Below are 115,343 nucleotides of genomic sequence, written 5' to 3' on the forward strand. Positions count from 1 at the left end.
TTCTCGGTGCCCGTGTAGTGCAGATCGGGGCTGACGCCGTCCCAGTCGGTGAAGCTGAACGCGACCATGTTGACGATCGGCGCGTAGGTGAAGGCGACCAGCAGGGCGAGCGGCGCGGCGAGGAACAGCCAGGGGGTCAGCCGCCGCCGGAAGCGGGCCCGGCGGGGGGCCGGGGCCGGCACGGGGGCGTCCCCCCGTACCGGCCGCGCCCCGGGACGTCCCACCGCCGGCCTCTCGGTGGTGTCCGCCATCAGGACCCCACGGTCTTCTGCGTGTCCGTCCACTTCTTGCCGAGGTCCGCGAGGAAGTCGTCCAGGGTGCCCTTGCGGGCGCCGCGGGCGAGGTCGACGAGGTCCTGGCGGTAGTCGGGGGTGTTGATGCCGACCTCCGACTCCGTGTCGATCAGCTTGACGTCGGCGCCCTTGCTGTCGTCGAGCTCGATGAGCTTCACCCCCGCGTCCTCGTACGGCTTCAGCACCTCGGGCAGGGCCGCGCCCTTCCGCGGGGAGAGGGCGAGGTTGTCCCGGTCGTAGCCGGACGTGTCGGTGAACCAGTCGATCCAGGCGCGGGCGGCCTCCTTGTGCGGGGAGTGGACGTTGACGGCCTGGTGGTAGTCGGGGCTGACGACCGCGCAGAACTTCCCGCCCACCTGGGCCGGGAAGGGCATGAAGCCGATGTCGTCGGGGTCGGCGCCGGCCTTGCGCGCCGCGTCCTGGAACTGGACGATCGCCCAGGTGCCGAGCCACTGCGTGGCGATCTCGCCCTTCGCCAACCGCGGCTTCGACGCCTCCCAGTTGGAGGTGGTGGGGTCCTTCTCGGCGAGGCCCTCGTGGACGATGTCGTACAGGAGCGTGTCGCCGACGCGCAGATCGGCGCCCTTCGCCCAGGGGTCGCCCTCGGCCAGCTCGGTGGTGGCCTGCGGATCGCAGTGGACCGAGCCGTTGACGAAGGTCCAGGAGGTGAGCGTCCAGCCCGCGGCGAAGTTGGTGTAGTAGGGGACGGCGTCCGTCTTCGCCTTGATCGCCGCGAGGTCGGCGAGGAAGGCGGCGGGGGTGGTGGGCCAGTCGGTGACCCCGGCCTCCTTCCAGACCCTCTTGTTGTAGACGAAGCCGGGCATCACGCCGATGGGGCTCTGACCGTAGACCTTGCCGTCGACGGCGGTGAAGTCGGTGAAGCGGTACGTCCGGCTGCGCTCCCGCACGGTGCCGAGGGAGGCGAAGAACTTCGGGTAGTCACTCTTCTTGATGACCCCGGGGATCATCAGGACGTCGCCGTAGTTCTCCGTGTTCATCCGGATCTTTACTTCGGCCTCGTAGTCGGTGAGGGCCTGGAACTCGACCTTCACCTTCGGATACGTCTTGTTGAACTCGGCCGCGTACTTCTTCATCGTGCCGTCCTGCACGAGGTCGGTCCGCTGGGTGAGGACCGTGATGCTGCCGGTGACCTTCGACGGATCGGCGGCGGCCTCGGCGTCGGCGCCCTTCGAGGTGCCGCCGGTGGCGGTGCACGCGGGCAGGACGAGCAGCGCGGCTCCCACGGCGGCGGCCAGGACTGTACGGCGGTTCATGTGCATCAGCTCCGTTCGAGGGGACGGACGAGCACGTGCGGGTGGGGCGGAAGATGCGGGGTTGGCTGATTCGGCACTCTGACAGCGCTTTCCTCAACCGGTAAAGTCCCATTCCCGCCAAGGATGGAGATCTGGCACCCACCACTCGGCTTGACCGGTTCAGGGAGTGCGCATGCTTCAGGCCTCACCGCTCGTCGACGGATGGATCCTGCGGCACGAAGGGGAGGCGCTGGCGGCCTCGGTGCCGGGGTGCGTGCACACCGATCTGCTGGCCGCCGGGGTGATCCCGGACCCCTACGTCGGCCGGGGCGAGCACGAGGTCGCCTGGGTGGGGCGGCGCGAGTGGACGTACGAGAGGGAGCTGCCGGACGTGCCGTCCGGGCAGGAGAGGACCGATCTGGTCTTCGACGGTCTGGACACGGCCGCCGAGATCCTGCTCGACGGGCGGCCGCTGGGGTCGGTGCGGAACATGCACCGCTCGTACCGGTTCGACGTGACCGGGGTGAGCGGGCGGCTGACGGTCCGGTTCGCGTCCGCGTACGCGGAGGCCGAGGCGGTGCGCGGACGGCTGGGCGAGCGGCCCGCCGCCTATACCGAGCCCTACCAGTACCTGCGCAAGATGGCCTGCTCGTTCGGCTGGGACTGGGGGCCGACCCTGGTGACGGCGGGGATCTGGCGGCCGGTGCGGCTGGAACGCTGGTCGACGGCGCGGATCGCCCGGGTGCGGCCCGTGGTCACCGTCGAACAGGGCGTCGGGGTGGTCGAGTTGCGGGTGGAGGTGGAGCGGACCCGGGTGGCGGCCGGGCTGACGGTCACCGCCCGGGTGGGCGGGACACAGGCGCGGGCCCGGGTCGAGGGCACCGGCGCGGTCGTACGGCTGGAGGTGCCCGGGGCACGGCTGTGGTGGCCGCGCGGATACGGCGAGCAGCCGCTGTACGACGTCGAACTGACGTTGTGTCATGACGGTGCGGACCTGGACTCCTGGCGGCGGCGGATCGGTTTCCGCACCGTAGAGCTGGACCGGCGGCCCGATGCGCACGGCACCGGCTTCACCCTGGTCGTCAACGGCGAGCGGCTGTTCGCGCGCGGGGTGAACTGGATCCCGGACGACTCCTTCCCCTCCCGGGTGACCCGGGAGCGCTACCGAAGGCGGCTGCGGCAGGCCGCGGGCGCCGGGGTGGACCTGGTGCGGGTGTGGGGCGGCGGGATCTACGAGAGCGAGGACTTCTACGACGCCTGTGACGAGCTGGGCCTGCTGGTGTGGCAGGACTTCCCGTTCGCGTGCGCGGCCTACCCCGAGGAGCAGCCGCTGCGCGGCGAGGTGGAGGCGGAGGCCCGGGAGAACGTCGTACGGCTGATGCCGCATCCGTCGCTGGTGCTGTGGAACGGCAACAACGAGAACCTGTGGGGGTTCCGGGACTGGGGCTGGGAGGGACGGCTCGCCGGGGACTCCTGGGGGGAGGGGTACTACCTGGGCCTGCTGCCGCGTGTCGTGGCCGAGCTGGATCCCACCCGGCCGTACACCGCGGGCAGCCCCTGGTCGGGTTCCTGGGCGCGCCATCCGAACGACCCGGCGCACGGCACGCACCACTCCTGGGAGGTGTGGAACCGGCGGGACTACACCGAGTACCGCGCCGACGTGCCGCGCTTCGTCGCCGAGTTCGGCTGGCAGGCACCGCCCGCGTACGCCACGCTGCGGCGGGCGCTGCCGGGTGAGGAGCCGGCCGCCGACTCTCCCGGGATGCTGCACCGGCAGAAGGCGGACGACGGCAACGGCAAGCTGGCGCGCGGGCTGGCCCGGCATTTCGGCGTGCCGGAGGGGGACTTCGACCGCTGGCACTATCTGACGCAGGTCAACCAGGCGCGGGCGGTGGCCGCGGGGATCGAGCACTGGCGGTCGCACTGGCCGGTGTGCGCGGGCACGGTCGTCTGGCAGCTCAACGACTGCTGGCCGGTGACCTCCTGGGCGGCGATCGACGGAGACGGGCGGGAGAAGCCGCTCTACCACGAGCTGCGGCGGCTGTACGCGGACCGGCTGCTGACGTTGCAGCCGCGGGGCGAGGGGCTGGTGTGGGCGGCCGTGAACCAGTCGGCCGAGCCGTGGACCGGGGTGCTGCGGCTGCGGCGGATGTCCGTCGACGGGGAGGTCCTCCAGGTGGCCCGGGTGCGACTGGCGGCGGACGCGCGGGCGGTGGGGGCGGCGCGGGTGCCGGTGGAGCTGGAGCCGGCCGGGGCGAAGGAGTTCCTGGTGGCGGACGCGGCCACGGGCGCGGCGGAGCTGCGGGCGCTGTACTTTCCGGTCGTGGACCGTGAAATCCCCTATCCGCGGCCTGAGTTCGAGGTGAGCGTGGCACCGGGGAGCGTCACGGTGACGGCACGCACCCTCGTCCGCGACCTGCTGCTCCAGGCCGACCGGCTGGGGCCGGACGTACGGGCCGACCGGGGGCTGGTGACGCTCCTTCCCGGGGAACGGGTGACGATCGGCGTGACGGGCTGGGAGACTCCCGGTGCCGACGCGGCCCGTGCCGCCCTGTACTGCCTGGAGCCCGCTCGATGACGACCTCCCGCGTCACCATCAGGGACGTCGCCGCGCGCGCCGGGGTGTCCAAGGGGGCGGTGTCGCTGGCGTTCAACCGCAAGCCGGGGCTGTCGGAGGCGACCCGGGAGCGGATCTTCACGGCGGCGCGGGAGCTGGGGTGGGAGCCGAACCTGGCCGCGCGGTCGCTGTCGAGCTCGCGGGTGGACGTGGTGGGGCTGGCGATCTGCCGGCCGGCCCGGATGCTGGGTCTGGAGCCGTTCTACATGGAGTTCGTCTCCGGGGTGGAGAGCGTGCTGACCGAGCACGCCTGCTCGCTGCTGCTGCGGCTGGTCCGCAGTGGGGAGGAGGAGGCCTCGCTCCTGGAGTCGTGGTGGCGGGGGCGGCAGATCGGCGGGGCGATCCTGGTGGACTTCCGGGCCGGCGATCCGCGGGTCGCGGCGGCCGAGCGGCTCGGGATGCCGGTGGTGGCGGTCGGGCACCCCTCGCTGACGGGGTCCCTGACCTCGGTGTGGACGGACGACGCGACGGCGGTGACGGAGGCGGTGCGCTACCTCGCCGCGCTCGGCCACCGCCGTATCGCCCGGGTCGGGGGTGCCGCGGCGCTCGGGCACACGATGATGCGCACGGCGGCCTTCGACGCGGCGGCGCGTGATCTGGGGCTGGCCGGGGCCCGGCAGGTGGCCACGGACTTCTCCGGGGAGGCGGGGGCGCGGGCCACCCGCTCGATGCTGGCCGCCGCCCCGCCGGACCGGCCGACGGCCATCGTGTACGACAACGACATCATGGCGGTGGCCGGGCTGGCGGTGGCGGCCGAGATGGGGCTGAGCGTGCCGCGGGACGTCTCCCTGCTGGCCTGGGACGACTCCCAGCTGTGCCGGCTGACCCATCCGACGCTCTCCGCGATGAGCCACGACGTGCACGGGTTCGGCGCGGAGGCGGCCCGCACGCTGTTCGGGGCGATCACCGGACGGGGGCCGGGATCGCACCCGGTGCCCACTCCGACGCTGACGCCACGAGGGTCGACCGCTCCCCCGAAGGTGTGACCTTCACCGCTTGGGCCTCCGGGACTGGGCAGCTACGTTACCGACAAGTAGCATGGGCTCTGAGCGCGCGCTCAGCGCATGCGTGCCGCAGCAGTGCCATCCCGCACCCTGGAGGAGAGCCATCGTGCCTCGTACCGTCAGGGACGTCGTCTTCGTCGACGGCGTCCGTACCCCGTTCGGCAAGGCGGGCCCGAAGGGCATCTACCACGAGACCCGCGCCGACGACCTCGTCGTGAAGGCGATCCGGGAGCTGCTGCGCCGCAACCCCGGTCTCGACCCCCAGAAGATCGACGAGGTCGCCATCGCCGCGACCACGCAGATCGGCGACCAGGGCCTGACCATCGGCCGGACCGCCGGCATCCTGGCCGGTCTGCCCCAGTCGGTCCCCGGCTACTCCATCGACCGGATGTGCGCCGGCGCGCTGACGGCCGTCACCACGGTCGCGGGCTCGGTCGCCTTCGGCGCGTACGACATCGCGATCGCCGGCGGTGTCGAGCACATGGGCCGCCACCCCATGGGCGAGGGCGTGGACCCGAACCCGCGGTTCGTCTCCGAGAAGCTGGTCGACGAGTCCGCCCTGTTCATGGGCATGACCGCGGAGAACCTGCACGACCGCTACCCGCACATCACCAAGCTGCGCGCGGACGAGTACGCGGTCCGCTCCCAGGAGAAGGCCGCCAAGGCCTACGCCAACGGCAAGATCCAGGCCGACCTGGTGCCGATCTCGGTGCGCCGCACCAATCCGGACGCCGGCGAGACGGGCTGGGGCCTGGTCACCGCCGACGAGCCGATGCGTCCGGGCACCACCCTGGAGAACCTCTCCGGCCTCAAGACCCCGTTCCGCGTCCACGGCCGGGTCACCGCCGGCAACGCGGCCGGTCTCAACGACGGCGCGACCGCCTCGCTGATCGCCTCCGAGGACTTCGCCCGCGAGAACGGCCTGCCGGTCAAGATGCGCCTCGTGGCGTACTCCTTCGCGGGCGTCGAGCCGGAGGTCATGGGCTACGGCCCGATCCCGGCCACCGAGAAGGCGCTCGCGCAGGCGGGTCTGTCCATCTCCGACATCGGTCTGTTCGAGATCAACGAGGCCTTCGCCGTGCAGGTGCTGGCCTTCCTCGACCACTACGGCATCGCCGACGACGACGAGCGCGTCAACCAGTACGGCGGCGCCATCGCCTTCGGCCACCCGCTGGCCTCCTCCGGCGTCCGCCTGATGACGCAGCTGGCCCGCCAGTTCGAGGAGCAGCCGCACGTCCGCTACGGCCTGACCACCATGTGCGTCGGCTTCGGCATGGGCGCGACGGTCATCTGGGAGAACCCGCACTTCGAGGGGGACAAGTGAGCACCACCGCTGAGCTGCTGAAGGGTGCGGCCGAGCTGTTCCCGGACGAGGTCGTCACGAGCGCGCACGTACGCCACCTCGACCTGCCGTCGGGCGCCGGGCGCTTCGCCCTGATCACCCTCGACAACGGCTTCGACCACACCAAGCCGACCACCTTCGGCCCCGCCTCGCTCGCGAACCTGGGCCTCGCCATCGACCAGGTGGAGAAGGAGGCCGCGGCCGGCGAGATCGTCGGCGTGGGCATCACCGGCAAGCCGTTCGTCTTCGCCGTCGGCGCGGACCTCAAGGGCGTCGAGCTCCTCAAGGACTACGACCACGCGCTCGCCATCGGCAAGGGCGGCCACGAGGTCTTCAAGCGCCTCGCGGGCCTCGCGGTCCCGACCTTCACCTACTACAACGGCGCGGCGATGGGCGGCGGTGTCGAGGTCGGGCTGCACTGCACCTACCGCACCGTGTCCAAGGCGCTGCCGGCGTTCTCCCTGCCCGAGGTCTTCCTCGGTCTGGTCCCCGGCTGGGGCGGCTGCACGCTGCTGCCGAACCTGATCGGCGCCGACAAGGCCGTCTCGGTGATCGTCGAGAACAGCCTGAACCAGAACAAGCAGCTCAAGGGGCAGCAGGTCTTCGAGCTCGGGATCGCCGACGCGCTCTTCGAGGGCGCGGACTTCCTGGAGCAGTCGCTGATCTGGACCGCGAGCGTCCTCAAGGGCGACGTCACGGTGGAGCGCCCGGTCGTCGACCGCGGCGAGGCCTGGGACCAGGCCGTCGCGCGCGGCCGGTTCGTCGCCGACTCCAAGGTGCACGGCGCGGCCCCGGCCGCCTACCGCGCCCTCGACATCATCGCCGCCGCCAAGAACGGCGACCTGGAGCAGGGCTACGCCGCCGAGGACACCGCGCTCGCCGACCTGATCATGGGCGGTGAACTGCGCGCCGGCATCTACGCGTTCAACCTGGTGCAGAAGCGCGCCAAGCGTCCCGCGGGCGCCCCGGACAAGAGCCTGGCCCGCCCGGTCACCAAGGTCGGCGTGGTGGGCGCGGGCCTGATGGCCAGCCAGCTCGCGCTGCTCTTCCTGCGCCGCCTGGAGGTGCCCGTCGTCCTGACGGACATCGACCAGGAGCGCGTCGACAAGGGTGTGGGCTACGTCCACGCCGAGATCGAGAAGCTGCTCGGCAAGGGCCGGATCAACCAGGACAAGGCCAACCGCCTCAAGGCCCTCGTCACCGGTGTCCTGGACAAGGCCGAGGGCTTCGCGGACGCGGACTTCGTCATCGAGGCCGTGTTCGAGGAGATCGGTGTCAAGCAGCAGGTGTTCGCGGAGGTCGAGGCGGTCGCCCCGGCGCACGCGATCCTCGCCACCAACACCTCCTCCCTCTCCGTGTCGGAGATGGCGTCGAAGCTGAAGCACCCCGAGCGGGTCGTGGGCTTCCACTTCTTCAACCCGGTCGCGGTCCTGCCGCTGCTGGAGATCGTCCGCGGCGAGCAGACCGACGACGCCTCCCTGGCCACGGCGTTCGCCGTCGCCAAGAAGCTGAAGAAGACGGCGGTGCTGACGAAGGACGCCCCGGCGTTCGTCGTGAACCGCATCCTGACCCGCTTCATGGGCGAGGTGCAGAACGTCATCGACGAGGGCACCCCGATCGAGGTCGCGGAGAAGGGCGTGGAGCCGCTCGGTCTGCCGATGTCCCCGCTGGTCCTCCTCGAACTGGTCGGCCCGGCGATCGGCCTGCACGTCTCGGAGACGCTCCACCGGGCGTTCCCGGACCGCTTCACGGTCTCCTCGAACCTCAAGGCGGTCGTCGAGGCCGGCAAGCGCGGCTTCTACGTCTACGACAGCGGCAAGCCGGAGCTGGACCCCGAGGTCGCCGCGCTGCTCGTGCAGGGCGACACCGTCCTCACCGAGGAGCAGGTGCGGGCGCGCGTCCTGGACGCGGTGGCGCAGGAGATCGGGCTCATGCTCGACGAGGGTGTCGTCGCCGAGGCGCAGGACATCGACCTCTGCCTGATCACGGGCGCCGGCTGGCCCTTCCACCTGGGCGGCATCACGCCGTACCTGGACCGCGAGGGTGTCTCCGAGCGGGTGAACGGGAAGCGGTTCCTGGCTCCGGGTGTGGCGTCGGTTCCCGCGTAACCGCCGTACGGATGTGAAGAGGGCCCCCGCCGGACGGCGGGGGCCCTCTCCCGTGGGTGCTGCCCACGTCAGCCCGTGACCGCCCACGGCCCGAACTCCGGGGCTCCCGGCGCGAGCTGACGGGCCACCGCGAGGCGGCCGTCGGCGCCGAGGACCGCGATCACGGCGCGGCCGAGGGCGTCGAAGGCGGCGGCGGGGGCGCCTGCGATCGTGCCGCCCAGCTCCGTCGTGGGTAGTTCCCGCCAGGTTCCGTCGCCCGGCAGGAAGCGGTGGGCCACCCCGCCGAGGTCCCCGCGGGTGACGACCAGCGTGCCGGCCGCGGGCGACGGGGAGGCGGCCAGCGCGACGGCGCCGAAGCCTCCGCGGCCCCCGATCGAGGCCGCGGGCCGGGCCCAGCGGCCGCCGGGCGCGTCCTCCTGGGCCATGAGCAGCCGTCCGGTGCCGGGCTGCCGGTAGACCGTCATGACCTGCCCGGTCGGCTGCACCACGGCCGCGGCGGGCCCGGCGGGCACGGTGAGCCGGAACCGGGGCGCCCGGCTCAGCGGTGCGTCGAGGGAGCCCTGCGCCCAGTGGAAGACCCCCTCCCTGCTGGCCGCGAACACCTCCACATGTCCGGTGGGAGCGGTGAGCGCGGCGATGCCCTCCTGGAGCTCGTGTCCGCGCAGGTCGGTCCACTCGCCCCAGGAGCCGTCGGTCTCCCGGATGCGGGTGTGCAGGCCCTGCCCCGCGTTGCGCACGAACAGGTGCAGCCGGCCCCGGCCGTCGCGGGTGACGGCGGGGGTGCCGAGGTGGCGGTCGCGCTGCGGGTCGCCGGCGGAGGGGTTGCCGAGGCTGACCCAGCCGGTGAACACACCGTCGGGCTCGGCCTGTTCGAGCAGGACGATGTCCCGGGTGTGGGCGCCGTCGGCGGCGAGGTGCGCGAGCCGCTCGGCGAACACCTGCCAGCGTCCGTCCGGGGTGAGGCTGACGGCGAGATGCGGGGCGAGGGGGCCGCCGCCGAGGAGGAAGGGGCCGCGCCACTCGTCGGTGCCCGGCCGGGCCTCCAGCCACACCGCCGCCTGCTGGTTGACGACGGCGAACGCCGCGAGCCGGCCCCGCCGGTCGGCGAGCAGCCAGTTCGCGCCGGACGGATGGCGCGGCGCGGTGCTCTGCACCCAGCCGGTGGAGCGGGCGTTCAGGGCGACGGCGTAGTCGCCGCTGCCGGCCGGGTCCCCGCTGTCGTAGCCGTCGGCGGCGCCGTAGACGTTGAGGAAGTACTCCTTGAGGGAGACCGCCTGGGGGCTCAGGTTGTGCGGCCAGCGTTCGTTTGCGTAGCCGCGGTAGGACTCCACGGCGAAGGCGCGGTTCTCGCCGGGGCCCTGGTAGTGGTCCAGCGCCAGCCAGGTGAACAGCGCGGCGGCGGTGTGGTCGCAGTGGTCGGACAGGTCGCCGAAGTCGTGCCGCTGGGGGTGCTTCTCGTCGTGGACCAGCCGGTCGGGGTCCGGGTCCATGGTGCGCACCAGGGTGGGCCGGACCAGGTCCATGAGCTGGACCAGCGTGTCGACCAGGCCAGTGCGGGTGTAGGAGTGGGGCTCGTGCACCAGGCCGCCGGTCACGACGAGGGTGGGGACCCGCTCGGCCTCCTCGTGCCACAGCGCGTGCAGGCTGCGCGGCGGGCCCTCCGGGGTGCCGTGCTGGCGGATGTTGAGGAAGACCAGCGTCACCCAGGGCGCGTCGGCGAGCGCGTAGGCCTCGGCGACGGCGCCGCCGGCCGTGGAGAGGGTGGCCGGCTTCCAGGCCGCGGTGCGGTCGCCGAGCAGCATGGCGGCGTAGGCGGCCTTGATGCCGTTCTGGCGTGCCTTGCCGTAGGCCGCCCGGTCCTCGACGGCCGGTTCCTGCTGCCAGGGGCGGGGGTTGAGTCCGCCGGCGTCGCCCGCGGTGAGGTAGACGGTGGTGGTGCGGACACCGGCCTTGAGGCCCTGGAAGACGGCCGGGTTCATGAAGTACAGGTCGTCGTCGGGGTGGGCCACGACCTGCAGGACGGACGCGGGGCTGGTCATGCTTCGCTCCTCCCGAGCGCAGAAGGGGGGTGGGGACGTGGAGGGGGCGGGTGCGGTCACAGGGGCCATCCCGGCAGGTAGCCGGCGTGGGCGCGCTGGTTGCGCACCGACCCGGTCTCGTACTGGCTGGGGACCGGGAAGTAGCTGGGGAGGAAGGCGGCGAGGATGGCGTCCTGCTCGTCCTCGGGGACGTCCCCGTCGTGGTAGTCGTTGAGGCAGAACACGTCGTACGGGCGCACGCCGAGGATCCGGTTCAGCCGGGCGGCGTGCTCGGCGAGGCCGACGTTGACGAATCCGCAGGAGAGGGCGCCGGGCACGCTGCGCAGGGTGTGGTAGCCGACGTAGTGGTGCAGCGAGGAGGCGACGGAGACATCGCCGTGGCTGCGCAGCTGGCTGGCGGCGGTGCCCGACACGGCCTGCCCGTAGCGCTGTTCGATGTCGGCGAGGACACTGCGCCGCAGCGGGTGCGGGGCGTGCAGGAAGGAGTGCACGGGCGTCTGTCCGAAGTCCGCCTGGATCAGGGCCCGGTTGTTCTTCGCGGCGCTGACGGCGAACTCGTCCTCGGGGCCCGGCGGGGCCATGGGTATGGACGTCGGCGACATGAAGTGCCGGGCCTGGCCGTTGCCGAGGAAGAACAGGTCGGGGCGCACGGTCCGGCCGAGGAACACGTCGTCGTTGAAGTACAGGAAGTGCTCGGCCAGGCCCTCGATGTGGTGCAACTGGCTCTCGATGGCGTGGGAGTTGTACGTCGGCAGAGCGCCCCGGTCGCCGAAGATCTCGCTGTGGTCGACCACGCGGACGCGGGGGTGCGAGGTGTCCAGCCAGTGCGGGACCTGCCGGTCGGTGACGAGGTGGATGGTCCGGATCCAGGGCGCGTACATGTCGATCGAGCGCAGGGAGTAGCGCAGTTCGTCCCGGTCGCGGAAGCGGGCGGCGCTGGTCGCCGCGTCCTCGGTGTCCAGGCCCAGCCCGGCCAGCACGGCGTTCTTGCGCTCCAGCCAGGTCACGTCCGAGCCGTCGACCCAGGTGTAGACGGCGTCGACGGGGAAGTCGACGTCTCCGTGCAGCCGTCGGGTGAAGGCCTCGATGGTGGGATAGGGGCGGCCGGCCAGGGTGAGGGTGGAGCGGCGCATGGCCGCGCCCGGGACCCGGTCGCCGATCAGGGTGCGGGCGGGGGCCCGGAGGTGGGCGGGGTCCTCGGGGTCGTTCTCCCAGAAGGCGATCGTGGTGCCGTAGACGGCGCCCAGGCGCAGCAGACGCGAGGGAGCGACGACGTTCTGGTAGACGCGGACGCCCGAGGAGGCGGTGTCGGCGTAGGGGGCGACGAGGCCGGCGAGGACCGTCGCGACCGTCTTCTGGCTCTCGTTGAGGACGGCCGCGTACACCGCGTCGTCGCGGTACCGCTCGGCGAGGGCCTTGAAGACCGCCTCGCGGTGCACGGCGTGCACGGCGACGGAGTGCCGCACCAGGTGGTCGCGTACGACGAGGTAGGGGATGTCGGCCCCTTCGAGCACGTTGGCGACCAGGGCCAGGTTCTGCTGGACGATGTCCCAGGGCGACTCCCAGTCGAGGAGCCGGCAGATCTGCCCGCCGTCGGAGACGAACCCGCGCCGCCGGAGCAGGCGTTGTTCCAGGGCGTGCTGGTCGGAGCTGCGGACGGTGGTGGCGGGGGCGGGGGTGGCGGCGGGCACGATGCCCTCGGCGCCGCCGAAGTAGGCGTGCAGCGCCTCGCGTTCGGCCTTGGCGACGGCCCGCCGGCCGGTGTCGCGCTCGGCGGCCAGCTCGTGGAAGAGCCGCTCCCAGGTGGCGGTGACCACGGTGGGTGAGAAGCGGTTGACCGACGCCAGGGCCGCGGCGCCCATCCGTGCGCGCAGTTCGGCGTCCTGGATGAGCAGCAGCAGTGCCGAGGCGAGGGCGTCGGTGTCGCCGGGCGGCACGAGGATGCCGGTCTCGCCGTCGATGACGACCTCGCGCGGGCCGTTGGGCGCGTCGTAGGAGACCACCGGGACGCCGGCGGCCTGGGCCTCGGCGAGGACCAGGCCGAAGGCCTCGTTGCGGGAGGTGAGGGTGGCGATGCTGGCCTTGGCCCACTCCTCGGCCAGGTGCCGCGAGTTGCCGTTGAGCTGGACGCAGTCGTGCAGTCCGAGCATGTCGATCTGCCGGCGCAGGGCGCCGCTGAGCGGTCCGTCGCCGAAGATCCGCAGCTGCCAGTCCGGGTGGTACCGGGCGACGGTGGCCCAGGCGGTGACGGCGTGGTCGATCTGCTTCTCGGCGACGAGCCGGCCGGCGATGACCACCGTGCGGGTCTGGAGGGTGGAGCGGGGCCTGAAGCCGCCGGGCAGGGCGTTCGGCACGATCTCCAGCCGGGGCGCGGCGTCCCCGAGGGTCTCGGCGAACCAGTCCCGGGTGCGTTCGCTGAGCACGGCGAGGCAGTCCAGGCGGGCGGCGTACCGGCGCAGCGGCTCACCGCCGGCGCCGCGCAGTTCGGAGACCCGGTGCTCCTGGTGGACGGTGATCACCCGGGCCGGGGCCAGGTGGACGGCGAGGGCCATCAGGGCGGGTGTGGTGGTGACCAGGACGTCGGTGTCGGTGTCCTGGAGGGCGAGTGCGAGTTCCAGGTCGGAGAGCCGGTTGAAGGCGGGCTCCCAGTCGCGGTCGACGACCCGGCTGGGCTGGGCGGCGAGGCCCGTCCACACCGTGTCGTCGACGGCGGTGGGGCGCAGCGGGCGGGGCGCGGGTGCGGTGAGGTCGACGAGGTAGTCGACGCGGACCCGTTCGTGCGGGGTGAAGAACTGCTCGCGCTTGCTCTTGAAGACGCTGAGCACCCGCACGTCGTGCCGGGCGGCCAGTTCGGCGGCCTGGTTGTACACCGCTCGTTCGGTGCCGCCGACGGCGTCGGCCGTGGTCAGCAGGAACGTGATCTTCATATCTGTGGTCAGCCTGCCTCGGGCATGCGCGTGCAGGTGATGCGGAGGTTTCCTGCGGGGGTGTAGCGCGGTTGGACGATGAGGGGCGGGTGGCCCTGGGGGGTGATGGCCAGGGCGCGCATCGCGAAGACGCGCAGGGGGTTGCGGACGTCGTGCAGCCGGCGGCCGAGGCGTCGGGCCTGGCCGGTGCGGTCGGTCAGGACGACGTCCCAGTGCTCGGGGCGGGTGCCGCGCGGCGGCATCCGGTCGAGCGGGACCTCGACGCGGTGGACGCCGGCGCCGAGCGGGGTGACGGGCTGTTCGATCCGGCGCCCGGAGGCGACGAACTCGGCCCACGGGTCCTCGGCAGGGGTGCCGAGGACCCGGAAGTCGACGGTGACCCCGGCGTGGCCGAGGTGCACCTTGGCCACCTCCACGGCGGGCCGCGCGCCGGTGCTGACCAGGCGGGCGCTGCCGCGCACGGAGCGGCCGAGCCGGTGCCGTTCCCCCGTCACCGGCGAGGCCTCCATCGGCTTGGTGGGGCCCTCGTACGGCGTCGGCGGCCGCAGGAGCAGGAGGGACAGGGTGCGGCGGCTGCGTCCGGAGTGGACGCGCAGCCGCAGTCGCCAGCGGCCGGTGCCGACGGGGACGCCGCCGACCTCGGCGCCCAGCAGGATCGCGGCGTCGACCAGCGCCTCGCCCTCGGGGCCGGTGTGGACGCGGGCCTCGGCGAGGTGGCGGCGGCCGCGCCGGCGCAGCACGATCTCGGCGCGGTCGGGGCGGTGGGCGGACGGCGGCAGCTCGGCGTGCAGGTTCACGGTCTGGCCGTCGAGGATGGCGGCGTAGCGCAACCGGGCGGTGCGCCGCGCGCGCAGCGGGACGAACAGGCCGAGCATGACGCGTTCGCGCAGGGCGACGGCGCGGGCGCGCAGCCGGGCGGCCGCCCCGCCGTGGCCCGGTGCGGGGGTGGGGGTTCGGGGGGTCATCGGCCGAGGCGCCCCGGTCCGGTCGGGCGCTCGTCGGCGCGGAGGTGGGGCGGGGAGGGGGGCGGGTTCTCGGGCAGTCGGATGCCGGAGTCCTTCTCGAAGGGGCTGGGCACGGGGAAGTAGGCCTCCAGGAAGTTCTTCACCATCCGGGTCTGGGCGTCGGGGTCGGCCGCCGTGACCGTGTCGTTCATGCAGAAGGTGTCGAAGTTGCGGCGGGCGAGCAGGTTGTCCAGTCGCCGCTGGGCGAGGGCGTCGGCGAGGTCGACGTACACGTAGCGGATGTCGCCGACCGTGGCGCGGGCCGAGTGGTAGGCGTAGTAGTGGTGCAGCGAGGAGGCGATCGGCACGTCGCTGGGCGAGCGGAAGCGGGAGTGCTGGGTCACCCGGTGGGCCTTGGCGTAGATCTGCTCTATCTCGGTGAGGACGCTGCGGCGCAGGGCGTGGGGGGTGTGTTTCATCTTCTGCGAGATGACGGTGCCGAACTGCTGGGCGATCAGTCCGCGGCTGTTGCGGCCGGCCGCGTTGACGGGAAGGTCCTCGGCTGCGGCGCGGCCGGACGGGATCAGCGCCTTGGACTGGAAGAACTTGGTGAGTCCGTTGGCGTGGAAGAACTGGCCGGGCTGCACCGGGCGGCCGAGGAACACGTCGTCGTTGAGGTAGAGGAAGTGCTCCGAGAGGTCCCGGATGTGGTGCAACTGGCTCTCGATGGCGTGGGAGTTGAACGTGGGCAGGGCGTGGGGGTCGGAGAAGATCTCCCGGTGGTCCACCACCCGGATGCCGGGGAAGTCGGTGTTCAGCCAGGACGGCACCTGGCCGGCGGTGACGAGGAAGATGTGGCGCACCCAGGGGGCGTACTGGTGGATCGAGCGCAGGGAGTAGCGCAGTTCGTCGCGGCTGGTGTAGCGGGCGTCGTTGGCCGCCTGCTCGTGCAGGGCGCCGCCGGGGGCGGTGGCCTGCCGTCCGCGCAGCGCGTCGCGGTTCGCGCGCCAGACCGGGTCGGAGTCGTCGACCCAGGTGTACACGACGTCGATGGGGAAGAGGTGGTCCTCGGGCAGGGCGGCGACGAACTCCGGCAGGGTGCGGGCGTGTCCGGTGGAGTAGACGGCCGGTACGGCGCTGAAACGTTTCTGCTCGGCCCAGCAGCGGCCCGCGTCCAGCGGCACCTCGGTCATCACCCGGTTGGGGCGCGGCGCGACCAGCTGCCCGTCCCGCTCCGCCCAGAACTCGATGTCACAGCCGGACTCCCGACCGAAGACCAGGTGGCCGCTGGGGTCGCAGACGTTCCACGCCACACGCACCACGCCCTCGCCGCGCAGGGCCCGCCAGGTGGCGACGGCACCGCCGGGGCGCATCGGCCCCCCGGAGACGGGACCGGCGTATCCGGCGCCCTCCTCGCCCACGACCCGCAGCAGGGCCTCCAGTTCGGCCCGCCGCCGGGCGGGCACGGCGACGGCCGGGGTGAGTGAGGCATGACCACGCACACAGAAGTAGTCGATGCCCGCCTCCTCCAGCACGGAGACGAGGATGTGCAGATTGCGGGCCCGGGCGGCCCACGCGGTGGCGCCGGGGACCTCCACGGCCCGCACGTGCTTCCCGGCCACCCGGACGACCCGGATCCCGGCGCCGGCCCGCCGGCCGCCCCGGCCCTGTCCGCCGAGCGCCCGGACGACCACGGCGGAGCGGACGGCGTCGGCGGAGGCCAGGGAACGCTTCACCGAGGAACGCAGCGGGTGGGGCACCCGACGCACGATCCGGCGCCGCGCCCCCAGCGGCACCAGGGACCGATAGGTCGACACGAGCGCGCTCGCCTCGGGATTGTTGAGGCTCACCTGTACTTCCGCACTTTCCACGTCCGAGGCCGGACCTTCATGGAACCGACACTCCCCGTTCACCTGATGAACAGCAAAGGATGACCAAATATTTACTGATCAATCATGATGTTTCCATCTGGCGCACGGGCTGTCCAGCAGTGATCGACATCCGGCAGCAACCGGTTTCCGCTGCTCGCCCCGCTCCCGTCTCACACCGGGACCGGCTCCCCGAGGACCAGCCCCGGCCCCGGCACGCGGCGGGCCAGCCGCAGTCTCCCGCCGGGGTCGAAGGCCGCGACCACCACCCGGCCGCGGCCGTCGTGGGCCAGGGCCGGATCGCCCGCGCAGGCCAGACCGGTGTCCGTCCACCACAGCCCCGAGGACTCGGCCTCCGTCGCGCAGACCCCGACCAGGACGGTGCCGGACGCCCCGCGGTGGGCGATCAGGGTGCAGTCGTGGCCGTCGAGCACCGTGCGCAGCACGGCGTTGGCCCCGTCCGCCGGGGTGCCGCCCAGCGGGACGGACCAGCCGCCGCGCCGGTGGCAGACGAGTCCGCCGCCGGCCGGGTCGGTCCAGAAGTACGTGAGCCTGCCGGGCGCGGTCTCCACCGCGGCGACGCTGCCCGGCGCCGGGCCCGGTCGTACGTCGTGCGAGCGCTGCGGATCGGCGGCGGGTTCGGGCTGGAACCAGTGCAGAGCGGCGCCGCCGGCCGGGGCGAACACCTCGACCCGGCCGTCCGAGGTCGCCGCCGCGGTGAGTCCGTCCCGCACGTCCGTGCCGCGCAGATCGGCCCAGGGTTCCCAGCGGCCGTCCCCGCCCTCCCGGCGCATCATGAGCCCGCCGCCCGCGTTGGGCGCGAACACGTGCACCGTTCCGTCCGAGGCCACGGCACCCGCCGGGGCGCCGAAACGCCGGGCGCGGTCCGGCTGGGGGTGCGGATTGCCCAGGGAGCGCCACTCCGTGACGGGGCGCCCGCTCTGGTACTGGATCGCGTGGACGACGTCCACCTCCACGGCCCCGTCGCCGCGCGGACGTTCCCGCCGGCCCAGGAAGTGGACGTAGGCGTCCGCCCCTTGGACGACCGCGAGATGGGTGAGGTGGGGGACCTCCACGAGGTCCGGTCCCCGCCAGTCCGGGCCGCCGGGCCGGGTCTCGGTCCAGCGCAGCAGTCCGCCGCGGGCGGGTGCGTACGCGGTGAGCCGGCCGTCCTTGCCGAGGGTGAGCCAGGCGCCCGTGGCGGTGCCGGTCACGGCCGGAGGCGGTACGGCGGCGGCAGCGGGCGCCGGCACGGCGGAACCGCGCCGGGTCGCGGCACGCGCGGACGGACCCCGCACCGGCATCACGCCTCCTGACGACCTGGCCGACCCGTGACGTCGGGTGGCTGGAATTCACCCATCATATGCATGGTCCCTACACCGCTTCGCGCCACGGGCCCGGCGCCCCGACCCGCAGACCACCGCCTCCCACCCCTCTCCACCAGGGCATTCACGTGATGTGGATCACTGTCGTACAACGGCCGACGGGGGTCACCGGTCTTCCGAACGCCCGGGTGCACCCCTGCCCGGATCCGAGAAAGACGAGGACACCGACCGTATGACGACCCCAGCCGTCGAGAGCCCGAGCACGTCGCCCCGCTCCCCGGGCGGCGACGCCCCCCGCCGCCGACGCCGGACCGGCCGGTGGATCCTGCTCGCGCTGACCCTCCTCCTCGTGGTCGGCGCCGGCACCGCGTACTGGCTCTACCGCGACCTCGACGGCAACATCAAGGGCGTCGACATCGACCGCGCCATCGGGGACGACCGGCCGGAGAAGCTGCCGACCTCCGGCCAGAACATCCTGATCCTGGGGTCGGACTCGCGCGCCGGGGCGAACGCCGCGCTGAACACCGGCAAGGTCGCGGGCGCCCGCTCCGACACCGCGCTCGTGATGCACATCCCCGAGGGCCGCACCGAGGCCGTCGCCATCAGCATCCCGCGCGACACCCTGGTGACCCGGCCCGAGTGCACCGGATCCGACGGCTCCACGGTGGCGTCCGCGAAGCGCGTGATGTTCAACTCCATCTACTCCCAGGTCGGTCCGGCCTGCGTGGTCAAGACGGTGGAGCGGATGTCCGGGGTCCGCATGGACCACTACGTCGAGGTCGACTTCGCCGGCTTCAAGGGGCTGGTGGACGCGATCGGCGGAGTGACCGTCACCGTCGACCGGGACATCCGCGACACCTCCAGCGGCCTCGACCTGACCGCGGGCACCCACCGGCTGGACGGCACCCGGGCCCTTCAGTTCGTCCGGACCCGGCACGGCATCGGCGACGGCAGCGACCTGGGCCGCATCGGTCTCCAGCAGCAGTTCATGCTCGCCCTGCTGAGCGAGATCAAGAAGCAGGACCTGCTCGGCAGCCCCGCCAAGGCCTTCCGGATCGCCGACCAGCTCACCGCGGCCCTCACCACCGACTCCGGTCTCGCCTCGCTCACCAAGCTGTCGGAGTTCGGCCGCAGCCTCAACGGCGTCGACCCGTCCACCATGGAGACGATCATGCTCCCGGTGGCGTACGACAAGGTCGACCCGAACCGGGTCGTGGCCGCCGAGCCGCAGGCCTCCACCCTGTGGAAGGCGGTCCGCTCCGACTCCGAGATCCCCGAGTCGGCGAAGAAGTCCCCGGCGACCGGCGGGAGTTCCTGACCGCCCGCGCCAGGCCCGCCCCCAGGTGACGGGTCAGACCTCCTGCCACGCCGTCAGGGCGAGCACCGGCTCGTCCTTGCGGCGGCTGAGCAGCAGCCGGCCGGTCGACGGGGACAGGGTGGCGGCGACCACGCGGTCCTCGTGGTCCACGGCCAGCGCCACCTCGGCGTCCGGGTCCAGCCGGGGACCGGACTCCGCCCACCAGGCGCCCGCCGACTCCTGTTCGGTGGGGTAGGCGGCGAAGGCCACCCGGCCGCTCGCCGAGCGCTGGGCGAGCAGCGTGCAGTCGTGACCGTCGAGTGCGCAGCGGACCGCGGCGACCGGACCGGCTCCCGCCGCGGCGAGCAGCGGGGCCGGTGTGCCACCGGGGCGCCAGGCCCACACCTCTCCGGAGTCGTCCGTGTAGAAGAGGGTGGTGTGCCCGGCCGAGGTGGCGAGGGCCCGCAGGGTGCCGGGGCGGACCGGTGCCTCCAGGGCCTCCTGAAGCACAGGCGGTGCGCCGGCCTCCTCCTGCCGCCAGTGCAGGATCCCGCCGGACACGGCCGCGTACACCTCGATCCGCCCCGACTCCCCCGTCACCGCGACGGGCGGCCCCTCGACGCCCTTGCCCCCGAGGTCCCGCCAGGGCTCCCAGCCGCCCTTCTCCTTCTGGGCGAGCAGGCCGAGCCCGGTGGCCCCGCTGCGGACGACGACATGGGCGCGTCCCTCGGCGTCCACCGCGACGGCCGGCGGCCCGGTGCGCGGGCCCCGCCGGTCCGGGTGGCCGACGGGTGCCCAGTCCAGCGGGGCGAGCAGCGGCCGGTAGTGGACGGAGTGCACCAGGCCCGCCTCGGCCTTCACGGTCGGCCGCCAGGAGACCAGATGCGCATAGCCGTCGGCGCCCCGGCCGACGGCGAGCACGGGGTGCACCCGCTGGTCGCCGCCGACCCGGCGCGGGCCGTCCCAGGGCCCGCCGGGCGCGCGTTCCGCGCGGCACAGGACGGCGTCGTCGGACGTCAGATAGACACTGAGCCGCCCGTCGCGGCCGCGTAGGAGCCAGTCGCCGTTCACCCGTTCACCTTATGTCGGCGGCCTCCCGGTCACGCCCGGCGGGCCGGTCGCCCGGCCGGCCGTGGGACGCTGGTGCCATGGACGCCCTGGACGCCCCCGTGGACGACAGCCCCGCCCTCCTCGTGATCGTCGACGGCGCGAACGTGGTCGGATCGGTACCTGACGGCTGGTGGCGGGACCGGCGGGGCGCCGCGGAGCGGCTGCGGGACCGGCTGGCCGCGGACGGGCTGCCGGGGCACGCCGGGCCGGTGGAGATCGTGCTCGTGGTGGAGGGCGCGGCGCGCGGGGTGGAGCCGGTGGCCGGGGTCCGGGTGGAGTCGGCGGCCGGCAGCGGGGACGACCACATCGTCGGCCTGGTCGCCCGGGCCGGGGGCCGCCCCCGTCTGGTCGTCACCGCCGACCGCGCGCTGCGCCGCCGGGTGAGCGAGCTCGGCGCCGAGGTGACGGGCCCACGTGCGGTACGGGGCCCGGCGGACGCCTCCTGAGGCCTGAGGCAGGCTCAGGCCCCTCCCCCGCGCAGCTCGTCGGCCGTCGTCTCCTCGTGGCGTCCGAGGCGGCTGTGCGAGCGGCCGTAGAGGAAGTAGACGAAGAAGCCGACGACCATCCAGATGCCGAACCGCAGCCAGGTCTCGGCGGGCAGGTTGAGCATCAGCCACAGCGAGGCGCACACCGACAGGATCGGCACGAAGGGCACCCAGGGGGTACGGAAGGCGCGCGGCAGGTCGGGGCGGGTGCGGCGCAGGATGATCACGCCGATCGCGACGACGACGAACGCGAAGAGCGTGCCGATGTTCACCAGTTCGGCCAGCTCGCTGAGGCTGGTGAAGCCGGCCAGGATCGCGATGAGCACACCGAGCAGGATGGTCGGCCGGTGCGGGGTCTTGAAGCGCGGGTGGACGTGGGAGAAGAAGCGCGGCAGCAGTCCGTCACGGCTCATCGCGAAGAACACCCGGGTCTGGCCGAGGAGCAGGATCATGCAGACGGTCGTCAGGCCGACGGCGGCGCCGAAGCTGATGAAGCCCGCGAACCAGGGGTGCCCGGTGTGCTTGAAGGCGTCCGCGAGCGGGGCGCTCACGGACAGCTTGGTGTAGTGCTCCATCCCGGTGACGACGATCGACACGGCGACGTACAGGACGGTGCAGATGATCAGGGAGCCGAGGATGCCGCGGGGCATGTCGCGCTGCGGGTTCCTGGTCTCCTCGGCGGCCGTCGCGACGACGTCGAAGCCGATGAACGCGAAGAACACCACGGAGGCGGCGGTGAAGATGCCCATCACGCCGAAGTTGGACGGCGCCCAGCCGAACATCAGCTGGATCAGCGGCGCCTTGAGGCTGCTGCCCGCCTCCACGGTCTGGGCCTTCGGGATGAACGGGTCGTAGTTCTCGCCGTGGATGAAGAAGGCGCCCGCGATGATCACGGTCAGCACGACGGTCACCTTGATGGCGACGACGACCGAGGTCAGCCGCGCGGAGAGTTTGGTGCCGATCACGAGGATGGCCGTGAGCACCAGGACGAGGGCGGCGGCGAGGATGTCGAAGCCGAAGCCGCTCGCCCCCTCGCGCCCGCTGAGCGCGGCCGGCAGATGCCAGCCGGCGTTGTCGAGCAGCGAGGCGATGTACCCGGACCAGCCGACGGCCACCACCGCCGTCCCGAGCGCGAACTCCAGGACCAGGTCCCAGCCGATGATCCAGGCGGGCAGTTCACCGATGGAGGCGTACGAGAAGGTGTACGCCGAGCCGGCCACCGGGACGGTCGAGGCGAACTCGGCGTAGCAGAGCGCGGCGAGCGCGCAGGCCACCCCGGCCGCGACGAAGGCCAGGGCGACGGCGGGTCCGGCGTTGTTCTTGGCGACGGTGCCGGTCAGGACGAAGATGCCGGTGCCGATGATGACGCCGACGCCGAAGACGGTCAGGTCCAGCGCTGACAAGGATTTCTTGAGCGCGTGCTCTGGTTCCTCGGTGTCGAGGATGGACTGCTCGACCTTCTTCGTCCGGAAGAGGGTGCTGCTCATGGGTACCTCCCACGCTGTGTCGTCCTCGACATGATCGAGAGGGGGCACAGACCGTATGCCCCGGCATGGGCGGGTTAACGCGAATGGGCCGGTTCCACCACCCTTCACAGTGGTGGAACCGGCCCATCCGGGCGTGTCGGGTTGCCCTCGGCGGGCGTCAGTCGCGGGCGGGCTCCACGGAGTCCACCTCGGCGGCCTGGGTCCCGTACCGGCCGCCGTCCAGCCGGGCGACGAGTCCGGTGACCTGGCGGGCGATGTCGGGGGCGGTCAGCCCGATCTCGGCCATGACCTCGGCGCGGGAGGCGTGGTCGAGGAAGCGGGGCGGGATGCCGAAGTCGCGCAGCGGGACGTCCACGCCCGCGTCGCGCAGCGCCTGGGCGACGGCGGAACCGACTCCGCCGACACGGCTGTTGTCCTCGACGGTGACGACCACCCGGTGCTGCTCGGCGAGCGGGGCCATGGCCTCGTCGACGGGCTTGACCCAGCGCGGGTCGACGACGGTGGTGGAGATGCCCTGCCGGTCGAGCAGCGCGGCGATCTCCAGGCACATCGGGGCGAGGGCGCCCACGGAGACGAGCAGCACGTCGGGCGTGTCGGTGCCCGGCTCGCGCAGCACGTCCATGCCGCCGACGCGCCCCACGGCGGGAACGGCGGGGCCGACGGCGCCCTTGGAGAACCGTACGACGGTCGGCGCGTCGTCGACGGCGACGGCCTCGCGGAGCTGGGCGCGGACCTGGTCGGCGTCGCGGGGGGCGGCGAGCCGGAGACCGGGGACGACCTGGAGGATCGACATGTCCCACATGCCGTTGTGGGAGGCGCCGTCGGTGCCGGTGACCCCCGCCCGGTCCAGGACGAACGTCACACCGCACTGGTGCAGGGCCACGTCCATCAGCACCTGGTCGAAGGCGCGGTTGAGGAAGGTGGCGTAGACGGCGAAGACGGGGTGCACCCCGGCGTGGGCGAGGCCCGCGGCGGAGACGGCGCCGTGCTGCTCCGCGATGCCGACGTCGTAGACCCGCTTCGGGAAGCGCTTGGCGAACTTGTCGAGCCCGACGGGCTGGAGCATGGCCGCGGTGATGGCGACGATGTCCTCGCGCTCCTCGCCGAGCCTGACCATCTCCTCGCCGAACACGGAGGTCCAGTCGGCGCCGGAGGAGGCGATGGGCAGACCGGTGTCGGGGTGGATCTTGCCGACGGCGTGGAAGCGGTCGGCCTCGTCCTGGAGGGCGGGCTGGTAGCCGCGGCCCTTCTCGGTGAGGCAGTGCACGATCACCGGGCCGCCGAAGCGCTTGGCCTTGGCCAGCGCGGACTCCAGGGCCTCCAGGTCGTGGCCGTCGATCGGGCCGACGTACTTCAGCCCGAGGTCCTCGAACATGCCCTGGGGCGCGATGAAGTCCTTCAGGCCCTTCTTGGCGCCGTGCAGGGTGTCGAACAGGGGCTTGCCGACGACGGGGGTGCGCTCCAGGAGGTCCTTGCCGCGGGCCAGGAACCGCTCGTAGCCGTCGGTGGTGCGCAGGGTCGCGAGGTGGTTGGCGAGGCCGCCGATGGTCGGCGCGTACGAGCGCTCGTTGTCGTTGACGACGATGACCAGCGGGCGGTCCTTGGCGTCCGCGATGTTGTTGAGCGCCTCCCAGGCCATGCCGCCGGTGAGGGCGCCGTCGCCGATGACCGCCACGACGTGGCTGTCGCGACCCTGGATCTCGTTGCCCTTCGCGATGCCGTCGGCCCAGCCGAGGACCGTGGAGGCGTGGCTGTTCTCGATGACGTCGTGCTCGGACTCGGCCTGCGAGGGGTAGCCGGACAGGCCGCCCTTCATCTTGAGCCGGGAGAAGTCCTGTCGGCCGGTGAGCAGCTTGTGCACATAGGACTGGTGGCCGGTGTCCCACAGGATCTTGTCCTTGGGGGACTCGAAGACCCGGTGCAGCGCGATGGTGAGCTCGACCACGCCGAGGTTGGGGCCGAGGTGGCCACCGGTCTTGGACACGGCCTCGACCAGGAAGGTCCGGATCTCCTCCGCCAGCTGGTCCAGCTCCTCCGGGCTGAGCCGGTCCAGATCGCGCGGTCCCCTGATGCGGGTCAGCAGCGGCACCCGTGCCTCCTTGCACTAAAAGCTGTTCGAGCTGTTGCCGGGCAGGTCGAGTCTAATGTTCCGTGCCCCGGCCCATGACACGAATGTGCCCGGCACTGTGCAGTGCCGGGCACATTCGGTGATCCGAAGGGGCGCGGGGACCTGCGCGACCGGCCACAACGGACCGGCACCCGCAGGGCCACCGCACCCCGTACGGCGAGAGGCGCTATCCGCGACCCGCGGCCTTCTGGGACTTGCGGGACACGGAGTCGATCACGACGGCGCCCAGCAGAACACCACCGGTGATCATGTACTGGATCGAGGTGTTCATGTTCAGCAGGTCCAGACCGGTCTGGATGGACTGGATGACGAGCATGCCCAGCAGGGCCGACCAGACCGATCCACGCCCGCCGAAGAGCGACGTACCACCGATGACGGCGGCGGCGATGGCGAGCATCAGCGTGTTGCCGCCACCGGCGGACAGCGTCGCGCTCGCGGTCTGACCGGCGAAGAACATACCGCCGATCGCCGCGAAGCCGCCGGAGATGGCGAACACGGTGATCCGGACCATCGGCACGTTGATACCGGCACGGCGCGCGGCCTCGATGCCGCCGCCGACCGCGAAGACCTGACGGCCGTAGGTGGTGCGGCGGAGCACGAAGTCGACGATCACCAGCGCGGCGAGGAAGATCACCAGGGCGTTGGAGACACCGGCCGCGTCGTTGAGGACGGCGGCGGAGAGGAAGGCCGCAACGGCCAGGGCGCCCACGCGCAGCAGGATCTCGCTGGTCGGCCGGAAGGGCACGCCCGCGGCCTTGCGGCGGCGCTGCTCGTTGAAGTTGCCGACGAGGGACAGCACGACGGCGAGGCCGGCCAGCAGGTAGGCGCCGATGATCGCCTGGTCCATGAAGAAGGAGCTCTGGCCGAGCAGGTGGACCGGACCGGTCTCGGACGGGATGTTGATCGTGCCGCTGTCGCCGAGCAGCCACAGCATCAGGCCGTTCCAGCCGAGGAAGCCGGCCAGGGTGACGACGAACGCCGGCACGCCGACCTTGGCGAAGAACCAGCCCTGGAGCGAGCCGATGGCGACACCGGTGATCACCGCGAGCACCAGCGCCAGCCAGGGGTTCACCCCGTGGTTCACCGCGAACACGGCGAACAGGGTGGAGGACAGACCGCTGACGGAACCGACCGACAGGTCGATCTCGCCGAGCAGCAGTACGAACACCAGGCCGATGGCGAGCATGCCGGTGGCCGACATGAAGTAGCTGATGTTCGAGAGGTTGTCGGCGCTCAGGAAGCGGTCGTTCTGCGTCTGGAAGATCGTCCAGATGACGATCAGACCGATGACGACCGGCAGCGAGCCGAGCTCGCCGCCCTTGACCTTGCGCTTGAACTCGGTGAGGTAGCCCTTGAGGCCCTCTTCACGGACCAGCAGCCGCGGGTCGACGACGGCGACCGGAGCGGCCGTCGGGTCGTCGGCGGGGGCGACGGTCTCCTGCGCATCGACGACGCCCTCGGTCTTGCCGACCTTGGTGGCCGTGCCGGACTTCTCCGGCTCGGGGGAGTCGCTCTTCACGGTCTTCGACGTGTCGCTCACTGTGCCGCCTCCGCGGTGCGCCGCTCCGCGCGACGGGTCACGGCGTTGTCCGTGGCACCCGTGATCGCGGCGATGATCTCTTCGTGGCTGGTGTCCTTCACCGGGAAGGAGCCGTTGTTCTTGCCCAGACGCAGGACGGCGACGGTGTCGGCGACCGCCTTGACGTCGGCCATGTTGTGGCTGATCAGGATGACGCCGAGGTTGCGCTCGCGCAGCCGCTCGACCAGGTCGAGGACCTGTGCGGTCTGCTCGACGCCGAGGGCGGCGGTGGGCTCGTCGAGGATGACGACCTTGGGCTCACCGATCAGGGCGCGGGCGATGGCGACGACCTGGCGCTGACCGCCGGAGAGGCTCGCGATCGGGATCCGCACGCTCGGGATCCGGATGGAGAGCGTGGACAGCAGTTCGCGGGCGTTCTTCTCCATCGTCACCTCGTCGATGACGCCCCGGTGCAGCAGCTCGCGGCCGAGGTAGAGGTTGCCCACGACGTCGAGGTTGTCGCAGAGCGCGAGGTCCTGGTAGACCGTCGCGACGCCGAGCCCCTGGGCGTCGTGCGGCTTGGTGATGCTGACCGGCCGGCCCTCCCACTCGATGACGCCCTCATCGATGGGGTGGACGCCCGCGATCGTCTTGACCAGGGTCGACTTACCTGCGCCGTTGTCGCCCACCAGGGCGACCACTTCTCCGGCGTGAACCTCCAGATCGACATCGGTGAGTGCCTGGACAGCACCGAATCGCTTGGAGACTCCGCGCAACGCCAGCACGGGCGTAGCGGACACGTGAACCATCTCCTTCGCCGCCTGACCGGCGGGGATGCCGCGCTTGGGGTAATCGCGCGGAGGGACGTGGGACAGCGGCGGGAGGCCGCGGTCCGCACGAGGTTTACAAGATGAACATGCGCGAATCCGTCGCGCTTGGCAACGGTTCCGTCCGACGCCCGCCCCGGCAGCGGGGTGTGAAGGTGGGGCAGGCGTCGGCGGGGTCTCGCGGGACCGCTCGGCGGTCTGGGCCCGAGCCCCCTGGCGGGGGGCTCGGGCCGGGTCACGCGGGGTGCGCGCGACTACTGCAGGCCGGCCTTCTTGCAGGCGGCGGCGTAGTCGGCGGTGCAGATGTCCGCGACCGTGTACAGACCGTCCTTGACGACCGTGTCCTTGATGTTGGCGACCGTGACGGACACCGGGGTCAGCAGCTTGGCCTGGACCTTGTCGCCGGAGCCGCTGGTCACCGTGGTGTCGGCGAGGGACTTGATGTCCTTGCCCTGCAGCAGGTTGACCGCGAGCTCGGCGGCGGTGTCGGCCTCGGGCTTGTAGGCCTTGTAGACCGTGGAGGACTGGGTGCCGGCGACGATCCGCTGGATGGCGGCGAGCTCGGCGTCCTGGCCGGTCAGCGGGATGCCGCTGATCTTCGCACCCTTGAGGGTGTTGGCGATGCCACCGGCCATGCCGTCGTTGGCGGAGTAGACGCCGGCGATGTTCTTGGCGCCCAGCTGGGTGATCGCCGCGGACATCTTCTGGGCGGCGACGGTGTCCTTCCACAGGCCGGACTGCTCGTAGGCGATGGTGACCTTGCCGTCGAGGGCCTTGTGGGCGCCGGCCTTGAACTGGGCGGCGTTCGGGTCGGCGTCGTCACCGTTGATCATGACGATCTTCGACTTGGGGGTCGCCTTGGAGCCGAGCGCGGCGAGCAGGGCCTCGCCCTGGAGCTGGCCGACCTTCTGGTTGTCGAAGGAGACGTACGCGCTGACCGGGCCCTGGGCGAGGCGGTCGTACGCGACGACCTTGACGCCCTTGTCCACGGCGGACTGGATGGAGGACTTGATGGCGGCGGAGTCCTGGGCGGAGATCACGATGACCTTCACGCCCTTGGTCACCATGGAGCTCATCTGCTGGGCCTGCTTGGCCGGGTCGGCAGCGGCGTTCGCGTACTGGACGTCACAGCCGGAGCAGAGCTCCTTGACCTTGGCCTCGAAGTACGGCTTGTCGAACTTCTCGTAGCGCGCGGTCACGTTGTCGGGGAGCAGCAGACCGATGGACTTGCTGTCCGAGCTGCTGCCGGAGCCCTTGTCCTTGTTGTCGCCGGCCTTGCCGCACGCGGCAATCGACAGCGCCATGGAGACGGCGGTGGCGCCGATCACGACTCTACGCATCGTTGCGTTCATTTGGGGTGTGCCTCCCTGACAGGGCCGCAACGCTGCGGCCGAGGTGGCTCGAAGTCAACTCGGCCGCAAGTTCGACGTCAAGAAGTAAATACTTAACGAGATGGCAACGGCGTCATTCGTTCTCTAAGTGAAGGCAGGTGTCGCGGAGGACAGGGTGCCGTCCAAAAGGGTCGAATCACCCATCTCGCTGAGCGCGAGGGCGAGTGCTCCGAGTACCTCCGCACGGCCGCCGAGTGCCCCGGGGAGAACGGTGAGTTGACGCGCCGCACTGGGAATCGCATAGCGGCCGACGGACTCTCTGATGGGGCCGAGTACCAGTTCACCGGCCTCGGCGAGATCACCGCCCAGGACCACCCGGCTCGGGTTCAGCAGGTTGCAGAGATTGGCGACTCCACTGCCGATGTGGCGGCCGACGTCGGCGATCACACGACGGCAGCCCGGATCTCCGTCCCTGGCCAGCCGCACGACGCCCTCCATCGTGAGGTCCGTACCGTGGCTGGACTGGAGCAACGGCAGCACATAGCGCGCGGCCGCGAAGGTCTCCAGGCAGCCCCGGTTGCCGCAGCGGCAGACAGGACCGGACTCATCAAGAGTAATATGTCCGATTTCTCCTGCGGTGCCACCTGGGCCGCGGTAGATCTTTCCCTCGATCACCAGACCGGCGCCGACACCGCTCGCCACCTTGATGTAAGCAAGATCACGTACGCCCCGGCCGCTGCCCCAGACCAGCTCACCGAGGGCGCCGAGGTTGGCGTCGTTGTCCACGTGCACGGGCACGCCGAGGCGGCCCCTGAGCTCCTCGGCAGGCCTGGTACCGATCCAGCCGGGCAGGATCGCCGAGGATCCGAGCGTGCCGGACTCCAGGTCGATCGGACCGGGCACGCCGAGCCCCACGCCCGCGATCTTCGACCGGTCCACCCCGATGGCCTCGACCAGCCGCAGGACCAGCTGTTCCGCCCGGTCGAACCCCTGCGTCGAGGAGGCGTCCACATCGAGCGGCTCGGACTCCTCGGCGAGCACCTGGTGGGCGAGGTTGCCGAGCGCGACCCGGAGGTGCGTATGGCCGAAATCCACCCCGATGACAATGCCGGCGTCCCCGCTCAGCGATACGCTCCGCGCCCTGCGTCCGCCCGCCGATGTGGGCGTGACCTCGACGGTTCCGCCGTCCTTGAGCTCGCGCACGATGTTGGAGACGGTCGCGGCGGACAGCCCCGTCGTGCGGGCGATCTCGGCCTGCGTGAGGGACCCGGCCAGACGCACGGCGCGTACCACCCGCTCCAGGTTGGCCCGATGCAGCGACGACTGCGACCCCGGAGTCTCCACGACGACCTCCTGCGCGCGGGACCGCTTCGATGAGGTCCCGTCTATGTCCAACTAGTGAACTCTAAGCTGAGCCGTTCGGGTCCACTCCCGTCAAGAGGTTGAACACTATCCGCACGCTCGAACAAGCGACTCCGCGCTCACCCGAGAGAGCGTCGCGGGGTGTGCGGGGGTGGCTGCGGGGCGTTGCGGAAAGTGGCATTCCGAGTGTGAAGAACTGCGGAGCGTGGTGATCAAACAGGATCAAGACCATGGAAAAGCGGCGTACACGACAACCCTCGCGACGGAGGTCCGTGTACGCCGCATGAAGACGCCGGGTTTACTTCGGGGCGCCCGCTGTCAACCGTTCCGGCGGCATGCTCGTGCGGTGGTCGAGCAGTCGGGGCCGCCGGGGCCGGTCGTCGTGATCTGCGCGACCGCGAACGACTACGCGCCGAGGGCGAGGGCGCATGGCCCCGTCCGGCGCAATCGACCTCCTTGACACCGCCCCTCACCCAGACCCTACTGAGGGCTGCGCACCACACGGGACAACGTTGTCCACGGCCCTGGTCCGGGCGGGGAGGATACTCACGCATGCAGTGGTTCGGACGGTTACGCGCACCGGCGGTCGCGGCCGCCCTCGTCCTGACGGTCGGCGCTCCGGGGGCGGCGGTCGCCCGGAGCGCACATCTCCCGCAGCAGGCCCGGACGTTCGCCTCGTCGTTCGAGGCCGGCCAGCCCTCGCCGGACTGGACCAGCACCCCCGAGCGGGCCTCGGGGGTCGACGGCGGCTACGCGACCGGCGGACTGCCCGGCGAGGTGACCGACCGGGTCACCGGGGTCCGGGCGAGCGCCGAGAACACCGGGGCCGGCGAGGTGAAGGAGAACCTGGCCGACGGCGAGCCGAGCACCAAGTGGCTGACGTTCGCGGCCACCGGCTGGGCCGAGTTCGACCTGGCCGCCCCGGCCGCGGTGACCACGTACGCGCTCACCTCCGCCAATGACGCCGCCGAACGCGATCCGGCCGACTGGACCCTGAGCGGCTCGGCGGACGGCGGCACCTGGACGGTCCTCGACAGCCGCTCCGGCGAGGACTTCGCCGAACGCTTGCAGACGAAGACGTACACCCTCGCGGCGCCTGCCGCGTACCGGCACTTCCGGCTCGACGTCACCCAGAACCACGGCGCCGACCTCCTCCAGCTCGCCGATCTGCGGCTCGCGACGGGTGGGAGCGGCGGGCCGGTGCCGCCGGACATGCTCACCGTCGTCGACCGTGGCCCGAGCGGCTCCCCGACGGCGAAGGCGCGGGCCGGGTTCACGGGGCTGCGGGCGCTGCGGTACGCGGGGCGCCACACCGCCGCCGGGCGGGCGTACTCGTACAACAAGGTGTTCGACGTGAACGTCCGGGTCGGTGCCCGGACCCGGCTCGCGTACCGGATCTTCCCGCAGCTCGCCGACGGCGACCGGCAGTACGCGGTGACGAACGTCTCGGTCGACCTGGCCTTCACCGACGGGACCTACCTCAGCGGGCTCGGCGCGGTGGACCGGTACGGCTTCCCGCTGTCGCCGCGCGGGCAGGGCGCGGCGAAGGTGCTCTACGTCGACCAGTGGAACGACGTGGAGTCGGCGATCGGGTCCGTCGCGGCCGGGAGGACGGTCGACCGGATCCTGGTGGCCTACGACTCCCCCGGTGGCCCGGCGCGCTTCCGCGGCTGGGTGGACGACATCACGCTGGGTCCGGCCGCCCCGGAGCCGGCGCGGGCACATCCGTCGGACTACGCGCTGACCACACGCGGGACGAACTCCGGCGGGGGCTTCTCGCGGGGCAACACCTTCCCGGCGACGGCCGTGCCGCACGGGTTCAACTTCTGGACGCCGGTGACGAACGCGTCCTCGCTGAGCTGGCTGTACGACTACGCACGAGGGAACAACGCGGACAATCTGCCCACTATCCAGGCATTCAGCGCGAGTCACGAGCCGAGCCCGTGGATGGGCGACCGGCAGACCTTCCAGGTGATGCCGTCGGCCGCGGCGGGCACCCCGGACACCGGGCGGACGGCACGGGCGCTGGCCTTCCGGCACACCCACGAGACCGCGCGGCCGTACTACTACGGGGTGCGGTTCGAGAACGGTCTCACCGCGGAGATGGCGCCGACCGACCACGCGGCCGCCCTGCGCTTCACCTACCCGGGCTCCGCCGCGAGCGTCCTGTTCGACAACGTCACCGACCAGGCCGGGCTGACGCTCGACCGGGCCTCGGGGGTCGTCACCGGCTACTCGGACGTGAAGTCCGGGCTGTCGACGGGCGCGACGCGCCTGTTCGTGTACGGCGAGTTCGACGCGCCGGTCACGGACGGGGCGTCGAACGGGGTGAAGGGCTATCTGCGGTTCGCCGCGGGCGCCGACCGGACGGTCACCCTGAAGCTGGCGACCTCGCTGATCAGCCTCGACCAGGCGAAGGACAACCTGCGCCAGGAGATCCCGGACGGCACCGGCTTCGACACCGTGAAGCAGCGGGCGCGGCAGCAGTGGGACGCCCTGCTCGGCACGGTGGAGGTCGAGGGAGCGACCCAGGACCGGCTCACCACGCTCTACTCCAGTCTCTACCGGCTGTACCTCTACCCCAACTCCGGCTTCGAGAAGGTCGGTTCGGTCTACCGGTACGCCTCGCCGTTCTCGCCCATGGTGAGCCAGGACACCCCGACGCACACCGGCGCGAAGATCGTGGACGGCAAGGTGTACGTCAACAACGGCTTCTGGGACACCTATCGGACGACCTGGCCGGCGTACACCCTGCTGACGCCCACTCAGGCGGGCGTGCTGACGGACGGGTTCGTGCAGCAGTACAAGGACGGCGGCTGGACCTCGCGCTGGTCCTCGCCCGGGTACGCCGACCTGATGACCGGCACCTCCTCGGACGTGGCCTTCGCCGACGCCTACGTCAAGGGCGTCCGCTTCGACGCGAGAACGGCCTACGAGGCCGCCCTGAAGAACGCCACCGTCGTCCCGCCGTCCCCGGGCGTGGGCCGCAAGGGCATGGCGACCTCTCCCTTCCTCGGCTACACGAGCACGGCCACCCCCGAGGGCCTGTCCTGGTCGCTGGAGGGCTACCTCAACGACTACGGCATCGCCCGCATGGGCGAGGCCCTGTACCGCAGGACCGGCGAGCGGCGGTACGGGGAGGAGTCGGCGTACTTCCTCGACCGCGCCCGGGGGTACGTGAACCTGTTCGACACCCGGGCGGGCTTCTTCCAGGGCCGCGGCGAGGACGGCTCCTGGCGCGTGGAGTCGTCCCGGTACGACCCGCGGGTGTGGGGCTACGACTACACCGAGACCAACGGCTGGGGCTATGCCTTCACCGCCCCGCAGGACAGCCGGGGCCTCGCCAACCTGTACGGCGGCCGGGCCGGCCTGGCGCGCAAACTCGACACGTACGTCGCGACCCCCGAGACCGCCTCACCCGAGTTCGCGGGCTCCTACGGCGGGGTCATCCACGAGATGACGGAGGCCCGGGACGTCCGGATGGGCATGTACGGGCACTCCAACCAGGTCGCCCACCACGCGCTCTACATGTACGACGCGGCCGGGCAGCCCTGGAAGACGCAGGCGAAGGTCCGCGAGGTGCTGTCGCGGCTCTACACCGGCAGCGCGATCGGACAGGGCTACCACGGCGACGAGGACAACGGCGAGCAGTCGGCCTGGTACCTGTTCTCCGCGCTCGGCTTCTACCCGCTGGTGATGGGCGGCGGCGAGTACGCCGTCGGCTCCCCGCTGTTCACCAGGGCGACCGTGCACCTGGAGAACGGCAGGGACCTCGTGGTGAAGGCCCCGGAGAACAGCGCGCGCAACGTGTACGTCCAGGGGCTCAAGGTCAACGGCCGTACCTGGACGTCGACGTCCCTTCCCCACGCGCTCCTCGCCCGGGGCGGCACCCTGGAGTTCGCCATGGGTCCGCGCCCCTCGGCCTGGGGCAGCGGGAAGGACGCGGCGCCCACGTCGATCACCCGCGACGACCGGGTGCCGACGCCCCGCGCCGACACGCTCACCGGCTCCGGCGCCCTGACCGACGACACCTCCGCGACGGCCGCCACCGTGTCCGGCGCGGTCACCCTGCCGACCGCGGGCGCCACGAAGGCCGTGCGGTACACGCTGACCTCCGCCGAGCGGGCGAAGGCGCCCACGGGCTGGCGGCTGGAGGGCTCCGCCGACGGGACGACGTGGCGGACCCTGGACCGCCGCACCGGGCAGACCTTCACCTGGGACCGCCAGACGCGGGCGTTCGGCGTGCGGTCACCGGGTAGGTACGCGGCGTACCGCTTGGTGTTCGACGGTGAAGTCCGTCTGTCCGAAGTGGAGTTGCTCTCTTGAACGGGATCGATCCCGGCTGGCTGCCCCCGGCGGCCTTCCGGCCGCTGGGGGCCCGGCGCGTCCTGGTCAGGGGCTCCGGTCCGCTGGTCGACACCGTGCGCCGTGAAGTGTCCGACGCCTGCGCACGGTTCGGCGGGCAGACCGTCCGCGACGGTCCCTGCGACCTCCTGCTGGAGACGGCCGACGGCGGACCCGCCGGCGAGGAGGAGGGGTTCACGGTCGTCCGGGAGGACGGTACGACGACGGTCACCGCCTCCGCCGGGCACGGGCTGCTCCACGGCCTGTTCGAGGTCGTACGGCTCGGCGAGGCGGCGTTCTCGGGCGCCTTCCCCCGAAGGGCCCATCGTCCCGCGACGGTCCTGCGCATGCTCGACCACTGGGACAACGTGGCCGTGCACCCGGTCATGGGCCAGGTGGAGCGCGGCTACGCGGGCGGTTCGCTGTTCTGGCGGGACGGCCGGGCGCGGGAGGACTTCGCGCGGGTCCGGGCGTACGCGCGGCTGCTCGCCGTGTGCGGGATCAACGCCGTGTGCCTCAACAACGTCAATGTGCACGCGGCCGAGGCGAGGCTGCTGACCGACCGGATCGGCGAAGTCGCGGCGATCGCCGCCGAGTTGCGGCCGTACGGCATCCGCACACATCTGTCGGTGACCTTCGCCGCGCCGGTCGTGCTCGGCGGGCTCTCCACCGCCGATCCGCTCCGGGAGGAGGTGCGGCAGTGGTGGGCGGAGGCCGTGCGCGGGGTGTACGCGGTGATCCCCGACTTCGGCGGGTTCGTGGTGAAGGCCGACTCCGAGGGCCGGCCGGGGCCGTTCACCTACGGGCGCGGTCACGCGGACGGCGCGAACCTGCTGGCCGGCGCGCTCGCCCCGTACGGCGGCACGGTGCACTGGCGGGCCTTCGTCTACGACCACCGGCAGGACTGGCGGGACCGCGGCACGGACCGGGCCCGGGCGGCGTACGACCATTTCGCGCCGCTGGACGGGGAGTTCACCGACAACGCGGTGCTCCAGGTCAAGCACGGGCCGATGGACTTCCAGGTGCGCGAGCCGGTCTCACCGGTGCTCGGGGCGCTCACCCGGACCCAAACGGCGGTGGAGTTGCAGGCCACCCAGGAGTACACCGGGCAGCAGCGGCACGTGTGCTGGCTCGGGCCGATGTGGAGCGAGGTGCTGCGGTTCCGGCCGCACGGCGAGGACGGGCCGAGCGTGGGCGGGACGGCACGTGATCTCGTCGCGGTGTCGAACGTGGGCGACGATCCGTTCTGGACGGGGCATCCGCTGGCCCAGGCGAACCTGTACACGTTCGGCAGGCTGGCCTGGCGGCCGGACGCCGATCCGTACCGCGTCCTGGACGAGTGGATCGGCCTGACCTTCCCGTCCGCGCCGCGACGGCTGGCCGAGGGGCTGCACGCGGTGCTGGACGGCTCCTGGCGGACGTACGAGAAGTACACGGCCCCGCTCGGGGTGGGGTTCATGGTGCAGCCCGGACACCACTACGGGCCGAACGTCGACGGCTACGAGTACAGCCCGTGGGGCACCTACCACTTCGCCGACCGCGACGGTGTGGGCGTCGATCGCAGCGCCGCGACCGGGACCGGGTACGCGGCCCAGTACGCCGCGCCGTGGGCCGAGGTGTACGAGTCCGTCGCGAGCTGTCCGGACGAGCTGCTGCTGTTCTTCCACCATGTGCCCTACGGGCATGTGCTCAGGAGCGGGAAGACCGTGATCCAGCACATCTACGACACTCACTTCGAGGGGGTCGAGGAGGCCGAGGAGGCCCGCCGGGTGTGGGCGGGCCTCGCCGGACTGATGGCACCGGCCCGGCACCGGCGGGTGGCGGAGCTGTTCGAGGAGCAGGTACGCGGTGCCCGGGAGTGGCGCGATCAGATCAACAGTTACTTCCTCCGCAAGTCCGGGGTGCCGGACGAGCGGGGGCGGACCATCTACTGAAGGAGCAGCACGACCGCGCCGAGCGGGTCGAGGGTCAGGGCCTCCCCCTCCTCGACCCGCTTGCCGGTGAGGAGTCCGGTCGCGGTGGCGTGCGCGGTCAGCCGGGCGGCTTCCCGGGCGTGGCCGAGGAGGAAGAGGGGCCGGGTGCCGTCGGGGGCGACGCGCTGCGCGGCCTCCACGGTGGGGTGCCCGGGCTCATGCGGTGAAGTCCTTCTGGGTCTCGGCGGTCACCGGGCGGCCGGCGTGCAGCAGGGAGAGCAGCAGCGGGGCCGCGAGCAGGGCGGGCAGGGCCTCGGTGAGCAGGGCGGTCAGTCCGGCGGCGAGGACGAGCAGGGAGCCGAAGGCCAGGGTGACCCTCCCGTGCCGGAGCGTGAAGTACGCGGCGAGGCGGGCGGTGTCGCGGGCGCGGAAGGTGAACAGCGAGGTGAGGAGCAGGGCGTGGGCGCCCCAGAGCAGGGAGCCGACGCCGATGAGCGCGAGCAGGGCCGCCCACCAGCGGGGCAGGCCGGTGGCGGTGAAATGGGTGAGGGTGAAGGCGATCACGGTCAGCCAGGCCAGCAGGGGGGTCCAGAGCCGGAGGGCGGGGACGGCGTTGAGCCGCCAGCCCCGGCCGTAGACCCGCGCGGGGTGCAGATCGGTCAGGTCGCGGCTGCGGTGGTGGAGGGCGTACAGCGCGGCGGAGGCGGCGGGGCCGAGCGGCAGCAGACACAGGGCGGCGAGGGGCAGGTTGGCGGGGTCGGGGGCGAGGAGGAACAGGCCGGTGACGCCGGGGGCGGCCGCGACGAGGAACAGGGCCTCGACGGTGAGCAGGGTGTGGACCAGGGCGGCGGCGCGGGAGAGGACGCCGGTGCCGAAGTCGGTCGCCGTGGCGCTCACGCGGGCTCCCGGCCCAGCAGCCGTCGTGCGTCCCACCACGGTGGGGTCTCGTCCTCGACCGGGGTCAGTTCGACGAGGGTGATCTCATGGCGGGCCAGGGTCAGCTCCAGCTCGGTGCGGCCGTCGTGGACGGGCAGCCGTCCATGGGTGCGGGCGGGCTCGGCGGCCTCGTGCAGGACGTCGAGCTGTGACCGGCCCGGGGAGCGGGGGCTGCCCATGTGCCGCCAGGCCGTGTAGGCGTTGCCCCGTTCCTCGTCCACGGTCGACCGGCGAACGAACACCTCGCCCCCGCCCCCGTCGCCCTCGCCCTCGCCGTCCCGGGCGTTTCTCCCCACCGGCAGCGACAGCCGCAGGGCGTGTCCCGCGGGTCCCTCCGTCGCGCCGGTCGGGTCGACCGGTGCCCAGGCGAGGACGGTGACGCGGCCGTCCTCGTGCCGGGTGACGAGATGGTCGTCGCCCCGGGCGAGCAGGTCGGGGCCCATCCGTGCCATGAACGCGTACAGGTGGTGGACGGGCTTGCGGACCTGCCGGTGGGTGAGCAGCCCGAAGCCGCCGTGGAAGAGGGCGGTGGGGACCCCGGCCTCCTCGAACATGTCGCTGAACGTCCAGTAGGAGAACGAGTCGACGTAGTCTCCGCCCCGGGCCAGCACGGGGGCGAGGTAGGCGGCCTGGAAGGCGGTGTCGTGGACCGCGTTGATCGGGCAGTAGGAGGAGTTGAACTCGGTGATGTGCACCGGGAGTCCGGCCAGCCGGGTGCCCTTGAGACGGTCCCGCGGGGTGGCGAACTGGTCCAGCAGGTCGGTCGCCGGGGCCAGGGTCTGGTGGACCCCGAACGGCACGGGCTGGGCGGGTCCGGAGGTGTAGGCGTGCTTGGAGACGAAGTCGACCGGCACCTCGCGGTGCGCGGCGAACTCGGCGAACCGGTCCAGCCAGTCGTCGGCGCCCGGGGAGATCGCGGGGCCGCCGACCTGGAGCCCGGCGTCCACCTCCTTCACGGTGTGCGCCGTCACCTCGTAGAGCAGGTGGTACGCCCGCTCGTCCGCGCCCTGCCAGAAGTCGGCGAGGTTGGGCTCGTTCCAGACCTCGATCGGCCAGGTGCGCACCTCGTCGACGCCGTAGCGGTCCACCAGGTGGCGCAGGGTCGCACGGACCAGGTCGGCCCATTCCCGGTGCGAACGGGGTGGGGTGACATGACCTCGCCACCAGAAGACCGTCTGGTCACCGGAGGCCAACTCCTCCGGCATGAAGCCGAGTTCGAGGAACGGGCGGATACCCAGCGCCAGGTAGGCGTCGACGACCTGGTCGACGTAGGTGAAGGAGTGATGGACGTGCCGGGTGCCCGCGTGCTCGTAGGGGCGGTACACGCCCATGCCGTCGCTCAGCAGACCGTGGCCGCGGATGTACCGGAACCCGATGTCGCGCTGGAGGAGGGCGAGGGAGTCCTGGTAGTCGCGGCGCAGGGCGAGTTCGATGCGGCCGGTGCCGACGCAGGTCCGCCAGGCGTCGGAGAACCGGCCGGCCGGGGCGGCGGGGACGCGGATCACCGGTTCTCCTTCGTGAAGCGGTCACGGGCCTGGTTGTGCAGGTCCACGAGCCGGTCCATGTTCTTGGCCTTCAGCTCACCGACGTAGGAGTCCCACTCGGACAGGGGGCGCTTGCCGAGGGCGAACTTCAGGGTGTTCTGGACGACGTGGTCGCGCAGCGGGGTGTCCCAGAGGGTGGCCTGTTCCTGGTCGACGGACCGCAGGGGATGGGCGGGCCCGATGGGGAGTTGTCGGCGTAGGGCCATGGCGTCCTGGAACCTCTTCTCGTCGGGGCCGAAGGAGGAGGAGACCAGGGCCCAGCTCCCGCCGTAGGTGAAGACGCCGTTGAAGAAGCCGTAGTCCTTCTGGAGGTCCTTCGGGGCGTCCGGGTGGGAGCCCATCAGGCTGATGCCGGGCTTGAGCTCGTAGGTGTCGCCCGAGCGGGTGTACGTGGTGCCCTCGACCCCCCACTTGGCGAAGCGCTGGCCCTCGTCGGAGTACCAGAGCCAGTCCATGAACTGGATCATCGCGACGAAGGTGTCGCTCTTGAGGGCCTTGCTGGAGATCATGACGCCGTTCTCCAGCCGCGCCCCGCCGATCACCACCGGGCCGGCCGGGCCGAGCGGCACCGGGACCATCTCGATCTTCGCGCCCTTGACCTGCTTCTCCAGGTTGTAGCGGTAGTTCTGGACCAGTTCCTGCGGATTGGCGCTGATCGCGAAGGACTTCTCGCCGAGCAGTTTCTGCACCGCGTCGTCGTCGGTCTGGGTGAAGCTCTCGGGGTCGATCAGCTTCTCGGCGACCAGCTTCGCCAGGTACTCGACCATCTGGCGGTAGCCGTCCGAGGCACCGGTGAAGACGAAGGCGTCCTTCTTGGCGTCCCAGCTGATGTTGTCGTACGTCCAGCCGGCCCTGACGCCGTACGCCTGACCGAGGTAGCTCATCAACGCCGCTGCCGGATAAGGGGTGTTGATGCTCCAGCGGTCGGAGAGCGGATAGCGGTCGGGATACTCGGCGCGGATCGCCCGGAGGACCTCGTGCACCTCGTCCCAGGTGGTGGGCAGGGCCAGGCCCAGCTTCTCCAGGACGTCGGTGCGCAGCGACAGCGAGTAGCCCGACTTGACCTTCTCGTGCAGTCCGGGCAGCAGGTAGTACTTGCCGTCGGCCTGGCGGATGGAGTCGAGTTCCGGCTCCAGCTTCCATTTTCTGACCTTGTCCCGGTAGTTGGGCATCAGGTGCACGTACTCGCTGACCGGGAGGATCGCCCCGGAGGAGACGAAGGCGACCTCGGAGGGGTGGTACGTCTTGGGGATCAGGAAGGGGGCGTCGCCCGCGCCGATGAGGACGCTGCGCTTCTTCTCGTAGTCGGCCAGCGGGACCGCGACCGGCTTGAGGGTGACGCCGGTGCGCCTGGTGAGTTCCTTCCAGAACAACCAGTCGTTCTTCAGCGGGTAGTTGGGGTTGTTGTTGTGCAGCACCGAGAACGACAGCGGCTTGGCCGCCTTGAACTGCTCGCCGACGCGGTACTCCTTCATCGCGCCGTCCCGCTTCTTGGAGAGGTCCTTGGAGTCCCCTCCGTCGTCGCCGCTGCCGCAGCCGGTGAGCGCGGCGAGGCCGAGGAACCCGGCGGCGGCCAGGATCTGACGCCGTGACAGCTGACCTGCGTTCTTCACGGATACTCCCTAGTTGGGCGCTCAGCCCTTGACGGCGCCGAGCATCACGCCGGAGACGAAGTAGCGCTGGACGAACGGGTACACGCAGAGGATGGGGAGCGAGGTGAGCACGATGGTGACCGCCTGGATGTTGGCGCCGACCTGGCTGAGCTGCTCGGCGGCGGCGCCCGCGTTGCCACCGGTGGTGGCGCCCGCGATCATGTTGCGCAGATAGACCGTGACCGGCATCAGCTCGGCGCGGTCCATGTAGAGGTAGGCCGAGAACCAGGAGTTCCAGAAGGACACCGAGTAGAAGAGCACCATCGTCGCGATGACCGCCTTGGACAGCGGGAGCACGATCCTCAGCAGGATGCCGTAGGTGGTGAGCCCGTCGATCTCGGCCGCCTCCTCCAGTTCGGTGGGCAGCCCCTCGAAGAAGGCCTTCATCACCAGCAGGTTGAAGACGCTGATCGCGTTGGGCAGGGCGATGGCCCACACGGAGTTCTTCAGGCCGAGACTGGTGACGAGGACGTAGTTCGGGATCAGTCCGCCGCTGAAGAACATGGTGAACACGGCCACGCCGACCAGGACGCCCCGCCCCTTGAGGTGGCGCTTCGACAGGACATAGGCGTAACAGGTTGTCAGGACCATGGCGACGGCCGTCGAGACCACCGTGTAGAAGGCGGTGTTGCCGTAGTTGCGCCAGAACGTCGTGTCGTGGAAGACGATGTCGTACGTGGTGAGGTTGAACCCCTTGGGCCACAGGGTCACCTCACCGGCGCGGATCTGGCGCTCCCCGCTGAAGGAGCGGGCGACGATGTTGACGAACGGATACAGGGTCACCAGCACGACCAGGGTCAGGACCAGCCCGTTGACGCCCTGGAAGACCCGGTAGGAGCGGCTCTCCCGGCGGGCCGGCCTCACCACAGGCTCGTCCCCACCGTGCGGCGCGAGAGCTGGTTCGCGGAGGTCACCAGCACCAGTCCGATGACCGCCTCGAACAGACCGATCGCGGCGGCGTAGCTGAAGCTGTTGGACTCCACGCCGGCCCGGTAGAGGTAGGTGGAGACCACGTCGGCCGTCGGATAGGTCAGCGCGTTGTACAGCAGCAGGATCTTCTCGAAGCCGACCGCCATGAAGGTGCCGATGTTGAGGATCAGCAGGGTCATCATGGTGGGACGGATGCCGGGCAGGGTGACGTGCCAGATCTGCTGCCAGCGGTTCGCGCCGTCGATGCGGGCGGCCTCGTAGAGGTCCTCGTCGATCGTGGTGAGGGCGGCGAGGTAGAGGATCGTGCCCCAGCCGGCGGTCTGCCAGATCTCCGAGCCGACGTAGATGGTGCGGAACCAGCCGGGTTCCTGGACGAACCGGATCGCGTCGTGGCCGAACCAGCCGAGGACGTGGTTGACCGGGCCGTCCACGGCGAGCATCTGGAGGGTGATCCCGGCGACGATCACGATCGACAGGAAGTGCGGCAGATACGACACCGACTGCACGAACCGCTTCAGCGAGCGCCGGCGCACCTCGTTGAGCAGCAGCGCCAGCACGATCGGGACCGGGAAGCAGAACAGCAGCGTCAGCGCGCCCAGCCAGAGGGTGTTGCGGAAGACCTGCCAGAAGGTGGGGTCGGACAGGAACATCCGCACATAGCGCAGCCCCACCCACTGCTCCCCGAGGAGGGAGCCGCCCGGTTCGAACCGGCGGAACGCGATGACGTTGCCGATCATCGGCAGATAGCGGAAGACCAGGAAGAACAGCAGCGGCAGCACGGCCAGCGAGTACAGCCGCCAGTCGCGGCGCAGCGCTCTGCGCCACCCGGGACGCCGGGGCGGCGGGTCCGGGCGGACGGGTGCCCGGGGCGGGTGCTGCGTGCCGGGCGGCGGGGCCGGTGTGGTGGAGGTGCTCATGCTCGGGCCTCCCGTGACGGGAACGCGGTACCGAAACTTTCGAGCTTCTTACCGGTAACTTCGCGGCAACTTAGGGGCACTCAGAAAGCGCTGTCAATAAGTGCGGCGCGAGACGGCCGAGGCGGATGGCGGGCATGGGACCACCTCGACACGGGGTAGAACCACCAAGCGCAGCCCCGATCGCCTCCGCAACTTTCCCTGTCCGGACCGATTCCTGCGAGGTGCCCTCGTGCCCGCGTTCGACCTGCCGCCGAGCGAGCTGGAGACCTACCGCCTCCTGCCGGAGGAACCCGCCGACTTCGACGAGTTCTGGCAGAACACCCTCAAGGACGCCGCGCAGTACGACGCGTTGGTGTCGGCCGATCCGGTGGCAACCGGTCTGCGGCTGACGGAGACCTGGGACGTGACCTTCCGCGGCTTCGCCGGCGACCCGGTCCGCGCCTGGTACTCCCGCCCGGCCGGGGTCCGCGGCCCCCTGCCGGCCGTCGTCGAGTACGCCGGCTACGGCCGCGGCCGGGGTCTCCCCCACGAACGGCTGACCTGGGTGAACGCCGGTTACGCGCATCTGCTGATGGACAACCGCGGCCAGGGCGACCAGTACGGCAACGGCGGCTCCACCCCCGATCCGCACGCCCAGGCGCCCGGCGGCCCGGGTCCGGCCGCGCGCGGTCTGCGGGCCCCGCGGGACTGTCACTACCGGCGGCTGATCACGGACGCCGTCCGGGCGGTGACCGCCCTGCGCGCGCTGCCCGGGGTGGACGCCCGCCGGATCGCGGCCGTCGGCAACAGCCAGGGCGGCGGACTCGCCCTCGCCGTGGCGGGGCTGCTGCCGGACCTGGCCGCGGTCCTGGTCACGGCCCCGCTGCTGTGCGGGATCCGCCGCGCCCTGGACCTCACCGACGCGGGCCCCTACGGCGAGATCACCGCGTATCTCGCGGTGCACCGCGGCACCGAACAGGCCGCCTACCGCACCCTCTCCTACATCGAGGGCGTCTCCTTCGCCCGCCGCGCCCAGGCCCCGGCCCACTTCGGCACCGGGCTGCGCGACACGGTGTGCCCGCCGAGCGGGACGTACGCGGCCTTCAACCGGTACGGCGAGCTGAACGGCGGCGCGGATCCCCGCCGGGAGATCCACGCGTACCCGTTCAACGGGCACGAGGGGGGCGAGGCGGAACACGTCAGACGCCAACTGCACTGGCTGGCAGAGGTGTTGCCGGAGCAGAAGTCATAGACCGACGGACCCGGTGGGCGTGGGGCGCCCACCGGGTCCGCTTGGTGCCGGGTCAGATCGGTGCCGGGTCCGCTCAGCCCACCCGGCAGGGCAGGCTGGTGGCGCTGTCACCTCCCGCACCGGAGACGACGTATCCGAAGGTCGCGCTCCGGCCCGGACTCAGGGAGCCGTTCCAGTCGGCGTTGTGGACCATCACCGCCTGGCCGTTGTAGGTGGCGTTGCCGTTCCACAGGCTGTTCACCGTCTGGCCGGCGGGCAGGGTCCAGTCGACCATCCAGCCGAGCATGGGGACGTCACCGGAGTTGGTGACGGTCACCTCGGACTGGTAGCCGCCGCTCCAGGTGCCGGTGGTACGGCGGGTGGCGGTGCAGGCACCGGGGACGGGCTCGTTGGGGTTGCCCGGCTCGTGGATGCCGGTCACCTCGCCGTGGCCGCCGTCGAAGACGACGTCGGAGCAGGAGTAGAAGGTCTCCTGGCTGTCGGAGCGCTGCCAGACCATGTAGATGATGTGGCGGCCCGACTTGTTCGCCGGGAGCTGTCCGGTCCAGGAGTAGTTGGCCTCGACCGTGCCCGGGGAGCCGTGCAGCGGCGGGTGGTCGGCGGAGAGGAAGGGCTGGTCCTCGAGGTCGTTCCAGGTGAGCGTCTTGGTCGGGTCGAAACCGTTCTTGGTGACGTAGACGTAGAACCAGCCCGGGTGTGCGGCCCAGGCGTTGTAGGAGAAGTCGACGGTGGCGCCCGAGGTGAGGTGGGTCAGCGGCCAGTCGGAGCGGGCGGCGTTGAAGCCGGTGAAGTTGGGGTTGCCGCCGCTGCACAGCTGGCCGTCCGGGACGAAGCCGCGGGTGCGGCCCGCGCCGTCGGAGCGCAGCACGGAGAACCAGTTGTAGAACGGCGTGGTGCCGCTGACCTGCTGGGCGTTCTTGCAGGCCGGGTTGACCGGCTTGATCTCACCGGTGTCGGTCAGCGCGTCCTGCCAGCACAGGAAGGTGCGGCTGCCGGGCTTCATGGGGGTGCCGTGGGCCTCGGCCGGGCCGCCGGTCGTGACGATCAGACCGAGGGCGGGGACGGTGGCCAGCAGGGCCAGGAGGACGAGGAGGAGGGCCCGGGAGCGTAACCGGGTCCCCTTCTTCTTAGTGCTTGTCGTGATCATGACAGACATGGCGGAGTCCGCCCTTCCGTGTCCGGACCGTGCGCGTGGGGGTGGATGGAGCAGGGTGCGGGTGGGTGCGGGTGGATGGAGCAGGGTGCGGGTGCCTCTGGTGCGGTGCCTGTGCTGTGGGTGCCGCTGCTGTGGGTGCCGCTGTTGTGGGTGCCGCTGCTGCGGGTGGCTCCGGTGCGGTCGCCTCCGGCACGGAGGCGGGTGGGGCGGGTGGGGCGGGTGCGGAGGGCGAGGCGGGAGCGGCTCCCGGTGGTCTCCGGCGGGTTCCGGTCCGCCGGGGGCTTTATGGGAGCGCTCCCACCTCGCCTGTGGCGGAAGGTAGCGCCGTACGGCCGACTTGTAAACGGTCCCTGTGCATTCGGTGCGGGTGTTGGCCGGCAGGTCGGCCCCCACCTCGGGACGAACACGGCGAAGGGCCGCACCCCCGACCCGGGGGTGCGGCCCTCGACCTGCCTTGCGTGCGGCCCGCGTGCGGCCCGCGTGCGGCCTGTCTGCCGCTTGCGTGCCGCGTGCGTGCCGCGTGCTTGCTGCTTACTTGCGGATCAGGCTGCGCAGCACGTACTGCATGATGCCGCCGTTGCGGTAGTAGTCCGCCTCGCCAGGGGTGTCGATGCGGACGACCGCGTCGAACTCGACGCCGGTGTCGGTGGTGACCTTCACCGTGCTCGGGGTGGTGCCCTCGTTCAGCTCGGTCACGCCGGTGATGGAGAAGGTCTCCTCGCCGGTCAGGCCGAGCGAGTCGGCGGACTGGCCGGCCGGGAACTGCAGCGGCAGGACGCCCATGCCGATGAGGTTCGAGCGGTGGATGCGCTCGTACGACTCGGTGATGACGGCCTTGACGCCGAGCAGCGCGGTGCCCTTGGCGGCCCAGTCGCGGGAGGAGCCGGAGCCGTACTCCTTGCCGCCCAGGATGACCAGCGGGACGCCGGCGGCCTGGTAGTTCTGCGACGCGTCGTAGATGAAGGAGACCGGCGCGCCTTCCTGGGTGAAGTCGCGGGTGTAGCCGCCCTCGGTGCCCGGCGCGATCTGGTTGCGCAGGCGGATGTTGGCGAAGGTGCCGCGGATCATGACCTCGTGGTTGCCTCGGCGCGAGCCGTAGGAGTTGAAGTCACGACGCTCCACACCGTGCTCGGTGAGGTACTTGCCGGCCGGGGTGTCGGCCTTGATGGCACCGGCCGGGGAGATGTGGTCGGTGGTGACCGAGTCGCCCAGCTTGGCGAGGACGCGGGCGCCGGAGATGTCGGAGACCGGCTCCGGGTCCATGCCCATGCCCTCGAAGTACGGGGGCTTGCGGACGTACGTCGACTCGGGGTCCCACTCGAAGGTGTTGCCGGTCGGGACGGACAGCGACTGCCACTGGAGGTCGCCCGCGAAGACGTCGGAGTAGGACTTGCTGAACATGTCCTCGCCGATGGCGTTGGCCACGACGTCGTTGACCTCGGCCTCGGAGGGCCAGATGTCCTTGAGGTAGACCGGGTTGCCGTCCTGGTCGGTGCCCAGGACGTCCTTGGTGATGTCCACCTTCATGGAGCCCGCGATGGCGTACGCGACGACCAGCGGCGGGGAGGCCAGGTAGTTCATCTTGACGTCGGGGTTGATCCGGCCCTCGAAGTTGCGGTTGCCGGAGAGGACCGAGGTGACGGCGAGGTCGTGGTCGTTGACGGCCTTGGAGACCTCCTCCGGCAGCGGGCCGGAGTTGCCGATGCAGGTGGTGCAGCCGTAGCCGACGAGGTTGAAGCCGACCTTGTCGAGGTACGGGGTGAGGCCCGCCTTGTCGAAGTAGTCGGTGACGACCTTGGAGCCCGGGGCGAGGGTGGTCTTGACCCACGGCTTGCGGGTCAGGCCCTTCTCCACCGCCTTCTTGGCCACCAGCGCGGCGGCGACCATGACGTACGGGTTGGAGGTGTTGGTGCAGGAGGTGATCGCGGCGACGGTGACGGCGCCGTGGTCGATCTCGTAGGTCGAGCCGTCGGGGGCGGTGACGGTGACCGAGTTGGTGGGCACGCCGTTGGTGGCGGCCGGGGCGTCGGAGGCCGGGAAGGACTCCTCGCCCGCCTCGTCGGCGGTGGCGACGTAGTTGCGTACGTCGCTCTTGAACTGCTCGGCGGCGTTCGCGAGGACGATGCGGTCCTGCGGGCGCTTCGGGCCGGCGATGGACGGGACGACCGTCGAGAGGTCGAGCTCCAGCTTCTCGGAGAAGTCCGGCTCGGCCTTCGGGTCCAGCCAGAGACCCTGCTCCTTGGCGTACGCCTCGACGAGCGCGACCTGCTGCGCGGAGCGGCCGGTGAGCCTGAGGTAGTTCAGGGTCTCGTCGTCGATCGGGAAGATCGCGGCGGTGGAGCCGAACTCGGGGGACATGTTGCCGATGGTGGCGCGGTTGGCGAGGCTGGTGGCCGCCACACCCTCGCCGTAGAACTCGACGAACTTGCCGACGACGCCGTGCTTGCGCAGCATCTCGGTGATGGTGAGCACGAGGTCGGTGGCGGTGGTGCCGGTGGGCAGCTCGCCGGTGAGCTTGAAGCCGACGACGCGCGGGATCAGCATGGAGACCGGCTGGCCGAGCATCGCGGCCTCGGCCTCGATGCCGCCGACGCCCCAGCCCAGCACGCCGAGGCCGTTGACCATGGTGGTGTGCGAGTCGGTGCCGACCAGGGTGTCGGGGTACGCCTGCCCGCCTCGGACCATGACGGTCCGCGCGAGGTGCTCGATGTTCACCTGGTGGACGATGCCGGTGCCCGGCGGGACGACCTTGAAGTCGTCGAAGGCGGTCTGGCCCCAGCGCAGGAACTGGTAGCGCTCCTTGTTGCGGCCGTACTCCAGCTCGACGTTCTGCTGGAAGGCGTCGCTGGTGCCGAACCGGTCGGCGATGACGGAGTGGTCGATGACCATCTCGGCCGGGGAGAGCGGGTTGATCTTCGCCGGGTCGCCGCCGAGGGCAGCGACGGCCTCGCGCATGGTGGCGAGGTCGACGACACAGGGCACACCGGTGAAGTCCTGCATGATGACGCGGGCCGGCGTGAACTGGATCTCCTGGCTGGGCTGGGCCTGCGAGTCCCAGGTGCCGAGGGCGCGGATGTGGTCGGCGGTGATGTTCGCGCCGTCCTCCGTGCGGAGCAGGTTCTCCAGCAGGACCTTGAGGCTGTAGGGGAGTCGGGCCGAGCCCTCCACCTTGTCCAGGCGGAAGATCTCGTACGACTCGTCGCCCACCTGCAGAGTGCTGCGGGCGTCGAAGCTGTTCGCCGACACGACGGTCTCCTTCATTGATGTGCGCGTACCACCGCATCCTGCCGCCACGCGGGCTTGGCCGATCCGCTCAGGTCAGGCTAAGTTAGGTAACCCTCACTACCGGACCGGTGATGCGCGCGGCTGCGGTGCGCCTCGGCAGATATCTCGATGTCGAGATAACTCTAGTACATGGGGGCTGGATGGTCATGCCCGGGCTCGTCACACCCCCGAGCACCCCCCTCCAGGCTCTCTCACGTCTAGGCTCTTCCGCGACGAGGGGGGGTCGGCATGCCCGAGGGGTGGCGGTGGGACAGGACGCTGTTCCAGGGCAGCGCGGTCCACTACGCACGGGGGCGGCTGCCGTACGCGCCGGGCTTCGGGGAGTCCCTCGCCGGGGCCCTCGGGCTGGACGGACGCGGGCGGCTGCTGGACGTGGGGTGCGGCCCCGGGACCGTGACGCTGCCGCTGGCCCGGTTCTTCACCGAGGCGGTCGGGCTCGACCCGGACGAGGACATGCTGGCGGAGGGCGCGCGGCGGGCCGCCCGGGACGGGGTGGCCAACGTACGCTGGGTGACCGCCCGGGCCGAGGACCTGCCGGCCGGACTGGGCGGGTTCCGGACCGTGACGTTCGCGCAGTCCTTCCACTGGACGGAGCGCGAGCAGGTCGCCGCCGCCGTCCTCGGGATGCTGGAGCCGGGCGGCACGCTCGTCCACATCGCCGACCTCAAGGACCCGCCACCGGCCGCGGCACCGCTGCCGCTGCCCGCTCCCCCGTACACCCTGATCGGCGAGCTCGTACGGCACTACCTGGGCCCGGTCCGGCGCGCGGGACAGGGGGTGCTCGCCCACGGCACACCGGGCGGGGAGGACGCCGTCTTCGCCGGGGCCGGTTTCGCGCCCGCGGGCCGGCAGGTCGTACCGGCCGGACAGGTCGCGATCCGCACCGTGGACGATCTCGTGGCCTGGGCGTTCTCCCGGTCCGACTCGGCCCCGCACCTCTTCGGGGACCGGCTGCCGGACTTCGAGCGGGATCTGCGCGCCCTGCTCGGCGTCCATGCCCCGGACGGCCGCTTCGCCGAGCACATCCCGCCGACCGAGATCAGGATGTGGCGCAAGGGGCGGTGCGCCCACCGAGGGACCCCGGGGGACCGTTGACGGGACATCACCCGAACAGTCACTCGAACGGTCAACCGAGCGACCACCCGAGCGACCACCCGAGCGACCACTCGAACGGACTCCCCAAAAGGCGCCATCTCATATCTGAGATAACCTCAGCCTCATGGCAGACGACTACCTCGTACGCATCGGCAAGCTCATCCGTGACGCCCGGCAGCACCGTGGCTGGACACAGGCCCAGCTGGCCGAGGCGCTCAACACCAGCCAGAGCGCCGTCAATCGGATCGAGCGCGGCAACCAGAACATCAGCCTTGAGATGATCGCCCGCATCGGCGAGGCGCTGGACAGTGAGATCGTCTCGCTGGGCTACGCGGGCCCGATGCACCTGCGCGTCGTGGGCGGCCGCCGGCTGTCCGGTGCCATCGACGTCAAGACGAGCAAGAACGCCTGTGTCGCGCTGCTGTGCGCCTCGCTGCTCAACCGGGGGCGCACGGTACTGCGCCGGGTGGCCCGGATCGAGGAGGTCTACCGTCTGCTCGAGGTGCTGAACTCCATCGGCGTCCGCACCCGTTGGATCAACGGCGGGGTCGACCTGGAGATCGTCCCGCCGGCCGTCCTGGACATGGCGGCGATCGACGCCGACGCCGCCGTCCGCACCCGGTCGATCATCATGTTCTTCGGCCCGCTGCTGCACCGCATGGACTCCTTCAAGCTGCCCTACGCCGGCGGCTGCGACCTGGGTACGCGGACCATCGAGCCGCACATGATCGCACTGCGCCGGTTCGGCCTGGACATCGCGGCCACGGAGGGGCAGTACCACGCCGTCGTCGACCGCGCCGTGCGCCCCGACCGGCCGATCGTGCTGACCGAGCGCGGGGACACGGTCACCGAGAACGCGCTGCTGGCCGCCGCCCGGCACGACGGGGTGACCGTCATCCGCAACGCCTCCTCCAACTACATGGTCCAGGACCTCTGCTTCTTCCTGGAGGCACTGGGCGTACGGGTCGAGGGCATCGGCACCACCACGCTCACCGTGCACGGCGTGCCGACCATCGACACCGACGTCGACTACTCCCCCTCCGAGGACCCGGTGGAGGCGATGAGCCTGCTGGCCGCCGCCGTCGTCACCGAGTCGGAGCTGACGGTGCGCCGGGTCCCCATCGAGTTCCTGGAGATCGAGCTGGCGGTCCTGGAGGAGATGGGCCTCGACCACGACCGCACGCCCGAGTACGTCGCCGACAACGGCCGCACCCGGCTGGTGGACCTCACCGTGCGGCCCTCCAAGCTGGAGGCGCCGATCGACAAGATCCACCCGATGCCGTTCCCCGGCCTGAACATCGACAACGTGCCCTTCTTCGCGGCCATCGCCGCCGTCGCCTCGGGCAAGACCCTGATCCACGACTGGGTCTACGACAACCGCGCGATCTACCTCACCGACCTCAACCGCCTCGGCAGCCGCCTGCAGCTCCTCGACCCGCACCGGGTCCTGGTGGAGGGCCCCACCCGCTGGCGCGCCGCCGAGATGATGTGCCCCCCGGCCCTGCGCCCCGCCGTGGTCGTCCTCCTGGCGATGATGGCGGCGGAGGGCACGTCCGTCCTGCGGAACGTGTACGTCATCAACCGCGGCTACGAGGATCTCGCGGAGCGGCTGAACTCGATCGGGGCGCAGATCGAGATCTTCCGGGACATCTGAAATGTCGGGCCTCGGGGCGGCCGATCGCCCCGGGATGCGGGTTTCCCGTGCTTGCGGACCGGTCCGCAAGCACGGGGATGGTCGCTTTTTTGCCTCGCGCACGGCCGCCGCCGGACGAGACCGGCCTGGTCGGCCGGGGCAGCCTGTGCCGCACCGTTCTCCGTGAACGCGGCGGCTGGGTGCTCCGTTTTGGGCCTGCGGGCGGGGGTGTAGGTGTGGGGGCGATCCACAGAAGCCAGACCGCGAGATCCACAACGACCTGACGGAGTCCTTAGGTGCGATGCGTGAATAAAACACACCGAACTACCTGACAGTGAAGGAAAGGGGCGGCGGACTAGACTCGCGCAACCTACGACGTGGGGGTGGCCGGTATGCGACGGTGGGCCGAGTTCGTTCTGCGGCATCGCAAGGCGGTTGTCGGATTCTGGGGCCTCGTGCTGATCGCGGGCGTGTTACTGGCCGGCCGGACGACCGATCGGATGACGATCGACTTCTCGTTGCCGGGCCAGCCCGGCACCGTAACGGCCCACAAGATCAAGGATGCCTTCGGCAGCGGCGGCGACACCAGTCCGTATCTGGTGTCGGTCACGCTCCCGGCCGGGCAGGCGATCTCCGGTCACGAGGCGGACATCGGCCGGGTCTTCACGGCCGTCGGCGACGCGGTCCCGAACGTGCGGGTGATCGACGAGGCGAACACCGGTGACAAGGCCTTCCGGACGAAAGACGACCGTACCGCCTATGCGCTGGTGTTCTATCGGCTCAACCCGTCACCCCATCAGACGCTGTTGACGGATCCGATCCGCTCGGCGGCCGAGAAGGCCCTGCCCTCCGGCGCGACGGTCGGGGTGACGGGTGAGGAGGTGCTGGCCTCCGGAGGCGAGGACAGTGGAGGGCCGGGCGTGCTCGGGGAGACGCTCCTCGGTGCCGTCGGCGCCCTCGCCGTGCTCGCTTTCGTCTTCGCGTCGTTCCTCGCGCTGCTGCCGCTGCTGGTGGCCGCAGTGTCGATCCTTGCGACCTTCGTGATGCTGCTGCCACTCACCTACGCCACCGATGTGTCGTTCATCGTGCAGTTCCTGGTCGCCCTCATCGGCCTCGGCGTGGCGATCGACTACTCGCTGCTGTTCGTCACCCGCTGGCGCGAGGAGCGCGACCGCGGCCGGGACAACCACGAAGCGGTCGTGGTCGCGATGGAACGGGCCGGGCACGCGGTGGTTTTCAGCGGCGTGACGGTGGCCATCGGCCTGCTCGCCCTGGTCGTCCTCCCGGTCCCCTTCATGCGCAGCATGGGCTACGGTGGCGCGCTCATCCCGCTGGCAAGCGTCATGACGACGCTCACCCTCACGCCTGCGATCCTGGGCGGCATCGGGCCAAGGGTCGACTGGCCCAAGATCCGCCACGAGAACCGGGCAAGCCGTACCTGGAGCCGGTGGACCGCCGCCGTGGTGCGGCGCCGTTGGATCGCAGCCGGCGCCGCACTGGCCGTGCTGGCGGCCCTGATCGCCGTCTTCTTCAGTGTCAGGATCGGCCTTGCCTCCTCGGAATCGCTGGCCAAGAGCGGCCCGGCGTACGAGACCCTGACCACTTTGGAGCGTGGCGGTGTCCCGACCGGCGTGCTGACCCCGATGGAAGTCCTCGTCAGCACCGACCAGGCCCAGTCGGCGGCCGCCGAACTGGCCAAGGTCGACGGCGTGAGCAGCGCGTTCGTACCCTCCGGACCGGCCGGCAACCGGGACGGACTGAGCATCGTCGTGATTGTCCCGGACTACGAAACGGTGAACTCCAAGAGCATCGGCGTGGTCAAGCGGGTCAAGAACGTCACGGAGGACCTTCCCGGGGTGGTCGGCGTCGCCGGCATCGGGGCGGCGCAGATCGACTTCATGCACGCCGTCTACGGCAACTTCCCGCTGATGCTCACGATCATCGCCCTGCTGACGTATGTGCTGCTCGTCCGCGCCTTCCGCTCACTGCTGCTGCCACTCAAGGCCGTGCTCCTCAACCTGCTCTCGCTCGCGGCGACGCTCGGGCTGATGGTGATCTTCTGGCAGGACGGTCACGGCTCCGACGCGATCTTCGGTATCGAGGCCACCGGCGCCATCACGTTCTGGATCCCCCTCATGGTCTTCGCCTTCCTGTTCGGCTTGTCGATGGACTACGAGGTGTTCATCCTGTCCCGTATGCGCGAGGAGTACGACGCCGGGCGATCAACCGATGCCGCCGTCATCGAGGGCGTCGGCCGTACGGGTCGGCTTGTCACCAGCGCCGCGCTGATCCTCTTCCTCGCGTTTGCCGCACTCGCCTCCGGCCCCGGTACCGACCTCAAGACCCTGGCGACCGGCCTCGGCTTCGGCATCCTCCTGGACGCAACCATCGTCCGAATGCTGCTGGTTCCGTCCCTCGTCTCGCTGTTCGGGCCATGGAACTGGTACCTGCCCGGCTGGGCCGCCCGTCCACTGCGCGTACAACCGTCCTCCCCGCACCCGGAGCGGGCAGAGCCCGAGTCGAAAGCACCCATGGACTGAATCGGGGTCGCCTCGCGGCGGCTCACGGACGCGCTGCGCAGTGATCAGGCGCGGCGGCTGACCGGCGAGCACGCGATCATGGCAGCAGGTCTCGGCCTCGACGCGACTGGCGTGGACCTGGCCGCGAAAGCCCTGCGCACCGCCGAGGCCACGGGAGCGAGGGGCGTAGGGTGCGGTTCCTCCAGTACGACGCCCGGCGGCCGGCCGGGCTCGGCGAGATGTGCGACACCGTGCTCGGCTGTGGGCTCTTCCACCTCCTCGACGGCGATGACCGCACCGCCTACGTCGGCTCTCTGCAAGGATCACACGAGCTTGACGACGATCCCGATGTAGAGGGAAACAGAGATCGCCAGCGAGAGGAAGACGGTCACGGTGTGGACTGTGCGATGCCGTCGTTCCCCGAGACCGAGATGAGCGCGGGCGGCCGCGGTGACGTGCGGCCCGCCCCGCGCTTCACCGCCCGCGCTTTGCAGGGCGCGCACGAGAGCCCGTTGGCTCTTGGCCGAGGTGAGGCCGAGGCGCACACCGTGACTGTCGCGCACCACGACCGCGCGAGAAGGGCCGTTGTAGCTGAAGGTGGTGAGCAGTCGGACATCTTTGATGCGCTTGAGATCCACCGACCGCTCACCGGTCAGCGTCCGGGCGGTGACGCGGGACATCGAACAGCGGACCAGGCTGGTTTCCCGACACAGCTCCGATATCAGCAGGAAACCGGCTGTTCCGCCGATCAGGGCGCAGATCACCGATGCACCGGCCGGTATCGGACCCACCAGCGCCAGCAGCCGCGCCACGAAGGGCGACAGGATGAGGAGGACGGCCGCAGAAGCCGCGATCCGCGCGCGTGACCGGGCCACGGCCGGGGCTGTCTCGGTGGAGTTCACGGAAACAGCCTAGAGCGGGTCAGGTCCTGGTCCGCCGTGAGCCACCTGCCCGATGCGCCCGGCGGGCCGCCAGCACCCCGAGGTCGGAGCGCATGTGCGGCGGTACGACGAACTTCGGGGCGTTGAACAGGACGACACTCACTTCGCACAGCAAGCAGAGAAGCACGGTGCCCAGCGCTACGGCGAAGAGGGCGGTCAGTGGGCCGGACACGTCGACGTCCAGGAGGCCCAGGAAGAGAAGGACCGTGACCCCCCAGAGGGAGACGACGGTGAGGGCGAGGGACCGTATCTCTCCTCGCTTGACCTCCTTGCCGAACGGCATGAAGGAAAAGGTCGCCATGAAGTGCTCGACCAGGTCGGCGTCGCGCCACAGTTGGGTGACCTTCCAGGTCATGAACGCGGACCCGGCCACGAAGAAGAGTCCGATGAAGTACTGCATTGCGCGATCCTTCCATGTGTCGCTGATGCTCAGCTCTCCTACTGGGAGGGAGCGGCCGGGCGGGCTCCGAGATCACGTCCTCGTCCTCCGGAGCCCGCCCGCCGTCTGCTTACCCCGGTCCCGCGGTCAGCTGAACCAGCCCTTCACGCTCTTCCAGCCCTTCGACATGGCGTTGTTGATCGGGCCCGACGCCAGGATGCCGGTGACGGCTCCCGCACCCGCCCCGATGGCTCCGCCGATGACCGTGCCCACGCCGGGCGCGATGGCGGTGCCGATCGCCGCCCCGAGCGTGGCGCCCACCTTGGTCGTACCCAGAACCACGGCCGTGTCGACCGCGGTCTCGGCTGCCGTCAGGGGGATGTCACCACCGGTGGACTGGTAGTTGGAATAGGCGGTGAACGCGATACCGCCCACCAGCAGCCCCCTGCTGGCGACCCCCATCCACTTGCTGCTCCCGATGGCTGCCACGCGCGCGAGACCAGGGTTGTCCCGCATCGCCTGCAAGATCTGGGAGGACTGCCTAGTGGACCGCATCGCGGCCTTGGCGTCGGTGGTCAGACTGCCCGCCTGGGTGAAGGCCGACTGGACGTAGGAGCCCGAGGTCATGACTCCGTTGCCCGCGTTGCAGACGTAGTTCTGCACCTTGGACGCGATCCCGCAGTTGGCCGAGAAGGACAGCAGCGGAACCGGGTCGGGGCCCATGAGCAGCGGCGGCTGGGAGGGCGGCCCGTACACCGGGCCGCTGCAGGCCGCCATCGGAGGCGCCCCGCAGGAGGGCGGGCCGTAGACCCCACCACCGCCCGTGCCGCCGCCGCCGTTGCCGCCACCGCCGCCGCCACCGCCACCGCCGTTGCCGCCGCCACCGCCGTTGCCCGGGTATTCCGGGCACTGCGGATTGATCACGCTGGGGCAGGGTGCCGGCTGGTTGCCGCCGGTGCTGATGGGGACGCCGTTGCGGCACGGGATGGAGCCGTCCCGGCATTCCGGGACGCCTTCACCGGTCGGGTCGGCGAACGTGGCGGGATTGTTGTTGGAGTAGGCGTACCCGTTCAGGGACTGGCCCTGATCCCTGCTGAGTTTCGGGTCGACGCTGATGAACTGGCCGATCTCGGGATCGTATTCCCGGGCATCGACATGCGTGAGGCCCGTGGCGGCGTCGTTGGTCTTGCCCAGGAAGCCCTTGTCGTACGTCCAGGCGCCGCCGGTGGTCGCGCCGCGGTCCTTGCCGAACGGTGTCATCCGGCGCTTGGTGACCGTCTGGGCGCTGTCCGCGGACACCGCCAGGCTCTGGGTCCCCTGATGGTCTCCGGCGAGATAGCTGAGCTTGTTGGTCCCGGACTCATTGCTCCGGATCGCGATGGTCAGGCTGCCCGAGGAGTAGGTGCGCTGGGCCCAGGTGCTGCCGCTCGCCCTCAGGTGGAGTTCGGTGTTGCCCGTGTACAAGACACGTTCGCCGCCCTCCGCGCTGCGGATCAGGAGCTTGCCGTCGGCGTCGTAGATGTAGTCGGTCTTCTTGCCGTTCTCGGTGAGCTGGGAGAGCCGGCCCTCCGGTGACCAGGCCAGGTCCTGCTTGGCCTTCGGGCCGGGCCGGGAGGTGGTGTTGCCCGAGTTGTCGTAGCCGTATGCGGTGTCGGGTGCGGTGCAGTTCGCCGTCTTGCTGGTGCCCGACAGGACGTGCGGCCTTCCCTCCTTGTAGCAGTACGTGTTCGTGGTGTCGCCGGTCGTCCTGTGCTGAATCTCGGCGGTGCGCTGCCCGCCCTGGCTGTACTGGTAGTCGGTCCAGTAGGGCGCGGGGCCGGAGAGGCTCGACGTGCTGGGCGCGTCGGAGCACTTCTGCGAGGAGGGTGTCCAGGCGGTCTTCAGCCGGCGGTTGCCGTCGTAGCTGAGGCACTGCGTCTCGGCCGCGCTCGTGCCCCCGAGGGTGGTCGGGTCGGAGATGGCCGTGATGTTGCCGGCCTGGTCGAAGGTGTAGTTGAGGTCCATCAGCATGTACGGGTGGGTCTGGTCCGTGACATGCGTGTCGGTGAGCCGGTCGGTGCCCTCCTCGAAGGTGTTGGTGACATACATCTTCTTGGCGGCTTCGGTGTTCTGCGTGCCCAGCGTGTACTGCTGGGCGAGACCGAGGGCCGAGTAGTCGGCAGCCAGCAGATAACCCGTGCTGCCGGTGATCGAGGTGACCTGGCCGAGCGGGGTGTAGCCGTAGTCGATGGTCTCGGCCGCCAGCCCGCCCAGTGCGGGCTCCTGGTTGTTGCCGAGCGTGCCGTCGAGGCGGTAGGCGCTGGAGAACGAGATCGTGGCCGGCGCGCCCGCGACGACCAGCGGATCGCTGGAGGGCAGCGTGAGGGTGGTGGCCGTCGGACGGTCGAGGGTGTCGTAGCCGGTGACCGTCTTGGTGTACGCCTTCCCCGCCCTGCCGCCCACGAAGCGGGTGTTGGAGGTCGGCTGGCCCTTGAGCACGGTGTCGTAGGTGTACTCGGTGAGCTGGTGGGTGTCGTCCTGGACGCCGTCCCAGGTGCCGGTCGTCCGGCCGATCTCGTCGTACGCGGTCAGGACGGTCTTGCCCCGCGAGTCCGTGCTCTTGATCACGCGGTCGAGGTCGTCGTAGCCCATCGTGGACGTGCCCTTGTCGGGGTCACTGACACTGGTCTGCCGGCCGAGGAGATCGAACCCGTAGGTCCACTGGGCTCCGTCGGGTCCGGTGATGCCGCTCTCCTTGTCGTCCAGCGTGTACTGGTATTTCGTGGCGCTGTAGCCGACACCGACGCCGCCACCGAACTGGCTGTCGGCCGGGCTCGGGCCCGCGTACTCACGCTTCTCCACGTCCCGTCCGCGTGCGTCGGTGAGGGTTCGGGTCGCGGTGCCGCCCTGCTGAGCGGTGACCGCGGTCGAATCACCGGTGTACGAGGTGGTGGTGGTCCACTTCTCCACGCCGTAGACGAGGAGTTCGCTGGACGTGGTCCGCTCGGCCCCGTCGTAGACCGTCTCGGTCTGCTTGGGTGCCTCACCGTACTCGGCCCTGGTGTAGGTCGAGTTCGGTGCGGAGGTGGTGTCGAAGATCTGCTCGTACTTCTCGTAGGCCAGGCCCCGGGTGTCGTAGCGGGTGTCGGTGAGGAGACGTCCGCCCTTGGGGCTGGGTGATTGCTCCTGGAGGGGCCGCAGCAGTGAGTCGTAGAGGGTGTAGGTGGTGTTGTACGTTTCGCCGTCCGCCTTGAGCGATGCGGAGGACACCCAGGACTGCTTGGTGGCGCTGAGGTCGTAGCCGAACTTCTGTGTCGGGCTGTAGCCGCCGGCCCGGTTGCGGTTGGGCCGCCACACGTCGGTCAGCCGGCCGAGCGCGTCGTACGCGAGCTCGGTCTTCTTCAGGTTCGCGTCGTAGATCCGCAGGTCGAGGCCGCGGCGCGGGTCTATGAAGGAAGTGGTGGCCTGCGTCTTGGGGTTGGTGACGACCTTCTTGGTCAGCGGGCCCGCCGCGGTCGGCGTGTAGGCGGTGGTGGTGGTCTTCTCCAGCGCGTCCGTCACGGAGGTGACGCGGCCGAGGGTGTCGTAGCCGGTGCTCTCGACCTTCTGCCAGCTCGGGACGGTGGAGCTGTAGCTCTTGGCCCTGCCCTTCCAGGTCTTCAGGCCCTTCGTCGGCTTCATGGTCGTGGACCAGGTGGCGCCGTCGTAGGCGGTGGCGGTGTCGGACAGCACATCGCCGCGGGTGGCCGAGGAGGTGGGCAGGTTCAGGCTGCTGTCGGCCACCGAGCAGGCTTTTGCGACCACGCGCTCGCGGGAGACCTGGCTGATCAGGCCGAGGCCGTCGTCGCGTGCGTACCAGGTGCGGGTGCAGGTCTCGTCGCCGGTCTTGGCGTCGTCTCCGCTGTCGTCGGCCTGGTAGACCATGCCGTAGCTGTCGTAGCTCTTCTGGACCGTGCGGGAACGCCAGGTGCCCGGCACCGTGAGATAGGTGTGGGTGATCTCCTTCTTGGGCTGTACGAAGTGGGCGACGGCGTCCCCGGCTCCGGGCACCGTCTGCCGGGCGGTCTCCGCCGACCAGGGCTCACTCGAGGTGGCGCTGACGGCGGTGGACCCGCTGTAGGTGACCTTCTCCCGCAGATGGCCGGCGTACTGGTCGCTGTCCCTCAGCGTGGCGAGGCCCAGGTCGGGTGCGGAGAGCGGGGCGAGGTTCACCGAGCGGGTGGTGCCGTCCTTCAGTTTGGCGCCGTCCATGCCCTGCATGTACTGGGAGACGGTCTTCGAGCGGGTGGTGTCCAGCGCGCCCTTGTACTCGGTGACCTCGCGGTAGCCGCGCCAGTCGGACCAGGTCCGCTCGTCCTTCGGTACGAAGGGGTCGTCGCTGTAGTTCCACGCGGCGCCGGCGTAGCTGTAGGCGTGCTCGACGGATTCGTTCTGGCCCGCCGGGTCGGACACCGTGACGGCGAGGACCCGGTACTTCTGGAACCAGTCGACGGACGCGTCCGCGGCGCCGTTGATGTGCCAGTACAGGGGATAGCAGGAGCGGGTGTTGGTGTCCTCTGCCGCGCCGAGCACCGCACTGCGCGCACATTCCGCGGCGGACAGCGTCACCGTGGTGATCGCGCCGGTCTCCGAGGTGACGGTCGAGATGCGCGGGCGGGTCAGCGGCAGGATGTCGTCGGTGCCGTCCACCCGGTTGGGACGCATCTGATAGGTGAACGTGACCGGGTTCATCGCGATGTCGGTGCCGGCCTTGCCGGTCCGCTTGATGGACTTCAGGGTGAGCACCTGGTCGGAGGTGTCGCCGATGTCACCGCCGTCCAGGTACTGCTGCTCCAGCACCCAGGAGTCCACCGGATCGTAGGCGCTCGTCGAGGCGTTCCAGGAGGAGGTGCCGATGGACGTCATCCGCTTGCGGGTGAAGAACGAAGGGCCTACGGCCAGACAGTCCGTGTCGCCGCTGGAGCAGATCGCGTCGAAGGGTACGTCCGGCCAGTTGTCGGCGGTGTCCTTGGTCAGCGAGGAGCAGTCGGCAGCCGTGCACCGCTCGGCGTATCCGAAGGTGACCCTGGCGTCGGCGTCGTCCGTGAACAGCGCACCCTTGCGCAGCCCGTACTTGATCTCCTTCAGGTAACCGCCGCGCGTGTAGGCGGCGTTGGCGGCGGACGCCTTGTTCTTCTTGTAGTAGTCGCCTTCCTTGGCGTACCAGTAGGTGGCCGCGTTTCCGGAGGTGTCCTCCACGTAGTCGAGGTTCCAGCGCCAGGCCTGGTTCAGCGACCGGTCCCCGAAGTCGGTGCCGCCCGAGTAGCCGGGTTCGCCCTCGTCGTCGCCGAAGACCGGGACGGTCCAGGTGGAGTTGGTGCGCTCGGTGGTGGCACCGTCGAGCTTGTCGAGGCCGAAGACGTACTTGGTGCCGTCCCCGGTGATGACGGTCCAGTACTCGCCGTTGTCGTCCCCGTTGTCGGCGCCGGTGGAACGGGTCACCGTGGAGGCGTCGTCGTTCTCGAGCCGCCACTTGCCGGTCGTTCCGTCCTTGACCAGCCGGGACGACGATCCGTTGAGGACCAGCCGGGCGTTGTCGTACTTCCAGCACTCGTCGTGGATGCCGTCGTGGCCGTCCGCGTCGCAGCTGCCGTAGGTGCGCTCGATGTAGGACTCGCTGAGCGCAAAGCCTTCACCGACCGAGGTCCCCTGGTTGTTGGTGGTCGGGTTCTGGCCGTCGACGCTCCCCGAGCTGTACGCGAGGGAGAGCTGGGGGGCCGGTCCGGCCGCCGCGGGCGGCACGCTGAAGTCGTACTTCCAGGTGAAGGAGCCGGAGCTGCCGCCCGCCTCCCAGGACGCCGACGGGGACAGGGCCGTGGCCGAGTAGTTGCCATGGCCGTTGGGGGCCTGGCCCGTGCCCGCCGCGGTGGCGGTGAGGGCGAGGACGGTCGCCGTCGTAGCGTCGCCGGCGGCCGCAGCCGAGGTGCGGCTCGCGGGAAGGAGCAGCGGCGCGGTGACCGTCTGGCGGCCGGTGCTGTTACGGGAGGGCAGCGGGGTCTGCTTGCGGCACTCGGCCTTGGCGGGGGTGGTCAGTGCGCAGCCGGGCAGCCGGACCAGCTGCAGCCGCTGCGCCCAGCCGCCGCCGATCGCTCCGGCCAGATCCCGGTAGTTCACGGAGACTTCCGCACTCCCGGCCGCAGTGGCCTCGGCCTTGAACAGCACACCGGTGACACCGGCCGCGTCCGCGGCGGCGGTGTCCAGGACCGTGAACTGCATCCGGGTCCCGGCCGGGGCAGCGGCCTTGCCGCCCGTGGTGCGGACCGTGAGCGGCAGCCCGCCGGGCGCCGCCGAGACGGGAGCCGAGCCGTTCGTCAGGACGGTCGCGGAGCCCTTCTTCGGCCAGGCGGACCGCTGCTCCTTCAGCGCCCGGGCGGCCTGCGCCGCGTTCTCCTTTCGGTCCTCGGCGACCTGGGCCCGTGCCTTCCCGGCGCCCAGGCCCTCCACCTTCTCGACCTTGCTGACCCGCGGCTCGGGCAGCTCGGGCCGGCCGAGGCCGCCGCCCGCCGCGTGCGCGACCGGGGCGAGCCCGACCGGGACGGCCATGGCCAGCGACACCACGGTGACCGTGGAGCGGAGGTGGTGTCTTCGTATGCCGTCCCGGACGGAACGCACCACACTCATCGATCTTGCTCTGACTCTGCGCCAGGACATGTCTGTCCTTCCCCCTGCGTGGTTGAGGGACCGGATCGCCCGTCGGGGCCGGCCATGTGCTTGTGAGCCGAGGGGCGGGCCGCGGCGAACACCGGGGCCCGCCCCGCCCTGCTCAGTCCCCGATGACGGTGTCGATCTGGTCCGAGCTCGCGACCGCACCGGCGAACAGGCGCACCTCCGCGATCCGGGCCGGCAGATGGTGACCCCAGGCGGAGTCCGCGTATCCCTTGCCGACGGCGAAGGTTCCCGAACCGATGACCCCGGTGAACGCCTTCGCGTCGCCGTTCTGGTTGTGTCCCAGATACAGACTGATGGTCCCGGACAGCGGATCGTAGGCACCGGTCAGCCGCACCGGGCTGTCGACCGCGGCCACCTCGTCGGAGACCACGGAGCTGAAGGTGCCGTCCTTGAGGGAGCCGAAGTGCCACTTGCCGACCGGGACCGTGTGCTCCTCGAGGGTGGTGTCGTCGAGCACGGTGTCCTTGCCGGTCAGCTCGTACCAGAAGCCCCAGGACAGGCCGTCGGAGTTCTGCTGGCTGAGCACCCCGCCGGTGTAGCCGATGTCCTTCGTCGCCAGCTTCGCGCCGTCCAGGGCCACGGTCGTGGTCACCGTGTACGCGCCGTTGCCGTCCACCAGCGGCCCGTTGACCGTGGCGGCGTCGTCGGCACCGTCGAGGACCATGTCGCCGTCGGTCAGGGCGGCCCCGCCCTCCAGCGTCAGGCTCTTGCCGTAGCCGGACGTGGTGTCGGGGATCGTGGTGCCGCGGCCCCGGGCGGCCTCCCAGTCGCCGACGAGTTCCAGGCCCGCGTAGCTCTCGGCGGTCAGCAGCCGCGATTCGTCGCCCACCTCCTTGGGCGTCAGGGCGCGCTGCCACACGGTGACCTCGTCGATGGAGCCCGTGAAGTTGTCCAGGTAGCTGTCCCCGTACATCACCCGGCCGATCTCCATGCTGCCGTCGGCCGACCAGGGTGTGCCGGCGTCCGCCGAGGCCACCTGCTTGCCGTTCACATACAGGTAGATCTTCTTGGCGGTCGCGTCGTACACGCCTGCCACGTGGGTCCAGACGCCCTTCGGCGATGCGAACGGCGCCTCGGCCTCCCGGGAGAAGGTTCCTGCCGTGGAGAAGACCCGCAGGCTCCACTTGCCGCCGTAGGAGATGACGAACGGGCTGTACTTCTTGGCCCACGGGCTGGCCGTGGACGGGGACTGGCTGACGAGCGACACCGTCTTCGTCGAGGACGGGTCCACCCAGGCCCAGGCCGAGACCGTGTAGGAGGACCTGGTCTCCAGGACCGGGCCCGTCGTGGACGCGGAGCCGGCACTGCCGTTGAGCACCAGTCCCTTGTCGGTGACCGGGGTGGCCAGCGGTTGTCCGGTGGCGTCATGGGTGATCAGGCCCCGGCGTCCGCGGTCGTCGCGTGCCGCGCCGGTGGCGGAGAGCGTGGCGGGGTGCCGGGTCGTGCCCGCCGTGGCGGTGTCGGCCGCCGCCCCGCTCGCCTCGTCGAAGTGGTACCGGGCCACCGGCCCGGAGCCGGCGGCGACCAGGAAGTCCACCGCGCTCCACGCCCCGTAACGGCCGACGTTGTCCTTCGCCCGTACGAACAGCGTGTAGGTGCCGGACGCGTCGGGGGTGACGGTCACCGAGGGGCTCGCGCCGCTCGCGGTGGGCCAGGTGGTCCAGGAGGACAGGGTGTACTGGTAGGAGACGTTGTTGGTGTCACCGGAGGCCGGGGCGAAGGTCCAGTTCCCCTTGACCCCGGGACCGCCCGCGGCCGCACAGGCGTTGGGGGTGCAGCTGCTGTACGGGCTGCCGAAGGTGATCGTGGGTGCCTTCGGTGCGGTCGGATCGACCTTGAAGTAGCACCAGCCGGTCGTCGAGGCGTTCGAGGAACCGGAGAGATAGCTCTTGCCGCTGTTGTAGTACGAGCGCACCCAGGCCCGGTAGCGGTACAGCTTGCCCTCGGTCAGTGTCGACCAGGAGATCGACTGCTTCACCCCGTCCCCGACGTAGCCGGTGGAGGGCCGCTCGTCGCCGTTGCCCGCCGACGTGTCGGCCCAGGTGCCGTCGGTGTTCTTCTGGTCGAGGTCGAAAGCGACCCGAAGCTGGGCGCCGCTCTCACCGCCCGACTTGGTCTGCGGGGTCGCCGTCAGCAGGGGCGTCGGATCCGAGACGACCGCCGGGTCGGACTCGGTCTTCGCGCACACCGTGCCGGTGCCCGTCACCAGCCCGACCGAGGTCGGGGTGCCGGGCAGCCCGACGAAGTCCACGGCCAGCACCGCGTCGTTGCGGAAGCGCTTCCAGGCGGAGGTGTCGGACTCGTCGTGGGCCCGGATCTCCAGGGTCAGCCGGGAGAACTTGCCCGCGGCGAAGTCCCTCACCGTCGGCGTAAGGTTCTCGTTCGTCTCCTCCGGGTTGTCGTTGAACTCGATCGGGGCGTCCGGGGAGTCCGGGTCGCACAGCGAGCCGCGCCCCGCCGAGACATACCGGTCCCCCATCCAGTCCAGCTCCTTGGGTCGTGAGGACCAGGTGGTGGAGGAGGAGATGTTGTTCGTCCGTACGAGGTCGACCCAGCGCGGGTCGCACTGGAAGGCCCAGGGCTCGGTGACCCGGAACGTCGCGTCCAGGACCTGCTTGCCCTTCAGGCTGCTCGGCGAGAACTCGAAGTACAGCCGCTGGGTGTAGCCGGGCCCGCAGTAGTACCCGCTCCAGGAGGAGCAGTGTCCGGCGCCCTTGCCGAGGTTGTCGTCGCCGTTGCCCCAGGCGTAGTCCTCGTAGCCGTCGCTGCGCAGCAGGGTGCGCTCCGACTCTCCCCAGGTCACGGTCGGGTCGATGAAGAGCGGGAAGTCCGCCGCCGGGGTGGTGGTGAGCAGGGCGGCATCCGGCACCACCGAGACGGCGTTCTTGGAGACCCGCACCTGCATCCGGGCGACCTTGTCGCCCTGGCCGGGCTCGATGCCGGAGCCCGAGGGGGCCGCCTGCTGCGGGTCGGCCGGTACCGGCGCCTTCGCGGAGTCCGTGAGCCGCTGGGCCGCGCGGTGCTGGGCTGCGACGGCACGGCCCGCCGAGTTCCACATCTGCGCCGTGGGCGCGCGGAACACGGTCTGGCCGGTCTCGTCGACGGCGGCCAGCGCTCCGGACGGGGTCCTGCGGACCGTCAGCCCGGTGCTGTGCAGGCCGAAGTCGAGCTGTTTCAGTGCCTTGTCGGCCGCCGCCTCGGGGGTCTTGACGACCAGGACGTGCTGGAAGCCCTCGACGGTGGCGGTCACCTTGAGGTCCACGTCCGGGAGCACATCGGGGTACAGCGCGCTCGCCCCGTCGAGCTGGGGTTTGGGGAGTTTCCCGGGCCAGTCGAGGGAGAGCGACCTGCCGTGTTCGCTGATCGAGACGAGCGGCCGGCTGCTGCCGCCGCTGGAGAAGTTCATCCGTAACGCGGCGGCCTTCGGGCCCACGGACCCGTCCGCGCGCCGTACCAGGGTCGCGTCGGGCTGCTGCCAGCCTCCGCCCGGCTTCGCCACCCGTACCGGAATCGAGGATTCTTCCAGGGTGAAGGTGGATCCGTCGGGGTTCGCGAAGACCGTCGTGCGCTCCGTGCGCTCGTCGGTCACCTCCACCCGGCGGCCGGACTCCTTCGCCTCGGCCAGCGCCCGCTGTCCTGCGGAGGGGGCGGCGGCCGGTTCCGCAGCGGCCGCCGGGGCGGCCGTGGAGGGCAGTGCGGTCAGTACGGCCGTCGCCGTGGCGACCGCTGCAGCCAGTAGACCCCGTGCCGATCCCGTAGCCGTGTGTCTGACGCGATGTCTGTGTCTCAACTTCCCCCACCTCAGCATCACTTATTGAGCGCTTACGCGCACTATCCATACGGGGGTGAAAGTTGTTGCACTAGTTGCTTCGATTTTTCGCCAACACTTGACCCAGGTGCAACAAACTTTCCAATAGAAGCCGTTGCCTCCGCTTGGACATGCGCATCGGACGACCCCGGGTGGAGTTGGCGCGGCTGGGCCTGACTCTGGGCCAACTCGGTCCGAGCGGCCAGGACTTCCCGCTGGGGTGGGTCTGAGCGAGCGGCGCCGCCTGGGCGGACTGGGCCTCGGCCTGGTTGGCCTCGGCCTTGCACTCGACCCCTTCGTCGGACGGCTCCGGGTGACGACGAATGCGGCCCACCTGACTCGGTGAGTGCGTGACGAGCACAGCACCCACCCTCCGCCGGCACCGGGATTCCCCTGGGAATTTTTCGGGGATTTCCGGCTGCATCAACGGGCACGGGCGTGAAACACCCAAAAGATCATTCACGCGGGGCACCCGCGACCACCCATCGGGGCAGGTCACGCCTTCCGCTGGTCTCTTCCGGGGCATCTGATGCGAGGATGCCACCGCACCCCTCCCTGACCTGCTACGCGGGGAAGCCGTGCTCCCGGGACGGCTCCCACACGCGAGCACCGTCGGTGTTGCCCTCCGGGACGCCCTGCGCCGCCGATTCACCGGCCTCGCCGCCGGGGCAGGTGCTCCAGGGGCAGCCCTTGCCGAGGGCCGCCGGCATCGACGCCTTCCACATCGGCGGGGCGCCCCGGCCCGGAGGATTGGGGGCAGCCCGTGCCCGCGGAGTCGGTGGCCGAGTGGCGGCGCGCCCTGGACGGGGAATGAGCCTCGGCCGGGCGGGCGTCAGAGCTTCGGGATCTTCAGCGCGGCCCACGTCTTGGGGCCCGGAATCCCGTCCGCGTCGCCCGCCAGCTCGGGCCGGGAGCGCTGGAAGTCGGCCACGTTGAGCCGGTCCGCCTCCGTCCATTCGGGTCCGGGACCGGAGGTGTAGTGCGTGCCGAAGCCGAGTTCCACCAGGCGCTTTCCGAGGGCGCTGACGAGGGGACTGCGGTGGCCGGCGCGGAAGATCGCCGTCCCGGGAAACGGCTCGTACCGCGGTGCCGACGGCTTCGCCGGGGCCGCCGTCGGCAGTCGCAGTCTCTGCCCCACCGCGATCTCGTCGGCGTCCTTGAGGGCGTTGAGGGACAGCAGAACAGCCACCGTGGTGCGGTGCGCGGCCGCGATGGACGTCAGGGTGTCGCCCGCTTTCACGACGTAGGTACCGGAACCGGCGTCCGGAGCGGTTCCCCCGTGGGCGGGGCGGGGCCTGCCGGGCACGATCTCGGTGTCGATGGCCCCCGGGTCCCAGTGGTCCTGGCCGGGGATCTGGGAGTGCCCGTAGTGGCCGCCCTTGTTCTCCCAGGTGATTCTGGGACGCTCCGTCGCGGCGGCAGCGGTGGCCGGCGGGGCCCCGACGGGCCACACGTCCGGGATGCCGTGCGCGCGTATCGCGGTGAGCAGCCTCCGGAAGTTCGGCTTGGCCTTCGGGTCGAAACCCGTCGTCCACGGAGAGGCGGCCCGTCCCAGCACCTCGATCTGGATGCAGACCTTGCCGGTTCGGTTCGTGCGGTGCGTGCCGTCGTTCTTCAGCGCTCTCGAGGACAGGTTCAGGGGCCCGAACTGGCCCAGCCGGTCGGTGACAGGGCAGTAGATCACCTGCGGTTCCACCCCGGCACGGACCAGGAAGGCGCCCACGGACGTGAAGTAGCCGGCGCCGGCCGGGGACTCGGTGGTGTGCCACACGGCACGCGGCGGCTCGAGCGGGGTGTCCATCGGTCCTCCGATGCGCTGCGCGCCGAACCGGATCACGCCGTCGATGTACGCCGGGCCCGAGGCGCCGTGAGGCGATCCGGCCAGGGTGCGGCTGTCGCTGCCCAGGAGCCCTGCGAGCCGGTCGCCGGTTTCGTCATGGGCCTCGGGCAGCGCGTCGGGCTCGGCCAGCGCGTCGGGCTCGGGCAGCGGGTCGGTCTCGGGCAGCGCGTCGGGCTCGGGCAGCGGGGCGGTCTCGGGCAGCGGGGCGGTCTCGGGCAGCGCGTCGGGCTCGGGTGCGGCGTGCTCGGCGGGGCCGGTGGGCTCGGCCGGGCCGGTGGGCTCGTAGACGTCCAGGTCGCCGTCGTCGCGCAGGACCATGAAGGCGCCCTCGTGCCGGGGGTGTTCCTTGACGTGACGCTCCGAGCCCGGAAGGGCGGCGATGGCGCGCACCCGGTCGACGTGCGCCTGGTCGACGGTACCCAGATAGGTGGTGGTGATGTCGTAGGTGTCGGGGTCCGGGTGGTCGACCGCGACGTGGAAGGTGGTCATGTCGGAGTTCCGTTCTCGGAGCTGGAGGAGGTCTTCCCGCTCATGCGGGGGAAATGAGTCAAGGGAGAGCGCGGGGCGCGGTGGCGGGATCGTTCAGGAGTTCCCGAACTGTCCGGCGGCAGGGAGTTCCACCGCGAACCGCATCTCGCGCGTCCAGGTGAACCGGCACGACCGACGGTCCGCCTGCGCTCACCACTCTTCCGCCGCCGGTTTCGGGCATGCCGCGGTCATCCCTCGAAGCACAGTTCTCCCAGAGTCCAGCCGCTGGCCGAACGGTGTCTCCCAGAGCTGCGGGCGTCACCGTACTCGGCAAGTGACCGGTTGGGGAAGGCAGTTGATTGAACGTGGCACAACTCGAGGTCACTCGGCCCGGACTTCCCCGCGGGGACTCTCGACTGCCCTGGCCGAGTTCGTCACGGTTGACGTGACCGAGTCCGTCGGTGCCGCGGGCGCCCGGTTACGCCACCCCGGCGGTAACCGGACTGCACTCGCCGGAATTACGGCTGCGCGAACTCTTGCCCGGCTGGGACGACGACTGGGTGATCTTCGAACGGGATCGGCTGCGGCAGCTCCGCCTCCCACCAGATCGAGGCGGCCGCAGCCGATCTGTGCGCTCTGGGCGACTGTGCGATGGCGCTCGACACCGCCCTTGAAGCCGGCCGCAGCGAACCACTGCGGGAGAGCGCGCGCCGCGCTGTGACAGCGGTTCGCCGGGCCGAGGGCAACTTCGCCGAGGCGCTGCACGAGTACGAGCGGTTCCGTGCTCTGCTGACCGACCAACTGGGCGGAGCGGGGGACGTGAAAAGCGGCCGGTGAGACCGGCCAGGCCGTGCCCCTGTGTGGCACCGGGCTCGGGAGCTGGGGCTCGCCGCTCACGGCCGGGTGGCATCCCTTTCTGCCTCGCAGACGGGACTGGGTGCCTCGGCGTATGACCGTCCCTGCGGCGAATCTCCCTTCGCCCCGGCCTCTCGAACCACCTCCGCGGGACGCGAGCGGACGGCTGGCGTCACCGGAGCCCGGGCTCGCCGTCCAGGGGCTGCATGTGCGGGTCGAACAGGGACTTCCTGGGCGGGCCCTCAGGGCCGTTGTTCAGTACGCATTCCCCGCTGAGGGCCTCGGAGAAGGTGCAGCCGGACTTCGGGTTGCCCCAGCGGCCGGTGTAGTTCAGCCAGGCCCATTCGCCGGTGTAGCTGCCCACGGGCTGCCAGGCGAACACCTTGAGTGCCTGCCGGGTGTCCCAGAGGGTGCCTGCGCCGGTGTCGTCGTTGAGGGTGTCGCCATTGGGCAGATTGCGGTAGGTGTGGCGTCGTGCGTCGGGGTACATGCCGTGCGATCCCTGCGCCGCGTAGACCACCGGCTGATCGCCGACCAGGGCGACCTCCGAGCCGCCGTACGGGAAGGTCTGTCCACCGTCGTGCTGGCCCATCGAGACCCGGTACGGCGTGCCGTCCACGAAGCGGACGGTGACGTGCTCCCAGTCGCCGACGTGGTTGCCGAACGTGGAGTAGCCCCCGACACAGCCCCAGCGGGAGAACCATCCGACGCAGACCCGCTTGCCGTTGTTGTACGGGAAGAACGTCCAGTAGTTGATGTCGGTGATGTTGGTCGGGTTGCCGTTGTCGGTGCGGTGTACGACCTCCGCGTAGGCCGGCACCGCGGTCTGACCGGGGCGCTGTCCGGCCAGGAACGGCGGATTCGTGCAGGAGTCGCAGCCCAGCGCTTGGTTGGTCACGAGGAACTGCTGGTTGGGGTTGCCGTTGTCCGCACGGGTCTCGAGGTGGGTGTTGGCCAGGAACGGCTCGACAGCGGCCGGGAAGTAGGACTCGTCCTGCTGAAGCCAGATCCGGGGCGCGTAGCGGCGTGCCAGCGCGTCATCCGCCGACGAGACCGAGGAAGTGGAAGCCGACCGGGTGGCGTCCTCTGCCGCCCGAGCGGGATGCGGCGACAGCACCGACAGCAGGGCGGCAGCGGCGACCGTCGCCAACAGACCGGCCCCCCAACGCCGTACGGAAGCCGACCGGTCTCTGTCTCTCGGTGAAGCGGTCATCAGTGTCCCCCTCGTGAGAAGTGGGTGAGCATGTCGTCGCTGAACCCCGGGACGACCTTCCGCATCCGGGCGCGGATGCCCGCCGCTTCCGGAAAGGCCGGGGCGTCGAGGGTCAGCGCGTTGTGCCATCCGGCGTATCCGCAGGTGGGCAGGGCGAGTTCGCCATAGCCGATCGTGACCCGCCCCACAGACTTACCAGAGCGGCCCACGTGCGGAAAGAACCATGAGGCGGCGGAAGTCCAGGGGTGCCTTTCGTCGCTCACCCGCAAGTGAGCCGCCGGCGAGGGACGACGGGGGTCAAGGGGTGGCGCGGCCAGTCCGACGGCAGCAGGGCCCACGAGCGGTGCTCCAGCCGCTCCGCGAACCGGACCGGTCGGGCGCCGCCGAGATGGTCCGGGGACAGCGGCACGATCCTGTCGCAGGTCGCCCGCCCGTCCCACCACACCGTGCCCGCCAGCGGCCCGGTCACCGCCAGTAGCGTGGAGAAGCCGCACCCGTGCTCCTGCACGACCACGGCACCGGCGGTCTTCACGTCCTCGAACTCGCCGACCTCGTCGTCCCCACTTGCCTGCGAGGTTGCTGAACTGGAGTCCCCGGACGCCGGCTCGCACATCATGACCCTCGCAACGTCCCCGGCAGCCATAAGGGACTCATGCCTTCCAGCCCACAGCACCCCGCACCCACCGGCGGCACCGCAACCACCGTTCCTCTGCCCGAAATCCCCATGCAGCAGCACGAGTCGGTCACCGAGCCCATCAGTGCGCCACCAGCTCGAATCTGTCACTATGTGATGTCTTCTTCAACATCACCTGGGGGCACGGGTCATGAGGACTACGGCGGCACTTGTATCTACGGCAGCCCTGCTGCTGACACTTGCCGCCTGTTCCGGCGGATCAGGGGACTCCGGCAGCCCGGCGGACAGCACCACGGCTTCCTCTGCGGCAGCAGGCACGGCCACCGCTGTGCCCTCGGCTGACGCCGAGGCGATCCGCGCCTGTATGGCAGGCATCACCGCGGTCGCCACCGGGGACTGGTCGCCGACAAACCCGCCGAAGACCCGTCCTGCCGGCTGCGAGTCGCTGTCGGACACCGAATACGGCTACGCCTACCGAAGCGCCATGGCGGCGATCGACCAAGCGGCGGGAGATGCTCTGGACGACATTCTCGAAAACGGCGGACTTCCCTCCAGCGGGAGTTCGTGAGCGATCCCCGGTTCGTCGCCCGTGCGGATCACCGACCGTCAGGCCGGACCCACCGTGCCTCGGACGTGGACACCGCCCCGCGTCCGTCCCCGCAACCCCGGCCTCGCCCACACCCTGCTGAACTGCGCCCTGATCGTCGTCCCTGCCACGGCCAGCCGCTCCGTGATCTCCGCATCGGACAGCCCTGCGTGATCAGCCTCAGCACCTCCGACTCCCCCCGGCCAGGTCGCCGCACGCCGCCCGCATGAGCGTGAAACGAAGATCGCGCGACTGCGCCGAAGCCCTGGGTCCGGACCCGGTCCACAGATACCTGGACGAGCGCGTACTCCGAGCGGTGACGGCGGGCATCGCTCTCGACACCGTCTGCATCCTGATCGCAGGCCCGTGGGCTCACGTCCTGGCTGCGCTCGCGAGGCAGTGGGTCGACCTCTGACCGACCACCACGGCCTGGGACAGGAATCTTCCGACGTCGGAGCCACTGCCTGGTGCGGGCGCGGCTGAAGAGCGGCCGCCGGCTGGGCGGGTACTACGGCGAAGACTCCTACACATCGAGTTACCCGGGGGCCGCAGACCTGTATCTGCAGACCGCTTGGGCGCTGTCTGAGGCCGGAGTGTTCGAACGCCCCCTGGAACGGGCCTGCTCATCGTGGCGCGGAAGGCGTCACGCCGGGCGGTCGCGCCGCACGTCGACGGGCCCGGCAAGACCGTGTGGGCGGAACGGTGACTGCCCACCGAGACACCCGCGCCGTCTCCGCCGGTCAGCCGCTTTCCCGCCAAGGCCTGACGGGTTTTCGGATACTCGGGCGCCCGCTGTCAGTACCCCCGGCTATCGTCGTCGGCCCATGCCTCCACCAGGAGCACGGCAGACCACAGGGGGACGCGCTGTGACCACCACGCCCGAGGACCGCACCGGGTACCGGATCTCCATCGTCGACGAGGACCCGTTACGTGCCCGAAAGGAGGCGCGTGAACTGCTCGCCGGGATCTCCGAAGCAGACCCGACCGCCGCCCTGGACACTCCCCGGCAGGGCACCACGGCCGGCGGCGGAACGGACAAGGGCGGGCCGTCGGCCGACACCATCAGCGTGCTGATCAGTGCCGGTTCGCTGGTCGCGTCCGGGGTGCAGATCTGGCTCGCACGCGTGCCGCAGCGGACGATCATCGTGAAGCGGCCGGACGGCGCGACCCTGCACATCACCGGGAAGGAGGCCCGCGAGGACGACGACCGGATCGAGCGCTTCCTCGCGGGTGGGCACGACGAGATCCTCGGCGGCGACGCCCCCACGGCGGGCTGAGCGGACGTGACCGACAACGACCGGTTCGCCATGCTCGTCGGCGTGTCCACGTACGACAGCGACGCGTACCACGACCTGCCTCCCGTGCGCGCCGACCTGCACTACATGCGGGCGGTGCTGCAGAACACCGAGATCGGCATGTACAACGAGTGCGAGATGGTCCCCGAACCGACTCGCGCGGAGATGCTGCACGCCCTTGAGTCGTTCCTGGAGGCTCGGCAGCCCAGCGAGACGGCCCTGCTCTACTTCAGCGGGCACGGGGAGTTCTGCGAGGACGACAACCAGCTGTACTTCCTGACCCGGGACACCGACCCGGGCGATCTGCCGGGCACGGCGGTCCCGGCGGAGTTCCTCGAGCGGATGCTCCAGTCGTGCCGGGCCGCCTCGAAGCTGGTACTGCTGGACTGCTGCTCCAGCGGTTCCGTCGTCCAGGGGTGGACCTCGAAGGGATCCGGGGAGGCACCCGCGCGGCCCGCGCCGAGCACCCTGCTGCGGCCCACCGGCGTGTACTTCATCACCGCCTCCGACGCCCTCCAGTCCGCGTCCGCGATGGCGCCGCCCGGGTCGAGCCTCGGTACGTCCCGGTTCACCGGTGAGATCGTGGAGGGCCTGCGCAACGGGCGGATCAAGGGCGGCGGCTGGATCACGCCGGACGACCTCTTCGACTACCTCACCGCACAGATGACGCGCGACGGCGTGCCGGAGGAACAGCGCCCCACCAAGTCCACGATCAGGGCCACACGCAGCCTGCCCTTCGCCCGGTCCGTGGCGCGCCCGGTGCACATCCCGGCACTCCCCGGCGACGCGGCGGAGGCCGGCCGGCGCTCCCCCGCCCTGCTGAAGGCGCGGGAGCTGGCAGCGCTGGACGCCCGGGACGGCGTCGACTGGCAGCGGCTGCTGCGGTACTACGCGCACTGCCTCACCGCGCAGGCCGCGGCATCCATGCGGCCCGACCGGGACAGCGGACGCGAATCGAAGTACTTCCTGCTGGGCCAGGGCGAGGAGACCATACAGTCCGGGCGGGGCTCCACCTTTCCCGCTCCGGGGAAGCTGCCCAGACCGCAGGGCAGGTCGGCCGGTGGGGACGGCCGGGACGCGGGGGCTCAGCAGGAGTACTGGTACGGCTATCCGGCGATCACGCTGCCCGTGCGGGACAGCGGGGCTCGCGGGCGCCGGACGTCGGTGGAACTGGCGCCGCTGCTCATCCAGCAGATGGAACTCGCCCCGGACGAGGAGGGCCGGGACGTGCTCCGGCCCAGTGGTGTGCCGTCCCTGCACACCGGTGTCGTATCGGAACTCCTGGACGCGGGCGACGCGGCCGACCTCGTCGCACGCTGGCAGCCGTCGTGGCAGGAGGGCAACGACGCGCAGATGCTGCTCGCCGTACGGGAGTTGCTCGACGCGTTGGGGCTGCCGGAGCTGGAGCCGCTGGACCCGTCGGCGCTCAGCGAGCGGACGGTGATGCAGGCCCTGCGGCCCGGCGCGCACAACGCGGCCGTCCTGCTGGTGCCTTCGGGTGTGGAGGCCGTCGCCACCCAGGCCCTGGTGGACAACCTGCTTCAGATCTCGACGCGGACCGGTCAGATCCCGGGCACCGCCCTGGACGCGCTGCTGAGCGGTGGTGAGGGCGCTGCGCGCGGCGCCTCCGTTGACGTGGTGGCTCCCGGACCGTGCAACGAGAGCCAGGAGTCGGTGATCTCCTCGGCCATGACGCGGCCCCTGACGGTGGCGACCGGGCCGCCCGGGACGGGCAAGAGCGAGGTCGTCACCGCTGTCGTCACCACCTGTGTCGCCGCCGGGCAGTCCGTGCTCGTCGCCTCCACGAACAACGAGGCTGTGAACGTCGTGGCCGAACGCTGCGACGACATCGCGCCCGGCCTGCTGATGCGGACCGGCAACGCCGAGGCGCTGGAGCGGGAGGCGGCGAAGCTGGAGCGGCTGCTCGGCGAGCCCGCCCAGGCCCCGCGACGCGGAGCGGCCACCGTGGGCGGGCAGTTGCGCAGCGCCCGTAGGACCGCTGACGGACTGCGGGCGGAGGCCGCGCACCGCGTCGGTGAAGAGGTACGGCTGCTGGCGCTGCTCGGGGAGCGGGAGGAGCGGGCGGCCTCGGTGGAGTTGCCGCTGCCCCTCCTGGAAAGTGTGTGGGCGGCCGACGAGGAAGGACTGTCCGCTCTGGGACGCTGGGAGGACCGGGCGCGGAAGGTGGCCGGGGCCCCTTGGTGGCTGCTCGGTGCGTGGCGTCGGGGGCGGGCGCTCGCCGCGCTGGTCTCGGCTGTGGCCGATGCCCCGGAGGGAGACCGTCCGAGCCGGGCGTCGTGGCCGGGGTGGGCGACCGGGCGGCCGGTGCAGGCCGGGCTGTTGGAGTCGCTGGCGGACGCGGTGGCCGTGGAACGGGAGGTGCGGGAGCTCCTGCCCCGGCACTCGGGATGGGACGAGGACGGGCTGCGGCGGTCGCGGCTGGAGGCGGCGGGCACGCTGTCCGAACTGTCGGCGGAGTTGTCGCGGGCGATGTCCGCCGAGGTGCTGACGAGGGCACGCGGGCTCATGGGGCAGCGGCTCCAGGCGCTCCGGGGCCGCTCGGGCTACCAGCGCAGCCAGAAGAACCTGATGACGCACATCAAGGGGTGGGCCATCAGCACCCACTCCGTGCGGCAGCTCGAACTCACCCCGAAGCTGTTCGACCTCGTCGTCATCGACGAGGCGAGTCAGTGCTCCATCCCCTCGGTACTGCCACTGCTGTTCCGGGCCCGCCGGGCGCTGATCATCGGCGACCCGATGCAGCTGGGGCACATCCCCGGCGTGTCACCTCAGCAGGAACAGCAGGCGCGGCTCAGGGCCGGGCTGAGCGCGGCACAGCTGGAGGACTACCGGCTGACGTACCACGTGTACTCCTCGTACCACGCGGCCGAGCAGCACGGCGACTCCGCGCTGCTCCTCGACGAGCACTACCGCTGCCACCCGCGGATCGCCGACGTCGTCAACGGCTACTGCTACGCGGGCCAGTTGCGGGTGCTCACCGACGTACGGCGGCAGGTCCCGGCTGTCGACCCGGTGGGGGCGGCGGAGCCGGCGCCGGTGCTGGGCTGGGTCGACGTAGCGCACGGTGAGTCGGCGCGGGGCGGCGACGGGCGGTCCTGGCGCAACGAGGCCGAGGCGGAGGCCGTACGGCGGGTGGTGGACGAACTGCTGGCGCGGCTGCCGCAGGACGCGACGGTGGGCGTGGTCACGCCGTTCCGGGCGCAGAAGGAGGCGCTGGCGCGGGTGTGGCGTGACGACGACCGCGTCCGGGTCGGCACGGTGCACGCTTTCCAGGGTGGGCAGCGCGATGTGATGGTGCTGAGCCCGGTGGCCACGCACAACACGCCGCCGAGGACGACCCACTGGGTCGCGAGCCAGGTCAATCTGTGGAACGTGGCGGTGACCCGGGCCAGGTCTCAGCTGATCACCGTGGGCGGTCACGCCTTTTGGCAGGGGCAGAGCGGTCTGCCGACCCTGCTCGCGGGGCGTTCGGTGCCACTGGGGGCTGAGGCGGGCGAGGACGGTGTGCCGGTGGCGACGGCGGCCTCGGTGACCGGGTTCCGCGAGGAGCTCGCCGACCGGCTCCAGGAGTACCTCACCGAGCGGGGGCTCACCGATCTGGAGCGGGCGGCGACGGTCGGCGGACAGCCGGTGGACCTGCTGTTCACCGAGGCCGGGGAGAACACGGCGGTGCTGGTCGACCCAGGCCCGCAGCACGGCGGCGACCCGGCACGGCATCTGCGGCTCATCCACGCGCGGGGTGACCTGCTGACCGGGCTGCCGTCCGGGGGCTACGGGGCGAAGGCGTGTCCGGTGGGGCGGACGGTACGGGTTCCGGCGTGGCGGATCCTGGCGGGTGAGGAGGCGCTGGCGCCGCTGTTCGACTGAGCGCGGACGTGCCGCTGTCTCCGGCTCAGCTGCCGGGCAGGCACCGGACGACGTAGGTCATGTGCTGGACGTTGCCTGCCCAGAGCCATTCCGTGGGCCCGCCCGTACCGCCGCCCAAGGTGACGGGCCCGGCCGCGCAACCGCGCAGCCAGGACTCCCCGGCCCCGGCGGTCGCGCCCCGGAATTCGGGCAGATCGAGGATCTGCCGGGCCGCCCGACGGTTGACCGCGATCCGGTCGTCTCCTCGGGTCAGCACCTTGGAGAGAACGAACGAGCTCTCTGTGGTGTAGCGGAGCGCACCCCAGGGCGGGCCTCCCTTGCTGTTCCGCTTCGGGACCTGGGTGAGCGCCGAGACGGGCTGCACACCGTAGTCGCCGTAGCCGAGCAGCGGAAGGTAGGCGCGGGCACTCGCCCGTACCTCGTGCCACATGTGCCAGTCGGTGCGGGGCTCCTCCCGCAGGCCCCGTTCCAGCATGTCGCCCGTGAGGCGGGGGAATCCCCCGGCGAGGACGGCGGCGGTACGCCACGGGGCCAGGGGAATCAGGGCGTCGAGGGCGCGCAGCGCCTCCTTGCCCGCGTCCGGGCGGTCGCCGAGGACGCCGCCCATGTCCAGCAGCAGATCGACGGGCACGGCCGGATGGGCCCGCGCCAGCAGGTCCCGGACGGCTTCGGTGGTGTCGCCGTCCCACTCACCCGTGACGGTGACCCGGACACCGACACCGCAGTCGCAGCGCCGCGCCGTCTCCAGGGCCGCGGTCTGCTGCGCCTCGGTCCGCTCCGGTCCTGTGACCGGGCGCAGCCGGCCCAGCCCGCTGTAGACGAGAAGGGCGTCGGCGAGTGAGGAGATCTGGGCGTCCTCGGCGAAGGGAGCGTCGACCCATCCGCCGTGGTGGCGATGCACCCGGCTCACCGGGTCGACGAACTTCCGGACGGCGGAGTCCGTCTTCGCCGGCGCCACACCAGGGAGTGGTGGAAGGTTCCACAGGGGCATGAGTGCGGCCCGGACGTCCGGCCGCAGACGGCGATAGGCCTCCGCCGCGTGCGGCCGAGCCGGCAGAACGGGAACGTAGAGCGGTTCGGACATCGCGGCTCCCCCTCGGCACTGCCCGCGCGCTTTCCCTTCCCGTCAGGGTCCGGGTGGTCAAGGCAGGTGAAAAGAGGGCCCTTTCGGTCTGAATGGCTGAAGTGCGCAAGTAGTGGACACAGGCCATCCTGGGCCAGGCCGTCGGCACCCACACCGGTCGTGGGGGGCGGGTGTCCGCGCGATGACCGCTCGCGGTGCGACGACCTGTTCCTGGTCGGCGACACCCATCAGCGCATCTACAAGAACCAGGTACCGTTGGGCAGCCTGGGCATCAACATCCGCGGCCGGTCCTCAAAGCTGAGTCTTCCTGCCGGGCAGGCGTTCCCGGACTGGGCCACCGAGCGGGAGGGCGTGGCCGCGCTCATCAAGGAGTGGGACGCCGACTCCGACACGGGCATTCCTCACGAGCACGGAGCCGGCCGCCGAAGTGGCGGCCGGCTCCTGCCGTTGTCAGACGATGGTGCCGTCGAGGGCATCGACGGCACCCACGCCTCACCGGACGCGCAGGCAAGGGGCGGGACCTGCGCCGCGCCGTGCCCGGCAGCGACGCTCCCCCACACCCCGGTCGGGCTCCGCGTGATCGTGGGCAGCCGTCGTGGCCCGGGGCCTGGCCGGCCCCGCAGGACATCCGGCAGGGAGCCGGGGCGGCGGCCGGGAGGCAGACGGGCTTCGTCGGCGGCTGCGGGACTTCTCCGCCGACCGGCGTCAGGCGAGGGGGACCGTGCGGGGCTCGCCCCGGCGGAACACCGTCCAGGTGCGAAAGCCGATGTCGTGCAGCACGCGCACCACGTCCGGGTACTGGTCGCAGACGCGCTCGGGGACGTGGGCGTCGGAGGCGAAGGTGAGGGGCACGCCGAAGTGGTGGGCGCGCTCCAGGAGGTCGTGCTCCGGGTACCAGCCGCCGTGCATCTTGGTGCCGCCCGAGGTGTTGACCTCCATCACGGCACCGGCGTCGCGGATCGCCCGGAGCATCTCGTCGGCCGCGGCCGGCGCGGGGACGGTCCCCAGTTCCGGGTGGTTGCCCTTGAGGGCGTCCACATGCCCCATGACCTGGAAGAGCCCCGAGCGCGCGCACTCCGCCACCGCACGGAAGTACCGTCCCTTGACCGCGGCCAGTTCGTCCTTGCTGTCCTCGCTGTTCTCGAGGGTCTCCCAGCGGGTGGTGTCGAAGATGTCCCGGCCCTCGAACATGTGGACGGAGCCGATGACGTAGTCCAGCGGGTAGCCGGCCAGTTCCCTGGAGTAGGGGTCCATGCGGCCCCGGAAGAAGTCCGCCTCGGTGGAGACGAGGATCTCGATGCTGCGGGCGAACTCCTCCTTCAGCGCGAAGGCCTCGGCCATGTACGAGGGGAACTCCGACTTGGGCATCGCCACCGGGGGCAGCGCGTGGTCGGCTTGCTCCGCGAACATGGGTGTGTGGTCGGACAGGCCGAGCACCTTGACGCCCTTGTCGAGCGCCGCCGTGACGTAGTCGCGCAGTGAACCGGTGGCGTGCCCGCACCGCTCGTGGTGCGTGTGGAGGTCGATCACCGGCTCACACCGCCAGGTATCCGCCGTCGACGGGCAGGTCGGTGCCGGTGATGAAGCTCGCCTCACCGGAGAGCAGGAACGCGATCGGCGCCGCGATCTCCTCGGGATCGGCGAACCGCTTCAGCAGGAACTTCCCGCCGTGTTCGGGCGCCGCCTCGGCCGTCGCCCGGTCCAGGCCCAGGGCCTCGCGGTGGAAGCGCTCGTTGTTGGCGTTCCAGACGGTGCCCGGGCTGACCGAGTTGACGCGGATGCCGCGCGGGGCCAGTTCCTGGGCCGTGCACCGGGTGAAGCCGAGTACGGCGGACTTCCCCGTGTTGTACGTCAGGTAGCCGCTCTGCGAGATGTGCGCCGAGATCGAGGCCATGTTGACGACGGCCGCGTCGGCGTCGCGCTCCGGGAGGCCCGCCACGAACTCGCGGGTGACGATGGAGAGTCCGACGATGGTCGGGTCGAGCGCGGCGTGCCAGTCCTCGGCGGTCGCCTCCAGCCCCTTGAAGACGAACCCGGCAGCCAGGTTGACCAGCAGTGTCGGCCGGTCCCAGTCGTCCGGGAGGTCCGCGAAGGCGGCCTTGACGGCAGCGGTGTCCATGACGTCGCCCACCGCGAGCCGGACCTCGTACCCCTCGGCCGTCCACTTCTCGGCCGCGGCCCGGCCGTGCTCCGCGCTCCTGTCGTAGACCAGGACCCGGCAGCCCTCGGAGCACAGGCGTTCGACGACCGCGGCTCCGATGCCCTGCGCGCCGCCGGTCACCATCGCGGTGCGTCCGGCGAGTCCTCGTGCCCGGCCCCTCATCCTGCCAACTCCTTCGTGGTGGTCCATCGTCCGACGAGGCGGACGGCCTCGTCGCGGTCGAGATTCTCGGTGGCTCCGTGCGGGGACAGCGTCCGCCCGGCGCCGTCGGGGACGTCCGGGTCGGTGGCGAGCGCGGCCACGGCGTCCAGATCCACGCCCGCCCGGACCAGGGCCCGGCCGAAGGAGGTGCCGTCCAGGCCGTCGCCGTCCCCGGCGGTGAAGTACCGCCAGTTCTGGAACATGCCCTCCAGGTGTCCCGCGGACAGGTGCACGGCGTTGCGCCCCTCCGAGAGCTCGATGCCGTGCTCGCGGGCGAGGGCCCCGAGGGCGCCCCGCAGCGATCCGGGTGCGGCGCGGAACGGGTGCAGCTCGCCGAGTACCGCGTCGCGCAGCTCCGCCACGGGTCGCGCGCTGTGGCACTCCAGCAGGCCGACCAGGGCGTTCGGGGTGCGGTACCCCTGGTCCAGGGCCGGCAGGAAACCGTTGAGGACCACCGTCGGCCGGCCGCCCACCTCGGTGACGGAGGCGTACGAGCCGGAGCCGAGCTTGGTGATGCCCGCGTCCCGGCAGCGGTCCTCCAGCGCGCGCGGCGACAGGCCGCCGTGAGCCATCGCCACGTAGGCCGGGAGGACGTCGCGGACGCCTGTTTTCTCCCGCAGGGCGTCGAGTTCGCGACGGGCGCCGGAGGTCAGCGCGGCGACGCCGTCGACGGCCACCCGGTGCAGGCGGGGATAGTGCAGCAGCAGGTCGCCCCGGGCGGCGAAGTCCGCGGCCGGGACCACCGCGCAGCGCAGGACGGACACTCCCTGGCGGCCGAGTGCCTCCACCGCCGCCGCCGACATGTCGGCGGCGTGCGGGGCGGCCATGACCTCGGGCTTGACCACGACGGCGACGTGACTGCCGCTCTCGGGCGCCGGCGCCTGCGGCCGGCCGCTGTCGGTGCGGCGCCGGGTGTCCAGCGCCGCGGCCGACAGGGCGCGTACCTCTTCGGGTGTCACCACAGGGTGATGCCCGTCTCGATCAGTTCCGCCGTCAGGTCGCCGGAGCTCGCGACCGTCTTCTCCACCAGCTCCTTCAGCGCGGTCTCGTCCGCGTCGGGGGAGGTGACGACTACCTCGTCCGGGGCCTCCAGCGGGGCTTCCTTGGAGGTGAAGATGTGCACCTGCGAGGGGCCGCCGAACCGCTCGTGGACCTCGCGGGCCAGGCGCATGGCCATCACGTTGTAGATCTTCCCGGTGTGGTCGAGCGGGTTCTTGCCGGCGGGCGCCTCGATGCTCATCGGTCGCATCGGGGTGATGAGGCCGTTGACGCGGTTGCCGCGGCCGACGACACCGACGTCGCCGGTGTCGGCGACGGAGCCGATCGCGGTGAGGTACGGGCGGCCGTTGCGGTCGGTGGCGTTCATCAGCATCTGCACGTCCTCGATGCCGAGCGAGGCCACGTACGCTTCGAGCTCCCGCTGGATGACGGACTTGCGGGCCCAGTACTGGTCCATCGTCTCGATGCCGGCCGCGAGGAACGGCATGTTGACGACGAGGCTGAACGTGTTCCGGCGGCGGCTGCCGAAGACCTTGACGTCCCAGCCGGTGTCGGCGTGGCGCTTCTTGAAGTCGGCGCCGTTGACGAGGTTCTCCAGGCCGAGCACCACCGTCTCCAGGCGCGACAGCGGCGCGTAGCCGTGCAGCAGGTTGGTGTCGTTGGAGACGAGACCGGGGGCCCGCAGCGGCACCAGGTCGGCCGCGGAGGCCGGCTGGTAGCGCGAGACGCCGCGGCCGGAGCCCTGGTGGTCGACGATGCCGAGCTCTACCACCAGGTGCCGCTCGGGATCGAAACCGGTGGTGACCTCGGAGAGGACGTCGGCGGCGGCACGGAACATGAGGTCGTGCACCGGGATCTCGGTGGAGCCGACGCGGTAGGCGCCCTTGCCGAACACCTTGACCCGGTACGGGGCGGTGATCTCGCCCCGCCCGAAATCGACGTCGGCGCCCCCGCCGTACAGCGTGACCTTGTCGAACCAGTGATGGGCGACGCCGCCGAACTCCTGCAGACAGTGCTGGGAGTAGTAGCGGGACATGCGCTCCGCCATGGCGTCGCACATGGTGTCGGGGTGGCCGACGCCCTTGCGCTCGACGAGCTCGTAGGGGAGGTCCTCGACGGTGCGGGAGTCTCGTTCGATCGACAGCATGGCCATCTCTTCTCGGGTGATGAGGGGGAGGTGGGAGAACGGGGGACGGTCAGGCGCGCCAGGGACGCGGTACCCGGCGGGCGGAGGCCCCGTGGGTGTCGGCCCAGCGCCGGATCGACCGGTACAGCACGTCCCGCGTGTCCGCGACCCGCACGGTGACCTCGAAGGGGTCGATCACCGACAGGTAGCCCTGGTAGGCGCGGAAGGCGGTCACCTTCAGCACCTGCGCCCGGTCCAGGTACTCCTCGGCGAACGGCAGGTAGAAGCGGTTCCACTGCTGGGGCGTCACGTACGGCAGCCGGTCCAGCGGGGTCACGTCGTGCTCGGCGCGCCAGTCGTTCAGGGCCTCGAGGACGGTGTCGAAGGCGTCGCCGACCCGCTGGGCGCCGTCGCCCCGGCCGAGCACCGACAGCCGGTGCCCCTGCGGTTTACCGGAGTCGAGCAGCCGGATCACGTGCTCGGCGACGTCGTCGGTGCTGACGATGTCCAGCAGGCCCTTCTCCTCCGCGACGAGCGCGGGCACGGCGCCGTTGCACATCGCCGCGGGCAGCCAGAAGAAGCCGCTGTAGCGGTCGAGCGCGCCGTCCGCCCGGGAGCCCATGACGATCGGGAAGCGCACGATGTCGGCGCCGTCCCGCTCGGCGTTGACGATCCGCTCGGCATGCGCCTTGGACCACTCGTAGGAGTTGCGGTAGGCGTCGCGCGAGGGTGAGGTGATGTCGCCGTGAAGGCCCGTGACGAAGGACGAGGACAGGTGGACGAAGTGGGTCTCGGGGCCGGCCAGGGAGAGCACCGCGCGCAACGGCACGACGTTGGCGTCCTCGGCGTCCTCGTCGGGGAGGTTCCAGCGGGTGTCGGCGGCGCAGTGGACGACGGTGTCCCAGGGGCCGCGCAGCTCCTGCGGTGGCTCCTCCGTGCCGATGTGCCAGGCGGAGTGGTGCTCCCCCTCGCCGCCGCGGCGGCTGACACCGTGCGGTGTGTGGCCGACCGCCCGCAGCGCGCGCATGACGGCGCTGCCGACGGCCCCCGTGGCTCCGGTGACCAGGATCCTCGCGGGCACGGTCACGAGACCGCCGTGATCCGCCGCTCGATGGCGTGCAGCATGTGCTCGGCGTTCTCCCGCAGTGCCTTGGTGGCGACGGGGTTGAGCATGTCGGCGAGGAGCGGGATGCCTATCTCGAAGTCGACGACGAAGGTGACGACCGAGGTGTCGTCGCCGGTGTCCTCGACGCGCCAGTACCCGTTGAAGACGTCGAGGTCCCCGGAGACCTGGTCGAAGGACATGACCCTCGCGTCGTGGTCGAGCGTGTCGGCCTCGATCCACTCCAGGACCGAACCCTTGAGCAGGACGGACCACTCACTGGTACGGGCCCCGGTGTCGGTCTCGCCGATCACGGTGACCGACTCGACGTTCTCCATGTAGGCGGCGTAGTCCTCGAGGCGGGTGACGGCCGTCCAGGCCTCGGCCGCCGGGGCCTTGATCGGCAGGTTGACCTCGACATGCGGCATGGTGGTGTGTCTCCTTGTCTGGTGCCCGGGGTGGGTTCCGTGGCGTCCGGCGGCAGCGGCCGGGCGTCAGTCGGCCGGGTCGAAGGTGATCTCACGCCCGGTTCCGAAGCTGCCGACGACCTCGTCGCAGACCAGGAGGGACGGTGGGTGGTGGTGGGCGGCAAGCGAGTCGAGCGCGAGCCCGGCCTCCTGCTGTCCGCGCCCGTAGAGGCGGCTGCCGACGACCGGGGTGAGGAGGGACACCACCCGGTCGCGGGTGTCGCTGAGGGTGGCGCGCAGGCCCACCGCGGCCGCCATGGCCGCCGCTCCGTCCAGGGTGCCGCTGTCGATGTCCGCGGCGAGCTGGCGGCAGGCGCTGCCGAGGGTCAGCAGTTCGCGGGTGGCGCGGCCGAGCAGGGCGGTGCGCGGGCCGAAACGCCGCGAGGCGTTCACACCGTGGTACGCCGTGTCCAGCAGGCCGCTGAGGACACCGTGGTACGTGGCGGTCAGCAGCACCGAGAACCAGGCCATGCCGTGGGTGACGTTCTCGTCGATGACGTCGGCGGGGCCGCGGTGGAAGACGAGCCGGTCGTCGACCTCGACGTCGCGCAGGACCAGCCGGGCGGTGTCGGACTCCCGCATGCCGAGCGAGGGCCAGTCCCCCTCGGCGTCCAGTCCGGGCGAACTGCTCGGGATCAGGGCGAGGATGGTCTCGTCGGTGCCGGTGACGCGGGCCGTCAGGCAGACCAGGGTGGCTGTGGTGGCCAGCGAGCAGGGGTACTTGACGCCGCTGACGCGGTAGCCCTTCTCCGTCGGGACGGCCTCGGAGCGGCTGGTCATGAAGTTGGGGCTGCCGCCGGGCTCGGCGAACGCGGACGCCACGAGGGCGCCGGAGCGTGCGATGCCCTCCAGCAGCATCCACGTGGTGTCGCGGTGCCGTCCGAAGTAGTCGACCATCAGGCCGACCGTGAAGGCGTGCATGTTCAGGGCGACCGCGGCGGAGGGGTCGAGCCTGCCGAGCGTGCGCTGCGCCGCGGCCGTCTCGGCCAGGTTCGCGCCGGCGCCGCCGAGGTCCTCGGGGATCGGCAGCGCGGCGTATCCGCCCGCGGCGAGGTCCTTGATGCGTTCGGTGCCGGTGACTCCCTCGCGGAGCGGGGGCGGTGTCCACGCCGTGCTCCAGCCGGCGTCCAGCAGAGCCCGGTGCGGCGGCACGCCGTCGTCGGGGTGTCCTGCCGTGTTCTCGGCAGCCGTGCCCATGGTTCTCCCTTCGCTCGTCCCGGACCGGCCGGCCCGGTGGCCCGCGTGCCCGGCTCGCCGTGACGGATCGACTCTAGGCAGCGGGGACGCCGTAGTTCAGCGGGTGTTTCTTTGTGCGGAACGCGAGATCGCGCGGATGCGGCCCGGCCGGTCGTCACAGGTCCGGCACGGGCCTCGCCCGGCCCGTCGTCACAGATCGAGCAGAGTGAAGAACGCGTCCGGCACGGGAGCACCGGGCGTCACGAGGACGGTGTCCCAGCCGAGGGCCGCGGCGGGTACGAGGTCGAGTTCGGCCGAGTCGCCCACCATCACCCGGCGCTCGAAGTCGCCCTCGCCGATCTGCCGGAACGCGCGGGCGTCGGGCTTCTTCGGGCCGCCGTCGGCGGTGAACAGTCCCCGGTCGAAGATGTCGGGCGCCCCGGCCTGGCGCAGCAGATCCCACATCAGGGTGCCGGGCAGGTAGCAGTTGGACAGGAGCCGGAGCGTGTGGCCCGCCTCGTGCGCCCGGCGCGCGGCCTTCGCGACCGGCGCGCACAGCACGTAGCCGTCGGGGTCGGCGCAGCCCAGCGCCCGCCACAGGGCCCCCTCCACCGCGGCCCGCTCCCGGACGGCGCCCTGGGCGCGCAGCGCGCCCTCCATCAGGTCGAGGGTCGCGGGCTGCGAGGCGTCCGGGTCCGTCATGGCCTCGTACAGGGTGCCGTACACGGTGTGTACGACGACGCCGGCGGACCTGGTGTCCAGCTCGAGCGCGTCGGCGAGGACGACGGTGAATCGTTCCGGACCCGGCAGCGGCCGGGACGTGACCAGGGTGTCGAAACAGTCGAAGACGACGAGCGCGGACATGGGTCTCCCTCTCTGACGGCGTCCCGGATCCGGCGGCGTACCGCTCAGGACCAGGAGAGTTTGCGGTGGTCGGCCCGGAAGAAGACGAGGGTGACGACGGTGAGGCCGGCCGTGAAGGCGCACAGGACACCCGCCGGGAGCAGGACGTCCGCGACCCCGCCGCCGCGCAGGATGACCTCGTTGAAGCCGCGCATCGCCCAGTAGCTGGGCACGGCGGGAGCGAAGGGCTCCGCCCAGTCCGGCATCGCCGACTGGGGGGTCAGGGCGCCACCGAGTCCCGCGAAGACCAGGGCCAGGAGGTTGGCGATGACGCTGAGCTGGGAGATCGTGCGACACAGCGCGACCAGCGCCATGCCCACCATGACCACGCAGAGCGCCAGCGGCAGCGCCACCACCACCAGGGCGAGGTAGGAACCCGTCACCCGCAGGTCGAACAGCGCTCCCCCGGCCCCGAAGATGACGGCGAGCTGGAGCACCGCGGCGGCCAGCGGCACGACGATGCGCGCGGCCAGCAGCTCGACCGGGCGGGCGGTGCTCGCGCGCAGCCGGTCCCAGGTGTTCCAGCCGTGTTCGCGGAACATGGCGAAGCCGACCACGTTCACCAGGAAGAAGAGGAACATCACCGCCATGCCGGGGACGCCCTGTTCGGCGCCGTTGGCGTCGGCGGCCTCCCCGCCGGCCCGCAGGGCGGCGCGGAACAGCGGCTGCATGAAGCCCATGATGAGCAGCGGCATGACCGTGCGGACCACCAGGGGCGCGGGGTCGCGCAGCAGCAGCCGGACGTCCTGCCGGACGAGGGCGGTGATCCGTGTCAGTGCCCCGTCACGCATGCTGTTCCGCCTCGATCCTGTCCGTGCTCGCGTGGTCTTCCCCGTTGTCGCTGTGCTGTCCTGCGGTGAGTCTGAGGAAGACGTTGTCGAGGCTGGGCCGGACGACGCGCAGGGCGGACAGCCGGGCGGCGGCGTCGCCCAGGGCGGCCAGCACCTGGGCCGTGACCAGGTGGGGCTGTTCCACCCGGACGAGGAGCGTGTCGCCCTGACGGGTCACCGGCCAGGGCAGGTCGAGTTCGGGAGGCGCGCCGGAGAAGACCAGTTCCACGGCGCTGTCGCCGTGCCGCCGGACCAGTTCGTCGACGGAGCCGCGGGCGATGATCCGCCCCCGGTGCAGGACCGCCACGTCCGCGGCGAGGTCCTCGATCTCGGGGAGGTAGTGCGTGGAGTAGCAGACGGCGGTGCCCTGCGCGGCCAGCTCCCGTACGTGGGCGACGAGGCGGGCCCGGGTCTCCACGTCGACACCCGCGGTGGGCTCGTCGAGAAGCACCAGGCGCGGCCGGTGGATCAGTGCCATCGCGGTGTGCACACGGCGCTGCTGGCCGCCGGAGAGCCGGGACGCGGGGCGGTCCATCAGTTCGGTGAGCGCGAGGGGTTCGGCGACCTCCTCGGTGCGCCGCCGGGCCTCCTTGCCGCGCAGACCGGCCAGTTCGGCGAAGAACTGGAGGTTCTGCCGTACCGTCAGAGGCGGGTAGATACCCAGTTCCTGCGGGGCCAGGCCGAGTTCGCGGCGGGCCCGGCGCGGATGCCGCGTCACGGAGTGCCCCAGCACCTCGATCTCCCCGGCGTCCGGCCGCACCAGGCCCGCGACCAGGGACATCAGCGTGGTCTTGCCCGCGCCGTTGTGTCCCAGCAGGCCCACGATCATGCCCTCGGCGATCTCCAGGTCGACGTGGTCGAGGGCGATCGTGCCGCCGTAGCTCTTGCCGGCTCCGCGCACGGAGAGGGCCGGTGGCCGGTCCGGGGCACGGACCGGCCCCGCATCAGTCGGCACGGCGCGTCCAGGCGTCCGGCAGCAGCGGGGGCAGACCGACGCGGTCCATCAGAGGCTGCCAGGTACGGGCGAGTTTGAAGCCCTTCATCATGCCGCTGCCGGACCGGACGTCGGGCAGCGGTTCGGTGTACCCGAGCTGCGCCTCGGTCTCCGCGAGGTGGTCGCGCAGCCGCTGGAGCCACGCCTCACCGCGCTCACCGGCCGCGTCCAGCCCCTCGGAGGCGAGCGCCGTCCCGGCCTCCGCCTCCTCGACGGGAAGACCGGCGAACGGATCGAAGGCGGCCTCGTCGTGGCCGTACATCAGCTCACCCTCGGTGCGCAGCCCGCGGATCGACAGCGACAGCTGGATCAGGTCGTACGCCATGAGGACGGCGACCTCGCCCTGTCCGGCGGCGACGGCGCCCTCGACGTCCTCCAGGCGGGCCCGGCAGCCCAGGAGGAGACGGGCGGCGCCGTGGCCGCGGAAGGTGAGCAGCCGCCGGAGGTCGGCGGACGCGTCGGCGGGACCGGTGGCCGTACCGCCGGTCACGGTCGTGGGGGAATGCGTCACGCGGGAACCTCCGGAGCCGGGTGGGCGACACCGAGCCACACCATGTTGTGCGTGAAGAGCGGAAGAAGATCCTCGGGGGGTGAGGTGCCGGCCGGCCCCGACCAGACGACGCCGTCGCTGTCGGCGGCCGGCAGGCCGAGCCGCCGTACCTCCAGGGCCCGCAGCTGCCAGCGGTCCACGACCGTGCGGTCGTCCAGTTCCATGGCCCCGGCGCCGGTGGCCCAGCGCAGCACGGTGTGCAGCGTCCCGGCGGGACCGACGAGCCGTTCGACGGCGTCGAGGCAGAACGGCACCCGCTCGCGGGGATCGGCGGGCGTCAGGACGGTGCGGAGCAGCCGCAGGTTCTCGTGGTCGCCGAGCACCTTCAGCTTCTCGCCCGCCCACTTTGCGGCGAAGTACAGTTCCCCGCCGTCGACCGCACGGGCGTTCAGCGCGGCGACGACCGCCTCGCGGGCCCGGACCGCGGCCGTCAGCGGCTTGGCGTCGAGGAGCCAGCGGGCGGCCTGGGCGAGCCGGTGCGCCTCGACCACCCACCACTCCCGCAGGACGTCCGCGAGCCACGGCCCGCGCAGCCCCGCATGCCAGACGTCCCAGGGCTCGGCGACCGCGAGGGGCAGTCCGAGGGCGAGCCGGGAGACGGTGCTGAGGGTACGGCGCCGGTGGTTCCAGGCGTCCTCGGTGACGCTCTCGAAGCGCGGCCACGGCTCGGCGGTCAGCGCGGCGGCACTCGCCCGGACGGTGCTCGCCCGGCGGATGCCGATGTCGATCAGTGTGCCGTGCTCGTGGGACTGGATGGGGAAGCGCTTGAGATTCTCGTTCTCGACGAGCACCAGGAGATCGAGGTCGCTGCGGACGTTGCCGAAGCCCGCGAGCACCGACCCCGCGGCGACCGCGAGGGCCGGCGTCCCCATGCCCTGGTCGGCCTCCTTGAGCACGGCGTCCTTGCTCAGTCCCCGCAGGTCGAGGAAGGCGGCGAGGCGCCTTTCCAGGACATCCGGTTCGGGGAACGCCGCAGCGCCCGGGGAAGTGGTCTCCATGCGTCGGTGCACCTTTCGGATACGGACGGCGAGGATGATCATCCTGACAAGGGCGTTGTCCGGGTTCAACGCGTGTTCCGGCAGCCGGAACACCGCTTCACAGGGACGCGCGCGGGGGGCTAGAACCGTGTCCCGACAGCTGCGGACCGTCCGCCCCGCCGACCGGCGGCATTCCCGTGAGGGGCACCGCGTCGTGCGGTCCGCGATCCGCCGGACCACGGAAGAGGACAAGGCTGCGCACATGACCTCGAACACCGGTGACAGGACGGCCCGGGAGGCGCTCACCGCGATCCGGCGGCACCTCTCGCCGCAACTGGCCCTCGTCTACGGCATGAACGGCTCGGGCGCCGTCGAGGTGCGGGGCGAGGGCGCGCGGATGCACCTCTCCGACGGCCGCACCGCGCTCGACTTCGGCAGTTACGCGGTGACGCTGCTGGGCCAGCGCCACCCGGCCGTGGTGGCGGCGGTGCGTGACGAGCTGGACGCGATGCCGGTGTCCAGCCGGGTCCTGGGCAACCGGGCCACCGCGGCGCTCGCCGGGGCACTGGCCGGCTGGGCCGACCCGGGCCGTCTGACGAAGGTGTGGCTGGGGCTGAACGGCTGCGACGCGGTGGAGGCGGCGCTGAAACTGGCCCGCCGGGCCACCGGCCGGCGGCGGGTGATCGCGGTCGAGGGCGCCTACCACGGCAAGTCCATGGGCGCGCTGGCCGCGACCTGGAACGCCCGCTACCGCGAGTCCCTGGAGCCGCTCCTCGGCGGGGTGACCCACATTCCCGCGGACGTCTCCGCGGTACCCGGCGCCTTCGAGGGGGAGGAGGTCGCCGCCGTCCTGTTCGAGCCCGTGCAGGGCGAGGGCGGCGTACGGCCCCTGGACCCCGCGTTCCTGAAGGCCCTGGCCGACGCGGCCCGCGCCCACGGTGCGTTCGTCATCGCCGACGAGGTGCAGACCGGGCTGCGCCGCTGCGGACCTCGCCTGGTCAGCAGGAGCCTTGGTCTCGAGCCGGACGCCGTTCTGCTCGGCAAGGCGCTCGGGGGTGGGGTGCAGCCGGTGTCCGCCGTGGTGGCGACGCCGGAGCTGTACGCGCCGCTCGCCGCGGACCCCTTCGCGCACACGACCACGTTCTCCGGGCACCCGCTCGGTGCCGCGGCCGGTGTGGCGGCGCTGCGGGTGGTGGAGGAACTCGCCCCGCGCGGCGCACACTTGGCGGAGGTCTTCGGCTCCGGCCTGACCCGGCTGGCGGAGCGCCACGCCCCTCTGGTGACCGCGGTGCGCGGACAGGGCCTCCTGTGGGGCGTCGAGTTCGCGACGCAGGCCGCCGCCGGCGAGGTCCTGATGGAGCTCGGCCGCCGGGGCCTGATCGTCTCGCCCTGTCTGGGCCGGCCGGAGGTGCTGCGGCTGCTGCCGCCGCTGGTCGCCACGGACGAGGACGCCGAGGAGGCACTCGCCCTGCTGGATGCCGTCTACGCGGCGGTGCCCGACGAGTTCCGGACGCCGGCGGCCGCGGCCCGGCACTGACCGTCCGATGCCCCGCTCCACGACCGTCCGGGCCGGGCCCCGGCAGCAACGCAAGGAGTACGAGATGAGCACGGAACCCGGCGCCCCGGCCGGAACCCGGGAAACACGAGGGACACGGAAGAGTCAGGGGACACCGAGCACGCGGGAGACACAGGCGGCGCCCGACCAGACCGGCGTCCAGTACCGCTACCACCGCGAGCTGTTCCCCGCGCTGCACGACTGGGAGAACACCGAGCGGGCCATCGTGGAGTTCACCGGCGAGCAGGGGCCGGACGGGCTCCTGGGCCTGGACCAGATGGGTCACTTCGGCCCGCAGGGGTGCGACGCCGTGGTCGGCGCCGTCGTCGCCCGCCTGGGCTCCGGCCGTGCGGTGGACCTGTGCGAGCTGGGCAGCGGTTTCGGCGGCGCGCTGCGCTACACCGTGGACAGGCTCGCGGCCGCGGGCGTCGAGGTGCGGCGCTCCTACGGGGTCGACCTCGTCGCCGAGCACTGCGAGGTCAGCGCCCGGATCAGCCGCGCACAGGGCCGCACCACGATGACGGAGCTGTGCGCCTCGGCCACTGCCGTTCCCCTCCCCGCCGCCTCGCTCGACCTGGTGCTGGTCACGGGCTCGATGCCGCACTTCCCCGACCCGGGCGCCGTACTGTGCGAGGCGGCGCGGCTGCTGCGGCCCGGCGGGCTGCTGGTGCTCACCGAGGAGGTGAGCCTCACGCCGGACGGCGAGGAGCCCTCGCAGGCGTTCCGCGCGATCCATCCGCGCGGCGTCTTCTTCACCACGTCGCTGACCGACCGGACGGACCAGCTGGCCCGCGCCGGTTTCGGCGACGTGGAGCGCAAGGACCTGACCGACTGGGCCGTGGCACTGCTCGCCGACCGGCTGAAGGTGGTGCGCATCTTCCGCGGGAGCGTCGCGAACATCTACGGGGGAGCCTCGGCGGACCTCATCCGGGACACCCTGACCGCGGCGCGGGAGGAGTACCTCGCGGGCAGACTGCTGCCCGCGCTGTTCGTGGCCGGGAAGCCGTAGCCGGGAAGCCGTAGCCGGGAAGCCGTGGCCGGGAAGCCGTGGCCGGGAAGGACGGCGGGTGTCGTACGACGTCAGGAGGCGGTCAGCAGTTCCGGATTGCGCTGCAGGGAGCGGGAGACGGCGGCGCACGCGGCCTTGAGGTGCGCGGCCGCCAGGCCCACGTGGAACCCGGCCTGCGGCCCCGCGACGGCCAGTGCCCCGGCGACCGCGCCGGATGCCGTCAGGACCGGGGCGGCGACACCGACGACGCCGGGCACACCGCGGACGACCGCGAAGTCCTGATGCCGCACGCGGCCCGACTCGGCCTCCCGGACGCGCGCGCCCCGGTCGGCCACGGTGTCGTCCTCGGCGCCGAAAGCACGGAACACCGTCGTCGCGGCCCGGTCGGAAGCCCGGGTCTCCGCCATGCCCAGTCCGCGGCCGGGTTCGTGGGCGCGGCGTACGGCGTCCACCAGGACGGCATCCGCGCCGGTGGGGTCGGCGACAAAGACGAACGCGCTGCCGCGGGTGAGCCGGTGCAGCTGTTCCGCGTGCGGGAAGGCGATGTCGCGGAGCACCAGCCGGCGGGGCACCCTGGCCCCCAGCATGAACAGGCCCATGCCGAGCCTGAGTCCCTTCTCCCCGCGCTCCAGCATGCCCTCCTTGACGAGTTCGGTGATGATGCGGTGGGCCGTCGCCTTGGGCATGTCGGCCCGGCGGGCGATCTCGGAGAGCGGGAGTTCCGGCTCGCCGGAACGGAAGGCGCGGAGGACGCCGAGACCGCGCGCGAGCATGGAGCGGGAGCTGTTATCGACGGACAAAAGGATGACCTCCGTGTCGGGGCGGAGCGGTGGTGCGGTGCCGGCCCGGCACGCGACGGGGCGTACCGGGCCGACGCGGGCTCACAGGGGCAGCCGTTACGCGGCGAGGGCACCGGCGGCGTGCCGGTCGCGCAGTTCCTCGGCGTGGGTGACGACCTTGCGGATGCCTTCGGCCCAGGCGTCCATCAGGTCGGGGCGCTCGTCGGAGTACGTGGGCAGCCGCAGTGCGCGGGCGAGGTAGGCGTCGACGCCCGGGAACTCGTCGCCCCGGTACACGCGGTAGGCGTTGTCCCCGGAGTGGTACGTGCCCGAGTGCCAGGACGGGCTCCGGAAGGCGGCCTCGCGGTGCAGCGGAGGCGAGGTGGGCCGGGTCAGCGGGACGCCCTCGGCCCTGACGGCGGCCGTGAAGACGTCCACGGGCAGGCCGCCGAGCTCCTCGGCGACGTAGAGGGGCTGGTAGCTGACGTAGTGGGCGACGCGGTCGACGTGCTGCTGTCGCACCGGCGGGGTGATGCCGGGGATGTCGTCCAGGAGGGCGCCGAGCCGGCCGTAGTTCCGCTCGCGTCCGGTCAGCACGGTGTCGAGCCGGGCGAGGGCGCCCCGGGCGAGGGCCGCGCCGACCGGGTGGATGCGGTAGTTGAGACCGAAGCCGGTCCGGCCGTAGGCGCCGTACTCGTCGCTGGTGACGTCCTCCTCGCCGCGGTCGATGCAGTGACCGAGCATCACCGCGCGCTCGTAGATCCTGCGGTCGTCGGTGACGAGAACGCCCCCCTCGCCCGCCGTGACCTGCTTCTTGGCCTGGAGGCTGAAGGCGGCGACATCACCGTGGCGGCCGACCGGCCGGCCCGAACACTCCGCGCCGTGCGCCTGCGAACAGTCCTCGACGACCGCGAGGCCGTGTTCGCGGGCGAAGGCGGTGATGCGCTCCATGTCGGCGGGGAAGCCCATGAGGTGGGTGACCACGACGGCCTTGGTGCGCGGCGTGAGGTGGGCGGCGAGCCCGTCGGGGTCGAGGATTCCGGTGTCGGGATCCACGTCGGCGAGGACGGGGACGCCGTTGCAGGTGAAGACCGGCATGGCGGTGGCGAGGAAGGTGTAGGCCGGGGCGATGACCTCGTCGCCGGGGCGCAGATCCAGGCCGAAGAAGGCCGAGTGCAGGGCGGACGTGCCCGAGTTGACGGCGAGGGCGTGGGCGGCGCCGAGGCGCTCCCGATAGCCGTTCTCCAGGGCCTGGACCTCGCCCTCGCTGCCGTTGTAGGTGATTTCACCGCGTCTGAGCATCGCGGTGACCGCTCCGATGTCCTCCTCGGTGATGTTCGGCCACTTGGGCCGCTCGGCCGGGGTCAGCAGGGGCTCTCCGCCGAGGAGCGCGAGTCGCGTCATGCCCGTTCCTTACTGAGTAGTTCTCGGATGTCGTGCGGGGTCCGCAACCGCAGGCAGGGCACGGAGCGGCTCTGCATGCGGGCGAACAGGTCGGTGTTGGTGCGCCGGACCACGGGGAACTCCCGGTGAGCCCAGAGCACGAGCTGCAAGGCGCTGCCGGGGCGTTCGCGGTTGCCGTTCCACAGCTCCTCCCGCGTGCGCAGCCGTCGTACGGTGCGACGCAACAGGCGGGCCGTGGTGGCGCCGCGGGGCGGGTCGACCCAGACGACGGTGTCGGCGAGTTCCTCGAGGACCGGGTGGGCCGCGTCGTACTGCCCGTCGACGATCCAGCCGTCGGTACGGTCCAGGGCGGCCACGTCGGCGAGGAACTCGTCCTCGGGACGCCGCTGCCAGCCCGACGCCCAGAACATGGCGTCCAGCTCGTAGTGGGGCAGGCCCCGAGCCTCGGCGAGGGCGCGGGCGACGGTGCTCTTGCCCGCGCCCGAGGGGCCGACCACCCACACCCGGCTACCGGTCGTGCTCACGTGCTTCGCCCTTCTTCCCTTGCCGGAGGCGGTACGGGGACGTCTCCGTCCAGGAGCCGGGTCAGCGCGGCGGTTCCGTCGTGCAGGGCGGAGAAGTCCTGCCGGAGTTCGACGCCGGGCACCTGTGCCGCCAGGCGGGCGAGGAGGTCCTGCCGGACCCTCGGCGGGACGGGGCCGAAGAACGGCAACAGGAAGTCGGCGTGCTTGACCGCGGTGGGCAGTTCGTTGGCCGTGAGCCGGGCCAGGGTCTCCTGCGGGCCGAGGGGCACGACACCGGGTTCGGGGTGGAAGCGGGGGAAGACCAGGACCCTGACCGGCGCCTCGGCCAGCAGCGGAGGGCCGCCCGCGAGGTCGCGCAGTTCAGCCGGGTGGAGCAGGCGGTCGGTGCCGCCGGGCAGTCCGACGGCGGCGAAGGTGTCGCCGCGCACGGAGACCCGTCGGGGCCAGCCCCGTCCGGTCCAGCCGCCGGCGTCCGCACGGACGGAGACGTCGTCGTTGCCGACGAAGCGGAGCCCGTGTCGCAGGGCGGACAGGACGGTGGAGGTCTTCCCCGCTCGTTTGGCGCCCAGCACGAGCGCGCCGTGCCTGTCGTCCCGGGCGACCAGCCCGGCGTGCAGGAAGACCTCCGGTTCCTGTGTGTGCATCAGCCGCAGCAGGATGCGGGTGAACCGGACCAGGTTGTGCCGCAGGAAGGAGCGCGGCATCGCCGGGTCGAACAGCACCTCGCGGGCCGTTCCGTCGTACCAGAGCCGGGTGGGCGGTTCGGTGGCGCTGGTGATGACCACCTCCTCCCCCGCCGGCCGCTTCCGGTCCGCGGTCCCGATCCGCCAGCGGGCGTCGTCAAGGCCGCCGGGCTCGGGAGCGACCCGGACGTAGGGGCCGAGCAGCTCCCGGACGTACGCGGCCGCGTCGCGGGTCACGTCCAACGCCACCGCGTGCCCCGCGGTGCGGCACACGTACCGCGTCATCGCGGAGTTCCCTGCGCAGCTGTGGCGATGACGTCGGAGAGGATGCCGCGGACCGCGCCGGCGCCCTCGGCCCGCCAGCCGAGGTACCACTCCAGGATGCCCGGGGCGCGCCGCGCGACCTGCCTGAGGTAGTCGGGCGACGGGACGAAGTTCAGCTCCAGCACCGGGATCAGGGAAACGAGTTCGTCCGGTGTGAGCGGCTCGCGCGCCGTCGCGGCGGCGAGGACCGCCCGGGCCCGGTCCGGCAGGACCTGGAAGCCGCCACGGGCCTTACGGGGCAGGAACAGCAGCGCCCGTGCCACGTCGTAGACGCGGGAGCGCAGTTGCAGCGCGTCCCAGTCGAGGACGCAGGCGAGCTCCCCGCTGTCGGAGTACAGCAGGTTGGAACCCGCGACCTCGCCGTGGGTGAGGACCTCGGGGAGGTCTCCGTACCCGGCGAGTTCGGTGCGGGCCCGGCGCAGCACCGCCGCGTAGGCGCGCCGGGCGTGGGCGCGCACGGCGGCGCTGACGTGGGGGGCGGCTATCTCGTCGACCTCGTCCAGCGCCGCCTGCGGGGGCCGCTCGGTGGTGAGCCAGAACTCCAGGTTGCGGGTGGAGCTCTGGCCGTCCGCGGGCAGCCCGTCGACCGGGACGCGGTGCAGTGCCGCCAGGACGGCACCGGCCTGTTCGATGTCGCCCGGCCGGCCCGAGTCGAAGGGCCGGCCCTCCCGCCAGGGCCGCAGTTGCCAGACGGAGCCGTCGTGGACGGCCGAGCTGCCTCCCTCCGTCGTCGGCACGGGAACCGCGACCGGGATGCCGGCGGCGGTCAGCCGGGGCAGGGCGGCGTGCTCGAAGGCCGTCCACTGCGGGGCGACGTCCCGCCCCAGCCGCTTGAGCGCGTACTCCCCCCGCGAGGTGGTCACGCGCCAGACGGTGTTGACGCTCTCCCTGTTCAGTGACCACGCCCGGTGGGCACCGAGGCCGTAGCTCCGCTCGAGGACGCGGGCCACGCCGGGGTCGCGATCCGGCAGCCAGGAGGCGGGGTCAGGCATTCCCGTCGACCGCCTGCAGCGCGTGGTGCTCGGCGGCCTTGCGCACGAAGTCCTGGAAGTCGTGCAGGGCCTCGGACTCCTTGGCCCCTGTCTTCGGGCTCTTGAACAGGAAGGCGCAGACGGGGTCGATGACGCCGACCATGCCCTGGCGGGAGGCGCTGTGCGCGGTGCGGACGGCGTTGGCCAGCACCGCGGCGGCATTGGGGCTGTCCTCGACCTCCAGGCGCACCTCCATGTGCACGGGGGCGCCGATGATGCTCTCGCCCTCGATGCGCAGGAAGCACACCTTGCGGTCGCCGAGGTGTTTGACGAAGCCGTTGGGGCCCGCGGCGACCTCGCGGGAGTCGATGCCGGCGTTGGCGAGGGCCTTGCGCTTGGAGACCTGCTTCGAGCGGGACCTGGCCGGGTCGGAGAGGTTCAGGAAGTCGGTGTTGCCGCCGACGTTGAGCTGGTAGTTGTCCTTGACCTCGACACCGCGGCTCTGGAAGAGCTCGATCAGGGCGGTGTGCAGGGTGGTGGCACCGAGGTGGCTGCGCAGGTCGTCACCGAGGAGGGGGGCGCCCCGCTCGGTGAACAGGGCCGCCAGCGCGGGATCGTTGGCGACGGGCTCGGGGGTGGCGTTGACGAAGCCCGCGCCCGCCTCGGCGGCGGCCCTGGCGTACGTCTGGACGGCCTCGGTCGAGCCGGTGGGCAGCAGGCAGACCACGATGTCGGGTCGTGCGGCGGCCAGGGCGGCGGCCAGCGCCTCCGGGGTCGCGACGGCGGTGGCGGGATGGGCGTCGACGGCGTCGCCGAGCGCCCCGTCGAGGCCGTCGAGCAGCGGGCCGGCCTGGACGGTGACGCCCAGGTGCGGCACGTCCACGTGGCGGACGGCGGCGGTGCGTCCCGCGTACACGGCCTCCGAGAGGTCCTGGCCCACCTTCAGGGCGTCGACGTCGAAGGCCGCGACGAACTCCACGTCGCCGAGACGGTGACCGCCGATGTACTCGTGCATCACACCGTTGGAGGGGCCGGGCCGCTCCCGGTCCAGGACCACGGACTGCACGAAACTGGAGGCGCAGGAGCCGACGCCGGCCAGCGCGACCCTGATCACGTTGTTACTCAATGTATTCCTCCGGACGTATACCTGACGATCGTCAGGGATTACTCATCATTCTGGCGCCTCGCGCACGCCCCCGAAAAAGCGCAGAGAAAGGGAGCGGAAAATGGGCACGGCAGGCCGTCAGCAGCGCCTTCCGAAAACCCTCGGGTAAAAAAAGCAGGAGGGATTTACGGCGGGTGCGGGTCCATGAGATTCCGACGCCGGGTGAGCGGCGCCGGACAGGAGAACGGGCGGCAGCTCCTTTTCCGTACGGAGCAGCCCCGTGTCACGATGTGCCGTCGCGCCCTGGAGGCCTCGCACGGCACGACGGCATCACGTCACGGTGAGCCCGGCGTCGACCATGAGGTTCTCACCGGTGATGAAACCGGCTTCCGAAGAGAGCAGGAAGGCGACGGCGGAGGCGATCTCCTCCGGGTCGGCGGTGCGGTGCAGCATGTGCCGGCCGCCGATGTCCGGACGGGCGTCCGCCTCCTCGCGCGACACTCCGTACTTCTCCTTGTAGCGGCGCGCGAGGTTGTCGCTCCAGACCGTTCCCGGGCTCACCGCGTTCACCCGGATTCCCGCCCCGGCCAGGTCGGTGGCCATACACCGGGTCATGCCGATGATGGCGGCCTTGGTGGCGCTGTAGGTGACGGAGCGGGGCTGCGCGATGTGCGCGGAGATCGAGGAGACGTTGACGACACTGCCGCCGCCGGCGGCCTCCATCAGGGGCGCGCTGTGTTTGACCATCAGGGCGTGGCCCATGATGTTGACGTCGGTGACGCGCCGCCACTCCTCCACGGTGGCCTCGATCCCGCGCGTGATGAACGCGGCGGCGCAGTTCACGAGGAGTTCGACGCCGCCGAACGCGCTTCGTGTCGCCTCCACCGCGACCACCACGTCGCTCTCGTCGGAGATGTCGCCGTGCACGAAACCGACGTACTCACCGCCTGGGCGCTGCTTCAGCTCCGCCACCACGGACTTCCCGAACTGTTCGTTCGTGTCCATGATCATGACGCGGGCGCCCTCCTCGACGAGGCGCTCGGCGACCGCCCTGCCGATCCCCTGGGCGCCGCCGGTCACCAGGGCGGGCCGTCCTCGCAGTCCCTTCACGTGCTGGTCCCTCCGGTTCCGTGCTCAGCTGCCGACGACATCGGGCTCGGCGGGGGCGCCGTCGGTGAGCACGGCGCGCAGCCGGGGGGCCAGATCGGCGGGCACCAGCCGGTCCGTGGCGGCGTCCAGCTCGTCCAGCGTCCACCACCGGTGACCGGAGACCGTGTCGATCTCTCCCTGGCTGAAGCCGCTGGTGTCGACGGAGAAATGGGAGACGCGGCAGAGGTAGAACCGCTCGCGGCAGTCGTAGGTGTTGCCGCCCCAGGAGGCGACGGCCTCCCGGTACCAGATCTGGGGGCCGATCTCGAACTCCGTGCCTCCGGTCTCCTCCTCGACCTCCCGGCGCAGGGCGTCCTCGGGCGACTCCCCCTCCTTGATGCCACCGCCCACCGGGTACCAGAAGGTCTCGCCGTTGGCGTCGTCCACGCTGGAGAACAACAGGAGCCTGTCGTCCTCGTCCAGCAGCAGGGCCCGGGCGCTGTAACGGATCTGCGGGGTGGTTGTCACGAGGGGTCTCCTGTCTTCTCGGCACCGGCGCGCGGGGCGAGCCAGGCCGCCAGAACGTCGCTCTTGTAGGTGGCCGGTGTCCACGTGCCGTGCCGGGCGGGCACGGCGGCGGCCAGTTCGCCGAGCCGGCCCTTGAGGTCACCGGCCGGTTCGGGGCTCGCGTCCGCGGACAGCCACCGGGAGCGGTACGCCGTGTCGGGTACGAGGAGGTGCTCGGCCAGGGCGGCCACGACCTCCCCCTCGGCGACCGGGCCGGACAGGGGCCGGGGGGCGCCGGTGTTCTCGAGCAGCACCAGCGTGTCGATCCGCGTGGAGGCCAGGAACTCGACACCGGCCAGACGCCGCATCTCCTCGTTGCTGAGCGAGATCTTGCCCTTGGGGTCCGGTCTGCGGACGGCCGCCTCACCGTGTCTGATCAGCCTGTCCTTCTCGCCGGGATCGATACCGAGACCGGCCGCCGCTTCCCGGGTGAGGCGGGTGGACAGCGGCAGACCGACCACGGCCCATTCCGGGCCGTCGGCCAGCAGCAGGCACCGGTCGGTGGCGACGCAGTGGCCGCCCGCGCGGGCGAGCTGGACGGAGGCCGAGGTCTTGCCGGCGCCCGAGGGACCGGCGAGGACGACCCCGGAGCCGTCGGGCAGGACGGCCGCCGCGCCGTGCAGCATGAGCGCGCCGCGGTCGACGAAGTGTTCGCGCACCAGTTCCCGCATGGTGCGGGTGACGACGAGTCCCAGCTCGTGCTCGTGCGCGGTGACGATCTCCCAGGTGAGGAAGTCGGTGGTGATCAGGGCGTGCGAGAACTCGTGCCCCTCCCGGGAGACGAGGACGAACGCTCCGTCCTCGTTCCGGTGGCAGTCGTACCACCAGCCGGCGTACGACTCACGACGCTCGGTCGCCGGTCTCGCGGTCAGCTCCGCGAGTCGCGACGGGGAGCCGACGGCTTCGATGTCGATCCGCGCGGCAGCCCGGTCCGGCTCCTCGCGGGCGAGACGGTGCTGGCTGCTGACGTAGTCGAGGACCTCGGGGGCCTCGGCCCGGACCCGTAACTCCAGGTCGTGCCAGGTCGTCCGGGTCTCGCGTGGTAATCCCAAGCTGAAACGCCTCCATGACGGAGAAGAAGTGATCGTGCGGCACCGGCCTGCGGGTGCTCTATCTCCGTCGCGTACCGGAGCCGAAGGCGGTCACGATCGATCCTCCTGTGGCGGATAATCCCGCAGGAGCTGCTTCTGCACAGGAGCGCGTTCTCTTCAGCATTCAGCTTCTTTCTGTCGCGACAGACAGTGATCACCTCAGTGGATATCCACGGCGACACATGGCTTGAATTATCGGTTCTCACTGGCTGGGCAGAGGGCGAACTGGCCATACGTTTACGGACGCAAGCGATCATCTCAAACATCATTGCAACTTTCAACGCTCCTGTTCCCTTTCGGCGAGGGGTAGGTCCGATAACGTGGCGGGAAATCGGCGCAGACTTGTCCGGTGTAGACGGAATCAACCTGTTGCGACCTCGGTCGAACGATGCCGGGCCGCACCGGAGCCCGCCTGCCGTGGCGCGGTTCTTTCCCTGGGCAGGCGTTCCGCGGCAGCCGAGGCGTATCGCGCCTCAGTCCGCACCGATCCGCGTTCGCTGTGTGGAAGTCAGTGCCGTCAGGACCGCGGCGATCGCGGGCTGTTCCTGGGCGCCCGTGCGTACGAGTGCCTCGATGACGCGGCCCTTGCCCGGCAGCGGCAGGACCGCCGCGCCGGGCGGCGGCCCGGAACAGAGCAGATCGGGCAGGACGGTCGCCGCCAGTCCGGTGGCGACGAACGAGAGCGCCGAGCGCAGGTCCTCGCAGTCGTGCTCGATGCGCGGGGTGAACCCGGCGTTGCGGCAGGCGTGCAGGAGTACTTCGCGGCAGGTACTGGGCTCGGGCGCGGAAACCCACGCGAGATCGCGCAGGGCGGCGAGACCGTCGCGGCGCACCGCCTCGCGCAGCCCGTCGGGTACGACTACGGCGAGCGGATCGTCGAACAGCGGGATGGCCGTCGTGCCGTCCGGCACAGGGGCGCCCAAGAGGTGGTAGCGGTAGCCGATCGCGACATCGAGCCGACGCTGTTTCAGCAGGAGGACGGCGTTCTCCGGTTCGGCCTGCACGATCCGTGGCCGCAGCCGGGGATGCCGTGCGGCGAGTTCCGCGAGCAGCGGCGCCGCCACGGAGGAGAGCGCGCTGGGGGCGCAGCCGATGCCCAGCTCGCCGCTGAGGTCGCCGTCAAGGGCGCGTACGGCCCCTTCGGCGCGCTCCAGAGCGGCGAGTACGTGCTCGCACTCCGCGGCCAGGGCGCGCCCCGCCGCGGTGAGACGTACGCCGCGGCCCTCCCGGTACACCAGCTCCGCCCCGGCCTCGGCCTCCAGGGCGCGCAGCTGCTGTGACACCGCCGACGGCGTCACCTGGTGCAGCTCGGCGACGACGGCCACCTTCCCGTGTTCGGCCAGGTCACGCAGCATGATCAGCCGCTTCACATCAAACATGAGTTGAGCTTAACAAATACTGAAGCATACGTAGCTTGACTTAATTATCTTGAGGGATGCATCGTCATCGCGTCACGGCCACGGGGCGGCAGGCCCCAGTCATCCACGGGAGCAACCGATGCGCGGCGTCCACTTCAGGATGGTCCTGGCGACCGTGCTGCTCGGCTCGTATCTCGTGGCGAGCAAACTGATCCTGCGCGAGGTGCCGGTCTTCACCGCCACGTTCGTACGGCTGGCGACCTCGAGCGCGGTACTGGGTTTCCACGTCGGGATGAAGTCGCCGGGACGCATACGCCCGTCGCGCCGGGACAGCCTGGTGCTGATGGCGCAGACCGTCGTCGGTGTCTTCTTGTTCAGCGTCTTCGCCATGTACGGGGTGCGGTTCACGGGCGCCATCGAGGCGGGTGTGATCCTCGGCATGGTGCCGGTCTCCGTGAGCGTGGTCGCCCTGGTCCTGCTGCGGGAGTCGCTTTCCCGGCGCCGGGGCGTCGGCATCGCGTTCGCGGTCGTCGGCGCGGTCGGCATCAACGTGCTGAATGCCGGATCCTCGGGCACGCCCGGCCGTCACGCCGCGCTCGGCGCTCTTCTGCTGATGTGCGCGGTGCTGTGCGAAGCCGTGTTCCTGACCTTCGGCAAGCTGCTGACCGCGGCCATGGAGCCGGTCAAGCTGTCGCTCACCCTGTCGGTGGCCGGTGCCCTGCTGTTCGCCGTGCCGACGGCGATCGAGTTCGACTGGCACAGGATGTCCCAGGTCAGCTGGCAGACATGGGCGCTGATGGTCTACACCGGGGTGGCCGTGAACGGGGTCGCGGTCGTGCTGATGTACGACAGCATGGACACGGTGGACACCACCACCGCCGCGGCGTTCACCGCGCTCACCCCGGTGAGCGGCACGATCTTGTCCATGGTGTTCATCGGCGAGCCGCTCCGCCCCTCCCACGTTCTCGGCATGGCGCTGGTCGTCGTCGGCGTCTTCATCGTCGCCAAGGAGCCGCAGCCGGCGACTCCTGCGAAGCCGTGCCCCCCGGTCACGGGTACGGCGCCTTCGGCGCCCACGGTCGCCGAAGGCGCCGTACCGGCGGCACCGCCTGGTCGCCACAGCACCCCGTGCGTCCGGTGACGGTGGATCACCCGCCGGCCCCGGCGTACCGCCTTCTCGCCGTGGCGCCGCTCCGGCGCTGGATCCACCACTCCGCGATCAGCAGGTTCCCCACGAACGACAACCAGTTCGCGGCAGCCGCGATGTCGTGGTCCGTGGCTCCGTAACTGTCCGGGATGGCGACTTTCATCACCACAACGTAGAGCCGCCCGGTGATCGCCGCCGAGGTCAGGGCGAACGAGCGGATCATCCAGATGCGGTGCATGCGGAAGTTGCGGCGCAGCGCGGTCCGCCAGCCCTGGACACCGGTGATGAACCACAGCGCACTCAGCACGGAGAGCGGCACGCTGACGGCCAGCCCGTTCAGGGACATCACGGCTACGGCGAGCGCGAAGACGGAGCCGGGTATCACGCAGGCGACGTAGACGCGGCCGACCCACCGGTGCACCGGCCGGCGGGGCGTCTGCAACGACGGGACGAACTGCACGACCCCCACAGCGAGCGCGATCACGGCGGTGGCGACGTGTGTCACCAGCAGTCCGTAGTCCAGGCGGCCGCGGACCGGTGCCCTGCTCTGGTCGAGGTCGAGGGTCACATAGGCGCTCGCGGCGAACACCGCCACCGCGAGGGAGACGAAACCCGCGAATCCCAGCCAGACGAGATAGCCGGTGGAATTCCTTCGCGTACGCGCGGGCGGGGGGGCAACGACGGCTGACTCGGCGGGAGACAAGTCGGAAGTCATGATACGCACTCCTGACGAAAGTGAGGGCCGTCTCCCTCAGGGGGCGGAGACGGGTGGAACATTCCGAACGCCGTGGGGGGCGGGCAGGAGACAGGCCGATATCAGGGCCGCGATTTCCGGGAGGTGATCCTCGGGGAAGAAATGTCCGCCGGAAAAGACGCGGAGTTCGGCGGGGCCCGTGGTGTGCGTCGTCCAGCGTCGGGCTTCCTCGAGCGTGACCATGGGGTCGCGGTCCCCGGTGAGGGCGACCAGCGGGCAGGTGAGCCGGAGGGCGGGGTCGGGGCGATGCGTCTCCACCGCCGTGTAGTCGCTGCGCAGAACCGGCAGGATCAGCCGCAGCATCTGCTGGTTCGCCACCAGGGCGGGCGGAGTGCCGCCGAGCCGGCGGATCCTCGTGATCAGCGCCGCGTCGTCCAACCGGTGGACGTTCTCCGCCCGCGCGCAGGAAGGGGCGCGGCGGCCGGAGACGAAGAGGTGGGTGACGGAGCCGGGACCCGCGGTCCGCTCCAGGCGGGAGGCGACCTCCCAGGCGAGGACGGCGCCCATGCTGTGTCCGAAGAGGGCCAGAGGCGAACCCGGTCCTCTCAGGAGGACAGCACAGATGTCGTCCGCGAGCCGCGCGAGGTCTTCCACGCACGGCTCGCCATAGCGGTCCTGGTGACCGGGGTACTGGACGGCCAGGGTGTCCACCGCCGGCGCCAGGGCCTCCGACAGGGGGACGTACTGGGTCGCCGAGCCACCGGCGTGCGGGAAGCACACGAGCCGGGGGGTGCCCGGGACGGCGGACTGGTACCGGCGGAGCCACCGGTCCTGCGCGCTGGTGCCGAGGTGAACCGTCATGGTGTGATCCCGTGTTCCCTTCCTCGGGTGCTGCTGGTCACGGCGCCGCCCTCAGTGGTCGGCCAGGTCGACGACGACCCAGTCGGATATCTCCCGCCATCTCTCCACGGACTGCTGGTGGAAGGCGTTCTTCTGGTACTTCTCCAGCCCGGCGCGATCCGGAAGGACACCGACGGCGGCGAAGTCGTAGGAGATGTCACGGGCCACGCAGTTCCAGCCGACGCGCCAGCTGAGCAACTCCGGTACGTGCCGGCCGACTTCTCTCGCGAGTTTCTCGGCCTCCAGGACGGACGGGGCCCTGCGGTCGACACCGTCCTTGAGTTTGAAGAGCACGATATGGGTGATCATCGATACCTCTCTCGGGTAACGCGAACGGCGTGCGACGGCTTCCGCTCGATCCTGCCCAGGGCCCCGAATCGCATCAACGGCAATTCATCGATACGACGCATCGAGAAAACAGCTTCTCTCGGGAAAACAGCTTTTCTACGGGGCGGCGACCGCTGTCGGCAGTGCGGCGTAGAGGTGCCGGCGGAGCGTGTCCAGCAGCGCCCCGAAAGCCTCCTGCGCGAGGTCGTCCGAGGCCCCGGACCGCTCCCAGACCAGGCGCACCAGGAGGTCGTCGCCGTACGAGGCGGCCACCCCCACCGGTGCCGCGTAGCGCAGCGGCGCGGCGACATGGGTCTCGCGCCCGGTCTCCCCGGCCAGGCGCAGCGCCGACCGGCGGCCGAGGTCCTCGAAGGTGAGGATCCCGTCCAGCGTTCCCGGCCAGTTCCCCCCGGTGAGCCGGACGGCGCGCACCACTTCGTCGTAGGGGGTGCCGGCGTGGTCCAGGTCGTCCCACCAGGCGGCCGCGGTGTCCTCGATCCGCGCGGGCCCTGAGGCGGCGGGGTGGACCAGCGTGTTGATGAAGCAGCCCATGACGTCCGGTTGCGCCGGGGGCCGGCCGCCCCAGGGGTAGCCCAGAGCGGGCGTCCCAGCGCCGGCGGACCAGGTGCGCAGGGCGGCCGTCCCGGCGTCGAGCAGGGCGGGGAAGAGGACGCCACGACTTCTCGGGGGTACGGCGGGCAGCACATGGCTGAGCATGCCCTTCTCCGGGCTCCTGTCGTCCTGGGCGTCCTGGGCCTCCTGGGCCTGCGCGGGGTCGGCGACCGGTCCGCTCAGGCCGCTCAGCCGCTCGCCCCAGTAGGTCAGGGACGCCTCCGTGGACGCGGCGCGCTCGGCCCGCAGCTGACTCTCCACCGCCTCCCGGTAGACGGCGCCGTCCTCGGCTTCGTACTCGGCGCCGTACTCGGCCCCGTGGCGCGGCCCGTCGCCGTTGTCCGTGTCCTCGTAGGCCCGGGAGATCCCGGAGACGACGGCGCCCAGCGACTGTTCGTCACAGGCCAGATGGTCGAGCACCACGGCCAGGGTCTCCTGTTCCTCCTCAGGGCCGCACGCCAGCAGCAGTCGCAGGGCCGGGCCGTACGTCTGCGCGGTGCCCAGCTCCGCGCGCAGGGCGTCCTGCGCCGCCCCGGACGGTACCGGCACGCGTCGGACGTCGACGGAGGGCTCACCGGCCCGGAGCACGGGAACGCCCTTGAGGAGGCCCACCCGGCCGCGGAGGACGGTGTGCCGCCCGGCGAAGCCGACCGCCGCCCGCCGCAGGCGCGACAGGTCGACCGCGCCCCGCGGGAAGTGGAAGAACAACGGGGCGAGATCCGGACGGCCCAGCGGGTCGAGGGCGCGCGCGAGCAGGAACCGGCGCTGCGCCCCGGTGAGCGGCAGGACGGCGGTGGGATCGGCCGTCGTCCCCACGACGGCCCGGTACCGCGTCAGATAGCTGTCGGTGATGCTGAGGCTCACGTGGAACGGGCCTTTCCGTGATCGGGTTCGCCTGCCACGGGCGTGGCCTCGTCCGGCGGCCTCTTCGACCGCTTGCGCAGCGGGGACGACAGCAACAGAAGCGGCAGGCAGAGGAAACCGGCCGCGCAGCCCCAGAGTGCCGCCCTCGGCCCCGACGCGGAGGCGAGCGCTCCCCCGGCGAGTGCGCCCACCGGCATGGCGCACAGGGCCACGAAGCGCATGGTGGCGTTCATACGGCCCAGCAGTCCGGGCGGGCAGACCGTCTGTCGGAAGGTGAGCTGCGCGACGTTGTACGTGACCGCGCCGAACCAGACGACGGCGAGTCCGGTCGCGAACGTGTACGGAGCCGACGGGCCGGCGGACAGCGGCCACAGGACAGCGAACGGGGAGGTCACCGTGACGGACAGCAGGATCAGCCGGACCTGGCCGAAGTACGAGGCCAGGCGCCCCGCGAGGAGCGCTCCGGCGAGCCCGCCGACGGCCGAGGCGGAGAGCACCAGCCCGATCTCCAGCGGCGACAGGCCGAGCACGCGGGTCCAGAAGGCGGTCTGCACGGCGAGGAGGAAGGAGGTGAAGAGGTTGGACACGCCGGTGGTGACGGCTATCGCCCGAAGCTCCGGGTGCCCGAAGACGACCCTGACCCCGGTGAGGACGTCCTTGCGGAGCGTGCGGTCCGCCGCCGGTTCGGGCGCTGCCTCGCGGAAGCGGATGCGCAGCAGCAGCACGGCGGAGAGGAGGTAGCTGATCGCATCCGTGATGAGGGCCAGCGGCGCGCCCATGGCCTGGACGAGTCCGCCGCCGATCCCCGGTCCCACGACCTCCGCGGACGACTGCACGGTGGCCACCGCCCCGTTGCCGGCGATCAGCCGGTCGCGGGGCAGCAGGCCGGGCAGGAACGACTGGCTGGCGACGTCGGAGAGGAGGGTCGCGGCTCCGGTCACCGCGGCGGCCAGGTACAGGTGCGCCAGTGTCAGCCGGTCCACGGCCGCCGCCACCGGCAGGGAGCCGATGGCGACGAACCGCAGCACGTCCGTCTGTACGAGCACCGGCAGCCGGCGCACCTTGTCCACCCACACGCCGGCCGGCAGACCGACGATCAGCATGGCGGCGGTCTCCACCGCCGTCAGGAGCCCGAGGTGGAAGGGGGAGGCGTCCAATTCCAGCGCGGCGACGAGCGGCAGGGCGAGGAGCGTGATCTGACTGCCGGTCTTGCTCGCCGCGTAGCCGATCAGGAAGAGCCGGAAGTCCCGATGGCCGGAGAGTGGGCCGCGCAGCAGGCGCCGCGCGGCGCGCACGGCCCTCACCCGGCGGCCGCGAGGGAGACGGGACGCGGACCCGCCGGATACGGGCCCCGCTCGTCCCGCAGCACCGTCTGCATCAGCTCGCGCAGTTCGTGTCCCGGTTCGATGCCGAGTTCCGCGACGAACAGGGAGCGCACGCGCCGGAAGGTCTCCAACGCCTCGACCCGGCGGCCGGAGCGGTGCAGGGCGAGCATGTACTGACCGATCAGCCTCTCCCGGAACGGGTGGCGGTCGACGAGCGGCCGCAGCCGCCCCGCCAGGGAGAGTGTCCGGCCCAGCGCGAGCTGGGCCTCCGCCAGGCCCTCCACGGCGGAGACCGCCATGTCCTCCAGCCAGGGCCCGTGCAACCGGTCGAGCGTCGGGGACTCCGTGCGGCAGACGAAGGGCTCGTGCCACAGGGCGAGTGCCGCGCGGTAGCGGACCTCGGCCGCCGCGTGGTCACCGACGGCCATCAGGGCGTGCGCCTGGTCGGTCTCGCGTCGGAAGACCTCCAGGTCGAGTTCGGACGGGCCGACGCGCAGGACGTAGCCGCCGGGTTCGGTCAGCAGGTCGGCTCCGGAGTCCCCCATGCGTTTGCGGAGCTGGTGCACGTAGAGCCGGACGAGGGCGTGGGCGCTCTGCGGCCGCTCGTGCTCCCACAACGCCTCCGCGATGTCGTCGACCGACTGGAACTCATTGGCGCCGAACAGCAGCGTGGCCAGCAGGATCCGGTGTTTCGCGCCGCCGATGTCGACCTTCCTGGGGCCGGACATCTCGACGCGCCCGAGCAGGCGATACTTCACTGGAGGGCACCTCACTGCCGTGCCGCGCGGGTTCCGACCAGGTTCGCGATGCCCTGGAGATCGGGCTGCCGGAGCAGCTCGTGGGCCCGCAGCCGTACCTCGTAGCGCTGTTCCAGCGCGGCCAGCAGCCGGGCGCCGCCCAGCGAGTTGCCGCCCGCCGCCACGAAGTTGTCCTGGATCCCGATGCCGGAGTCCCCGAGGATCTCCCGGCACAGTCCCAGCACGTGTCCCTCGATCGGGGAGAGCTCGTCGCCCGCGTCGGCGGGCTGCTCCGCCGCGTGGGCGTGGCGGGCCAGCAGCGCCGCCCGGTCGATCTTGCCGTTGGCGTTCAGGGGAAACTCGTCGACCCGGTGGAAGGCGGTGGGGCAGGCCTGTTCGGGAATCCATGCGCGGGCGTGGCCGCGCAGTTCGGCGGGAGACGGCGGCTCGGCCCCCTCCTCGGTCTCGAGGAAGGCGACGAGCACCGCGCTGTCGCCGGCGTCCCGGTGCACGGCCACCACCGCGCGGCGGACGCGGGCGTCGCGTTCCAGCACCCGTTCCACCTCGGCGAGTTCCGTGCGGACACCGCCCACCTTGACCTGGTCGTCGAGGCGTCCGAGGAAGTCGAGCACGCCGTCGGGGCGCATCACGACCTGGTCGCCGGTGCGGTAGACCCGGCCGGTGCCGGGCAGGGTGACGAACCGCTGGGCGGTCAGTTCCGGGTCGAAGTACCCGAGGGCGAGGCAGTGGCCGCCGATGCGCAGTTCGCCCGCGACGCCCCGGGGCACCGGCCGGCCCGCCTCGTCGGTGACGAGGACCGTGGCGCCCGGCAGGGGCAGACCGATGGCGGGGTCCCGGTCGGTGGTCGGTTCGGCCGGGTCGAGCGGGTGGACGGTGGTCACGACCGTGGCCTCGGCCGGACCGTAGGCGTTGTACACCTGGGCGGTCACGTCCGGACCGGGCCCGCGGCGCAGCCGGTCGCCGCCGATGCCGAGGTGGCGCAGGGCGAGTCCGGCGGGCCAGGGCCGTTCGAGGACGGGTTCGGCCAGCGGGGTCGGCAGGAAGCCGACGGTGACCTGTGCGTCGCGCCACCAGTCGGTGAGCGTGCCGGTGTCCCAGCGGACCTCCACGGGGCTCACCGTCAGCGCGGCTCCGGACGTGAGTGTCGCCCACATCTCCAGCACGTGGGCGTCGAAGGCGACGCCCATCAGGAAGCTGTGGCGGTCGCCCGGTCCCAGCCCGGTCCGGTCGCGGTACCACTTCGCGAGGGAGCCGAGCGACTCCTTCCCCACCGCGACCGCCTTCGGTTCGCCCGTCGAACCGGAGGTGAGGACCGCGTAGTAGGTGCCCTCGGGGGTCGGGAAGGCGTCGTCGGCCGGGGTGAGGGGGGCCACGACCGCGTCGGTGCCGGGCACGGGCAGGCTCCGTGCCGGGGCCGACCGGTGCTCGGCCGGCAGACGTTCGGGGGCGGCGACGAGGCAGCGCAGGCGCAGGGTGCGGGCAGCCGTACGGATCCGCTGCTCGCCGGCGTCGGGTCCGAGCGGGAGGTAGACGGCGCCCAGCCGGGCCACCGCCAGCGCGACGGCGGCCAGCGCCACCGAGCGGTCCAGGCACACGCCCACGAGATCGCCCGGCCGGACGTGGTCGCCCAGGGCTTCGGCGGTCTCGTCGGCCAGGCGGTCGAGTTCGGCGTAGGTCGAGCGGTGTGCGCCGTCGATCACCGCGGGGGCGTCCGGGGTGCGCAGCGCCCAGTCACGGAAGTGTTCGTGCACCAGGTCGTCGCGCACCGCGTCGACGGTGAGGACGCTGTGCTGGGGGGAGGGGTTCACGGTCATGTCGTCTCCTGGCGATCGGGCCGGTCAGTGCAGGCCCAGGGCCTTGGCGACGATCACCTTCTGGACCTCGGTGGTCCCCTCGATGATCGTCATCATGCGGACGTGGCGGTAAAGGAACTCCAGGGGGTGACCCCGCACCCAGCCGGTCGCCCCGTGGATCTGGAGCGAGCGGTCCACGACGCGCAGCGCGGTCTGGGAGGCCACCAGCTTGGCGAGAGCCGCGTTCTGCGGCGCCTCCTTGCCGCTGTCGAGGAGCCGGGCCGAGGCGAGGGTGAGCAGTTTGGCGGTCTCGACCTCGGCGTGGCTGCTCACCAGGTGTTCCTGGATGTGCTGGTAGCCGCCGATCCGCTCGCCGAACGCGGTCCGCGTGCGGGCGTACTCCACTCCCAGGCGCAGGGCGTGTTCGGCGATGCCGTTGCACTGGGCGGCCACGATCAGCCGGCCTCGGGACAGGCTGTCGATCGCGAGGGCCGTGGCCGCCCCGATGCCCGGCTCGCCGCCGATGACGGCCTCCGGGCCGACGCGGACGTCGTCGAAGAGCAGCTCGAACATGGGCTCGCCCGACATGCCCTCGTAGCGCTGTCCGATCCGCAGCCCCGGCCGGTCCATGGGGACGACGAACGCCGTGGAGCCCGTGGCCCGGCCGTCCCCGAGGTCGGTGGCGGTGACGACGAGGGCGATGTCGGCCCGGTCGGCGTTGCTGACGAAGGTCTTGCGGCCGTTGATGACCCAGTCGTCCGCGTCCCGGGTGGCCACCGTGGTCAGCCGGAAGGCGTCCGACCCGGCGTGCGGTTCGGTCAGCGCGAGGCAGCGGATGAGTTCGCCGCGGACCAGCGGTACGAGGTAGCGCTGGATCTGCTCGTCGGTGCCGTGCCGCAGGAGCGGGCTCGGGCCGTCGGAGCCGCCCAGCGCGTAGGGCGCCAGCGGGCAGCCGCTGCGGCCCGCGGCGTGGTGCAGCTGGACGACGGCGGTCAGCGGCATGTCGGAGCCGCCCAGCTCCTCCGGGTACTCGCCGGCGTAGAAGCCGAGCGCGGCGGAGCGTTTGCGTACGTAGGCCCGCAGGTCGGCGGGGGGCAGGTCGCCCGTCTCCGGCAGATCGGCGGACATCGGCTCCAGTTCGCGCCGGATGAAGGTCTCGAAGGAGCGCACCAGGTCCAGGTGGTCGTCCTCGAGGGCGCTGGAGGGAGCGGCGTCGTGCGCTGCGACGGTCACGACTGCCCCGCCGGCGCGCCGGTGGCGAGTTCCAGGACGCGTGCCTGGTCGGCCAGCACGGGGTGCTGGAAGAAGGTGCGCAGCGGGGGCCGTTTGTCCAGGTGGGGTTCCAGCCGGGCGGCGAGCTGAGCGGCGAGCAGGGAGTGGCCGCCGACCTCGAAGAAGTGCGAGTCGGGCGAGAAGCGCGCGTGGCCGAGGACTTCCTGCCAGGCTCGGGCGAGCAGGGCCTGTGCCGGGTCGGTGAAGTCGGCCGAGGTGTGCGCCCGCTTCGTCTCGGCCGTCTCCCGCTCCGCGGCGATGCGGGCGAGAGCGGCCCGGTCGGGCTTGCCGGACGTCATGCTCGGCATCTCGGTGACCGCGAACCACCTGCTGGGGAGGAGGGCGCTGGGCAGCGTACGGGTGAGCGCGGCGGTCAGTTCGGTGTGGTCGGGCTGTTCGGTGCCCTGGACGAAACCGATCAGGCGGGGGCCCTGTTCGCCGTCGGGGACGAGGACCACCGAGCAGGGCCGGCCGCCGAGTTCGGCGGCCGCGGCGGCCTCGATCTCCTCCAGTTCGATGCGGTGTCCGCGCAGCTTGATCTGGTTGTCCTGGCGACCGAGGAAGAAGAGCCGGCCGGCGCGGTCACGGTAGCCGCGGTCGCCGGTGAGGTAGACCCGCCGGCCGTCGAGGGCGGGCAGGTTCACGAACCGGGCCGCGGTGGTCTCGTCCTGGCCGAGGTAGCCCTCGGCCAGTGTCTGTCCGGCGATGGCGAGTTCGCCGACGGCACCGGCGGGCAGGGGTGTGCGCGTGTCGTCGAGGACGTGCACCTGTACGCCGGGCAGCTCGGTGCCGAGCGGGATGTCGCCGTCGGCGGCGAGGTCCCCTTCGGTGATCTCGTGGACCGTCGAGGAGACGGTGGCCTCGGTGACCCCGTAGGCGTTGAGGACGGTGGCGTCGGTGTCGGCGAGGACACCGCGCAGGACCCGGGCGGGCAGCCGCTCGCCGCCGAGCACGATGAGCCGGGGCGACCAGCGGCCGTCCCGCAGGGCTTCGCGCAGCGGCTCCTGGGAGGCCAGGAAGTAGTTGGTGGGGAGGTTGGCGACGGTGACGCCGCGCAGCGCAAGGACCGCGACGAGTTCGGGGCCGGTGGGTATCTCGCGCTGCGGGACCACCAGAGCGGCGCCGGCGGCCAGCGTGGGGAGCACCTCTTCGAGGGCGACGTCGAAGGAGGGCTGGGCGAACAGCAGCACCTTGTCGTGTGCGCCGAGCCCGTAGCGAGCGGTGATCGTGCCGACGTAGCCGGCCAGGGCGTCACGGCCGACCACCACGGCCTTGGGTACGCCGGTGGAACCCGAGGTGTGGATGAGGTAGGCGGCGTCCTTCAGCGGCTCGGCGGGCGCGGCCTGCGGGAAGGCGGGCCCGTCCAGCAGGGCGGGGGTGCGGTCGGCGGGCAGGGCGAGGGAGCTCTCCCGGGTGGCGAGCACCAGGGCGGGGCGCAGCCGGTCCAGCAGGGTGCCGAGCCGGTGGGCGGGGTCCCGGGGGGACAGGGGCGCGTACACCGCGCCGGAGCGCAGGCAGGCGAGCAGGGCGACGACGCTGTCCACGCCCCGGGGCAGTACCGCGGCGACGGGTTGGCCGCTGGTGACGCCGGCCTCGCGCAGACGGGTCACGAGTGCGGAAACCCGCTGGTCGAGTTCGCCGTAGGTGAGGGTGCCGTTGCTGGTGATCAGCGCGGGCGAGGCGGGGTCGTGGGCGGTCAGCGGGTCGAGGACGCCCGCTTGCGGTGACGCGGTGAGCGGCGCGGGGGCCTGCGGGGCGGCCAGCGTGTGCAGGGCGGCGGCGGGTTCGGCGAGGTAGGCGCGCAGGAGGTCCAGGTACTGGTCCATCAGCAGGTCGACGGCCTCGCCGGGGAACAGGTCGGCGTCGTGGTCCCAGATCAGGGTCATTCCGGCGGGGCCGCTGCGGGCGCCGACGACACGCCGGGCGTCGGGCAGGAGCACCACGTCGAGGTCGAAGCGGGTGGTGCCCGTGTTGAATCCCTCGAAGAGGGAGACGTCCAGGCCGGGTGTGTCCAGCTGCGGCAGCGGCGCGTCGTGCGCGCTGAACATGACGTTGAACAGCGGGTTGTCCGCGCCGCTGGTGTGCAGCCCCAGTGTCCTGGTGAGTTCCTGCACGGGGATGTCCTGGTGCGGCAGGGCCCGCAGCAGCGCGTCGGTGACCTCGTCGACGGCCGTGACGCCGTCCGCCCCGGCCGGCAGGCTCACCCGCAGGGGGATCGTGTTCACGAACATGCCGATGGTGCGTTCGGACCCCGGTGGCCGGTTGCCGACGGCGGTGCCGATGACCATGTCGCGTTGTCCGCTGTACCGGCGCAGCAGTTCGCCGAAGAGCGTGAGGAGGGTGCTGAACGGGGTGTGGCCGCTGCCGCGGCAGTGCTCGCGCAGCCGCTCGGCGAGCTCGCCGTCGATGAGCTGTCGCACCTGGCGGCCTCGGTGCCGCCGCTGTGCGCCGGGGACGGTGAGTCCGGGCAGGGCGGTGCTCAGGGGGACGTCCCGGAGTTCTTTCAGCCAGTATTGCAGGCTGCTTTCCCTGACCTCGTCCTTTTCACTGGAGGAGGCTCGGACGAATTCCTCGTAGGACCGCGTGGGGGCCAGTTCGAGAGGCTTTTTCTCCACGTTCGCGCGGTAGGCCGTGAACAGATCATGGAGAAGGATCGCGAAGGATTTACCGTCGTGGGTCAGGTGGTGTTCCACCTGGATCAGACGGTGCAGTCCGCCGCCCATCTCGACCAGGTGCCAGCGGAGCATCGGCGCGTTCTCGGTATCGATGGGCTCCTCGGCCTCCTGACGCAGGAGGGTGTGGAACGCCGCTTCCGGATCGGCCTCGCCGGAGAGGTCGGAGGCGCGCAGCCGGGGCTCGGCTCCGGCCCGGACCCGCTGGCCGGGAAGGGAGCCGGCCTGGGGCACCAGCTCCAGGCGCAGCCCGGGGTGATGGGCGATGACCTGGGCCAGGGCCGCCCGTAAGGCGGCGCTGTCGAGCGTGCCGCGCAGGTCGAGGACAGCGGTGAAGTTGTAGCTGCGACTCCCGGGAAGCAGCTGTTCGTGCAACCACACGATTTCTTGGGACGTGGAGAGATTGAACACAGAGATACTCCTCGTTAGGGTCGGCATTCAGCTTCGCCGCGCCGCAACGCCTGTGAACGAAGGGCTTTCTTGAACCCGGCGATCTCCGAGTGGTACGGCGGATTCATCCGCCCCAGCCGCTGTCCGCCGGCGTAGCCGTCATGGCGACGGGCCGACCTTCCGGGTGGATCACGGTGGATCCCAGCATCACGGAGGACACAACGACCAGCCCGCCGACGGCCCAGAAAGCGAGACGGTGCAGGAATACGCTCACGAGAACTCTCGATTCCGTTTCAAAATTGCATGTTCAAGTATCACTTTCCCCCCTCGAGGCCCTGTTACTAACCAGTAGGATCACTCACCAAACTGCACGGCAACAAAGTGAGGTGGGGAGAAAACGGAAATCGAGTGTCATTTCGCCAACCTTGCGGCGACGCGGCGGGCCCCGACGGCCTCAGGCGGCGAACGGCTCCGGCAGTCGCCGCCGGTCGACCTTGCCGTTCGAGGTCAGCGGCAGCCGCGGAAGCGTCCGCCAGACCCCGGGGACCATGTGGGCGGGAAGCTGCTCGCGCAGCCATGAGCGCACCTCGGCCAGCGTCAGGTCCGCGTCCTGCGCCGCCCGGGCGGGGTCCAGCACCGGGTAGGCGACCAGCAGGCGGCTCTCCGGGCTGTCGCCGTGCGGTGCCACCGCCACGTCCCACACCGCGGGATGGCGCCGCACCGTGGCTTCGATCTCACCGAGCTCGACCCGGAACCCCCGGACCTTGACCTGGCGGTCGATCCGGTCGAGGTAGCGGACGGTGCCGTCGGGCAGCCGCACGCACCGGTCGCCGGTGGCATACAGCCGCCCCCCGCCGACGGCGCCGTGGGGGTCGGGCACGAACCGTTCCGCGGTCAGGCCCGGGCGGTCCAGGTAGCCACGGGCCAGTCCGGCCCCTCCGATGAACAACTGCCCGGGCTCCCCGTCCGGCACCGGGCGCAGCACGTCGTCCAGGACATGGAGGTCGGTGCCGTCCACGGCCCTGCCGATGGGCACCGCCCCGTCCGCGCGCCAGGGCGGGACCACGGTGTGCGTGGCCGCGAAGACCGTGGCCTCGGTGGGCCCGTAGCCGTTGACGAAGCGCATGCCCGGATGCGCGTCCAGCAGCTTGCGCACGTGCTCCGCCGACGGCGCCTCCCCGCCCGCGAGGAGCTGACGCACCCCGGCGAGGATCTCCACCCCTTCGTCCACGACGGTGTGGAAGAGCCCGGCGGTGAGCCACATCGTGGTGACCCCGTGGTCGGCGACGACCCGGCCCAGGGTGCGCAGGGAGGACGTGGCGCCGGGCGCCAGCACGAGGCAGCCCCCGTTCAGCAGCGCGCCCCACATCTCGAACATCGAGACGTCGAAGCAGACGGACGTCAGCAGGGGGATCACCTCGCCCGGCCCCAGCCGGATCCAGTCGGGGTCCTGCACCAGCCGCACCACCCCGCCGTGGCGGACCATGACCCCCTTGGGCCGACCGCTCGACCCGGAGGTGTGCACGACGTACGCCAGGTGATCGGGCCCGACCGGCACGTCCAGGTTCTCGTCGTCCCCGGCGGTGAACGGCTCGCAGGCGTCGTCGAGGAGCACGGTACGGGCGCCGTGAGCGGACAGCCCCTCCTCCAGGTCACCCCGGGTGACCACCACCTTCGCCCGGGTGTCCTCCAGGATCGCCGCCAGCCGGGCGGGCGGGTATCCGACGTCCAGGGGGACGTAACAGCCGCCGGCCTTCAGCACCGCGAGGACGGCGATCACATAGTCGACGGACGGCTCCAGCAGCAGCGCGACAGGCTGCTCGTCGCCGACTCCGAGGGCGCGCAGCCGGCGGGCCAGACGGTTGGCCGACCGGTTGACCTCCGCGTAGGTGACCCGCGTGTCGGCCGTCTCCAGGGCCGTGACCCGGGGGAACCGCGCAACCTGCGCCTCGAAGCACCGGTGGATCGCCGCCGGCTGACCGACTCCGGTCCGGGCGGCCGTCATCCCCAGCCCCGGCCGGAGAGCCCCGCCGTCGCCTGCTCACGGACCGCGTTCTCCACGGCCACCTCGAACGCGGCGAGCGTGGGGTGCCGGAAGACAGCGGTCATCGGCAGCTCGATGTCGAAGGTCTCGCTCACCTCGGCGGCGATCCGCATGGCCAGCAGCGAGTGGCCGCCCACCTGGAGGAAGTCGTCGTCCGGGCCGACGTTCTCCAGGCCCAGAGCCTCCGCCCAGATGGCCTGGAGAACAGGGGCGATCGTCTTGTCGAGCGCGGGATTCTGTTCTGAAATACGCGTCATGCGGCCAGGCTAGCAACGGGACTTTTATCTCCTGTAGAGAAACGGTAGACACCCCATTCCTTGACATGTGCGGACCGCCGGCCGGACGCTATACAGAAACCGCACGAACAAGGGGAGGCAGCGTGTCTGAATTACACGCGGACGCCGAGCTGTCATTCGCCCAACAGAAACTATGGTTCCTCGACCGACTGCACCCGGGAAGCTCCGCCTACAATTTCGACGTGGTGCTGCGCCTGTCCGGCGA

The 115,343-nt window shown here is 71.3% G+C and carries 84 protein-coding genes and 3 pseudogenes (1 of these 87 only partly in view); 22 read left to right on the forward strand and 65 right to left on the reverse strand.

The features are described 5' to 3' along the window. Together AQJ58_RS44290 and AQJ58_RS08545 are read right to left on the reverse strand one after the other, a co-directional pair. Positions 1-251, reverse strand: a pseudogene (locus AQJ58_RS44290) (sugar ABC transporter permease); the annotation flags it as partial. Continuing rightward, entirely contained in the window at positions 251-1,567 is a 1,317-nt protein-coding gene (locus AQJ58_RS08545) for an ABC transporter substrate-binding protein (protein ID WP_067246872.1), read from the reverse strand. The pseudogene AQJ58_RS44290 and the gene AQJ58_RS08545, both read right to left, overlap by 1 nt. A gap of 172 nt (positions 1,568-1,739) precedes the next feature. On the opposite strand from AQJ58_RS08545, the gene AQJ58_RS08550 reads away from it, so the two are divergent. The 4 genes from AQJ58_RS08550 to AQJ58_RS08565 all read left to right on the forward strand — a co-directional run bounded on the left by AQJ58_RS08550 (position 1,740) and on the right by AQJ58_RS08565 (position 8,617). Next, entirely contained in the window at positions 1,740-4,124 is a 2,385-nt protein-coding gene (locus AQJ58_RS08550; RefSeq protein WP_067246873.1) for a glycoside hydrolase family 2 protein, read from the forward strand. After that, complete coding sequence (locus AQJ58_RS08555) at positions 4,121-5,149, forward strand: LacI family DNA-binding transcriptional regulator (RefSeq protein WP_067246876.1); 1,029 nt, start codon at positions 4,121-4,123, stop codon at positions 5,147-5,149. The genes AQJ58_RS08550 and AQJ58_RS08555 overlap by 4 nt, the downstream gene beginning before the upstream one ends. 124 nt (positions 5,150-5,273) lie before the next feature. Further along, positions 5,274-6,491: a thiolase family protein gene (locus AQJ58_RS08560; RefSeq protein ID WP_067246879.1), complete on the forward strand. Its 1,218-nt coding sequence runs from the start codon at positions 5,274-5,276 to the stop codon at positions 6,489-6,491. Further along, positions 6,488-8,617 (forward strand): 3-hydroxyacyl-CoA dehydrogenase NAD-binding domain-containing protein, encoded by a 2,130-nt coding sequence (locus AQJ58_RS08565; protein WP_067246882.1) that lies wholly within the window; start codon positions 6,488-6,490, stop codon positions 8,615-8,617. The genes AQJ58_RS08560 and AQJ58_RS08565 overlap by 4 nt, the downstream gene beginning before the upstream one ends. A 68-nt stretch (positions 8,618-8,685) precedes the next feature. On the opposite strand, the gene AQJ58_RS08570 is transcribed toward AQJ58_RS08565, so the two are convergent. From AQJ58_RS08570 to AQJ58_RS08590, 5 genes are all read right to left on the reverse strand, one after another. Continuing rightward, entirely contained in the window at positions 8,686-10,656 is a 1,971-nt protein-coding gene (locus tag AQJ58_RS08570; protein WP_067246885.1) for a PIG-L family deacetylase, read from the reverse strand. 56 nt (positions 10,657-10,712) lie between these two features. After that, the gene (locus AQJ58_RS08575) at positions 10,713-13,583 is read right to left on the reverse strand and encodes a stealth conserved region 3 domain-containing protein (RefSeq protein ID WP_067246886.1); all 2,871 of its coding nucleotides are present in this window, start codon (positions 13,581-13,583) and stop codon (positions 10,713-10,715) included. Between the two features lie 8 nt (positions 13,584-13,591). Beyond that, positions 13,592-14,548, reverse strand: a complete 957-nt coding sequence (locus AQJ58_RS08580) for a hypothetical protein (protein ID WP_067246889.1) — start codon at positions 14,546-14,548, stop codon at positions 13,592-13,594. Next, complete coding sequence (locus AQJ58_RS08585; protein WP_234359989.1) at positions 14,545-16,377, reverse strand: stealth family protein; 1,833 nt, start codon at positions 16,375-16,377, stop codon at positions 14,545-14,547. Before AQJ58_RS08585 ends, AQJ58_RS08580 begins: the two co-directional genes overlap by 4 nt. Positions 16,378-16,568: 191 nt before the next feature. After that, complete coding sequence (locus AQJ58_RS08590; protein ID WP_234359990.1) at positions 16,569-17,699, reverse strand: PLL family lectin; 1,131 nt, start codon at positions 17,697-17,699, stop codon at positions 16,569-16,571. Positions 17,700-17,952: 253 nt separating this feature from the next. Between AQJ58_RS08590 and AQJ58_RS08595 the strand changes: the two genes are divergently transcribed. After that, entirely contained in the window at positions 17,953-19,038 is a 1,086-nt protein-coding gene (locus AQJ58_RS08595) for an LCP family protein (RefSeq protein ID WP_067246891.1), read from the forward strand. Between the two features lie 33 nt (positions 19,039-19,071). On the opposite strand, the gene AQJ58_RS08600 is transcribed toward AQJ58_RS08595, so the two are convergent. Further along, the gene (locus AQJ58_RS08600) at positions 19,072-20,088 is read right to left on the reverse strand and encodes a DUF8189 domain-containing protein (protein WP_067246894.1); all 1,017 of its coding nucleotides are present in this window, start codon (positions 20,086-20,088) and stop codon (positions 19,072-19,074) included. Positions 20,089-20,165: 77 nt separating this feature from the next. On the opposite strand from AQJ58_RS08600, the gene AQJ58_RS08605 reads away from it, so the two are divergent. Next, the gene (locus tag AQJ58_RS08605; RefSeq protein ID WP_420712141.1) at positions 20,166-20,573 is read left to right on the forward strand and encodes a PIN domain-containing protein; all 408 of its coding nucleotides are present in this window, start codon (positions 20,166-20,168) and stop codon (positions 20,571-20,573) included. Between the two features lie 14 nt (positions 20,574-20,587). Here AQJ58_RS08605 and AQJ58_RS08610 read toward each other — a convergent pair whose 3' ends face one another. The 6 genes from AQJ58_RS08610 to AQJ58_RS08635 all read right to left on the reverse strand — a co-directional run bounded on the left by AQJ58_RS08610 (position 20,588) and on the right by AQJ58_RS08635 (position 29,248). After that, positions 20,588-22,099, reverse strand: coding sequence for an amino acid permease (locus AQJ58_RS08610; protein ID WP_067246897.1), 1,512 nt, complete (start codon positions 22,097-22,099; stop codon positions 20,588-20,590). A gap of 157 nt (positions 22,100-22,256) precedes the next feature. Then, the gene (dxs, locus tag AQJ58_RS08615; RefSeq protein WP_067246900.1) at positions 22,257-24,188 is read right to left on the reverse strand and encodes a 1-deoxy-D-xylulose-5-phosphate synthase; all 1,932 of its coding nucleotides are present in this window, start codon (positions 24,186-24,188) and stop codon (positions 22,257-22,259) included. Between the two features lie 205 nt (positions 24,189-24,393). Continuing rightward, positions 24,394-25,767 (reverse strand): sugar ABC transporter permease, encoded by a 1,374-nt coding sequence (locus tag AQJ58_RS08620; RefSeq protein WP_067246902.1) that lies wholly within the window; start codon positions 25,765-25,767, stop codon positions 24,394-24,396. After that, a complete protein-coding gene (locus AQJ58_RS08625; protein WP_079078773.1) occupies positions 25,764-26,555 on the reverse strand; it encodes an ATP-binding cassette domain-containing protein in 792 nt (263 codons plus the stop codon). Before AQJ58_RS08625 ends, AQJ58_RS08620 begins: the two co-directional genes overlap by 4 nt. Before the next feature lie 272 nt (positions 26,556-26,827). Continuing rightward, entirely contained in the window at positions 26,828-27,913 is a 1,086-nt protein-coding gene (locus AQJ58_RS08630) for a sugar ABC transporter substrate-binding protein (RefSeq protein ID WP_067246908.1), read from the reverse strand. Positions 27,914-28,048: 135 nt separating this feature from the next. Further along, positions 28,049-29,248, reverse strand: coding sequence for an ROK family transcriptional regulator (locus AQJ58_RS08635; protein ID WP_067246911.1), 1,200 nt, complete (start codon positions 29,246-29,248; stop codon positions 28,049-28,051). Positions 29,249-29,818: 570 nt separating this feature from the next. Between AQJ58_RS08635 and AQJ58_RS08640 the strand changes: the two genes are divergently transcribed. Then, positions 29,819-33,592 carry a GH92 family glycosyl hydrolase gene (locus AQJ58_RS08640; RefSeq protein WP_067246915.1) on the forward strand — a complete coding sequence of 1,258 codons (3,774 nt, stop codon included), beginning with the start codon at positions 29,819-29,821 and terminating at the stop codon, positions 33,590-33,592. Continuing rightward, on the forward strand, positions 33,589-35,544 hold the full coding sequence (locus tag AQJ58_RS08645; RefSeq protein WP_067246918.1) for an alpha-glucuronidase: 1,956 nt from the start codon (positions 33,589-33,591) through the stop codon (positions 35,542-35,544). The genes AQJ58_RS08640 and AQJ58_RS08645 overlap by 4 nt, the downstream gene beginning before the upstream one ends. On the opposite strand, the gene AQJ58_RS08650 is transcribed toward AQJ58_RS08645, so the two are convergent. From AQJ58_RS08650 to AQJ58_RS08675, 6 genes are read right to left on the reverse strand one after another with little or no spacing between them, the layout of a single operon-like run. Continuing rightward, a complete protein-coding gene (locus AQJ58_RS08650; protein ID WP_067246921.1) occupies positions 35,538-35,723 on the reverse strand; it encodes a Beta-galactosidase C-terminal domain in 186 nt (61 codons plus the stop codon). The two genes, AQJ58_RS08645 and AQJ58_RS08650, sit on opposite strands and share 7 nt — an antisense overlap. Positions 35,724-35,739: 16 nt before the next feature. Beyond that, positions 35,740-36,420: a hypothetical protein gene (locus tag AQJ58_RS08655; protein WP_067246923.1), complete on the reverse strand. Its 681-nt coding sequence runs from the start codon at positions 36,418-36,420 to the stop codon at positions 35,740-35,742. After that, the gene (locus AQJ58_RS08660; RefSeq protein WP_079078774.1) at positions 36,417-37,964 is read right to left on the reverse strand and encodes a GH39 family glycosyl hydrolase; all 1,548 of its coding nucleotides are present in this window, start codon (positions 37,962-37,964) and stop codon (positions 36,417-36,419) included. The genes AQJ58_RS08655 and AQJ58_RS08660 overlap by 4 nt, the downstream gene beginning before the upstream one ends. After that, complete coding sequence (locus AQJ58_RS08665) at positions 37,961-39,616, reverse strand: ABC transporter substrate-binding protein (RefSeq protein ID WP_067246926.1); 1,656 nt, start codon at positions 39,614-39,616, stop codon at positions 37,961-37,963. The genes AQJ58_RS08660 and AQJ58_RS08665 overlap by 4 nt, the downstream gene beginning before the upstream one ends. Positions 39,617-39,637: 21 nt before the next feature. After that, positions 39,638-40,519: a carbohydrate ABC transporter permease gene (locus AQJ58_RS08670; protein WP_420712142.1), complete on the reverse strand. Its 882-nt coding sequence runs from the start codon at positions 40,517-40,519 to the stop codon at positions 39,638-39,640. Then, positions 40,516-41,502: an ABC transporter permease gene (locus AQJ58_RS08675; protein WP_067246931.1), complete on the reverse strand. Its 987-nt coding sequence runs from the start codon at positions 41,500-41,502 to the stop codon at positions 40,516-40,518. The genes AQJ58_RS08670 and AQJ58_RS08675 overlap by 4 nt, the downstream gene beginning before the upstream one ends. 229 nt (positions 41,503-41,731) lie before the next feature. Here AQJ58_RS08675 and AQJ58_RS08680 point away from each other — a divergent pair, with 229 nt between their 5' ends. Beyond that, a complete protein-coding gene (locus tag AQJ58_RS08680; RefSeq protein WP_067246938.1) occupies positions 41,732-42,733 on the forward strand; it encodes an acetylxylan esterase in 1,002 nt (333 codons plus the stop codon). Positions 42,734-42,806: 73 nt separating this feature from the next. Here the strand turns inward: AQJ58_RS08680 and AQJ58_RS08685 are convergent, their stop codons facing one another. Then, on the reverse strand, positions 42,807-43,880 hold the full coding sequence (locus AQJ58_RS08685) for a lytic polysaccharide monooxygenase auxiliary activity family 9 protein (RefSeq protein ID WP_067246941.1): 1,074 nt from the start codon (positions 43,878-43,880) through the stop codon (positions 42,807-42,809). 540 nt (positions 43,881-44,420) lie between these two features. Continuing rightward, a complete protein-coding gene (gene acnA / locus AQJ58_RS08690) occupies positions 44,421-47,135 on the reverse strand; it encodes an aconitate hydratase AcnA (protein WP_067247748.1) in 2,715 nt (904 codons plus the stop codon). A 267-nt stretch (positions 47,136-47,402) separates the two neighbouring features. On the opposite strand from acnA, the gene AQJ58_RS08695 reads away from it, so the two are divergent. The 3 genes from AQJ58_RS08695 to AQJ58_RS08705 all read left to right on the forward strand — a co-directional run bounded on the left by AQJ58_RS08695 (position 47,403) and on the right by AQJ58_RS08705 (position 52,442). Continuing rightward, complete coding sequence (locus AQJ58_RS08695; RefSeq protein WP_067246943.1) at positions 47,403-48,269, forward strand: class I SAM-dependent methyltransferase; 867 nt, start codon at positions 47,403-47,405, stop codon at positions 48,267-48,269. 124 nt (positions 48,270-48,393) lie between these two features. Then, positions 48,394-49,923: a UDP-N-acetylglucosamine 1-carboxyvinyltransferase gene (locus AQJ58_RS08700; protein WP_067246945.1), complete on the forward strand. Its 1,530-nt coding sequence runs from the start codon at positions 48,394-48,396 to the stop codon at positions 49,921-49,923. Between the two features lie 479 nt (positions 49,924-50,402). Then, entirely contained in the window at positions 50,403-52,442 is a 2,040-nt protein-coding gene (locus AQJ58_RS08705) for an MMPL family transporter (protein WP_234359991.1), read from the forward strand. A 302-nt stretch (positions 52,443-52,744) separates the two neighbouring features. Here the strand turns inward: AQJ58_RS08705 and AQJ58_RS08710 are convergent, their stop codons facing one another. The 6 genes from AQJ58_RS08710 to AQJ58_RS44295 all read right to left on the reverse strand — a co-directional run bounded on the left by AQJ58_RS08710 (position 52,745) and on the right by AQJ58_RS44295 (position 66,565). Then, positions 52,745-53,323, reverse strand: a complete 579-nt coding sequence (locus AQJ58_RS08710; RefSeq protein WP_234359992.1) for a hypothetical protein — start codon at positions 53,321-53,323, stop codon at positions 52,745-52,747. A 19-nt stretch (positions 53,324-53,342) separates the two neighbouring features. Then, positions 53,343-53,762, reverse strand: coding sequence for a hypothetical protein (locus AQJ58_RS08715; protein ID WP_067246948.1), 420 nt, complete (start codon positions 53,760-53,762; stop codon positions 53,343-53,345). A gap of 126 nt (positions 53,763-53,888) precedes the next feature. Continuing rightward, complete coding sequence (locus tag AQJ58_RS08720) at positions 53,889-60,380, reverse strand: RHS repeat domain-containing protein (protein WP_067246950.1); 6,492 nt, start codon at positions 60,378-60,380, stop codon at positions 53,889-53,891. Between the two features lie 142 nt (positions 60,381-60,522). Further along, the gene (locus AQJ58_RS08725) at positions 60,523-64,218 is read right to left on the reverse strand and encodes a LamG-like jellyroll fold domain-containing protein (protein WP_420712143.1); all 3,696 of its coding nucleotides are present in this window, start codon (positions 64,216-64,218) and stop codon (positions 60,523-60,525) included. Positions 64,219-64,799: 581 nt separating this feature from the next. Next, complete coding sequence (locus tag AQJ58_RS43780) at positions 64,800-64,946, reverse strand: hypothetical protein (protein ID WP_199844547.1); 147 nt, start codon at positions 64,944-64,946, stop codon at positions 64,800-64,802. A 122-nt stretch (positions 64,947-65,068) separates the two neighbouring features. Beyond that, positions 65,069-66,565 (reverse strand): peptidoglycan-binding protein, encoded by a 1,497-nt coding sequence (locus tag AQJ58_RS44295; RefSeq protein WP_067246953.1) that lies wholly within the window; start codon positions 66,563-66,565, stop codon positions 65,069-65,071. Positions 66,566-67,150: 585 nt separating this feature from the next. Here AQJ58_RS44295 and AQJ58_RS08735 point away from each other — a divergent pair. Continuing rightward, a complete protein-coding gene (locus tag AQJ58_RS08735) occupies positions 67,151-67,381 on the forward strand; it encodes a BTAD domain-containing putative transcriptional regulator (protein WP_267892051.1) in 231 nt (76 codons plus the stop codon). A gap of 190 nt (positions 67,382-67,571) precedes the next feature. On the opposite strand, the gene AQJ58_RS08740 is transcribed toward AQJ58_RS08735, so the two are convergent. The 3 genes from AQJ58_RS08740 to AQJ58_RS08750 all read right to left on the reverse strand — a co-directional run bounded on the left by AQJ58_RS08740 (position 67,572) and on the right by AQJ58_RS08750 (position 69,255). Continuing rightward, positions 67,572-68,549, reverse strand: coding sequence for a Vps62-related protein (locus tag AQJ58_RS08740; protein WP_067246958.1), 978 nt, complete (start codon positions 68,547-68,549; stop codon positions 67,572-67,574). A 62-nt stretch (positions 68,550-68,611) separates the two neighbouring features. Beyond that, positions 68,612-68,800, reverse strand: a complete 189-nt coding sequence (locus AQJ58_RS43790; RefSeq protein ID WP_067246960.1) for a hypothetical protein — start codon at positions 68,798-68,800, stop codon at positions 68,612-68,614. Between the two features lie 71 nt (positions 68,801-68,871). After that, entirely contained in the window at positions 68,872-69,255 is a 384-nt protein-coding gene (locus AQJ58_RS08750) for a P-loop NTPase family protein (protein WP_234359993.1), read from the reverse strand. Between the two features lie 355 nt (positions 69,256-69,610). Between AQJ58_RS08750 and AQJ58_RS43260 the strand changes: the two genes are divergently transcribed. The 4 genes and pseudogenes from AQJ58_RS43260 to AQJ58_RS08760 all read left to right on the forward strand — a co-directional run bounded on the left by AQJ58_RS43260 (position 69,611) and on the right by AQJ58_RS08760 (position 75,015). Beyond that, the gene (locus tag AQJ58_RS43260; protein WP_159056220.1) at positions 69,611-69,814 is read left to right on the forward strand and encodes a hypothetical protein; all 204 of its coding nucleotides are present in this window, start codon (positions 69,611-69,613) and stop codon (positions 69,812-69,814) included. A 401-nt stretch (positions 69,815-70,215) separates the two neighbouring features. Further along, positions 70,216-70,389 (forward strand): annotated as a pseudogene (locus AQJ58_RS44300) (DUF6338 family protein); the annotation flags it as partial. Positions 70,390-70,698: 309 nt separating this feature from the next. Further along, positions 70,699-71,109, forward strand: coding sequence for an effector-associated constant component EACC1 (locus tag AQJ58_RS08755; RefSeq protein WP_079078780.1), 411 nt, complete (start codon positions 70,699-70,701; stop codon positions 71,107-71,109). Positions 71,110-71,115: 6 nt separating this feature from the next. Further along, on the forward strand, positions 71,116-75,015 hold the full coding sequence (locus tag AQJ58_RS08760; protein WP_067246964.1) for a caspase, EACC1-associated type: 3,900 nt from the start codon (positions 71,116-71,118) through the stop codon (positions 75,013-75,015). Positions 75,016-75,040: 25 nt separating this feature from the next. Here AQJ58_RS08760 and AQJ58_RS08765 read toward each other — a convergent pair whose 3' ends face one another. Continuing rightward, positions 75,041-76,099, reverse strand: coding sequence for a beta family protein (locus AQJ58_RS08765; RefSeq protein ID WP_067246967.1), 1,059 nt, complete (start codon positions 76,097-76,099; stop codon positions 75,041-75,043). 172 nt (positions 76,100-76,271) lie between these two features. Here AQJ58_RS08765 and AQJ58_RS45845 point away from each other — a divergent pair. Continuing rightward, positions 76,272-76,507, forward strand: a pseudogene (locus AQJ58_RS45845) (DNA helicase); the annotation flags it as partial. A 297-nt stretch (positions 76,508-76,804) separates the two neighbouring features. Here AQJ58_RS45845 and AQJ58_RS08770 read toward each other — a convergent pair. The 12 genes from AQJ58_RS08770 to AQJ58_RS08825 form a co-directional block, all read right to left on the reverse strand. Beyond that, a complete protein-coding gene (locus AQJ58_RS08770) occupies positions 76,805-77,629 on the reverse strand; it encodes a histidinol-phosphatase (protein WP_067246969.1) in 825 nt (274 codons plus the stop codon). A 4-nt stretch (positions 77,630-77,633) separates the two neighbouring features. Continuing rightward, positions 77,634-78,422 (reverse strand): SDR family NAD(P)-dependent oxidoreductase, encoded by a 789-nt coding sequence (locus AQJ58_RS08775; protein WP_067246971.1) that lies wholly within the window; start codon positions 78,420-78,422, stop codon positions 77,634-77,636. Then, a complete protein-coding gene (locus AQJ58_RS08780; protein WP_159056221.1) occupies positions 78,419-79,420 on the reverse strand; it encodes a hypothetical protein in 1,002 nt (333 codons plus the stop codon). Before AQJ58_RS08780 ends, AQJ58_RS08775 begins: the two co-directional genes overlap by 4 nt. Beyond that, complete coding sequence (locus AQJ58_RS08785) at positions 79,417-80,607, reverse strand: methionine adenosyltransferase (protein WP_199844548.1); 1,191 nt, start codon at positions 80,605-80,607, stop codon at positions 79,417-79,419. The genes AQJ58_RS08780 and AQJ58_RS08785 overlap by 4 nt, the downstream gene beginning before the upstream one ends. Positions 80,608-80,656: 49 nt before the next feature. After that, positions 80,657-81,673: an NAD-dependent epimerase/dehydratase family protein gene (locus AQJ58_RS08790; RefSeq protein WP_067246980.1), complete on the reverse strand. Its 1,017-nt coding sequence runs from the start codon at positions 81,671-81,673 to the stop codon at positions 80,657-80,659. Further along, the gene (locus AQJ58_RS08795) at positions 81,670-82,116 is read right to left on the reverse strand and encodes a type II toxin-antitoxin system RatA family toxin (protein ID WP_067246983.1); all 447 of its coding nucleotides are present in this window, start codon (positions 82,114-82,116) and stop codon (positions 81,670-81,672) included. Before AQJ58_RS08795 ends, AQJ58_RS08790 begins: the two co-directional genes overlap by 4 nt. Before the next feature lie 66 nt (positions 82,117-82,182). Next, positions 82,183-83,352 carry an acyl-CoA dehydrogenase family protein gene (locus AQJ58_RS08800; protein WP_067246984.1) on the reverse strand — a complete coding sequence of 390 codons (1,170 nt, stop codon included), beginning with the start codon at positions 83,350-83,352 and terminating at the stop codon, positions 82,183-82,185. 189 nt (positions 83,353-83,541) lie between these two features. Continuing rightward, on the reverse strand, positions 83,542-84,195 hold the full coding sequence (locus AQJ58_RS08805; protein WP_067246986.1) for an HAD family hydrolase: 654 nt from the start codon (positions 84,193-84,195) through the stop codon (positions 83,542-83,544). 44 nt (positions 84,196-84,239) lie between these two features. After that, positions 84,240-85,025, reverse strand: a complete 786-nt coding sequence (locus tag AQJ58_RS08810) for an ABC transporter permease (RefSeq protein ID WP_067246988.1) — start codon at positions 85,023-85,025, stop codon at positions 84,240-84,242. Then, positions 85,018-86,019 carry an ABC transporter ATP-binding protein gene (locus AQJ58_RS08815; RefSeq protein WP_067246990.1) on the reverse strand — a complete coding sequence of 334 codons (1,002 nt, stop codon included), beginning with the start codon at positions 86,017-86,019 and terminating at the stop codon, positions 85,018-85,020. Before AQJ58_RS08815 ends, AQJ58_RS08810 begins: the two co-directional genes overlap by 8 nt. Beyond that, on the reverse strand, positions 86,009-86,569 hold the full coding sequence (locus AQJ58_RS08820; protein ID WP_234359994.1) for a hypothetical protein: 561 nt from the start codon (positions 86,567-86,569) through the stop codon (positions 86,009-86,011). The genes AQJ58_RS08815 and AQJ58_RS08820 overlap by 11 nt, the downstream gene beginning before the upstream one ends. After that, on the reverse strand, positions 86,566-87,606 hold the full coding sequence (locus AQJ58_RS08825) for a hypothetical protein (protein ID WP_067247759.1): 1,041 nt from the start codon (positions 87,604-87,606) through the stop codon (positions 86,566-86,568). The genes AQJ58_RS08820 and AQJ58_RS08825 overlap by 4 nt, the downstream gene beginning before the upstream one ends. Before the next feature lie 241 nt (positions 87,607-87,847). Here AQJ58_RS08825 and AQJ58_RS08830 point away from each other — a divergent pair, with 241 nt between their 5' ends. Together AQJ58_RS08830 and AQJ58_RS08835 are read left to right on the forward strand one after the other, a co-directional pair. Beyond that, positions 87,848-89,122, forward strand: coding sequence for an aspartate aminotransferase family protein (locus AQJ58_RS08830; RefSeq protein ID WP_067246997.1), 1,275 nt, complete (start codon positions 87,848-87,850; stop codon positions 89,120-89,122). A gap of 64 nt (positions 89,123-89,186) precedes the next feature. Further along, positions 89,187-90,149 (forward strand): class I SAM-dependent methyltransferase, encoded by a 963-nt coding sequence (locus AQJ58_RS08835; RefSeq protein WP_234359995.1) that lies wholly within the window; start codon positions 89,187-89,189, stop codon positions 90,147-90,149. 71 nt (positions 90,150-90,220) lie between these two features. On the opposite strand, the gene AQJ58_RS08840 is transcribed toward AQJ58_RS08835, so the two are convergent. From AQJ58_RS08840 to AQJ58_RS08885, 10 genes are all read right to left on the reverse strand, one after another. After that, entirely contained in the window at positions 90,221-90,949 is a 729-nt protein-coding gene (locus AQJ58_RS08840; protein ID WP_234359996.1) for a helix-turn-helix domain-containing protein, read from the reverse strand. A gap of 96 nt (positions 90,950-91,045) precedes the next feature. Then, on the reverse strand, positions 91,046-92,332 hold the full coding sequence (locus AQJ58_RS08845) for a DegT/DnrJ/EryC1/StrS family aminotransferase (RefSeq protein WP_067247003.1): 1,287 nt from the start codon (positions 92,330-92,332) through the stop codon (positions 91,046-91,048). Next, the gene (locus AQJ58_RS08850; RefSeq protein ID WP_199844549.1) at positions 92,329-92,856 is read right to left on the reverse strand and encodes a P-loop NTPase family protein; all 528 of its coding nucleotides are present in this window, start codon (positions 92,854-92,856) and stop codon (positions 92,329-92,331) included. Before AQJ58_RS08850 ends, AQJ58_RS08845 begins: the two co-directional genes overlap by 4 nt. Then, the gene (locus AQJ58_RS08855) at positions 92,853-93,824 is read right to left on the reverse strand and encodes a phosphoenolpyruvate carboxykinase (ATP) (protein WP_067247005.1); all 972 of its coding nucleotides are present in this window, start codon (positions 93,822-93,824) and stop codon (positions 92,853-92,855) included. Before AQJ58_RS08855 ends, AQJ58_RS08850 begins: the two co-directional genes overlap by 4 nt. After that, positions 93,821-94,855 carry a phosphotransferase enzyme family protein gene (locus tag AQJ58_RS08860; RefSeq protein ID WP_067247008.1) on the reverse strand — a complete coding sequence of 345 codons (1,035 nt, stop codon included), beginning with the start codon at positions 94,853-94,855 and terminating at the stop codon, positions 93,821-93,823. Before AQJ58_RS08860 ends, AQJ58_RS08855 begins: the two co-directional genes overlap by 4 nt. Then, a complete protein-coding gene (locus AQJ58_RS08865; RefSeq protein WP_067247011.1) occupies positions 94,848-95,960 on the reverse strand; it encodes an inositol-3-phosphate synthase in 1,113 nt (370 codons plus the stop codon). The genes AQJ58_RS08860 and AQJ58_RS08865 overlap by 8 nt, the downstream gene beginning before the upstream one ends. Before the next feature lie 309 nt (positions 95,961-96,269). Continuing rightward, a complete protein-coding gene (locus AQJ58_RS08870; protein WP_067247018.1) occupies positions 96,270-97,049 on the reverse strand; it encodes an SDR family NAD(P)-dependent oxidoreductase in 780 nt (259 codons plus the stop codon). A gap of 24 nt (positions 97,050-97,073) precedes the next feature. Beyond that, complete coding sequence (locus tag AQJ58_RS08875; RefSeq protein WP_067247019.1) at positions 97,074-97,556, reverse strand: NUDIX domain-containing protein; 483 nt, start codon at positions 97,554-97,556, stop codon at positions 97,074-97,076. Beyond that, a complete protein-coding gene (locus AQJ58_RS08880) occupies positions 97,553-98,647 on the reverse strand; it encodes a hypothetical protein (protein ID WP_067247021.1) in 1,095 nt (364 codons plus the stop codon). The genes AQJ58_RS08875 and AQJ58_RS08880 overlap by 4 nt, the downstream gene beginning before the upstream one ends. A 512-nt stretch (positions 98,648-99,159) precedes the next feature. Continuing rightward, positions 99,160-100,065: a LysR family transcriptional regulator gene (locus AQJ58_RS08885; protein WP_067247024.1), complete on the reverse strand. Its 906-nt coding sequence runs from the start codon at positions 100,063-100,065 to the stop codon at positions 99,160-99,162. 118 nt (positions 100,066-100,183) lie between these two features. Between AQJ58_RS08885 and AQJ58_RS08890 the strand changes: the two genes are divergently transcribed. Further along, positions 100,184-101,185, forward strand: coding sequence for a DMT family transporter (locus AQJ58_RS08890; protein ID WP_067247027.1), 1,002 nt, complete (start codon positions 100,184-100,186; stop codon positions 101,183-101,185). Positions 101,186-101,192: 7 nt separating this feature from the next. Here AQJ58_RS08890 and AQJ58_RS08895 read toward each other — a convergent pair whose 3' ends face one another. The 11 genes from AQJ58_RS08895 to AQJ58_RS08945 form a co-directional block, all read right to left on the reverse strand. Continuing rightward, positions 101,193-101,906, reverse strand: coding sequence for a DUF2306 domain-containing protein (locus AQJ58_RS08895; RefSeq protein WP_079078785.1), 714 nt, complete (start codon positions 101,904-101,906; stop codon positions 101,193-101,195). 36 nt (positions 101,907-101,942) lie between these two features. Continuing rightward, entirely contained in the window at positions 101,943-102,746 is an 804-nt protein-coding gene (locus AQJ58_RS08900) for a thioesterase II family protein (RefSeq protein ID WP_067247032.1), read from the reverse strand. A 51-nt stretch (positions 102,747-102,797) separates the two neighbouring features. Further along, a complete protein-coding gene (locus AQJ58_RS08905; protein WP_067247034.1) occupies positions 102,798-103,094 on the reverse strand; it encodes a Dabb family protein in 297 nt (98 codons plus the stop codon). 135 nt (positions 103,095-103,229) lie between these two features. After that, the gene (locus AQJ58_RS08910; RefSeq protein ID WP_067247036.1) at positions 103,230-104,588 is read right to left on the reverse strand and encodes a condensation domain-containing protein; all 1,359 of its coding nucleotides are present in this window, start codon (positions 104,586-104,588) and stop codon (positions 103,230-103,232) included. Continuing rightward, positions 104,585-105,883, reverse strand: coding sequence for an MFS transporter (locus AQJ58_RS08915; RefSeq protein WP_079078786.1), 1,299 nt, complete (start codon positions 105,881-105,883; stop codon positions 104,585-104,587). Before AQJ58_RS08915 ends, AQJ58_RS08910 begins: the two co-directional genes overlap by 4 nt. 5 nt (positions 105,884-105,888) lie before the next feature. After that, positions 105,889-106,671 carry an AfsR/SARP family transcriptional regulator gene (locus AQJ58_RS08920; RefSeq protein WP_067247038.1) on the reverse strand — a complete coding sequence of 261 codons (783 nt, stop codon included), beginning with the start codon at positions 106,669-106,671 and terminating at the stop codon, positions 105,889-105,891. A gap of 11 nt (positions 106,672-106,682) precedes the next feature. Further along, positions 106,683-108,485, reverse strand: a complete 1,803-nt coding sequence (locus AQJ58_RS08925) for a non-ribosomal peptide synthetase (protein WP_067247040.1) — start codon at positions 108,483-108,485, stop codon at positions 106,683-106,685. A 24-nt stretch (positions 108,486-108,509) separates the two neighbouring features. Beyond that, positions 108,510-109,697, reverse strand: a complete 1,188-nt coding sequence (locus AQJ58_RS08930) for an acyl-CoA dehydrogenase family protein (RefSeq protein WP_067247042.1) — start codon at positions 109,695-109,697, stop codon at positions 108,510-108,512. Next, a complete protein-coding gene (locus AQJ58_RS08935; protein ID WP_067247045.1) occupies positions 109,694-112,846 on the reverse strand; it encodes a non-ribosomal peptide synthetase in 3,153 nt (1,050 codons plus the stop codon). The genes AQJ58_RS08930 and AQJ58_RS08935 overlap by 4 nt, the downstream gene beginning before the upstream one ends. A gap of 406 nt (positions 112,847-113,252) precedes the next feature. Beyond that, complete coding sequence (locus AQJ58_RS08940; RefSeq protein WP_067247047.1) at positions 113,253-114,803, reverse strand: amino acid adenylation domain-containing protein; 1,551 nt, start codon at positions 114,801-114,803, stop codon at positions 113,253-113,255. Further along, the gene (locus AQJ58_RS08945) at positions 114,800-115,099 is read right to left on the reverse strand and encodes a phosphopantetheine-binding protein (protein ID WP_067247050.1); all 300 of its coding nucleotides are present in this window, start codon (positions 115,097-115,099) and stop codon (positions 114,800-114,802) included. Before AQJ58_RS08945 ends, AQJ58_RS08940 begins: the two co-directional genes overlap by 4 nt. Positions 115,100-115,164: 65 nt before the next feature. Between AQJ58_RS08945 and AQJ58_RS08950 the strand changes: the two genes are divergently transcribed. After that, on the forward strand, positions 115,165-115,343 hold the start of the coding sequence (locus tag AQJ58_RS08950; RefSeq protein ID WP_079078787.1) for a condensation domain-containing protein. The gene runs 1,642 nt beyond the window's last position; 179 of the gene's 1,821 nt are visible here — the first part of the coding sequence; the start codon lies at positions 115,165-115,167; the stop codon falls past the right edge of the window.

The organism is Streptomyces sp. DSM 15324 (assembly GCF_001514285.1).
In the GTDB taxonomy this organism is placed as follows: domain Bacteria; phylum Actinomycetota; class Actinomycetes; order Streptomycetales; family Streptomycetaceae; genus Streptomyces.

Bases quoted from the DNA above. Each gene is read 5' to 3' on its own strand.
- AQJ58_RS08610 (WP_067246897.1), bottom strand. From the start codon at position 22,099: ATGAGCAGCACCCTCTTCCGGACGAAGAAGGTCGAGCAGTCCATCCTC.
- AQJ58_RS08550 (WP_067246873.1), top strand. From the start codon at position 1,740: ATGCTTCAGGCCTCACCGCTCGTCGACGGATGGATCCTGCGGCACGAA.
- AQJ58_RS08900 (WP_067247032.1), bottom strand. From the start codon at position 102,746: ATGACGGTTCACCTCGGCACCAGCGCGCAGGACCGGTGGCTCCGCCGG.
- AQJ58_RS08555 (WP_067246876.1), top strand. From the start codon at position 4,121: ATGACGACCTCCCGCGTCACCATCAGGGACGTCGCCGCGCGCGCCGGG.
- AQJ58_RS08575 (WP_067246886.1), bottom strand. From the start codon at position 13,583: ATGAAGATCACGTTCCTGCTGACCACGGCCGACGCCGTCGGCGGCACC.
- AQJ58_RS08845 (WP_067247003.1), bottom strand. From the start codon at position 92,332: ATGACGCGACTCGCGCTCCTCGGCGGAGAGCCCCTGCTGACCCCGGCC.
- AQJ58_RS08935 (WP_067247045.1), bottom strand. From the start codon at position 112,846: ATGCCGACCCTAACGAGGAGTATCTCTGTGTTCAATCTCTCCACGTCC.
- AQJ58_RS08855 (WP_067247005.1), bottom strand. From the start codon at position 93,824: ATGACGCGGTACGTGTGCCGCACCGCGGGGCACGCGGTGGCGTTGGAC.
- AQJ58_RS08940 (WP_067247047.1), bottom strand. From the start codon at position 114,803: ATGACGGCCGCCCGGACCGGAGTCGGTCAGCCGGCGGCGATCCACCGG.
- AQJ58_RS08570 (WP_067246885.1), bottom strand. From the start codon at position 10,656: ATGACCAGCCCCGCGTCCGTCCTGCAGGTCGTGGCCCACCCCGACGAC.
- AQJ58_RS08890 (WP_067247027.1), top strand. From the start codon at position 100,184: ATGCGCGGCGTCCACTTCAGGATGGTCCTGGCGACCGTGCTGCTCGGC.
- AQJ58_RS08905 (WP_067247034.1), bottom strand. From the start codon at position 103,094: ATGATCACCCATATCGTGCTCTTCAAACTCAAGGACGGTGTCGACCGC.
- AQJ58_RS08595 (WP_067246891.1), top strand. From the start codon at position 17,953: ATGACGACCCCAGCCGTCGAGAGCCCGAGCACGTCGCCCCGCTCCCCG.
- AQJ58_RS08685 (WP_067246941.1), bottom strand. From the start codon at position 43,880: ATGATCACGACAAGCACTAAGAAGAAGGGGACCCGGTTACGCTCCCGG.
- AQJ58_RS08785 (WP_199844548.1), bottom strand. From the start codon at position 80,607: ATGCTGTCGATCGAACGAGACTCCCGCACCGTCGAGGACCTCCCCTAC.
- AQJ58_RS08675 (WP_067246931.1), bottom strand. From the start codon at position 41,502: ATGAGCACCTCCACCACACCGGCCCCGCCGCCCGGCACGCAGCACCCG.
- AQJ58_RS08775 (WP_067246971.1), bottom strand. From the start codon at position 78,422: ATGAGGGGCCGGGCACGAGGACTCGCCGGACGCACCGCGATGGTGACC.
- AQJ58_RS08830 (WP_067246997.1), top strand. From the start codon at position 87,848: ATGACCTCGAACACCGGTGACAGGACGGCCCGGGAGGCGCTCACCGCG.
- AQJ58_RS08945 (WP_067247050.1), bottom strand. From the start codon at position 115,099: ATGACGCGTATTTCAGAACAGAATCCCGCGCTCGACAAGACGATCGCC.
- AQJ58_RS08625 (WP_079078773.1), bottom strand. From the start codon at position 26,555: ATGGTTCACGTGTCCGCTACGCCCGTGCTGGCGTTGCGCGGAGTCTCC.
- AQJ58_RS08925 (WP_067247040.1), bottom strand. From the start codon at position 108,485: ATGACCGTGAACCCCTCCCCCCAGCACAGCGTCCTCACCGTCGACGCG.
- AQJ58_RS08810 (WP_067246988.1), bottom strand. From the start codon at position 85,025: ATGCGTGACGGGGCACTGACACGGATCACCGCCCTCGTCCGGCAGGAC.
- AQJ58_RS08805 (WP_067246986.1), bottom strand. From the start codon at position 84,195: ATGTCCGCGCTCGTCGTCTTCGACTGTTTCGACACCCTGGTCACGTCC.
- AQJ58_RS08835 (WP_234359995.1), top strand. From the start codon at position 89,187: ATGAGCACGGAACCCGGCGCCCCGGCCGGAACCCGGGAAACACGAGGG.
- AQJ58_RS08695 (WP_067246943.1), top strand. From the start codon at position 47,403: ATGCCCGAGGGGTGGCGGTGGGACAGGACGCTGTTCCAGGGCAGCGCG.
- AQJ58_RS08715 (WP_067246948.1), bottom strand. From the start codon at position 53,762: ATGCAGTACTTCATCGGACTCTTCTTCGTGGCCGGGTCCGCGTTCATG.
- AQJ58_RS08605 (WP_420712141.1), top strand. From the start codon at position 20,166: ATGGACGCCCTGGACGCCCCCGTGGACGACAGCCCCGCCCTCCTCGTG.
- AQJ58_RS08720 (WP_067246950.1), bottom strand. From the start codon at position 60,380: ATGAGTGTGGTGCGTTCCGTCCGGGACGGCATACGAAGACACCACCTC.
- AQJ58_RS08765 (WP_067246967.1), bottom strand. From the start codon at position 76,099: ATGTCCGAACCGCTCTACGTTCCCGTTCTGCCGGCTCGGCCGCACGCG.
- AQJ58_RS08860 (WP_067247008.1), bottom strand. From the start codon at position 94,855: ATGCCTGACCCCGCCTCCTGGCTGCCGGATCGCGACCCCGGCGTGGCC.
- AQJ58_RS08800 (WP_067246984.1), bottom strand. From the start codon at position 83,352: ATGGGCACGGCTGCCGAGAACACGGCAGGACACCCCGACGACGGCGTG.
- AQJ58_RS08895 (WP_079078785.1), bottom strand. From the start codon at position 101,906: ATGACTTCCGACTTGTCTCCCGCCGAGTCAGCCGTCGTTGCCCCCCCG.
- AQJ58_RS08705 (WP_234359991.1), top strand. From the start codon at position 50,403: ATGACGATCGACTTCTCGTTGCCGGGCCAGCCCGGCACCGTAACGGCC.
- AQJ58_RS08590 (WP_234359990.1), bottom strand. From the start codon at position 17,699: ATGCCGGTGCGGGGTCCGTCCGCGCGTGCCGCGACCCGGCGCGGTTCC.
- AQJ58_RS44295 (WP_067246953.1), bottom strand. From the start codon at position 66,565: ATGACCACCTTCCACGTCGCGGTCGACCACCCGGACCCCGACACCTAC.
- AQJ58_RS08580 (WP_067246889.1), bottom strand. From the start codon at position 14,548: ATGACCCCCCGAACCCCCACCCCCGCACCGGGCCACGGCGGGGCGGCC.
- AQJ58_RS08640 (WP_067246915.1), top strand. From the start codon at position 29,819: ATGCAGTGGTTCGGACGGTTACGCGCACCGGCGGTCGCGGCCGCCCTC.
- AQJ58_RS08630 (WP_067246908.1), bottom strand. From the start codon at position 27,913: ATGCGTAGAGTCGTGATCGGCGCCACCGCCGTCTCCATGGCGCTGTCG.
- AQJ58_RS08700 (WP_067246945.1), top strand. From the start codon at position 48,394: ATGGCAGACGACTACCTCGTACGCATCGGCAAGCTCATCCGTGACGCC.
- AQJ58_RS08545 (WP_067246872.1), bottom strand. From the start codon at position 1,567: ATGAACCGCCGTACAGTCCTGGCCGCCGCCGTGGGAGCCGCGCTGCTC.
- AQJ58_RS43780 (WP_199844547.1), bottom strand. From the start codon at position 64,946: ATGCCGGCGGCCCTCGGCAAGGGCTGCCCCTGGAGCACCTGCCCCGGC.
- AQJ58_RS08750 (WP_234359993.1), bottom strand. From the start codon at position 69,255: ATGGCTGCCGGGGACGTTGCGAGGGTCATGATGTGCGAGCCGGCGTCC.
- AQJ58_RS43260 (WP_159056220.1), top strand. From the start codon at position 69,611: ATGGCAGGCATCACCGCGGTCGCCACCGGGGACTGGTCGCCGACAAAC.
- AQJ58_RS08825 (WP_067247759.1), bottom strand. From the start codon at position 87,606: ATGGAGACCACTTCCCCGGGCGCTGCGGCGTTCCCCGAACCGGATGTC.
- AQJ58_RS08795 (WP_067246983.1), bottom strand. From the start codon at position 82,116: ATGCCGCATGTCGAGGTCAACCTGCCGATCAAGGCCCCGGCGGCCGAG.
- AQJ58_RS08885 (WP_067247024.1), bottom strand. From the start codon at position 100,065: ATGTTTGATGTGAAGCGGCTGATCATGCTGCGTGACCTGGCCGAACAC.